76 protein-coding genes, 4 tRNA genes and 1 pseudogene (1 of these 81 running past the window's edge) are annotated in these 115,343 nt (G+C 61.1%); 27 read left to right on the top strand and 54 right to left on the bottom strand.

What is annotated here, in order from left to right; genetic code table 11:
* Positions 1-791: 791 nt before the first annotated feature.
* A complete protein-coding gene (locus tag BUB29_RS05260; protein WP_033522212.1) occupies positions 792-2,138 on the bottom strand; it encodes a glycoside hydrolase family 30 protein in 1,347 nt (448 codons plus the stop codon).
* 134 nt (positions 2,139-2,272) lie between these two features.
* Positions 2,273-3,598 carry an MFS transporter gene (locus BUB29_RS05265; protein WP_033522214.1) on the bottom strand — a complete coding sequence of 442 codons (1,326 nt, stop codon included), beginning with the start codon at positions 3,596-3,598 and terminating at the stop codon, positions 2,273-2,275.
* A 363-nt stretch (positions 3,599-3,961) separates the two neighbouring features.
* Here BUB29_RS05265 and BUB29_RS05270 point away from each other — a divergent pair, with 363 nt between their 5' ends.
* A complete protein-coding gene (locus tag BUB29_RS05270) occupies positions 3,962-4,588 on the top strand; it encodes a TetR/AcrR family transcriptional regulator (RefSeq protein WP_033522215.1) in 627 nt (208 codons plus the stop codon).
* A 16-nt stretch (positions 4,589-4,604) separates the two neighbouring features.
* Here BUB29_RS05270 and BUB29_RS05275 read toward each other — a convergent pair whose 3' ends face one another.
* The 5 genes from BUB29_RS05275 to BUB29_RS05295 form a co-directional block, all read right to left on the bottom strand.
* Positions 4,605-6,731 carry a beta-galactosidase gene (locus tag BUB29_RS05275; protein ID WP_033522217.1) on the bottom strand — a complete coding sequence of 709 codons (2,127 nt, stop codon included), beginning with the start codon at positions 6,729-6,731 and terminating at the stop codon, positions 4,605-4,607.
* A 162-nt stretch (positions 6,732-6,893) separates the two neighbouring features.
* The gene (locus BUB29_RS05280) at positions 6,894-7,523 is read right to left on the bottom strand and encodes a TetR/AcrR family transcriptional regulator (protein ID WP_033522219.1); all 630 of its coding nucleotides are present in this window, start codon (positions 7,521-7,523) and stop codon (positions 6,894-6,896) included.
* A gap of 36 nt (positions 7,524-7,559) precedes the next feature.
* Positions 7,560-8,837: a glutamate-cysteine ligase family protein gene (locus BUB29_RS05285; RefSeq protein ID WP_033522220.1), complete on the bottom strand. Its 1,278-nt coding sequence runs from the start codon at positions 8,835-8,837 to the stop codon at positions 7,560-7,562.
* 182 nt (positions 8,838-9,019) lie between these two features.
* Positions 9,020-13,915, bottom strand: coding sequence for an acyl-CoA dehydratase activase-related protein (locus BUB29_RS05290; RefSeq protein WP_033522221.1), 4,896 nt, complete (start codon positions 13,913-13,915; stop codon positions 9,020-9,022).
* 332 nt (positions 13,916-14,247) lie between these two features.
* Positions 14,248-14,616, bottom strand: a complete 369-nt coding sequence (locus BUB29_RS05295; RefSeq protein ID WP_033522222.1) for a metallopeptidase family protein — start codon at positions 14,614-14,616, stop codon at positions 14,248-14,250.
* A gap of 173 nt (positions 14,617-14,789) precedes the next feature.
* Between BUB29_RS05295 and BUB29_RS05300 the strand changes: the two genes are divergently transcribed.
* On the top strand, positions 14,790-15,989 hold the full coding sequence (locus BUB29_RS05300; protein WP_051914981.1) for a hypothetical protein: 1,200 nt from the start codon (positions 14,790-14,792) through the stop codon (positions 15,987-15,989).
* 136 nt (positions 15,990-16,125) lie between these two features.
* On the opposite strand, the gene nrdG is transcribed toward BUB29_RS05300, so the two are convergent.
* Both nrdG and nrdD read right to left on the bottom strand, forming a co-directional pair.
* The gene (gene nrdG, locus BUB29_RS05305) at positions 16,126-16,890 is read right to left on the bottom strand and encodes an anaerobic ribonucleoside-triphosphate reductase activating protein (RefSeq protein ID WP_234356083.1); all 765 of its coding nucleotides are present in this window, start codon (positions 16,888-16,890) and stop codon (positions 16,126-16,128) included.
* Between the two features lie 215 nt (positions 16,891-17,105).
* Positions 17,106-19,496 carry an anaerobic ribonucleoside-triphosphate reductase gene (nrdD, locus tag BUB29_RS05310; protein ID WP_033522224.1) on the bottom strand — a complete coding sequence of 797 codons (2,391 nt, stop codon included), beginning with the start codon at positions 19,494-19,496 and terminating at the stop codon, positions 17,106-17,108.
* A gap of 476 nt (positions 19,497-19,972) precedes the next feature.
* On the opposite strand from nrdD, the gene xseA reads away from it, so the two are divergent.
* Both xseA and BUB29_RS05320 read left to right on the top strand, forming a co-directional pair.
* The gene (gene xseA / locus BUB29_RS05315; RefSeq protein ID WP_051914979.1) at positions 19,973-21,268 is read left to right on the top strand and encodes an exodeoxyribonuclease VII large subunit; all 1,296 of its coding nucleotides are present in this window, start codon (positions 19,973-19,975) and stop codon (positions 21,266-21,268) included.
* 149 nt (positions 21,269-21,417) lie between these two features.
* Positions 21,418-21,702: an exodeoxyribonuclease VII small subunit gene (locus BUB29_RS05320; RefSeq protein WP_033522225.1), complete on the top strand. Its 285-nt coding sequence runs from the start codon at positions 21,418-21,420 to the stop codon at positions 21,700-21,702.
* A gap of 574 nt (positions 21,703-22,276) precedes the next feature.
* On the opposite strand, the gene BUB29_RS05325 is transcribed toward BUB29_RS05320, so the two are convergent.
* Entirely contained in the window at positions 22,277-23,431 is a 1,155-nt protein-coding gene (locus tag BUB29_RS05325; protein WP_033522227.1) for an endonuclease/exonuclease/phosphatase family protein, read from the bottom strand.
* Positions 23,432-23,682: 251 nt separating this feature from the next.
* Here BUB29_RS05325 and BUB29_RS05335 point away from each other — a divergent pair.
* Positions 23,683-23,755 (top strand) — tRNA-Arg (locus BUB29_RS05335).
* A gap of 249 nt (positions 23,756-24,004) precedes the next feature.
* Here BUB29_RS05335 and BUB29_RS05340 read toward each other — a convergent pair.
* Positions 24,005-25,048, bottom strand: coding sequence for a LacI family DNA-binding transcriptional regulator (locus BUB29_RS05340; protein WP_033522231.1), 1,044 nt, complete (start codon positions 25,046-25,048; stop codon positions 24,005-24,007).
* A gap of 239 nt (positions 25,049-25,287) precedes the next feature.
* Between BUB29_RS05340 and BUB29_RS05345 the strand changes: the two genes are divergently transcribed.
* Both BUB29_RS05345 and BUB29_RS05355 read left to right on the top strand, forming a co-directional pair.
* On the top strand, positions 25,288-27,078 hold the full coding sequence (locus BUB29_RS05345; protein WP_052109169.1) for a glycoside hydrolase family 13 protein: 1,791 nt from the start codon (positions 25,288-25,290) through the stop codon (positions 27,076-27,078).
* 456 nt (positions 27,079-27,534) lie between these two features.
* Positions 27,535-28,899 carry an ABC transporter substrate-binding protein gene (locus BUB29_RS05355; protein WP_033522235.1) on the top strand — a complete coding sequence of 455 codons (1,365 nt, stop codon included), beginning with the start codon at positions 27,535-27,537 and terminating at the stop codon, positions 28,897-28,899.
* A 234-nt stretch (positions 28,900-29,133) separates the two neighbouring features.
* Here BUB29_RS05355 and BUB29_RS05360 read toward each other — a convergent pair whose 3' ends face one another.
* Positions 29,134-29,550, bottom strand: a complete 417-nt coding sequence (locus BUB29_RS05360; RefSeq protein WP_143155161.1) for a hypothetical protein — start codon at positions 29,548-29,550, stop codon at positions 29,134-29,136.
* A gap of 219 nt (positions 29,551-29,769) precedes the next feature.
* A complete protein-coding gene (locus tag BUB29_RS05365; RefSeq protein WP_173552411.1) occupies positions 29,770-30,942 on the bottom strand; it encodes a pyridoxal phosphate-dependent aminotransferase in 1,173 nt (390 codons plus the stop codon).
* A 280-nt stretch (positions 30,943-31,222) separates the two neighbouring features.
* Between BUB29_RS05365 and BUB29_RS05370 the strand changes: the two genes are divergently transcribed.
* Positions 31,223-32,275, top strand: a complete 1,053-nt coding sequence (locus tag BUB29_RS05370) for a Gfo/Idh/MocA family protein (protein WP_033522238.1) — start codon at positions 31,223-31,225, stop codon at positions 32,273-32,275.
* 114 nt (positions 32,276-32,389) lie between these two features.
* Here the strand turns inward: BUB29_RS05370 and BUB29_RS05375 are convergent, their stop codons facing one another.
* Positions 32,390-36,256, bottom strand: coding sequence for an ATP-dependent DNA helicase (locus tag BUB29_RS05375; RefSeq protein WP_033522240.1), 3,867 nt, complete (start codon positions 36,254-36,256; stop codon positions 32,390-32,392).
* On the bottom strand, positions 36,253-40,419 hold the full coding sequence (locus BUB29_RS05380) for a PD-(D/E)XK nuclease family protein (protein ID WP_033522242.1): 4,167 nt from the start codon (positions 40,417-40,419) through the stop codon (positions 36,253-36,255). The genes BUB29_RS05375 and BUB29_RS05380 overlap by 4 nt, the downstream gene beginning before the upstream one ends.
* 169 nt (positions 40,420-40,588) lie before the next feature.
* On the opposite strand from BUB29_RS05380, the gene BUB29_RS05385 reads away from it, so the two are divergent.
* The 4 genes from BUB29_RS05385 to BUB29_RS05400 all read left to right on the top strand — a co-directional run bounded on the left by BUB29_RS05385 (position 40,589) and on the right by BUB29_RS05400 (position 50,667).
* Entirely contained in the window at positions 40,589-41,719 is a 1,131-nt protein-coding gene (locus BUB29_RS05385; RefSeq protein ID WP_051914977.1) for a protein kinase domain-containing protein, read from the top strand.
* Positions 41,720-42,111: 392 nt separating this feature from the next.
* Entirely contained in the window at positions 42,112-47,982 is a 5,871-nt protein-coding gene (locus tag BUB29_RS05390; RefSeq protein WP_052109170.1) for a fibronectin type III domain-containing protein, read from the top strand.
* A gap of 262 nt (positions 47,983-48,244) precedes the next feature.
* A complete protein-coding gene (locus BUB29_RS05395) occupies positions 48,245-49,354 on the top strand; it encodes an AAA family ATPase (RefSeq protein WP_234356082.1) in 1,110 nt (369 codons plus the stop codon).
* Positions 49,355-49,560: 206 nt separating this feature from the next.
* Entirely contained in the window at positions 49,561-50,667 is a 1,107-nt protein-coding gene (locus tag BUB29_RS05400; protein ID WP_073117597.1) for a DUF58 domain-containing protein, read from the top strand.
* Between the two features lie 12 nt (positions 50,668-50,679).
* Here BUB29_RS05400 and BUB29_RS09835 read toward each other — a convergent pair whose 3' ends face one another.
* On the bottom strand, positions 50,680-51,144 hold the full coding sequence (locus BUB29_RS09835; RefSeq protein ID WP_051914967.1) for a hypothetical protein: 465 nt from the start codon (positions 51,142-51,144) through the stop codon (positions 50,680-50,682).
* Between BUB29_RS09835 and BUB29_RS05410 the strand changes: the two genes are divergently transcribed.
* A complete protein-coding gene (locus tag BUB29_RS05410) occupies positions 51,125-53,476 on the top strand; it encodes a transglutaminase-like domain-containing protein (RefSeq protein WP_234945701.1) in 2,352 nt (783 codons plus the stop codon). The two genes, BUB29_RS09835 and BUB29_RS05410, sit on opposite strands and share 20 nt — an antisense overlap.
* A gap of 93 nt (positions 53,477-53,569) precedes the next feature.
* Here BUB29_RS05410 and BUB29_RS05415 read toward each other — a convergent pair whose 3' ends face one another.
* The 4 genes from BUB29_RS05415 to BUB29_RS05430 all read right to left on the bottom strand — a co-directional run bounded on the left by BUB29_RS05415 (position 53,570) and on the right by BUB29_RS05430 (position 62,951).
* The gene (locus tag BUB29_RS05415; protein ID WP_033522244.1) at positions 53,570-57,616 is read right to left on the bottom strand and encodes a DNA-directed RNA polymerase subunit beta'; all 4,047 of its coding nucleotides are present in this window, start codon (positions 57,614-57,616) and stop codon (positions 53,570-53,572) included.
* Positions 57,617-57,642: 26 nt separating this feature from the next.
* Positions 57,643-61,209 (bottom strand): DNA-directed RNA polymerase subunit beta, encoded by a 3,567-nt coding sequence (gene rpoB / locus BUB29_RS05420; protein WP_033522246.1) that lies wholly within the window; start codon positions 61,207-61,209, stop codon positions 57,643-57,645.
* A gap of 199 nt (positions 61,210-61,408) precedes the next feature.
* Positions 61,409-62,041 carry a hypothetical protein gene (locus BUB29_RS05425; protein ID WP_033522248.1) on the bottom strand — a complete coding sequence of 211 codons (633 nt, stop codon included), beginning with the start codon at positions 62,039-62,041 and terminating at the stop codon, positions 61,409-61,411.
* Positions 62,042-62,057: 16 nt separating this feature from the next.
* Complete coding sequence (locus tag BUB29_RS05430) at positions 62,058-62,951, bottom strand: HhH-GPD family protein (protein WP_407640914.1); 894 nt, start codon at positions 62,949-62,951, stop codon at positions 62,058-62,060.
* Positions 62,952-62,968: 17 nt separating this feature from the next.
* Between BUB29_RS05430 and BUB29_RS05435 the strand changes: the two genes are divergently transcribed.
* Positions 62,969-63,610, top strand: coding sequence for a tRNA (cytidine(34)-2'-O)-methyltransferase (locus BUB29_RS05435; RefSeq protein WP_073117598.1), 642 nt, complete (start codon positions 62,969-62,971; stop codon positions 63,608-63,610).
* Positions 63,611-64,021: 411 nt separating this feature from the next.
* Here BUB29_RS05435 and BUB29_RS05440 read toward each other — a convergent pair whose 3' ends face one another.
* The 9 genes from BUB29_RS05440 to BUB29_RS05480 all read right to left on the bottom strand — a co-directional run bounded on the left by BUB29_RS05440 (position 64,022) and on the right by BUB29_RS05480 (position 75,553).
* On the bottom strand, positions 64,022-65,386 hold the full coding sequence (locus tag BUB29_RS05440) for a PFL family protein (protein WP_033522251.1): 1,365 nt from the start codon (positions 65,384-65,386) through the stop codon (positions 64,022-64,024).
* A gap of 57 nt (positions 65,387-65,443) precedes the next feature.
* Positions 65,444-65,716, bottom strand: a complete 273-nt coding sequence (locus BUB29_RS05445; protein ID WP_003827114.1) for an ACT domain-containing protein — start codon at positions 65,714-65,716, stop codon at positions 65,444-65,446.
* Between the two features lie 373 nt (positions 65,717-66,089).
* Positions 66,090-68,003 (bottom strand): glycoside hydrolase family protein, encoded by a 1,914-nt coding sequence (locus tag BUB29_RS05450; protein ID WP_033522253.1) that lies wholly within the window; start codon positions 68,001-68,003, stop codon positions 66,090-66,092.
* A 68-nt stretch (positions 68,004-68,071) separates the two neighbouring features.
* A complete protein-coding gene (locus tag BUB29_RS05455) occupies positions 68,072-69,160 on the bottom strand; it encodes a LacI family DNA-binding transcriptional regulator (protein ID WP_033522255.1) in 1,089 nt (362 codons plus the stop codon).
* Between the two features lie 35 nt (positions 69,161-69,195).
* Complete coding sequence (locus tag BUB29_RS05460) at positions 69,196-69,864, bottom strand: YesL family protein (protein WP_033522257.1); 669 nt, start codon at positions 69,862-69,864, stop codon at positions 69,196-69,198.
* A 16-nt stretch (positions 69,865-69,880) separates the two neighbouring features.
* Positions 69,881-70,819: a carbohydrate ABC transporter permease gene (locus tag BUB29_RS05465; protein WP_033522259.1), complete on the bottom strand. Its 939-nt coding sequence runs from the start codon at positions 70,817-70,819 to the stop codon at positions 69,881-69,883.
* Between the two features lie 12 nt (positions 70,820-70,831).
* The gene (locus tag BUB29_RS05470; RefSeq protein ID WP_033522261.1) at positions 70,832-71,797 is read right to left on the bottom strand and encodes an ABC transporter permease; all 966 of its coding nucleotides are present in this window, start codon (positions 71,795-71,797) and stop codon (positions 70,832-70,834) included.
* Positions 71,798-71,911: 114 nt separating this feature from the next.
* The gene (locus BUB29_RS05475) at positions 71,912-73,519 is read right to left on the bottom strand and encodes a type 2 periplasmic-binding domain-containing protein (protein WP_033522263.1); all 1,608 of its coding nucleotides are present in this window, start codon (positions 73,517-73,519) and stop codon (positions 71,912-71,914) included.
* A gap of 618 nt (positions 73,520-74,137) precedes the next feature.
* Positions 74,138-75,553 carry an MFS transporter gene (locus BUB29_RS05480; RefSeq protein ID WP_033522266.1) on the bottom strand — a complete coding sequence of 472 codons (1,416 nt, stop codon included), beginning with the start codon at positions 75,551-75,553 and terminating at the stop codon, positions 74,138-74,140.
* Between the two features lie 336 nt (positions 75,554-75,889).
* Between BUB29_RS05480 and BUB29_RS05485 the strand changes: the two genes are divergently transcribed.
* Positions 75,890-76,846, top strand: a complete 957-nt coding sequence (locus tag BUB29_RS05485) for a YihY/virulence factor BrkB family protein (protein WP_159046702.1) — start codon at positions 75,890-75,892, stop codon at positions 76,844-76,846.
* 25 nt (positions 76,847-76,871) lie between these two features.
* On the opposite strand, the gene BUB29_RS05490 is transcribed toward BUB29_RS05485, so the two are convergent.
* The 15 genes from BUB29_RS05490 to BUB29_RS05560 all read right to left on the bottom strand — a co-directional run bounded on the left by BUB29_RS05490 (position 76,872) and on the right by BUB29_RS05560 (position 95,887).
* The gene (locus tag BUB29_RS05490) at positions 76,872-77,690 is read right to left on the bottom strand and encodes a DeoR/GlpR family DNA-binding transcription regulator (protein ID WP_033522268.1); all 819 of its coding nucleotides are present in this window, start codon (positions 77,688-77,690) and stop codon (positions 76,872-76,874) included.
* A gap of 90 nt (positions 77,691-77,780) precedes the next feature.
* Positions 77,781-78,929 carry a quinone-dependent dihydroorotate dehydrogenase gene (locus BUB29_RS05495; protein ID WP_033522270.1) on the bottom strand — a complete coding sequence of 383 codons (1,149 nt, stop codon included), beginning with the start codon at positions 78,927-78,929 and terminating at the stop codon, positions 77,781-77,783.
* Between the two features lie 48 nt (positions 78,930-78,977).
* Positions 78,978-80,054 (bottom strand): NADH:flavin oxidoreductase/NADH oxidase, encoded by a 1,077-nt coding sequence (locus BUB29_RS05500; protein WP_081888398.1) that lies wholly within the window; start codon positions 80,052-80,054, stop codon positions 78,978-78,980.
* Between the two features lie 381 nt (positions 80,055-80,435).
* Positions 80,436-82,757 (bottom strand): transglycosylase domain-containing protein, encoded by a 2,322-nt coding sequence (locus BUB29_RS05505; RefSeq protein ID WP_234356102.1) that lies wholly within the window; start codon positions 82,755-82,757, stop codon positions 80,436-80,438.
* Positions 82,758-83,009: 252 nt separating this feature from the next.
* Positions 83,010-83,705 carry a Crp/Fnr family transcriptional regulator gene (locus tag BUB29_RS05510; RefSeq protein WP_033522352.1) on the bottom strand — a complete coding sequence of 232 codons (696 nt, stop codon included), beginning with the start codon at positions 83,703-83,705 and terminating at the stop codon, positions 83,010-83,012.
* A gap of 151 nt (positions 83,706-83,856) precedes the next feature.
* Positions 83,857-85,080: a lipoate--protein ligase family protein gene (locus BUB29_RS05515; protein ID WP_073117610.1), complete on the bottom strand. Its 1,224-nt coding sequence runs from the start codon at positions 85,078-85,080 to the stop codon at positions 83,857-83,859.
* Between the two features lie 32 nt (positions 85,081-85,112).
* The gene (locus tag BUB29_RS05520) at positions 85,113-85,835 is read right to left on the bottom strand and encodes a TM2 domain-containing protein (RefSeq protein ID WP_033522274.1); all 723 of its coding nucleotides are present in this window, start codon (positions 85,833-85,835) and stop codon (positions 85,113-85,115) included.
* Positions 85,836-85,981: 146 nt separating this feature from the next.
* Positions 85,982-87,028 carry a 3-isopropylmalate dehydrogenase gene (locus BUB29_RS05525; protein ID WP_033522276.1) on the bottom strand — a complete coding sequence of 349 codons (1,047 nt, stop codon included), beginning with the start codon at positions 87,026-87,028 and terminating at the stop codon, positions 85,982-85,984.
* 76 nt (positions 87,029-87,104) lie between these two features.
* The gene (locus BUB29_RS05530) at positions 87,105-89,648 is read right to left on the bottom strand and encodes a S9 family peptidase (protein ID WP_033522278.1); all 2,544 of its coding nucleotides are present in this window, start codon (positions 89,646-89,648) and stop codon (positions 87,105-87,107) included.
* Positions 89,649-89,724: 76 nt separating this feature from the next.
* On the bottom strand, positions 89,725-90,942 hold the full coding sequence (locus BUB29_RS05535; protein WP_033522280.1) for an App1 family protein: 1,218 nt from the start codon (positions 90,940-90,942) through the stop codon (positions 89,725-89,727).
* Positions 90,939-91,340 (bottom strand): glycine cleavage system protein GcvH, encoded by a 402-nt coding sequence (gene gcvH, locus BUB29_RS05540; protein ID WP_033522282.1) that lies wholly within the window; start codon positions 91,338-91,340, stop codon positions 90,939-90,941. Before gcvH ends, BUB29_RS05535 begins: the two co-directional genes overlap by 4 nt.
* Positions 91,341-91,398: 58 nt before the next feature.
* On the bottom strand, positions 91,399-93,021 hold the full coding sequence (locus BUB29_RS05545; protein ID WP_234356101.1) for a L,D-transpeptidase: 1,623 nt from the start codon (positions 93,019-93,021) through the stop codon (positions 91,399-91,401).
* Positions 93,022-93,160: 139 nt separating this feature from the next.
* Complete coding sequence (gene nudC, locus BUB29_RS05550; protein ID WP_033522284.1) at positions 93,161-94,279, bottom strand: NAD(+) diphosphatase; 1,119 nt, start codon at positions 94,277-94,279, stop codon at positions 93,161-93,163.
* Positions 94,280-94,282: 3 nt separating this feature from the next.
* Positions 94,283-95,128, bottom strand: a complete 846-nt coding sequence (locus BUB29_RS05555) for an alpha/beta fold hydrolase (RefSeq protein WP_033522286.1) — start codon at positions 95,126-95,128, stop codon at positions 94,283-94,285.
* A 132-nt stretch (positions 95,129-95,260) separates the two neighbouring features.
* Entirely contained in the window at positions 95,261-95,887 is a 627-nt protein-coding gene (locus tag BUB29_RS05560) for a DUF4916 domain-containing protein (protein WP_107315247.1), read from the bottom strand.
* 118 nt (positions 95,888-96,005) lie between these two features.
* Between BUB29_RS05560 and trxA the strand changes: the two genes are divergently transcribed.
* Positions 96,006-96,353 (top strand): thioredoxin, encoded by a 348-nt coding sequence (gene trxA / locus BUB29_RS05565; protein ID WP_033522291.1) that lies wholly within the window; start codon positions 96,006-96,008, stop codon positions 96,351-96,353.
* 145 nt (positions 96,354-96,498) lie between these two features.
* The gene (locus tag BUB29_RS05570; protein WP_033522293.1) at positions 96,499-97,506 is read left to right on the top strand and encodes an aggregation-promoting factor C-terminal-like domain-containing protein; all 1,008 of its coding nucleotides are present in this window, start codon (positions 96,499-96,501) and stop codon (positions 97,504-97,506) included.
* A gap of 250 nt (positions 97,507-97,756) precedes the next feature.
* On the opposite strand, the gene fucO is transcribed toward BUB29_RS05570, so the two are convergent.
* On the bottom strand, positions 97,757-98,908 hold the full coding sequence (fucO, locus tag BUB29_RS05575) for a lactaldehyde reductase (protein ID WP_033522295.1): 1,152 nt from the start codon (positions 98,906-98,908) through the stop codon (positions 97,757-97,759).
* A 294-nt stretch (positions 98,909-99,202) separates the two neighbouring features.
* Here fucO and mscL point away from each other — a divergent pair, with 294 nt between their 5' ends.
* From mscL to BUB29_RS10330, 3 genes and pseudogenes are all read left to right on the top strand, one after another.
* Positions 99,203-99,739: a large conductance mechanosensitive channel protein MscL gene (gene mscL, locus BUB29_RS05580; protein ID WP_033522297.1), complete on the top strand. Its 537-nt coding sequence runs from the start codon at positions 99,203-99,205 to the stop codon at positions 99,737-99,739.
* A gap of 42 nt (positions 99,740-99,781) precedes the next feature.
* Positions 99,782-100,342, top strand: coding sequence for a 3'-5' exonuclease (locus BUB29_RS05585; RefSeq protein ID WP_051914958.1), 561 nt, complete (start codon positions 99,782-99,784; stop codon positions 100,340-100,342).
* 217 nt (positions 100,343-100,559) lie between these two features.
* Positions 100,560-101,024: pseudogene (locus BUB29_RS10330) on the top strand (hypothetical protein); the annotation flags it as partial.
* Positions 101,025-101,684: 660 nt separating this feature from the next.
* Here the strand turns inward: BUB29_RS10330 and BUB29_RS05595 are convergent.
* A tRNA-Glu gene (locus tag BUB29_RS05595) sits at positions 101,685-101,756 on the bottom strand.
* Between the two features lie 167 nt (positions 101,757-101,923).
* Entirely contained in the window at positions 101,924-102,784 is an 861-nt protein-coding gene (gene trmB, locus BUB29_RS05600; RefSeq protein WP_033522301.1) for a tRNA (guanosine(46)-N7)-methyltransferase TrmB, read from the bottom strand.
* A gap of 178 nt (positions 102,785-102,962) precedes the next feature.
* Here trmB and BUB29_RS05605 point away from each other — a divergent pair.
* Both BUB29_RS05605 and BUB29_RS05610 read left to right on the top strand, forming a co-directional pair.
* A tRNA-Asp gene (locus tag BUB29_RS05605) sits at positions 102,963-103,036 on the top strand.
* A gap of 43 nt (positions 103,037-103,079) precedes the next feature.
* Positions 103,080-103,155 (top strand) — tRNA-Phe (locus BUB29_RS05610).
* A gap of 254 nt (positions 103,156-103,409) precedes the next feature.
* Here the strand turns inward: BUB29_RS05610 and BUB29_RS05615 are convergent.
* The 3 genes from BUB29_RS05615 to BUB29_RS05625 all read right to left on the bottom strand — a co-directional run bounded on the left by BUB29_RS05615 (position 103,410) and on the right by BUB29_RS05625 (position 105,557).
* Positions 103,410-103,931 carry a low molecular weight protein-tyrosine-phosphatase gene (locus BUB29_RS05615; protein WP_033522304.1) on the bottom strand — a complete coding sequence of 174 codons (522 nt, stop codon included), beginning with the start codon at positions 103,929-103,931 and terminating at the stop codon, positions 103,410-103,412.
* A gap of 87 nt (positions 103,932-104,018) precedes the next feature.
* On the bottom strand, positions 104,019-104,681 hold the full coding sequence (locus tag BUB29_RS05620; RefSeq protein ID WP_033522307.1) for a dihydrofolate reductase: 663 nt from the start codon (positions 104,679-104,681) through the stop codon (positions 104,019-104,021).
* A gap of 75 nt (positions 104,682-104,756) precedes the next feature.
* A complete protein-coding gene (locus BUB29_RS05625) occupies positions 104,757-105,557 on the bottom strand; it encodes a thymidylate synthase (RefSeq protein ID WP_173552407.1) in 801 nt (266 codons plus the stop codon).
* Positions 105,558-105,830: 273 nt separating this feature from the next.
* Between BUB29_RS05625 and BUB29_RS05630 the strand changes: the two genes are divergently transcribed.
* Positions 105,831-106,244 (top strand): OsmC family protein, encoded by a 414-nt coding sequence (locus tag BUB29_RS05630; RefSeq protein ID WP_033522311.1) that lies wholly within the window; start codon positions 105,831-105,833, stop codon positions 106,242-106,244.
* Between the two features lie 130 nt (positions 106,245-106,374).
* Here BUB29_RS05630 and BUB29_RS05635 read toward each other — a convergent pair whose 3' ends face one another.
* The 3 genes from BUB29_RS05635 to BUB29_RS05645 all read right to left on the bottom strand — a co-directional run bounded on the left by BUB29_RS05635 (position 106,375) and on the right by BUB29_RS05645 (position 109,471).
* A complete protein-coding gene (locus BUB29_RS05635) occupies positions 106,375-107,409 on the bottom strand; it encodes a universal stress protein (protein ID WP_033522314.1) in 1,035 nt (344 codons plus the stop codon).
* Between the two features lie 231 nt (positions 107,410-107,640).
* Positions 107,641-108,405: a C40 family peptidase gene (locus BUB29_RS05640; RefSeq protein WP_033522316.1), complete on the bottom strand. Its 765-nt coding sequence runs from the start codon at positions 108,403-108,405 to the stop codon at positions 107,641-107,643.
* 154 nt (positions 108,406-108,559) lie between these two features.
* Positions 108,560-109,471, bottom strand: a complete 912-nt coding sequence (locus tag BUB29_RS05645) for a CHAP domain-containing protein (RefSeq protein WP_033522318.1) — start codon at positions 109,469-109,471, stop codon at positions 108,560-108,562.
* Between the two features lie 232 nt (positions 109,472-109,703).
* Between BUB29_RS05645 and serC the strand changes: the two genes are divergently transcribed.
* Together serC and BUB29_RS05655 are read left to right on the top strand one after the other, a co-directional pair.
* Complete coding sequence (gene serC / locus BUB29_RS05650) at positions 109,704-110,846, top strand: phosphoserine transaminase (protein WP_033522320.1); 1,143 nt, start codon at positions 109,704-109,706, stop codon at positions 110,844-110,846.
* 10 nt (positions 110,847-110,856) lie between these two features.
* Positions 110,857-111,111 carry a DUF2530 domain-containing protein gene (locus tag BUB29_RS05655; protein ID WP_033522322.1) on the top strand — a complete coding sequence of 85 codons (255 nt, stop codon included), beginning with the start codon at positions 110,857-110,859 and terminating at the stop codon, positions 111,109-111,111.
* A gap of 120 nt (positions 111,112-111,231) precedes the next feature.
* Here the strand turns inward: BUB29_RS05655 and BUB29_RS05660 are convergent, their stop codons facing one another.
* Entirely contained in the window at positions 111,232-112,509 is a 1,278-nt protein-coding gene (locus tag BUB29_RS05660; protein WP_033522324.1) for a sensor histidine kinase, read from the bottom strand.
* 224 nt (positions 112,510-112,733) lie between these two features.
* Between BUB29_RS05660 and phoU the strand changes: the two genes are divergently transcribed.
* Together phoU and BUB29_RS05670 are read left to right on the top strand one after the other, a co-directional pair.
* Positions 112,734-113,414 (top strand): phosphate signaling complex protein PhoU, encoded by a 681-nt coding sequence (gene phoU, locus BUB29_RS05665; protein WP_033522326.1) that lies wholly within the window; start codon positions 112,734-112,736, stop codon positions 113,412-113,414.
* Positions 113,415-113,680: 266 nt separating this feature from the next.
* Positions 113,681-115,343, top strand: the 5' portion of a protein-coding gene (locus tag BUB29_RS05670; RefSeq protein WP_033522328.1) for an oleate hydratase. The gene runs 215 nt beyond the window's last position; 1,663 of the gene's 1,878 nt are visible here — the first part of the coding sequence; its start codon is at positions 113,681-113,683; the stop codon falls past the right edge of the window.

A 115,343-nucleotide genomic window follows, 5' to 3' on the forward strand; every position in this document is an offset into this window, starting at 1 on the left:
AAAATGGGGATGTACAACAGCAGACCCCAACCCCGCCTTCCGCCTCCATCCCCAAAATCGGACGGAATCCGGGCAAAATTGTCTGAAAATGGGGATGTATAGCGGCAGAGTCCACTCCATTCTTGCCTCCGTCCCATTCCCTTCCCGCCCCGCCCGTCCCCACTCTCATCCCCAAAATCGGACAGAATCCGGGCAAAATTGTCTGAAAATGGGGAAACGCTGCGGGACTTGGAGCTCCAGGACAAGACAAGACTGAAGCAAAAGACAAGACTGAAGCAAAAGACAAGACTGAAGCAAAAGACAAGACTGAAGCAAAAGACAAGACGAGGACCGGAGCCGCCGCATACGCGGGACTCCGGTCCTCCACACAACCAGCAGGAAGAAAAAGGAAAGATCCTGCGGTTGATCCACATGGCCCGAACATGCGTTCAGGCCGACTGGCCGATCAGCCAGTTGATCGATCAATCGACTACCCGTCCAATTGGGTTGGCAAGCAGACAAAAGCCAACCCAACCGAACAGGCAAGCAGACAGTCGCCGATCAGTCGATCACGAATAATCTGCGCCCATGAATGGGGACATCCGATCCGACGGACATCCAACCGCCCACGGGCAGACAAGGGACACGCTCACGAGCAGCCCACGGGTACACTCGCAAACATCTTTACGGGCACACCTGCACCGTACCGTACCGTACCGTACCGCAAACGCAAACCGCAAACCGCAAACCGCAAACGACAAACGGCAAACCGCAAACCGCACCCGTGAGCGGCAAGCCCGGGCATAATCCGCTCAGTCCAGCACGAAGGTGTTGAACGATCGCGGAGCAAGCGTTACCTTGAAGCCGCGTTCGGTGGCATCGGGATCGGCGAATTCGAACGGGCGCTCCTCGTCGAGGGCGTTCTGCGCCACGACCACCACCGTGCCGTCCGGGTTGCGGAAGGCGATGGCCATCGAGTTGAAATGGCCAGTGGTGCCGAGCACCTTCGCGCCGGGCCTGACGAAATGCGAGAAGTGGCGCATCACGTAGTATTCCGGATTGCGGCGCACCTCATGCGTGTCGGCGGTGATGGTGAACAGGGAGTTCTGCCACCAGCCCCATGTGGAATCCTGGTCGTCAAGAATCATGTTCCAGTAGGTGTATGCGGTGGCGCCGTTGCGGAAGTAGTGGTTAATCAGATGGAAGATGTACTCCGCGTACTCCCAGCTGTTGTCGCCGGTGCCGCATTCGGACTCCGACTGGATCAGCTCGATCTCCGGCCATGATTCGTGCGTGCGGGCGATGCAGTTCTGGCCGGCCCACTGGTAGGCGATGCCCTTGATGTACTTGCGCGCGCCGTCGTCGAAGAGGATGTTGTCGACGAAGCGGTTGTAGTTGTTGAGCGTCATGCCATAGCCGCCGCCGGTCCAAGCCATGTCCTCCGGGCCGTTGAGGGTGCCCAGCCAGATGTCGGTGTCGAGTCCGGCCTCGTCGAACGCCGGTCCGAGGTAGTCGCGGATGAACACCTTGAGCGCTTCGGAATCCCACAGGGCGCTCGGGAACTTCTGGTCGGCGAACACCTCGTTCTGCACGTGCAGCTGGTTCACAGTGATGCCGTGCTCGGCGTAGGCCTGGATGTACTTGACGAAGTATTTGGCGTAGGCTCTGAGGTTCTCCGGGGTCTGCACGAGACGGCCGTAGTTGTAGGCCTTCGGGCGCTTCATCCACGTCGGCGGGCTCCACGGGCTGGAGAACAGTTGCATGTTCGGCTGCCATCCCTGCGCGCGGTGGATGTACGGGATCAGGGTCTGTTCGTCGTGTTCGACGGAGAAATGTTCCATCTCGTAGTCGCCGTCGACCTCGTCGTAGCTGTACCAGTGGTCGGCGAAATCGTTGGCTCCGACGGGGGCGCGGTTGAAGGTGAAGTTCATCTCGTCGGGGCTGAACAGTTCCTTGATGATCTGGTCGCGTTCGGCTTCGCTGACGTTCTGCAGCGGCAGCCAGCCGAGTTCGTTGAAGCAGCCGCCGAAGCCGCGCAGGGCTTGGTATTCGTTGCCGTCGAGCTGCAGGTCGGCCGCGGTGGTGGCGTTGGTGGATTCGATGTCGGAGGTTCGGTCGGCAAGCTTGTCGTCTTGCGTCGTTGCAATCCAGGTGGTCATGATGCTCCTTGGTATCGTCGTTGATAATTCGAATATGCGTTGATGTTTGGTATGGATGGGATGCGGGGCGATTTGGCCCCGCGGAGGGAGACAGTCTACGAAAACGACCATCTCCCCGGTTTGGAGCAGCTATCTTACTTGACCTTCTTGATGGCCATGATGAAGATACAGCCGATGATGGCCAATGCGATGGCGACCGGGAACGCGAAGTTGTAGCCCAGTGCCACGACGATGGTGGACATGATGACCGGACCGCACATCTGGCCGAGGGTGGTGGCCATGTTCAGGATGCCCAGATCCTTGCCGGCTTCTTCCTTGTTCGGCAGGACGTCCACGAGCAGGGCCTGGTCGACGGCGGAGTAGACGGCGTAGCCGAGACCTGCGATGCCGGCGAACAAGTACATGCCCAGCGAAGACGGAATCAGCCACGGCATGGCGATGCCGACGGCGAAGAGCACGGAGGCCACGACGACCGGAACCTTACGGCGACCGATGAAATCGGACACCGGGCCGGAGATGAAGGAACCAACCAGGGACATGACCATCATGATCATGGACACGACGGACACGGTGACGGCGGATTCCTTGACGGACTGGCCGATGTAGTTCTGGATGATGTACAGCTGGTAGACGTTGATCATCTGGTAGCTGATGAGCATGCAGAAGCGGCCGGCGAAAGCCTTGTAGAAGTCATGGGCGGTGGAGAACTTCGGCGGGCGGAAGGAGACGAGGATGTCCTTGAAGGAGCCTTCGTCCTTCGGCAGGAAGTCGGCGGACTGCTCCTTCGGCAGGATGATCACGGCGACGACACCGCCGAGGAACATGAGCACGCCGGCGACGGCGAAGCCCGGAACCAGGTTTTCGATGAACAGGGCGCCCAGCATGGTGCCGATTGGAGCGCCGATGGTGGAGCCGGCGCCGTAGAAGGCGGACATGGTTCCGCGGATGCCGGACGGCACGCGGTCGGACAGGATGGCCACCAGCGGAGCGATCATGCAGTTGAGACCGAACATGCAGCCGCAGTAGAAGATCGTCAACAGCACGGCGTTATGCGTGGTGCCGGTCAGGAACAGCATGACGCCACCGAGCACGGCTCCGAAGAGGATCCACGGGGTACGACGGCCGAACCTGGAACGGGAACGATCGGAGAAGTTGCCGAACATCAGGTTGGCGACCAGAGACGCGACGGCGGTGAAGGCGTTGACGACGCCCACCAAAGCGTCCGGATTGACGCCCGGGATGGTCTTGTAGTGCATCGGCAGCAGCACTGCGGAGACGATGCCGAGGCCGGACATCCACAGGAGGCCGAAGACGATGAAGCCGGCTCCGAAGCGGAACATGGTCACCTTGTCCAGCGGTTTGCCGGTCTCAGGCGATAGACGCGGATCCTTCTCCGCGGCGGCGACGTTGGCGTTGTACGCGGCCAGACGCTCTTCCGTGCTTGCAATTGCCTCACTCATGAAACTCTCCTTTGAATCATGCTTCAGTAGTGAATTTGCTTGTGGTTGTGTATCTCGATTTAGGTCAGGGGGCTGCCTCGCCCCTCCGTTAACTACCACTTGGTAATTAACATATCCATAGCGTAAATCATCCTTCCTGAAAACGCAAATCGGTCCGTCACCGACGCGCTCACCGGTTTTCATAAAGGCGATTCACACTGTTTGATTATCGGACAGCCGCCTTGTTTTTTATTACTTAGTAGCTGCTTAGTTAAATGATATTACATTTCTATTTTTCTGTCATTTTCGGCGTGTTCCAATGGTTTTGCACATACTTCCCCACTTCGTCCTGTACCTTAGTAAGCACAAGATAAAGGAGATTGCATGCGTCGCCGCACCGAGAACAGACCCAAGAAACGAATGAGCGCCGAGGACCGCAGAAAGGCGATTCTCGAAACCACCATCTCGTTCATCTCTCAATTCGGTTTCTGGGGCTTCACCATCCGTGATGTGGCGCAAGCCCAGAACATCACCGAAGCCGGCCTCCTTTACTACTTCAAATCCAAAGAACAACTGCTTGAGGAAACCCTCAAATACGCCGATCGGACCAATCAGATCGCCATCGCCGAACATCTCGGCGTGGAAGGCGTGACCGGCGAAGTCCTTGACGACGGCATCGCATACCATTGCGACCTGGGGCTCAAGGCCATCACCACGGGAACCGTGGAAACGAACGCCGGCCGTCCGGAAATGGTCCGCCTCTACACCCTGCTGGAAAGCGAGGCGTTGAGCAAGGACCATCCCGTGCACGAGTACTTCGAGCAGCGCGAGGACAATCTGCTCAAGGAATACGCGGTGGCCGCGGCCCGCGACGGGGTCGACGATCCGGAACGCACCGCACTGCAGGTGCTCTCCGCCATGGAAGGCCTACAGTTGCGCTGGCTCAACGGTGCCCGGAACGTCGACTTCGTCAACGAATGGAAAGCGCTCGTCGACCTGCTCATTCCCTGAGCCGACCGCCCATCGATCAGCCCGCAATCACGGCGAGATTCCACCGCCCGATCGTCAGCTCATCGCCGACCTTCACCACATCGCCCGCCTTGAGCGCGACGCCTGACGTGGCCTCGCCGTCAACGGTGCCATCGGTGGCGATTACCACCGGCGCGACCACCACGTCGCCAGCCACCGGGCTTGCGACGGTGACCTCGTCGGCGGAATAGTTCAGCAGATACGTCACCGTCTCGCCCTTGGCATTGACGCCCTGACGCACGGCGACCTTGCCCGCGAGCGCGGCACCGCAGCCGGCGACACCCGCATGGTCGACAGCTTCGCGCATCACCTCACGGATCGAATCCGCGTCGAGCAGCGTGGCGATCCATTCGGCGTCGCCCTTGCCGAAGGCGTGGCGGGTGACCGCCGCATAGTCCTTCCAAGCGTAGTGGCCGTATCCGGCGAGTACCTCGGTGTCTTCGCCGGCGTCCAGCAGCTCGATGAGCGCCTGCGCGTCGGTGGACGGCGTGCCCGCGAGGGGGCCGGAGAATTCCACGGACACGTGGCCGTTCGGCCTGGTGAACTGGTTGTAGGTCATGCCGAACACGTCGGTCAGATTGTGCGGCGCACGGTCGGCCCAGACGCTCACTTCGTCATCGCTCACGAAGGAGCGCATGGTGGACACCAGGTGGCCGCCGTCGGCGACGAAGGTGCGCAGGTTGTCGATGGTCTCCTGCGGAGCGCAGTAGAGGGCCGGCGTCACGATCATCTCGTATCCGGCGATCCGCTCGGCCGATGCGTCGGAAGGGATGAAGTCGCATTCGACGTTGAGTTCGAACAGCGCGTCGTACATGTTGCGCACCACGTCGTTGTACTTGAGCGTGCCGCCGAACGGGAAACCGGCTTCGATGAGGAACCAGTCGAGGGCCGTGAGCGATTCGTTGCTCACCATGATGGCGACCTTGTTGCGTTTGCTCAGGTGGACCAGACGCTCCCCCACTTCGGGCGAGGCGACCTCATGTCCGAACACGCCCGCCTCGCGGTAGGTCGGATTCGGTTCGAGGTCGTGGCTCAGCAGGCCCTTCCAGTAGGTTTCGAAGGAGTTGTGGATGGAGTGCCAATGCCAGTATTCCACCATGTCCGCGCCGGATGCGAGGTGCGAGTAGGCCTGCAAGCGCAGCTGGCCGGGGAACGGGACCCATCCGTGCTGGCCTTGCGCTTCGGTTTCGAGCACGAGGTAGTTGCGGCCGTTCTTGGTGGAACGGGTCATGTCGCCGCCGAAGGCGATCTCCTTGCCCGTCAGGTCGTCCTCGGTGGAATGGTAGATGTCCACGCCGGTGATGTCCACGGCGGTCGCGGCCTTGAAATGGTCGACCGCGGGCTGCACACCGAAGGAGTAGCCTCGCCATTCGAAGTCGAAGTTGTGGGTGATGAACTGGTCGTCGTGGGCGTATTCGCGCACGATGTCGGTCTGCCACTGTAGGAAGGCGCGCACCTGATCGCGGCGGAACTTGTCGAATTCGCCGCCCAGGGACTCGTTGATGGTGGCGGTCACGTCCGGGAAGTCCTCCCAGGAGTCGATGCGGTTGGACCAGTAGTCAAGGCCGAAGTGGTGGTTGAGCTCGTCCAGATCGCCGTGGAACTTCTCCCGCAGGTACTTGACGAACAGGCGCTGCATGTCATCGGAGACGGAATCGTAGTATTTCGTCTCGTTGTCCACCTGATAGCCGATGACGGCCGGATGGTCGGCGACATGGGAGATGAGCTTGCGGATCACACGTTCGCCGTAGAAACGGTAGGTGGCGTTGACGATGTCCATGATCTGGCGCGCGCCATACTTGCCCTGTCCGTTCGGCGTGACCGCGAGCACGCTCGGGTCGAGTTTGACGAGCCAGCTGGGCACCGCGTAGGTCGGCGTGCCGACGATGACATCGATGCCGGCACGCTGCGCGGCGTCGAGCGCGCGGTCCACGTAGGTGAAGTCGAATACGCCCGGTTGCGGTTCGCAGGTGCTCCACGTGGATTCGGCGATGCGGATGACGTTCAGCCCCGCGTCCTTCATCATTTTCATATCCTCATCGATGCGGTCGATGCCTTTCATCATGAGGTATTCGTCATAGTATGCTGCGCCAAAAAGGATGTGGTCCACTTCGTTGCGACTCATGGTTTTCTTGTTCCTTACATCTTCGCTGACTACGGTCGAGATTTTTATCTAACAAGTATTAGATATAAGAAATATATTATCTGCCCGCACATATGTCAAGAGGCTTGGAAATAAGGCGTGTCTTACCTAATAAACATTAGATATACGACCAGCCGCTACTTTTTACCGGTATCCGTCCCATACCGGAGAGGGAAAAATCAACCGTTCGAAGGCGAGCCATTCGTCATACAGGTCGATCGGCGGTTTGCGCATCCACCGCAGCTGGATACCGTCCATCGCCTCGATGCATTGCCGTACGATCGGCCGCATATTATCCCATCCGCCGACTTCCGGAGGCAGTTTCCATGCGAACTTTGAGTAATGCTCCCACGTCAGATCCGGTCGGTTTTCGAAATACTCGTGCAGTGGATGGTCCGCGTTGAACGATTCGGTTTCCAAAACCATGTACAGCTGCAGCAGACTGCGGCGTTGCGCATTGTAGCGGACCAGAAACCGCAGATATGCGGGAAACAGCATGCCGTCAGAATCGCTGCCGGGCAATCCCGACTTGGCGAAGTCGGCGGGTGTGCCCTGCTGGTCGTAGCTATCGGTGACCAGCAGCGACAACAACCGCTCCTTGTTGCCGATGTAGTGCAGCAGTCCGGGCTGGCTCATGCCGATGGCGTCGGCGATGTCCTTGAGCGACGTGCCGTAGTACCCCTTCTCGCCGATCAGCCTGCCCGCCGCCGCGATGATTTCGCGTTTGCGCTCTTCGGGCGATTTACGAACCCGCTTTTTCCCCTCGGTAACCATATGGAACAGCGTACCATCGGACGGGCCCTCGGCCGGTCACGCCTGGAAGACGTCCGGATGCTTCGGGTCGCCCGGTTCGTCGGCGAGCACACCCTCAAGGCCGAGAAACTCCTGCCAGAATTCCAGCGAGTTGCCGTATGGGATGGCCTGGCTTCCACGCGCCTGCAGGTTCGCCTTGGCCTCGAACACGTCCTCCTCGCGGATGCCGTCGAAGTAGCTTTCCAGTCGGTCGAGATTCGTCGGATCGTAGAACAGCGAGCCGATGATTTCAGTAAGCCGCTCGGCGCGGGCCACCGGCAGCGAATCCCAGTGGCGGAATTCGATGAAGTTCTTCAAACGCACGTCGTTGAAGTGCGTGGAGATCACATGGTTGATCTCGTACGCGTTGAGCTCGCGGTCCGGGTACACCTCGCCCGCGTTCTCGCGGAAGGCCGCGCGATGCAGTTCCTTGCCGGTGGCGCCGGTCGCCAGCGCTTCGGGCGTATGGGTCAGGTCGGCGAACATGAGCGGCGTGGAAAGCACGTCACGCGCGTAATCTTCCCAGCCGAACCGCCTGTCGAACAGGCCGGGAATGACGTTGGTGCGCTGGAAGTCGAGATAATCCCACATGCGCTGGCGCAGCAGCGGATACGTGTTGAGTTTGCCTTCGAAATACGGGCTGTTGCGGAAGAACCATGCGAGGATCGGACCGATCGCGGTGCCGATGCGCATTTTGGCGATGGAATCGGCCTCATCCACATAGTCGATGCTCACCTGCGTGGAGGCGGAGCAGCGCATCATGCACGGACCGAATTCGCCGACCCTGCCGAGATAATCGGTCATGGCATCGTAACGGTCCTTCGGATTGACGGGGATATCCGCGAAACTGGATTTCGGCTGGTAGCCGTAATGCACGAGTCTGAACCCAAGCTCCTCGACGATGGGATCGATCTGGCTGCGGAATTCGCCGTACAGTGCGTTGAGCTCACGCGGCTCATGCAGCACGCCGATGGAGGTTTCTACCTGGCCGCCGGGTTCGAGGGAAATGGACAGGCCTTCGCGCCCGAGACCGACCAGATGACCGTTCTCCCAATATTCCTTGCTTTCGTCGTAATACGGGGCGATGCGTCTGAGCAGCGTCTCGATGCCGTTCGGCTCGTAATAGCTGACCGCGGTGTCATCGGCGTTATGGACCGGCAGATGCTCGATCTCCACACCGAAACCGCCCGTGCCGCGCTTGGAACAGCCGTTCTCGAAGAACTTCAGCAGGCTGTCGACATGCTTGGGATTCGGCTCGGTGAGCAGGTGCGCATAGCTGATTTTCGGTGTAACCATGGCCTATATGGTATTCGACCATATCGCCCAAGCGTGCCGTCAGGCCGCGAATTGGATATACGAAAAACTAATGGCAGGTGCCACGACGGGCCGTCATGACGTTCATCACGGCGACCGGTCACGACACCTGCCATCAACGCACCGGCGGTCTGCAGGCAATTACTCGCAAACCCGCTTGGGTCTTACTTGCCCTGCTCCTCCTGCTGCTTGCGCATCTTCTTGGCGGCGGCGATCATGAGCTTGATACGGTTGAGCTGGTTCGCTTCGGACGCGCCCGGATCGTAATCGATGGACACGATGTTCGCCTCCGGATGCAGGCGGCGGATCTTGCCGAACATGCCACGCCCGGTCACATGGTTGGGCAGGCAGGCGAACGGCTGGGCGCATACGACGTTCGGGCAGCCGGATTCGATGAGCTCCAGGATCTCCGCGGTCAGCAGCCAGCCTTCACCGGCCTGCACACCCACCGAAGTCACCTCGCCGGCCTTCTTCACCAGTTCAGGCATCGGCAGATCCTGCGAGAACTTGCCGTGCGCCAGATCGATGGCCTTGTGCACCGGCGCGAAATACATATCCAAACCCTTACGCATCACGGCATAGCCGAGCTTGTTGCCGCCCATGCCAAGATAGTGCTCGTTCCAGTCGGTGGTGTACGGGCGGGTGGTCATGAACTCCATGATGCCCGGCACCACGGCCTCGCAATCCTGCGATTCGATGACATCGACCACATGATTGTTGGCGTCCGGCTGGTATTTCACCAGGATCTCGCCGACCACGCCCACACGCACCTTGCGTGGAATATCCTTGAGCGGCAACGCGTCGAAGGACTTCACGATCTCCCTGACCAGCTTCGGGTACGGCAGATATCCCTTGCCGATGGCCTTCTTCGCGGTCTTGGAATGACCATGATGTTCCAACGTCTCACGCACGATGGTGTCCCACTGGCGGTACAGGCGGTTGGCGCTGCCCGGCGTGGCCTCATACGGGCGCACGCGGTACAGGCATTTCATGAGCAGATCGCCGATGATCAACGCCTTGATCGCACGGTGCAGCAGCACCGGCGTGACCTTGAAACCGGGATTGTCCTCGATGCCCTGCGTGGAGATGGCGATGACCGGGATCTGCGGGTAGCCGGCATCCACCAAAGCCTTGCGGATCAGGCCGAAATAGTTGGTGGCACGGCACATGCCGCCGGTCTGCGTGATGGCGAGTGCGGTGTGATCGGGATCGTACTTGCCTTCCAGAATCGCGTCCACCAACTGGCCGATGACCATGATGGCCGGATAGCAGGCGTCGTTGTTCACGTACTTCAGGCCGGTTTCCACGTCCTCACGGCTCGCATGTTCGAGGATGTCGAACTTGTAGCCGCCGGAACGGATCACGGATTCGACCAGGGAGAAGTGGATCGGGCTCATCTGCGGGGCCACGATGGTGTAATCCTTCATATCCTTGCCGAACGGCACGCGGTTCGCGTACTTGGACATGGTGGCCGTGTTGTGCGCGGACGCCGAGCCCTTGCCATTGGCGGCGGCGCGACGGGACGCCTCCTTGGCGGCTTCGGTGAGCTTCGGATTGGCTTTCATCACCGTGTCGAGCATGACCTGCCGGCCCGGGGTCGGGGCCTGGGAGCCGGTCTTGCGGAATTCGCCATGCTTGACGCCGGATTCGGCGCCGGCCTTGGCACTAGCCTTGGCTTTGGCGGATTCAAGCTGGGCCTTGGCTTCGGCGAGCTGCGCCTGAGCCTCCTCCAGCTTGGCCTTCGCTTCGGCCACGGCATCCGATTGCACCGGACGGTCCTGCTTGCCCGGCACCGCATCGGACAGGGCGCGGCGGTGATTGCGCTCGCGCTCCTCCACCGCGGCCTTGAGCGAGCGCAGACGGATCTTCGCCGCGCCCAGGTTCGAAACCTCATCGATCTTCAGCATGGTGTACACGTCGGCCTTGTCCGCCAGGATCTCCGACACCTGATCGGTGGTGATGGCGTCGAGACCGCAGCCGAAGGAGTTGAGCTGCACGAGTTCGAGGCCGGGGTACGAGGCGACGAAATTGGCCGCCGCATACAGGCGGGAATGGTAGGCCCACTGGTTGGTGACACGCAACGGCATCTTCGTGACTTTGCGGTCGCCCACATGGCGGAAACCGTCGGCGTTGCGCTTGCGCGGATCATCCTCGCCTTCGGCGAGATATTCGCTCAGGTTGAGCTTCTCCCCCGGTTGCAGTTCGCAAATGGAATCCTCGGACAGCACCACCATGCCCAGCGAACAGATGGTTTCGGGGATGCCGTGGTTGATCTCCGGGTCGACGTGGTACGGGCGTCCGGCGAGCACGATGCCACGACAGTTGTGTTCCTTCATGTACGCCAACGCGCGCAGACCCTCCTGCTGCACGTCATGCTTGAACACCTTGTCTTCGGCATACGCGGCCTTGACCGCGGTTTCGGCCTCCTCACGGCTCACGCCCGCCCATGCGAACTCCTCGACGATGCGGTCGACCATGAGCTCATGGTTGGCGAGGTTGAAGTACGGGCGCATGTAGCGCACGCCTTCCTCGCGCAGTTCCGGCATGTTCGCGCCGATGACCACCGGATAGTTCGCCACGACCGGGCAGTTGTAGTGGTTGTCGGTGTTGGGCACGAGGTTCTCCTCGTAGCTCACGCACGGGTAGAAGATGGTTTTGATGCCCTTGTTCAGCAGCCATTTGATATGGCCGTGCACCAGTTTGGCCGGGTAGCAGATGTTCTCGGAGGCGATCGATTCGATGCCCGTCTCGAACAGTTCGTGGGAGCTGCGGCCCGAGATCACGACCTTGAATCCCAGCGAAGTGAGCAGCGTGAACCAGAACGGGTAGTTCTCGTACATGTTGAGCGCACGCGGAATGCCGATCTCACCGCGCGTGGCTTTCTTATCGGTCAGACGACGGTAGGCGAAGCAACGCTTGTACTTGTAGTCGTACAGGTTCGGCCTGTCGGAACGCTTGCGCTTCGCGTCGCCGCCGCGCTCGCAGCGATTGCCGGTGACGTAGCGTGCGCCGTCGGCGAACGTGGTGATGGTGAGCTTGCAGTGGTTCTGGCACAGCTTGCACACGTCGCGTTCGGTGGTCATGGTCATGGAGTCGAGCGCTTCGCCGGTCAGGATGGAGCTGGCGGTGTGCTTCACGCCGTCGACGACCACGGTGTTCGTGGTTTCGCCGTCCGCTTCCGCGTTCTCCGCGCTTTCCATGCTTTCCGCATCGTCGGCGATATCCGTGTAATGCATGCGGGCGGTGAGGGCCGCGCCGTACGCGCCCATCAGACCGGCGATGTTCGGACGGGTCACCTTGCGTTCGGTCAGCAGTTCGAACGCGCGCAGCACGGCGTCGTTGAGGAACGTACCGCCCTGCACGACGACGGTATCGCCCAATTCGCCGGAATCACGCAGTTTGATGACTTTGTACAACGCGTTGCGCACGACCGAATAGCACAGGCCCGCCGCGATGTCCTCGATGCTGGCGCCTTCCTTCTGCGCCTGCTTGACGGACGAGTTCATGAACACGGTGCAACGCGAACCCAAATCGACCGGATGCGTGGAGGCGAGCGCCTTCTGCGTGAACTCCTCGATGCTCAGCCCCATCGACATGGCGAAGGTCTGCAGGAAGGAGCCGCAGCCGGAGGAGCATGCCTCGTTCACGGCGATGGAGTCGATCACGCCGTCGGTGATGGCGAGGTATTTCATGTCCTGACCGCCGATGTCGATCACGGCGGTGACGCCGGGGCTGACCATTTCGGCGCCACGGTAGTGGGCCATGGTCTCGACCACACCCTCATCGAGGTGCAGGCCGGTGGCGATCAGGCCTTCGCCGTAGCCGGTGGCGCAGGAGCGTGCGATCCATGCGCCTTCGGGCAGTTCGGATTGGATGCGCTTGGCGATGTTGATGGCCGCGGTCAGCGGGCTGCCCTCATTGTTGGCGTAGCTGGACCATACGATTTCACGGTCGTCGTTCACCAGCGTGGCCTTGATGGTGGTCGAGCCGGCGTCGATGCCGAGGAAGTGCGGGCCTTTCGCGCCGTCGAGCGTGCCGATGTGCACGTGTTCGCGGTGGTGACGCTCGTTGAACGCCTTGCGGTCCTCCTCGGTGGGGAACAGCGGCGGCATGGTGGGCGTGTTGGAGGGCAGGTTCTCCAGTTCCTCCAAACGCTTGAGGATGGCGTTCACCGGCTTGGCTTCGAAATGGTTGCCTTCGTCGTCGGTGTCCTGTTCGGCCTGCAATGCCGCGCCGTACGCCACATACAGGTGGGCGTCGGTGGGGACGATGAACTCGTCGACCTTGCCGTCGAGCGCACGCTTGAACGCCGCACGCAGTTCGGACATGAAGAACAGCGGGCCACCGAGGAAGATGACGGTGCCGTGGATCGGACGACCGGAGGCGAGGCCTGCGATGGTCTGCGTGGCGACGGCGGTGAAGATGGATGCCGCCAGATCGGGCTTCGCCGCGCCGTCGTTGATGAGCGGCTGCAGATCGGTTTTGGCGAACACGCCGCATCGCGACGCGATCGGATACAGGTTCTCGTAATCCTTCGCCATCTCGTTCAAACCGGAAGGATCGGTGTCGAGCAGCGTGGACATCTGGTCGATGAACGCACCGGTGCCGCCCGCGCACGAACCGTTCATGCGCTGTTCCGGCGTGGGCTTCAAATAAGTGATCTTGGCGTCCTCGCCGCCGAGTTCGATGATCACATCGGCCTGCGGGTATTCCTTGTCGATGGCTTCGGTTTCGGCGATGACCTCCTGCACGAACGGCACGTGCAGGCTGTCGGCGAGCGCGAGACCGCCGGAACCGGTGATGGCGAGACGAATCGGCTCGTCGCCGCGCCCCTGCTCTTCGAGCATCGTATGGATGTCGGCGAGCAGTCCGGCCACGGTGGCACGAACGTTGGCGTGATGGCGGCGGTAGTCGGAGAACAGCGTCTCCGACAGGGTATCGGACTGGTCGAGGACCACGGCTTTGACGGTGGTCGAGCCGATATCCAATCCGACGCGCAACGGTTTCGCATCTGGTTTCGCGGACTGCGGTGTGCTCACGATGGGTGCGGTGTCAGCCATGTATTCCTCTACAACTCGGTTTTCGGCTTCATGCCGCCCTTCATGCCCTTCACGCATCCAGCCGAATATGCGGATGCCGGTGACGGCGGCGCCGACTTGCTGGAGAACCAGCTTAGTCCGACCACTCACCTAACACATTCGATGTCAAGTGATTTTGCTCACGGAATACGCGACCCGCAATGTCGGCACCATTTGGCCCATAGCGAATTCCGCGGCGGGCGTAAGGCTCGCCCCGGACGCGACACACGGCGCGATCGGCTGCGAATACGTACTACATCCTAGAAGGTGTTGCGGCGACTGCGTCCGCTTCTCCCCGTAATCCGTATTCCCGCTCAGTACCCGTGCGCGTGCAGATAATCGTCATCGAATCCGAAATAATGGCCGATCTCATGGATGACGGTTTTGCCGATCTGCTCGACCATCTCCTGATGCGTGGCGCAGACGCGCTCGTGCGGTCCTTTGAAAATGGTGATGATGTCGGGCATGACGCCGCTATACGACGTGGTGCGCTGCGTGATGGGTACGCCGGTGTACAGGCCGAGCAGTTCGCCGTCGGAGCAGCGCAATCCGCCAAGCTCGCCCGCGGTGGGCTCGTAATCCCAGGCGATGGCGATGTTGTGCAACGCTTCGGTGAACCGTGTGGGGATCGCGGCCAGGGCCTCCTCGATGACGCCCTCGAATTCCTGATCGCTCATATGCATGGTTCGAGAGTACCTGATTGCCGCGGCATCACGGTACAACGGCGCAGTGCGAACGTTTGCTGGAAGTGCGGACGTTTACGGAAGTGCGGATGTTTGCGGATACGGGCGCGTAGGTAGTATGGGACGATACGGAACGGGAAGCCGGGAACGCAATAGGTAAGGAGATCCAGCCCATGGACGAGCAGGACGATCAGAGGACACGGCCGATGACGGCATCCTTCCCCGCACCGGAAGCTTCGCGGGGAACCGCAAACGGCGGATGGGCCGATACGCAGACGCCAGGCGACGAACGGATACCGGACACCCAGGCGATACCGACCACGCAGGCGATGCCCGCCGCACAGCCCATCCAGCCTGCACAGCCCGTCCAGCCCGCGCAACCCGTCCAGCCCGCACCGGCACAGCGAATCGTATACGGCGACACCCGCAGACCCTCGGGATATACCAGCGCACAGCAGACCGTGCAATACCCCACCGAACAGTACTCGGCAGAACAGTTCGCGACCGCGCAATACCAAACCCCGCAGTACGGCGACACCCCGCAATATGCGCAATGCGACGGGGAATCCAACCAATACCCGCCTTATCAGGGCGATTCCGGCGATCCCCGGAAACACCACAAACGCTGGCCCATCGTGGTCGCGATCATCGCGGTGATCGCCATCGTCGCCGGCGCGGTCGGCATCTACGTCTACCACGACCGGCACGAGCAGGCGCTCGCCGCATGCCGTGACGCGGTCAGTTCCTTCTCCGAGGCCCGCAAGGAACTGCTGGACACCGGCGGCTCCTCGTCGCAGGTCCAAAAGCTGCTGCGTGAAGTGCTGGGCGTGGACGGTATTCTGGATGCGGCCGCCGATGCCTCTTCCAAGGCCGAACAGACGGTAGGAAGCGAAGGATGCGCGGCGAACGCGACGATCACACAGCTCAATCTGGTCAAGGACACGTTGAACAGCGCCACCGCGTCGTTGCGCGAATCCGTCGCCAACATCAAGAAGGATGCGGCGAAACTCGAACAGGACGGCTCCTCGTCGAACAACGACGGCTCGTCGGGCAACGATTCCACGAACGACGACACTTCGACCGACGGCAACGATTCGTCGAACAGCGACACGTTGGAACAGCGGAAGCAGGAACTGCAGAACACCATCGATTCCGCACGCGGACTGCTCGACCAGCTCAAGAACAGCGAAACGACCAACACGCTGAAACAGCTTGCCGGCAACGCGCTGGAACAGGCCATCGACGGCGCGCAGAAACTCGCGGACAACCCTGACATCAAGAATTCGCAAACCCTCGAAGCCGCCAAGAACGCGCTGGCGCAGGCCATCGACACGGCGCAGCAATGGTTCAGCAAACAGACCGACGGGCAGTAACGGGCCGCAGGCCGCAGCCTGCAATAACCATGCCGTCCGCCTCCAACCGGGCGCAAGCATAACGGGCGGGCGTCGACCCCCTGAACCCGGGAGTCGACGCCCGCCCGTCACATTCGCGTATCCCCGGCGTATCAGTTCAGGAGGCTTGCGCGCCTTCGCCCGCACCGCGATCCTTGAGATAGATTTCGGACACCTGACGTTCCTGATCGTGCAGCTTGCCCCAAATCACCGGCTCGCCCGCCTCAAGCGATTTCGGCACGTCGAGGATGCGCTGGTTGCGTGACCCGCGGAACTGCAGCAGTGAATCATGCTGGTCCTTGAGATACCGGCCGTCCACCAGAATGTCGATGAGCTCCAGCAGTTCGCGCTTGTCGGGCGTCTCCCCCGGCCGCATGAGCTCCTCCCACGTGTAGCCGGTCCAGCTCCAAATATCCTTGTCATGCCCGAACTCGCGCCTGATACGCCGCGCCAACGGGATCAGCACCGGCGTGGCGAGCATCGGTTCGCCGCCCAGGAACGTGATGCCCTGCACCCACGGCGCACGCAGATCCTCGATGATCTTGTCCTCCAGACGCTGCGTGTACTCATGGCCCGCTTGGAAATCCCAGATGGAAGAGTTGAAGCATTCGACGCAGTGGAACGGGCAGCCCGACACGTAGAGGGAATTGCGCACGCCCTCGCCATCGGTGACGATGAAGGTCTTGTAGTCGGCGATCATCCGCTTCGACATGCGCCTGCCGTCCCACTGGCCGGCACGCGGGTCGTTGGCGAGCCCCCGCGACGGGATCGACGGCCCGCGCCCCGTCTCCCCCGCGGCGAAATCATGACGTTTGGGCTCGTTCGCCGCCTTGGAACCGGCCTTGGCCCCCGCTTGAGACTCCGCCTTGCGAAACTCACTCATATTCTCTCCCCTATCCGCTGCCGAACATCCCGGGCCGAACGCCTACGCCCATCGGCATCCATCATCATCAACCATCACACGCGTGGGGGCGGTCGGCGATTCACAACCGACCGCCCTCATCCCGCGATCACAGGCATCCATGCACACTCACACGCATCGCATGACGCCCGGCTTGCCCTCGCCCGCCCGGACCTTCATCCAAGCGGCGAACCGTATTACCTGGTCTCCTCGAACCATTCGCGTTCGGAACCATCGCTCAGCGTCACATGGCCCGTTTCGCCACTCATATGCTTGACGCGATGCGCGATCTCCTCATGACGGCCATGCACCATCGGACGCTGCACCGGATTGCCCAGGTAGCCGCAGGTACGCTTGGTCACATTGCACTTGTCCGGGTCGGAATTGCCGCACTCCGGGCACTTGAAGCCCTCATCGGTCGGCTCGAAGTCGCCCTGGAAGCCGCACACGAAGCAGTGGTCGATCGGCGTGTTCGTGCCCAGATAGCCGATGCCGATGTTGTAGGCGTAATCCCACACGGCCTCCAGCGCCTTCGGATTATCCTGCAGGCACGGGTACTCGCAGTAGTTGATGAAACCGCCGGACGCATAGTACGGGAAGTCCTTCTCGAAGGCGAGCTTCTCCATTGGGGTGGGCTGCAGCCACACCGGGTAGTGGAAGGAGTTGGTGTAGAAGTCGTGGTCGGTCACGCCCTCGACCTTGCCGAACTTCTCACGATCCATGCGGTTGAAACGATCCGTCAAGGATTCGGCCGGCGTGGAGTACACCGAATAGTGGTAGCCCTCCGCCTTGCTCCACTGCTTGCACAGCTCGTTCATGCGCTTGACGATGGACAGGGCGAACTCCTTGCCTTCCGGATCCCAGCCGTGGTCGCGGATCCAGTTCTTGCCATAGAACACGGAGGTCGCCTCGGCCAAGCCGATATAGCCCAGCGACACAGTGGCACGCTCGTTCTTGAACAGCGCATCGACGTTGTCATTGGCGCCCAGACGGCCGAACGCGCCGTAACGGAACAGCGTGGGGGCGTTCACCGGCGTGGCCTGCTTGCAGCGCATGATGCGGAACTGCAACGCCTGATGGGCGACTTCCATGCGCTCGTCGAACAGCTTCCAGAAGCGCTCCTTATCGCCATGCGATTCCAGGGCGATACGCGGAACATTGACGGAGACAACGCCGAGGTTCATACGACCATCCTCCTCATCCTTGCCGGTCTCCGGGTTGACCCAGCCCTGCAGGAAGGAACGGCAGCCCATCGGCGCCTTGAAGGAGCCGGTGATCTTGACGATGTTCTCGTAGAACACCACATCCGGGTACATGCGCTTGGTGGCGCACTCCAACGCAAGCTGCTTGAGATCGTAGTTCGGATCCTCCGGATCGCAGTTCACGCCATGCTTGATGGTGAACACGAGCTTCGGGAAGATGGCCGTGTGATGGTCCTTGCCTAGGCCGCGGATGCGGTTGAGCAGGATAGCACGCTGCACCTCACGGGCGAACCAGTCGGTTCCCAGACCGAAACCGACCGTGACGAACGGCGTCTGGCCATTGGACACACGGTTCGAATTGATCTGGTATTCCATGGTCTGCATGGCATCGTAAATGGCCTTACGCGTACGGATCTTGGCCAGAATCTCGCGCTCCTGCTCCAGCTCGTCCACATCGTCATGGAACGGAGTATCCATGGGCAGCGGCTCGCGGGAACCGAAATGCAGCTTGCTCGGCTCGTTCTTCTTGGCGTTCTCCACCTGACGGCGGGCGAACTCCACCGGCATGCCGTCGGGGATGTTCTCACGCGCTTCCTCAAGGAACTTCTCGTAATCCTTACGCGCATAACGGGCGAGATGCTCGTCGGCGCGGTTCGCGGTCTGGCCGCCGTACTGGCTGGACGCCACATCCTTCATGATCTGGGTGATCTGTGTGGCCGCGATGGCAATGGATTTCGGGGATGCCATCGGCGCGTTGCCCAAGGTGAAGCCATTCGCCAGCATGTCCCAGAAGTTCGGCAGGGAACAGTTCGACTGCGCGGTGAAGGGCGAATAATCGGCGTCATGGAAGTGAATCTCGCCCTTCATATGGGCGTTGGCGACCGCCGGGGGCAGCATGTTCAGCGCCGCTGCCTTGCTGACGGCGCCCGCGAGCAGGTCGCGCTGGGTGGCGTAGACATTGGAATCCTTGTTGGCGTTTTCGTGGATGAGCGTCGGATCGTTGTTGATGAAACGGGACACCGCTTCGTTCACATCCGTGGCCTTGGCACGCTGGATGTCCTTGTCGAGACGGTAGTTCGTGTAGTTACGGGCCACGTCGTACAGATGATCCTCGATGAGCGCATGCTCGACGAGATTCTGGATGTCCTCGATCTTGGCCGGACCCGCGTAACGCTCCTTGATCTCGCCTTCCACCTGATTGGCGAGATCACGGATCAGCGCCTCCTCCTCCGGGCCGATCTTCTTGTCGAGATCGGCGAACGCGGACTTCACTGCAGCGATGATGTTGATCGGATCAAAATCCACGATACGACCGTCACGCTTCTCCACCTGCACCGTGCTGGTGGAGGTTTTGCGCGTTGTCGTGCCGACTGTTTCCATCGTCATCTTTCTGCCTCTTCCTGGGCGCTCAAGCGCCGGTTTCACGCCTTGCTCACAAGGGTTTCGTTTTTGTTGACTCATGTACTGTACCCCTACATATAGTTTCGCCACGCCGGCCAAACACTAGGGGTAGTGTTTTTTGGCGTAATACCGCCGAAAAGAGAATTGTGTGATACACGTAACAGCCCGTCGCCGAAACCCCTCCGACAGCCCCAACCGCAAGGCGTCGGAACGCGACACGCGGTACGCGCCCGGCACTCCGAGCCACCGGGGCGATTCGCTCCCGGCTGATTCCCCTTGACAACCATCGAAACACCCGCGCGAATCGATTCCGTCACATCGACGCACCGCGCCGCCCCGCCTCCCCCACCATGTCGCCGCGTCACCTCACCACCATGCCATCACCCATCACGTCAGCCATATTGCGATTCACCATCACCTCACCCCCCATCTGATTCGACCCCGCACCTATAGTGGAGCCCATGAGCGAAGACCAGAACACGACGGGCATGCAAATACCGCGCCCATTCGAACAACTGCCGCGGCTGGCACGCGAAACCACCGCGGACAACCCCTGGCCGGTAAGCGTACTCAGCCAGAAATTCCACACTGCCGTGGAAAAATGGCCGGCAGCATGGATCTGCGGGCAAATCACCGAGATCAACACACGCCGCGCCGGTTCCGCCTACCTCACCGTGCGTGACGACTTCGAAGACATCGCCATCTCCGTCTCCGGATGGCGCGCATTCGCAGCCGCAGCCTCCCAATTCCGCCAAGGCGACCGCGTGGTCATCCACGGGCATGCCGACATCTGGGTCAAGCAGACACGACTGAGCTTCATCGGTGACGACATCCGCAAAATCGGCGCCGGCGGTCTCAAGGAACAGATCGACGAACTGCGCAAAAAACTCAAAGGCGAAGGACTCTTCGACACGGACCGCAAAGTGCCGCTGCCCGAATTCCCCAAGTGCATCGGCCTGATCTGCGCCCCGCAGGCACGCGCGGAAGGCGATGTGATCACCAACGTGAACCTGCGTTGGCCCGCCGTGCGTTTCAAGGTACTGCACGCACACGTGCAAGGCACACAATGCCCGCCAGACATCATCGCGGCGATCCGGCAATTGGACAACGATCCCGAAGTGGACGTAATCATCGTGGCACGCGGCGGCGGCGCCTTCGAAGACCTCGTCGGATTCTCGGATGAAGGCGTGGTACGCGCGGCAGCCGCATGCCGCACGCCGCTGATTTCCGCCATCGGGCACGAGGACGATTGGACGCTTATCGATCTGGCGGCCGACCTTCGTGCTTCCACGCCAACCGACGCCGCGAAGAAAGTGGTTCCGGACGTGCGCGAACAATGGCAGCTCATCAGCAACGCCATCAGGCAGATGCGCATGCGCATCTCCGGGCGCGTGGACGCGGAACTCCGCCTCATCGAAGGCTATGCGAACCGCCCCAGCCTCACCCAGCCGCACACCATGCTCGACCCGCACCAGCGTCTGATCGACGAGGCACGCAGCCGCATGGATATCGGCATGCGCCGCATCATCGACGACGCGTCCCTCACCATCGAGAAGGCGCACGCCTCCCTCACCGCGCTCAGCCCGCAATCCACGCTGAACCGCGGCTACGCCGTCGTCCAGGATGCCGGCGGACATGTGGTGGACGACGTCACGCTTCTTTCCCCCGGCGACAAGCTCACGCTCACCCTGAAGAAGGGTGTGGTCACCGCGACCGCCGATGAGATTGCGTCGGACGGCGGGGATGACGGCCAGTAGGCGCTTTCTTCGGGCGATTGCGTGCGCGGGTGATTACGCGCGCGGGCGGAATGGCGCGGGCGAGCGGAACACACTCGGGTGAAACGGCACAGTTAAAACAGCATAATTAGACCAGCACATCAAACCAGCACACAGTAAAGGAACACACCATGGCAGATCAGAACACCGCAGCATCCACCCTTACCGATGACGAGCGCAAGGCCATCGCGCAGATGCCTTACGAGGAGGCGCGAGACAAGCTTATCGAAGCCGTGCAGGCGCTGGAGGCAGGCGGTCTCAACCTCGACCAATCCATGCGACAGTGGGAGATCGGCGAAGCACTGGCCCAGCGTGCGCAGACACTGCTGAATGAGGTGCGCGCCAAGCTCGACGCCGCCCAGGACGCGCAGGCGGCCACCGCGGATACCGCCGGCACGCAGTCCAACCTGAACTGAGATTCCCTCGGCGTAACCAAACGGCGACAGCACCCCGCATAGCGACGCTGAGCGCCCGCCAACGTAGACAGATGGAGACGGGTTCTCCGTTTGGCTACGCCCACGGCCGCTCAACGCAGCCAAACGGAGACGGCATCCCCGCATAGCTACGCCGAGCGCCCGCCAACGTAGACAGATGGAGACGGGTTCTCCGTTTGGCTACGCCCACGGCCGCTCAACGCAGCCAAACGGCGACGGCATCCCCAAATAACTACGCCGAGAGCTTGCCAGCGTAGACAAATGGAAATGGGTTCGCCAAATGGCTACGCCTACGGCCACTCAACGTAGATAGACGGAGACGCAGTCGCCAAATGGCCTCGCTGGGACTAGGGGGAATAGAGGTAAAGAAACAAGGATAAAGACGAAGGGGTAAAGAAACAGGAATAAGGGGGTTAAGAAAGAAACAAATAGGGAAATAAGAAACAGGAATAGGAGGAAATACGAAACAGATAGGGAAATACGAAACAGATAGGGAAACAAGAAACAGATAGGGAAATACGAAAGAAACAAAGAAGAACAGAAGGCGGGAGATCGACTAGCGGCCTACATCGATGGTGGCGAGCAGGGCCGCATGATCGGAACCGGTGATCCGCTTCACCTGAACCTGACCGGCGGTCATATCGGAATCGACCACCACATGATCGACCGCGGCCACGGCCGGTACCGCGAACAGGTTCGTCGGACTGGTGAACGCGAACCCATGACCCGAACCATACGCGGCATCACGGAATCGCGCACCAAGGAATTCACGCATCGACGCGTGATCCATCGTCGCGTTGAAATCGCCCATGAACACGTATCGGGTCCCCTCATCGCCCCGCTTCAATCCCAGCTCATCCAACGACCGCTTCCACTGCCGCCAATCGCCCTGCCTCGGCGACGTGGTGTGCACGGACACGAAGCGCACCGCCTTTTGCCCGCCGGAGAACTGCACCGTGCCGCCCGGCATGAACGACGCGCTCGAATTCACCGCATCATCCACGGGCTCGGCCAATGGGGTCGCCGACCACAGTCCGTTGCCGTACGCGCCATCCATCGTGGAAACCTGGGAATACGGCAGATATGTTTCGATATGCGCGTTCTTCAACTGCTCCACGAAATCGTTGGTTGTTTCCTGCAACGCCAGCACCTCGACGCGCTCCTCACGCACCAAGTCGACGATGGTCTGCGCGTCGGCCTCACCCTTGTACACGTTCAACGTCATCACACGCGCGTACTGATCGTCCGTGTCCGCGATGGAATGCGCCACTGCGGAGGTCGCCGCCACCGACAGCGGATGCGTGGGAGAGAAGAACGGGTACTGCCACCAGCAGTTCACGCCCAGACAGGCGAAAGCGAGCAGCGCCACCACGGGCCGCCGCGAGAACACCGCAAGTCCCGATGCCAGCGCACCGACGAGGATGAACCAGGGAACGAACAGCAGAATGATCGGTATGTATGGCAGCGCCTGCAGATCGGCGGACAGTAGACGCAATACGATTTCGGCGATCATGACGACTGTCAATAGCCCTGCCAAAGCACCGGTCAGCCTGCGTTTCTTCCGCAACGCCTTGGCGCTCATGCCTTTGGAGTTGCCATTCGACTTGCCTGTTTTGACGCTCGGCTTGGTCATCTTGTTCCCCGATTTGGTACCGGTCTTCCGCCCAGCGGACTTCCCACCGCTTTTTCCGTTGTTCCGAGAGGAGGCCATGCTTCCCTTTCACTCCGACCGCTGCTTCATCCGGCACACGTGTAACGCCTTGCACCGCGTAGATACTTTACCCGCGTCAACAATCAGGAACCGCGCCACGCCGACCATTCCCACCAACGATTCACGCGCAGCCACCTCGCCGTTACGCCCTAAGCGTAACGACTTTACGCTGATTTTCGCGAGCGCCGACAGACGGAAAACGCGGAACGTCATCGAATCAGCCGTGATGCGTGTACAATATAAACGCTGTTGCCCCAGTAGCTCAGTGGATAGAGCACTTCTCTCCTAAAGAAGGTGTCGTAGGTTCGATTCCTATCTGGGGCACTTTTTATGCCTTTTGCGCTTTATCCGACTTCTTGAGCTTTCTCGCGCCTTCTCGAGCCTTATCCTTCTTAAGCTTTTTCATGCCCGTCGGATTCGGCCAGTCCAAACCGAAGTCAGACAGAATATGCCGGATTCTGTCTGAAAATGAGGATGGGGGGATACGAAGGAAACGGAAGATAAGGAACGGAGAGCCAGCCAAGCCTCCCCCGAAATCAGACGAAACGGACGAAACGGCACGACACGGACAGGTCAGGCCTCGTCCCGCGTCGCCCGGCCAGTGGTGTCACGCAGCACGAGCACCGGTTCCTGCGCTTCGTGCGGATCATCCACCGGCTCGTCTTTGAGCAGCTGCAACGTCTTGCGTGCGGCGGCGCGTCCGAGTTCGAGCGGATTCTGGCGGATGGTGGTCAGATCGGCCGCCTCGGCGATATCCGCATCATCGAAGCCGATGACCGAAATATCCTCCGGCACGCGCAGATGCTGATGCTTCAGCTCCTTGACAAGCGCGATCGCCACCTGATCGGTTTCCACGCACACCGCGGTCGGCCGCTGCGGCAACGACAGCAGTTTGGCGACCAATTCGGCGGCAAGCTGCGGCCTGCTCATCGACTGCGGATGCTCATCGGCCGAAACGATGGCGGCACCATCCTCGCCGTACCCGTTCTGCTCGACGGCTTCGAGGAAGGCTTCCGTACGCTGGCTCGTGTTGTAGACCATGTCCTGCGGAATGTAGTCGATGGCGAACGCGATGCGTTCATGCCCCAGCGATTTCAGCAGCCGCACGGCTTTGGACATACCGTCGAAGTTGTCGATGCCGACGGATGCGTCACAGGAGGATTCCGAGGGGATGTTCACGCCGATGGTGGGCATGTCGATGGCCTTGAGCCGTTCACGCATGGCCGCATCGAGTTGGAAGGACGAGATGATGATCGCGTCGGCGTTGCGGTTCTTGGGAAGTTCGGCGAAATAGTGGTCCGCCTCATCCTTGCCGATGATGGAGGCCGGGGAAACGTCGTAGCCTTCTGGCGTCAGCACCTCGTACGCGCCTTGCAGCACGTTGGAGTTGAACCATTCGTTGAGTTTGCCCGAGCTGAGCAGGATGATGCGCATGGTTTTGCCGGACGCCAAGGCCGAAGCGCTTTTAAGCAGCGTGAAATTGAGACGGTCCGCCGCGTCCAGCACCTTCCGGCGAGTCGCTGGCGTGACCTTGTCGATGCCGCGCAATGCGCGGGACACCGTCGCCTGGGACACACCCGCCAGTTTGGCCACATCCGCGATCGTAGCTCGTGCCATACCGTCACCTCCCGTATTTTGTTTACCGCTTCCATAATACAGAAAACATTGATTTCATTGGAAAACACGCCGAACAAAAAGCTGATTGCATGCAAAAAATGTAAGCGCTATCATTCATATCAACACAGAACCCACAACGGTAGCCTGCATCACCATCAGCAAGCACCGATTCAACAAGTTCACAAAGCGAATGTAAGCGTTGTCATCAACATGCGCCGAAGCATGGAAAGGAGCCTTCGATGGCAAGCACCGATCAGAGAATCCCGAACGCGGCCGATCCGTCCCTGTGGTGGAAGCAGGCCGTGGTCTATCAGGTCTACCCGCGTTCCTTCAAGGACACTACCGGTTCCGGCCTCGGCGATATCGCCGGCGTGACCGAGAAGGTCCCCTACCTGAAGAAGCTGGGCGTGGATGCCATCTGGCTGAGCCCCTTCTACCCGTCCCAGCTCGCCGACGGCGGCTACGATGTGGACGACTACCGCAACGTCGACCCGAAGCTCGGCACCATGGACGACTTCGACAAGCTCGCCCGCACCGCGCATGAGGCCGGCATCAAGGTCGTCGTGGACATCGTCCCCAACCACTCCTCGAACCAGCACGAGTGGTTCAAGGCCGCGCTGGCAGCAGGCCCCGGCTCCCCCGAACGCGACCGCTACATCTTCCGCGACGGCAGGGGCCCGAACGGCGACCTCCCCCCGACCGACTGGATCGCATGCTTCGGCGGCTCGGCCTGGACCCGCGTGCCCGACGGCCAGTGGTACCTGCACATGTTTACCGTCGAACAGCCGGACTGGAACTGGAAGAACCCGGAGGTTCGCGCCGACTTCATCAAGACGCTGCACTTCTGGCTCGACCATGGCGCGGACGGCTTCCGCGTGGACGTGGCGCACGGTCTGGCCAAGGATCTCGACCGCGATGATCTCGACAAGTTCAAGATCATCGGCGACGAGATGTCCGCCACGGACGGCACCCACCCGCTGTACGACCGTAATGAAGTGCACGACATCTACCGCGAATGGCGCAAGGTGTTCAACGAGTACGATCCGCCGGCATTCGCCGTGGCCGAAGCCTGGGTGCATCCGGACCGCCAGTATCTGTACGCTTCGCCGGACGAGCTGGGCCAGGTGTTCAACTTCGAATTCGCGAAGAAGGATTGGATCCGCGACGATATGCACCTCGCCATCGAGGAGGGGCTTGCGGCCGCCGAGCGTTCCGGCTCCACCTCGACATGGGTGATGAGCAACCATGATGTTCCCCGCCATGTATCCCGTTACGGCCTGCCGCAGGTGCCCGCCTCGTCGCACCACCAGCTCGCCAAGGACTGGCTGCTGCGCGACGGCACGAGCTACACCGAGGACCGGGAGAAGGGTTCCCGTCGTGCACGTGCCGCAATCCTGATGGAGCTCGCGCTGCCCGGCTCGGCCTACGTGTATCAGGGCGAGGAACTCGGGCTTCCCGAAGTGGCCGACATTCCGTGGGATCAGCTGGAGGATCCGACCGCGTTCAACAGCGCCCGCAGCCACACGGAGAAGGGTCGCGACGGTTGCCGCGTGCCGTTGCCTTGGGTCGCCTCGGACAAGGCGGAGAACGGCGGATCCTTCGGATTCTCCCCCGCGGCCAAGCATGCCGGTGCCGGTGTGATGGACGCCGAGGCGGGAACGCCTTCGGAGAAGCCGCATCTGCCTCAGCCGGCGTGGTTCGCCGACTATGCCGCCGACGTGGAGGACGCTAACCCGGACTCCATGCTCATCTTGTACCGCAAGGCGTTGGAGCTGCGTCACAAGATGATGCCCGCCGATACGACGCTGACATGGCTTGACGAGGACCGCGCCTCCGATCTGCCGGATGGCGCCGACGGCCAGCATGGCGGTGTGATCGCCTATCGTCGTTCCAACGGCTGGGCGTCCATCACCAACTTCGGCGCGACGCCCGTCGATCTGCCGAACGGCGAGATCCTGCTGGCATCCGCGCCGCTCACCGATGACGGAAAGCTGCCTCAGGACGCCACCGTCTGGCTGTCGCTCGACTGACGTTCCGATGGTCGATTCCGACTGACATTCCGAACGTCACCGACGGTCACTGATTGCGACCGACCGTCATCGACCGTGACCGACCGCCGGCTCCGCGGGTGATGTCACCCAACCGATATCACCCGGCATACGTCCCATCCCCGCCCCGCGTTTCCTCCACACGGGGCGGCCACACAACAACCCCACAGGAGGAACCCGAGGTCGAGGCATCGCAATGATGCGTGCCCCGATCTCACCCACCATCATCCACCCACCCGGTCTCACGAGATTGCACAAGCTCGCTCGACATTCCACAACATCGTGCGAGATCTCGCAACATCCCACGGGACCGTCTGGAGTCATCGAAACCACCGGAACCGTCGAAACCGCGTCCGACCGCACCGCAACCCGCGATCAAGCCGGATACGGCATCGTCGCATCCATTCCAACGAAGGAAGAAAGAACAAGGAGATAACAATGAACCGCAATATCACCAGGATCGTCGCCGTGGCGGCATCCCTCGCCATGGGCTTCTCGCTCGCCGCCTGCGGGAGCAACAGTGCCGACTCCGACAAGGGCCACGTGTACTTCATGAACAACAAGGCCGAAGTCGTGGACCAGTACAAGGAACTCGCCTCGATGTACACCAAGAAGACCGGTATGAAGGTCGACGTGCAGACCGGCGCGGCCGGCACCTACGACGCGACCATGACCTCCGAACTGGCCAAGTCCAACGCGCCGACCATGTTCAATGTGTCCGGCTTCGACCAGTTCGCCAAGTATCAGAAGTACGTCGAGCCGCTGCAGGACACCGACGTGTTCAAGATGCTCAACGACGAAGGCAAGGCCTACTCCTACACCATCGACGGCAACTCCTACACGTTGCCGTACGCGGCCGAATGGTACGGCATCATCTACAACAAGAAGATCATCAAGGACTACGCCGCAAAGGATTACGCGGTGATCAAAAGCGCCGACGACATCAAGGATTACAAGACTTTGAAGGCCGTCGCCCAGTCCATCCAGCAGCATAAGGACGATCTCGGCCTCGACGGCGCCTTCGCCACCCCCGGCCTTGACTCGTCCGACACCTACCGTTTCACCGCGCACATGGGTCGCATCCCGCTGTACTACGAGTACAAGGATATGAACACCACGTTCTCCAAGACCATCAAGGGCAAGTATCTCGACCAGTACAAGGACCTGTTCGACCTTGAACTGAAGAACAGCCCGACCGACGCAGGCCTGATCAGCTCCAAGACCTACGACGATGTCACCTCCGAGTTCGCGCTCGGCAAGGTCGCCTTCTACCCGAACGGCGTGTGGGCCTACTCCCAGATCAAGGGCAATGATGTGGCCGATGATGACCTCGGCATGCTCCCCTACTACATGGGCATCAAGGGCGAGGAGAACAGCGGCCCCGCAGGCGTGTACGACGCCAGCTGGGCGGTGAACAAGAACGCCTCCGAAAAGGACAAGAAGGCCACGCTCGACTTCATCAAGTGGATGGTGACCGACGATTCCGCCAAGAAGATCCTCTCCCAGGACATGGGCTTCTCCGTGCCGTTCACCACTTTCACCGACAAGTTCCAGCCGAACAATCCGCTGACCGCCGCCGCCCGCGCCTACACGGAAGCCGGTAAGACCGAGGTCCGCAGCTTCACGATCCCGGACCAGCAGTGGCAGGATGATCTCGCTTCGGCACTCGTCGAATACGCGCAGGGCACCGGCAAGTGGGACAAGGTCAAGTCCGCATTCGTGGACGGCTGGGCCACCGAATGGGCGAACAACGAATCGTCGCTGGGGTCCGTGCCCGAAGCGCAGAAGTTCGACACGAAGTGAGCAGCTCCACCGGACTCGGCAAAGCCTAATAGATAGCAACACAGGCGTGCGATGGGCCGACCGTAACAACGGCCCATCGCACGCCTGTTCGCATGATCGCCTCTGGCTGCCGCCGACCGCTATCGGCGGGCGTCCGCATTCAGCTTGTCCATGGCAGGCAACCGCACGCGTGCGAACGGACAGCACAGGCGACTACGCAAACGGCTGCACGGCCAAATCACACGGCGAATCGATTCAGGCGTCGATCCTCTCCAACGCCTTATACGGAACAGCGCTCCTATCAACGCATTTCCAGATCAAACCACGACGGCACTGCACCACGGAAACATAACCACCCTGCCGCAAAGCCTTACCGACTTTGGCATGCAACGGCAGCGTGCACACCTTCCGCCGCCCCTCACCATCGTAGACAACCAGATCACGCACATGCGCAACACGCCCCGCCGCAGACTTCACAACAGGCTCCACCCATTTGCCGCCACGCCGTTGCACAACCACACGGTTCCGCCCCTCGCCAGCCCAAGACTCGTCCACCAAAGCATAATAGGTCTCGCCACCATACTGGTACTTCGTCCACTGATACCCGGCGAACACCACGCCCGCCATAATCGCCAACGCAATCGCCAACGCGGAAAAAGCCTTCTTCATCATTCCTCGGTTCGCTCACAGGAACGCCATCAGACGCCCCACCATCACCGTCGTTACCGACGTATTGATGTGAACAGTACCGAGAATCACCAGCGACCATCATCAGTCAACGGAACGATTCGCCCCGCAAGACTCATCCCCAAGAACGAGACAGGGTGCAGCGCACGGAACAAACCACGCGCCACACCCTCATAACCGAATCACAACCGGCTCGCAACCGGCTCACAGCGTAGGCAGCCAGCGACCCAAACGATCAAGCCCCTCCCTCAACGCCTCCTGGGAAGCGGCATAACTCAACCGCACATGCGTGTCAGCCGTCGCAGCACCGAAATCACGCCCCGGCGTCAACGCCACATGCGCCTCGGCCAACGCGCGCTCGCAGAACGTCCACGCATCCAAACCAGTGGACGTGATGTTGAAATACGCATAGAACGCACCATTCGGCTCCACCTCCACCGGCAGTCCGATGCGCTTGAGCCCGTCGACCACAATGCGCCGACGGGTCAGCAGCTCCTGGCGGCGGCGCTCGCATTCATCCAGACTGTCTTGGGTGAAGCAGGCGAGCGCAGCGTGCTGCGTGGGGGTGTGCGCGCATAGGTAGTAGTTGGTGGCCAGGTCGTCCACGGCTTCGAGCACGTCGTCGTCATCGGGCATGACGACCCAGCCGAGACGCCATCCGGTCATGCCGAAGAACTTGGAGAAGCTGTTGCACACAATCGCCTCATCATCACATTCGAGCACGGATTTGACTTCGCTGCCATCCGGTTCGCGATCGGCCAGGTCAAGGTAGGTTTCGTCCACGATGCGCCACATGCCATGCTCGCGCGCATACTCGCACACGCCCTTGAGCACATCGAAGTCGATGGTGGTGCCGGTGGGATTGGACGGCGAGGTGATCATAACCGCCTTGGTGCGGTCGGTATGGTATTGGGCGACGAGTTCCGGGGTGAGGTGAAAGCGGGTGGCGGCGCTGGTGGGCACGTCCACCACGGTTCCCTCGAAGCTTTTCACCAGCTCGCGATTGCAGGGGTATGAGGGGTCGGCGATAAGCACCTCATCGCCGGAATCGACGGTGAGGGCGGTGGCGAGCAGCAGTGCCGCCGAGCCGCCTGAGGTGATGACGATACGCTTGGGGTCGATGGTCAGATCGTGACGCTCACGGTAGAAATCCGCGATGGCCTGGCGTAGTTCCGGCAATCCCATGGCCGCGGTGTACGGCAGGGCGCGACCGTCATATTGTTCGCGCATGGCGTCTCGAACGGCTGGTGGCGCGCCGAAATCAGGTTCGCCCAGGCTGAGTTTGACGACATCGATGCCATTGGCGATCATTCGATCGGCTTGTTCGCCGAACACCATGGCGCGGAAGGGTTGCACCTCACGGGCGCGACGAGACATAACAGGCTGCATTGCTTCACTCATAGTCCCGTTGTATCCACACCATGCGACACCGAACCCCGCTTTCCCATGCCGCTTTCCCATGCCGCTTGCCGCTCCGGGCCGCCGGTATCCGCAGACTATCCGCATGACTATCCACATGACGAAGCGAACGCAACCGCACTACGTGTGAATACGTGATGATGGCACGGCGGATCGCAGCACACACAGGTAGCCATGCATCGGCGAATCCTCATACAATAATCAGAGCATCGGCATCCATTCGTACAGGAGGAACACCATGAGTATGCTCAACGGCAGACGCGACGAGGCGGAACGCACCGGCAGAAAAGTGAATGTCGCCATTCTGGGCGCAGGTTCGATTGCCAACACCATGGCCACAACGCTGGTGAAAATGGCGGAAGACAGCCGGTATTCCAGCTGGATCCACCCGTATGCCGTGGCGGCGCGCGACAAGGGGCGAGCCGAGGCATTCGCCGCGAAATACGGATTCGATACGGCGTATGGATCCTATGCGGATATGGCCGCGGACGACAATGTCGACCTGGTGTATATCGCCACGCCGCACAATTTCCATGCCGAACAGGCGATCATGTGTCTCAAGGCCGGCAGGAACGTGCTGGTGGAGAAGGCGTTCACTGCCAATGCCGCGCAGGCTCGGGCACTGCTCAATGTGGCGGAGGAGACCGGACTGCTTGCCACGGAGGCAATCTGGACACGCTACCAGCCGAGTCGTGATCTTATCAACGAACTGGTGCATAGCGGCGAATTGGGCACCATACGATCAGTACGCGCGGAACTCAGCTATGAGCTGCATGGGCGCGACCGTATCACGAATCCGGATCTCGCCGGAGGCGCACTGCTCGATGTGGGCGTGTACGCATTGAATTTCATCGACATGGCGGTGGGTGCCGACCATGGACGTTCCATTGCCGACATCGTTACCACGATGGTGCCGTACAGCACCGGCGTGGATGCCACGAATACCACGGTATTGACCTATGACGATGGCCTGTTGGCAACCGCGACCAGTTCCAGAGCCGTGGCGTCGGACCGTTCCGGCGTGATCTGCGGCGATAACGGGTATGCGGTGGTGACGAATATCAACAATCCGGAACGCATCGACGTGTACAACACGGATCATTCCCCTCGCCATAGCATCGCGGTGCCCGAACAGCTCACCGGGTACGAGTATGAGGTTGCGGCTGCGGCCAACGCGATTCTTGATGGCCGGACGGAATGCCCGGAAATGCCTCACGCCGATACGCTGCGCATTATGGAGCTTATGGATGAGATCCGTGGGCGTTGGGGGTTGAAGTACCCGTTCGAATAGAACGCCAATGGCTGTGGGCGGCAATCGCAACGGCGATCGCCGCCCACAGCCATGCTGTCATGTGTTGTCCCGACGGCAGGATCATCGGCATTCCGAACCGTTCGGCATCCCGGGCTAGTCATCGTCCGACACTTGCGGAATACCTGCCCCCAATTCGGCGATGATGGCGTTGCGAGGCTTCATTTCAGCATGCAACTCGCGTAACGACTCGTCGGCTTCGCTCACGTAATACAGCGTGGCATCGATGGCTTCCAACGGTATGTTCTCGATTTCGGCGAGCAGCAGACGGTACATGTCGAGTTGGAGGAGTTTGCGGGCGGTGTCTTCACTACTGGTCGGGCGATGCCCCGTCTTCCAATCGACGATGGTGAACCGTTTCGTCCGATCCTGCGGGTCGAGCCCGCCAAAGAACACGGCGTCCAGCTTGCCGTTGACCACCTGACCGTTCAGATCGCCTATGGATACGACGATCTGGCGTTCCGCCCAGACCGGCACGCGTTGTGCCCAAGCCGACGAGGCAAGGCGACGCTCCCATTCCAGCACGGACGAATCCGCGTCGCCGCCTTGACAGGCTTGTATGGCTTTATCCAGCTCCTGCAGCATGCCGCTTCTGGATTCTCCGCTTTCCTCTGGGTGCATGGCGTTCATGAAACGCTCCGCCCAGGCGTGGAATCGCGTGCCGGCCGAGGCCGCGGGGGACGCCACGGATGGTATCGGGCGGATAATGCCACGCCAGAACCGTGTCTCATCCCGACCGCTCAACCCGCCGGCGAGCGCCTGCAATCCGGTTACGCTCTGCCTGGAAGCGGCCATGACGCGTTGGGCTTTCCGTCTGACCGCCGCATCCAGGGCGTCACCGTCCAGCATGCCGGTCATCAGGTCCTCATCCGCTACCAGCATGCGGGCCTTGTCGTATAGGCTCTGCCCATTGTTTTCAGGATTATGGCAATCCGCACCCGATATGGCATTGGATGCGGCGTCGTCTGCATCGGCTCCGGTCATGGCCTGCCGCACCTGTTTTGCGCTTTGCAGCAGCGAGTCGCCCACTTCCCGGCTGAGACGCGCCGGCCAGGGAAGACTGGTTTGGGCATCGTGCGTTTCGGGTTCTTCCAGCCAGGCCGCGCCAACGACCATATCCTCGTATTCGCGGGCGTGATCGCCCACAAAGTACCCTTCCGGCAAGGCGATCTGCTCATCGGCCCCTTCCGGCAGGTTCGATGGGGCTGCCGCGATATCGTTATGGATGCGCAACGAGTCATGCACTTCCTGCCAGAACACCGACGGCTTGGATTTTCGCGTTTTGGCGCCCAATACGCGCGGGTCGCGCCCTTCCTCTCCGGTCTGGCAATAGGTGAGCAGCAGATCCCTGCGAGCTCGGGTGAGCGCCACGTAGGCGAGTCGTCGTTCATCGCAATGATAGCGGCGCCCGTATTCCTCGACCTGTGTAAGGTACAGGGAATCCGGATCCATGGCTCCGATCTCATCGTCGAAGGCACGCAGTGTGCCGAACACTTCGTCATCGATGGTTTCCGCCGCATCCAGCAGTTCCAAGGACTCGATGGGATCCGCTTCTCCGGGCGCATCATGCGGGAATCGTGGCAGAATGCCGGCATCGGCGCGCACCGGCACGGGGACCGTGTCGATTGTCGTCAGCCATGACGTGGCCGTCTCGCAGTATTCCGGAGCTTCCCACACGCCGTCGTGCCACCCGCCCGGATGGCGTTCGTCGACCTTGACGGCAAGCGAATCGCCTTGCTTGCTGGGGAACACGCCTTCGCCGAGTTCCACCACCGCGACCGCATCCCATTCAAGCCCTTTGGACTGGTGGATCGTCATGAGTTCGACATCGGCACCGCTATCGGCGTTCAGGGTGGACGTCTCGTCTTCGATGGTTCGCAGCGTATCCGTCCATGCCATGAATCCGCGTAATGTCGGCGCCTGACCGGCCGCGATCTCCGATAGGTACGTGTCCACCAGATCAATGATGGCTTCCACGGGGATTCGGGCGACAGTGGGGTTTACCGTGCCGTCGCCATGCAACGCCTGCGCGACCACGGCATCCACGTCCAGTTCCAGCTCCTGCGTCGCGGTACGCACCACATCCGACAAAGGCCTGCCGATCGCATCGCACACCGTGCGCAGCACGGCACCGGCGCGGATGATCGTCCGAGCATCGTGTTCGTCGATGCGGGAGCAGCGTTCCAACTGTTCCGGCAGATCGTCGCGCAGCAGCAGATCGGCTACGAACACGCTGTTGATCACGCTATCGCGATGTTCTCGGACCAGAGCGTCCCATTGCCCGCGCGGCGCATCCGCCGGGACCAGACCGGCCATGACCAGGGCTCGATATTGGGATTCAAGATTCAGCGTATTGGCAATACCGGCAAGAGCGGCCAGGGCCGTGGCTCCCAGTCCGAAGCGTGGGGTGGCGAGCAGCCGCATCAGCGAGGCGCTGTCGCTATGGTCGCAGGCTACGCGCAGCAGAGAGAGAATATCGCGCACTTCGGGGCGTTCGAGCATTGCGGAATATCCGACCGCCACAGCGCTCAGACCGGACTGCTCCAGCGCCTGCTGGAACAACGGCATTTTTGCCTTCGAACGGAACAGCACCGCAACGCTTCCCTTATGCTCGCCACTCTGGCCGGCATGGGTGTTGCGCGCGATGGCTTCATGACAGAATCGCACCACACCGTCGATCTCCTGTCCCAAGGTCTCGTAGCCGAGCACGCCAACCGTGCCGGATGGGGCATTGTCTAAGGGGGCGAGCTCGTTCACGTCCACTTCCCGCATCGGCGAACTGCTGGGACGGCTTGGCGTGCCACGCAACGGCATGGTGAGATTGTTCGCGGCTTCCAGTACCAGCCTCGCATTGCGCCGGGTAACGCTTAGGGAGTACGGCTTGCGTTCGGCTGGCAGATGAAAATCGCGTTGGAACATGCGGAAAGCGCCGGGGCTTGCTCCTCGCCAGGCATAGATCGATTGGAAGGGGTCGCCCACCGCGCTCACAGCGGTGCCTTCGCCTCGGAACAGGGTGGCGATAAGCGCCGCCTGCGTGGTGGATGTGTCCTGGTATTCGTCGAGCAGCACATGGCTGAACCGTTTGCGATAGCGGGCCCCGATGGAGGGGAAACGAGTGACGAGCTGGTATGCGGCGATGGTGAAATCGCTGAATTCCGCCATATTCATCCGTCGTTTCTCCGCGGCATAGGCCTCTACCAGATCGAGCATCACGTTGCGTTGTTCGGCGGTCTGCACAAGCGAGGCGCACGTGTAGACGCAGGCCGCATGCGCGTCACGCTGATATGAGGCGACCTTCTGCGCCCAGCTTTCGTCCGTGTCTTTCTTCAACCGCTTCTGACGCTTGAGTTTCACCGCTTGTTCGGGAATATCCTCGCCCTCGATGACGGATCGCACCTGCTTGACGAAAGCGTCATCCCAGGCGCGCACTTTCGCTATGGCCGAAGGCATGTCGGCGACATCGCCGCCGATCATGGAACTGGCGATGGCATCGCTTAGCGCGCGAACATGCGCCGTGACCTGACTGAATGAACCGAGTCCCTTGCCCTGCAGCATATCCATATGACGCTCGACCGTATTGGCTGCCAGCTGCAACGCCCCGGCCTCGCTCAACGGCTGTGTGTTCTGGTCGAAGCCCACGAGCAGACCGTACTGGCGCACAATGGATTGGAAGAACGCGTCATAGGTGAACACCGCAGGTTTGAGGAACATGCGATCCTGATCATGCTCGTCATCGGCAAGCACCGCCGCGGAGACCCTGGACAGCAGCTCGCCCGCTGCCTTGCGGGTGAAGGTGAGGCCGAGAATACGTTCGGGAGCCACGCCATGCTCGATGAGCGACACGATGCGACGCGTCATGGTGTAGGTTTTGCCTGATCCCGCACCGGCGACCACGAGCACGTCGCTGCCGACCGGAGCGTTGATGACTTTGGCTTGTTCCGGACTATCGGTGAATGTGCTCATGCCTGCCTCGTTTCGAATACGGTATCGATCTGTCCCGCGCATGCAGGGCATACATCCGTCATACGGCAATGCCCCTTATGCTGCTTTGTGGGATGCGCGACGATCACATGCGAGCGGCTCGCCGCAGCCGCGTAGAATACGCGTGCGATCATGGTCAGCGACCACATGGCCTGTGTGCCGTTCCATGAGAGGAACCCCTGCCATGCATTGTCGTCCACCGCATCCAGCGCACTCGGCTTGCCCGCGGGCAATGGGGGAATATCCGTGAACTTGTCCAACCGCGGGTAGTGGTCACGCGCCACGAATCCTTCGGCGTTCAACGCCCCGTTGAGGAACAACGGCGGCTGGAAGGCGCTTTCCGGTGAATAGCTGGAGGCCGGAGCGGCGTCATCCTGCACGTAGAACAGGCCGCTTTGCGCGATATGAGGCCGCTCCCCCGCCCTGCCATGCTCGGGGAACATAAGCCCCAACTGGTAGCAGACCAGCTGAAGATCGTTGAAGATCTCCGCAAGCTGGCGTTTCCGCCCTGTTTTGTAGTCGATAAGACGGATGGTCTGGCTGCCATCGCGTAGCCGCCGCGTCTCCTTGCGGTCGATTCGGCCGGACAATCGTACCGTCAGATCCTCACGCATGCCCTCCGGCCATCCGCCGACCAGTATTCCCATAAGCTGCATCAATGCGGTTCTGCCTATAGGGCTCATGCCCGGCAATGCATTGTAGGCCATGCAGATATCATCAAGCCCGAAGCGCGCGGAGAACTCCTCCTCGCATGAGGCGCTTTCCAACGTGCCGATGTCGAATTTCCCCTCGTTCTTGTTCAGGTAGCCGCTTGCATTGCTTTCCACGAAATACGATGCCAGATTATGCAGGGTCGTTTTGGCCTGTTCGTCCTTGAGCATGGCGGTATACCGTTCGGCGGCCTTGGCGATGCTGCTGAAATCCGGTTTGATCGCGTCGTAGATGTCGACAAGCCTGTGGGCGACGGCATCGACCGCGCCTTCGACGGACGAACCCGCCACGGCGCCCGGAAGGTCAAGACCCTCCGCGCTGCCCTTCTGCGCGACGGCATGGATGAGCGTGCCGAAGCTTGTGGCGGCGGACCCGATGCGCGGGCCTGCAAAACGATTCTCCAGCAGCCAGCACACCGGGCAGGCCCAGAGGTTGTCCACTGCGGACGGGGACAATGTGACGACAGGGCTGCCGTTGTCGTCCAGGGTTTCCTCGACGCTTCTCGATGTGATGCCGGCCTTCCGCGCAGCATCCGCCGTGTTCTGTGCGCCGTCCTGCCTTTCGGCGCTATCCGCGCCGTCGAGGAACGGCCAGTAATCGGGATCGGCGACATCGATGCCATGCTCGGCAAGCAGCGCGAGCGTCTTCCTGGCATCGCACGCCTGCGGCGAATGCTCCGGATAGCGGGCAAGCATGACGCGCGCCTGGGCGACCAGTCCGCGCGGATCGGCATCCAGACCGGCAAATTCACCGTTATCGCCGGACTCCCCCACCGTGGCGAATGTCACGGCATCGATGTCACGTGGGCAATGCTCCGGCAAATAGCCGTACATGAAATCCGATGGCGTCGTATCGTCGCTCAACACGGCGCTGACCATCACCGAGGCACCGCGGGTGATCGCCACCAGAAAGCTTTTCTTCTCGCTGGCGAGAACCGTTTCCAACCGCGCATCGTGCCCGCTGCTGCAAGGTTGCGCCGCGGCGTCGCCATGAAGAACGACATCGGCAAGATCCTCGCCGCCGAACAGTGTGGCGCGTTCGGCAAGATTCGGCCACACATCCTGTTGCAACGCGGGAATCCACACGCACGCCCAATGCCTGCCCGAGGCGCCGGCCGGCGTGGTCAATGTCACGGCCTGTTCTACCGGCCCGGTCTTCGCCAGGGAATCCGCTTCGATCTCCATGGAACGCACCTGGTCGATGAACCCGTCAATATCCGTTCCTATCATGCCGCCCTGCGCATATTGGAACAGTCTCATGGCCGCGTCCAACCTGTCGTTGGCGGCACGACCCTCCGGCGTGTTCTTCAATGCCATGCGCTGCCAGTGCTCGGCCACGCCGGTAACATCCCATGCCAAAGCCAGCACGAACTGAGGTTCCTTCGACGGCAGGGCCCGCATTCCCTCCGCCACGCGGTCGATCAGGCGGAACACCCTTTGGAACGCCTTAAGATGCGGGCCGCCCCCTACGACGCTGCCGATCACCCCCAGCATGTCGGCGCATGGAGCCGCCTTCTCGTCCAGGGCGAGCATGGCGTACTGCGACAGCACACTGAACGCCGCAGGCCGCTCTTCGCCTGTACCGTCGGCCACATCGGCAATCTGAATCGTCGTATCGGCACCATTGCGCCGCTCGGACTCCTTCAGAGCCTCCCATTCACGCACAATGCGCGCAAGTTCACTGCCATCGACCGCGCGCCCTGCGGTTTCGTCGGTGGGCTCGTCTGCAACCGCATGCCCGTTGGGATCGTCGGCCACCCCTTCGAGCCCCGCCAATGATTCCAATGAGCTCATGGCGGATTCGATCGGTTCGATACGCGCAGGCGCCCCCTCGCCGGGCTTTCCACCGGTGGTGATCAACGCACTGCCCATAAGCGCGGCGATACGCGAACGGGCGAACGCGCCGATGTTTTTCAGGCTCATATCGGTACCATCAAGTCCTTGCTCGCGCAGTTGGGCCAATTCGATCAACGCGAACAATCCCTGCACAAACGGTTCGGATTTCAACGGTCGGGTTGCCGACGAATACCGGACCGGCACCCCGTCGCGCCGAAGTCGTTCGCCGAATTGGCGCACGGTGGCATTGTCGTGGGCGATGACGGCCATGTCGTTCCATTCGGTTCCCCTGTCGAGGTGGGAGCGTTTGATGCGCCACACCACATCGTCAAGCTCCTCGCGTGCACTGCGGTAGATGGCGGTTTGCAGCGAGTCGTCGGTATGCTTCACTGCGGAAACCGGCCAAGCGCCTGGACATACCGGCATTTTGCCGGGACGCTGCGGCATGGGCGGTGCATTGCGTTCGGGGGATGTGATGGACAGCGATACGCGCGTGGCCACAAGCGTGCGATAATCCGGCGCGTCGCGGTCTCGCCGATCCTTTTCCAGCTCGATAAGCCGAGCCTGCAGATCCCCGTGTTGTGCACGATCGAACAGGTATTCAGGGTAGGACCCGCGGAAGGTCTGTACGGATTCGTCGGGATTGCCCGCAAGCACAATGGCCGTTCCCCGGTTGTGCAATGTTTCGATAAAACGCAGTCCGGCAAGTGTGGTGTCTTGGAAATCGTCGACAATCAGCATTCGGGGCACCATATCGGCAAGCCGACCGTCGTCGGACCCATCCGGACGTTCCAGCACCGCGGCTCCTTCGACCAGCAGTTTGGAGGCGTCAAGACGGTACTCGCCGGAATAGGTGTCGGCAAGAGCGTGAGCGTATTCGCCACGCAGCGCGAATGCGAGACGCCATTGCACCGTCAGGCGTTCCTCATCTCGCCAATCGCCTTGCGGGAAATGCCGCGGAGCTTCCAGCAGATCGCCTTCGCGCTCCGGTGTCACGCCAAGCTCATCCATGCGGGCAAGCATGTCTCGCAGTTGGCTGACGAATGAGGCGGAAATGCCGTTTTCGAATATCGCGGCGGTGGAACCTGCGCCGATGTTCCCGCCATTCGAAGCGGTCCCGGCGTTCAATGTCGGGGCCACGGCGTTCGCCCAATCATCCTGTGCGAAGTAATACCTGAGCAGATGACAGGTGTCGCATAGATCACCACTGACCGCATGCCGCAGGTGCACAGCCAGCACCTGACGCAGCAACGCGTCCTGTTCGGCACCATTGAGCAGTTTGGGCATCGGCAGTTTGCGGAACGACCGGTTGGCCGCGATGATGCGGAACGCGACCGCCGATAACGTGGTGACAGGCCTGGCCTGGGCGAGCGCTCCGAGTTCGCGAATGGCCATGTCGGAAAGGCTGCTGGCCAGATTACGGTTGGGAACGCACATGATGGCTCCGTTGTCACCGAATCTGCGCAGCGCGGACAGCAACGACCGATAGCACAGCGTGGTTTTCCCGCCCCCGGGCATACCGGCGATCAACAACGGTCTCGCCGTTTCCCCGTTGATCAGCGTTTCGATTGCATTCGTTGCATTCCCTAAATCACCCATGCTCCCAGACTAACCGCTTACGCACGCCGGCTGGTACCGGCCTTACGGATTTCCATGCCGTTTCATCGCGTGTTCCAACGGATGAGATACGACTCGCCGTGCTGTTCCGTTTCCCCCGTCCATGCCGTCACGCAGAATGCTTACACCCTCAATGTGGAAGGAACGAATCATGATCAAGAACACCTCGCCTCCGTTAGGCTCCGAGCCACCGACCATCGACGGATTCACGTTCGTCCGCCCGATTGGTTCAGGCTCCACCGCGAACGTATACCTCTACCGACAGCTGGACCGGAACCGCCCGGTGGCCGTCAAGGTGGGCAATGTCGCCCGCCACCCGCAGGCTTCGGCTCGCATCGCCCATGAAGCCCACATTCTGGGGCTGCTGCCGCAGCACCCTCACATTCTTCCCTTGCTTGCGATGGGGACCGCAGGCCCTGGCTTGAACTACCTTGTTTTCGAATATGCATCCGGCGGCAACTGCCATAGTCTGCTGCGCACCCGCGAAACCTCTTGCGCCGACATGCTTCGTCTCGGCGTCAAATTGGCGGATGCGCTCTGTGCGGTGCACCGCGCGGGTATAGTGCACCGCGACATCAAACCCGGCAACGTGCTGATCACCGCGGCAGGCGAGCCCATGCTGGCCGATTTCGGCACCGCCTGCAGCGTTTACGGGGCAGACGACGCCTGCTATTCGATCCCCTGGTCGGCACCGGAATCGCTTGCGCATCGCAAGCCATGCGAAGGCACCGACATGTATTCCCTAGCCGCATTGCTGTATGCCTTGCTTGCCGGGGCGTCACCGTTCGAATACGGGTATCGCCCACGGTCCAGTGCGCAGCTGCGGAGCATCATTCTCTCCCAGCCGGTACCCCCGCTCAACCGCCCTGACGTTCCTGAACCCGTCGAACTGCTGTTGCGGCGGGCAATGGCGAAGAATCCATCGGACCGATTCCCCTCCATGACGGATTTTGCATTGGAGCTGCGGCGCGCAGATCTACTGGTGTCCTCCAAGCGCACGATGCTCTCCCCGGTCGCGGAAGCACCCACCGGCATGGCAATCTCCTCACCGCGATCAGCCGTTCCACCGAGAGGACGATCCACCACGCGGCCTGGCCGTGCAGACCGGAATCGGCGCTCGCCTTGGCACAAAACGCCTATGGCGGCACTCTCCGCGATTCCGCTGCTGCTGTTCCTGATCGTGCTAGCCGGCACGCATACGGATTCGGTGCAGATGCCGGAACCGGTTCACATCCTTGATGCCGAGGAGTCGAACGTTCAGGCGCGGATGCGGATCTCCTGACTTCGGCCGACGCCATGACACGCCTGTAGCCGGACGGATGCCGGAAGACCTGGCTGCGCCCATGCCGATTCGGCGCAGATGGCGACGCAGATCCATTTCCGTTGCCTGCCGTTACATGCCGTTGCATGCTTTCGTCTGCCAAAATCCGCTGGAGTCTGCCTGAGCTTGCCGGATGGCGTTTCCATAGCGCTTCGCCTTACCGCCATCGCACCGTATTCGTCCTCACTGCGAGTCCCTGCCCTCATAATCCCCTCCGCCACTTCACCGAACGGATCATCATGCCTTTGCCTTCACCTCGTCTATGGCGCCGCATACGCAACGCCGATGCACCATCTTCTTTCCCCATGCCGCCGCACATACGCCGGCGCATTCCCCCAGCGCTCATCCTCGTTATGCTGCTGGCCTTCATAGCCGGCGTGCTGGTGGTGCAGTCCGTAGTCAGACATCAGGTGCACTGCGACGATGGCAGCGTATGGGTCATGTCGCAGAGCCACGGCAAGGCGGTACGGTTCAATGCGGACATCGAAGAGCCCACAGGAGCGGTGCGCGCCATGAAGGGTCGCTTCGACATCCTGCAATCCGGAGACGATGCGCTGCTTGCCGGAAGCACGCATATCGCTTCCATAGACGCACCGACGTTGAACATCACCGACTATGACGTTTCCACACGCGACAGCATCATGCTGCTGGGCGGCGGAACCGTGGCAATGGTTTCCCGTCGCAGCGGCGACCTGCACACCGGCTCCCTGGAACGCATCGGTGAACTTGCCAAGGCGAGCGGCACGCCGGTCATGCGATTGGGAGCCGGAGGCAAGGCGGTCGTCGATTACAAAGGCACCGTATGGGGGTACCGGCCGAGCGACGGCACGGTATTGTCGTTCACACGTTCAGACCGACGAGCGGCATCGGTCTGCTCCCTATCCGGCGGTGAGCGCCTGGCTGTTTCAGCATTCACCGTAGTCGACGGTGTTCCCGTCGTATTGTCAGGCAATCGGCTCGTGTTCCCGGGAGGCGAAACCACCATCGATGATTCCGGGCGCATGCTCTTGCAGTCGACGCCGACCGATGACAGGCAATCCGGATGGGTTGCGATTGCTCTGCCGGGCAAACTCGCCCTGATCAGCCTTCGGACGCAGTCGCCCAAACCCGTGCTGTTGGATTCCCTAGGCTCGGGAGCGCCGGCGCAACCGGTTTCGGCTGGCGGATGCGTGCATGCGGCGTTCGCGCAGCATACCGATAATGCCGTCCAAGCGTGCTCGCCGTCTGCCGAGCATGCGGATTTCATATCGCTCGCATCGGTGACGCCTTCCTCGGAGCTGGTGTTTCGGGCCAACCATCGTCATGTTGTGCTCAACGACGTTGCAAACGGCACCATCTGGAACCCGCAGCGTTCGCCTGAGACCATCGCGCTGCAGTGGAACGCCCTGCAACCGGATCGCGACCAGCAGCGCGAGGATTCCTCCACAGCCTTGGAAGCCAAGCATTCCGTAACGCCCGACTGTGATTCTTCGTCCTCGTCCACCGGCCATATACGGGCTGTGGATGATGAATTCGGCATTCGCCCGTCAAGCCGCATGACGCTTGACGTGCTACGTAACGACGAAAGCACCGGCTGTTCCGCGCTTCGTATCGACCGGATCGGCGCGCCGACAGGCGGCGCTGTGCGCATCACGCCGGTTCGTCATGGGCGATATCTGCAGGTCGATGCTTCCGAATTGCCAAGCGGCACCATACGGTTCACCTACAGCGTTTCGGACGGGCACGGCCAAAGCGCTTCCGCCTCCGTACGCCTGAACGTCGCCGAGGCCAATCGCAATCAGCCGCCGGTGCAGACCGACGTTCCTGCGGATATCCCCGTCGAACGGGGCGCATCCTACACGGCAAGCGTGCTGGATTCCTTCACCGACCCGGACGGCGATCCGCTGACGTTGGTATCGGCAAAGCCCCAGAACAGTGGCACACGCCTCTCCGCCCGCGCGGATGGGCGGCTGACCTTCGACGCCGGAACGGTGGAATCAGGCAGGATCGGTGTTGAGCTGACCGTTTCCGATGGAACCGCCGCCACGACGGGAATCGTGTTCTTCGCCATTCACGCCGCGGATAGTCTGGGCGCGCAGATCGACCCGATATCGCAGGATGCCATCTCGGCGGTTCCCGTCACCGTCGACCTGTCGCCCTACATTCATGCCACTGGCACGCATACCCCGTTATTAGCCGACGTCACGGCACCAGAGAACACGAGCGCGACGGCGAACGGATCGGATATGGCCGTCTCGTTCACCGCGGCCTCGCCAGGCACCTACCACGTGCCGTTCACGGTGCGACAGGGGCGACAGCAATCCACAGGAACCATACGATTCAACGTCAGTCCGCCTGCCACGGAACGTTCCACGCCCATCACGACAAACGATGTCGTCGTATTAGGAGCCAACGGCACCGCCATACTCGAGCCGTTATCCAACGACCTCGACCCGATGGGCGGCGTGCTTTCCCTCGCTTCCGCTTCGGCACCGCCCGATACCACGATCCGCACGACCGTAGTGGCACGAAACAGAGTGCATCTGGAAGCCCGGCACCCGTTGGACGCTCCGATCACCATCACCTATACCGCAGTGAATGCGGTCGGCACCTCGCAGGGAAGCATCATCGTGCATCCGGCAAGCACGGTTTCAGGCCCGGCACTGATACGCGCCGAGGACTTCACCGTCCCCGTGCGATGCGGCGGCACCCGCACCGTGGATGTGCTGAGCCATATACGCTATGACGAGGATGCCGGAATGATGCTGGAAGGCAGGCTGAACACCACGGCATCCTTTCAGGGCACGGTGCACGCATCGGAACATGCTATCCGCTACCAGGCGCCGGACCGCCCCGGAGAATATTCGGCCGTCTACACCGTCGGCAACGACTACGGCGAAACCGTGTCCGCAACCGTGACCTTTGCCGTGCACCAGCGTGATGCCGACGGCAAAAAACCACCCAAACCGCGCGATATCCAAACCCGAGTCGCCCCAGGCGGCACGGTACGCATTCCCATCGCACTTGGCGGCGTCGACGATGCCGACGACGTGATGCTGTTGGGATTGGGCAACGAGACTCCCGCGCGCGGGCGAATCGTGGAAACCGGCGCGGATTACATGATCTACGAGGCCTATACCGATGCCAACGGTACCGACAGCTTCTCCTATGCGGTGGAGGATTGGTCCGGACGCAAATCCCAAGCCACGATCCGGGTAGGCATATCCGCGGCATCCTCACCCAGCGGCGTAACGGCCCGCGACGATGATGTAACAGTACGCCCCGGAAGCACACTCGCCGTGCCCGTCACCGCCAATGACCTATCGCACGACGGCGCGAATCTTACGCTGCTGCGCAAACTGGAGGTCCACGGGCGAATCGACGCCCGCGTGACCGGCAGCGCAATCACCTTCACAGCGCCAGAGCACGAAGGCACCTACTACATCATCTATACCGTGCGCAATCAGGCAGGTCTTGAAGACACTGCCACACTGAGCGTACAGGTCAGCAGAACCGCCAGAATCAGACCCCCGCAAGCCTACGACCACAGGATTGCGGCGCATACGACGCTCGGCAAACGCAAGGTGACGGTGAATATCGCGGACCGGATCGCAAACCCTTCCGGCCCGTTCAGCGAATTATCCGTGCACGTGGACGATGCGGCCCGGCGACAAGCGCACGGCAGCGTGCAGGGTACCGTCATCACGTTGGAACTCGCGCAGGAGGCGTACACGATTCCATACACCGTTACGAATACCGTGCATGGACTCAGCTCCACCGCCTTCATCCATGTACCGGCATACGGGGCCTTTCCACCGACGCTGCGACCCGATGCACCGGAACTGACCGTACCATCGGGGAAAACCATCACCTTCGCCCTTGCCGATTATGTACGCGTCGGCGCAGGGAAAACGGCCTATGCCGACAGCCGCGAACCCATCGCAACCGCCAAAGGCGGGGACGGCATAGCGCTTGACGGCGGGAAAACCATACGATTCACCGCCCCGAACGATTATGCCGGCCCGGCTTCGATCGCGCTCACCGCCACGGACGCCGATCCCAGAAGCGGAAAGCCTGGCGCATCCGCAACGATCATGGTGCCCGTCACCGTTACGGGAGGGCGGCAATCACTGCCCACGTTCCCCACGACGACAATCGATATGGCACCCGGCGATACCGATCGCCTCATCGACCTGCATGCATTGACCGTATCCACCCGCCATCGCGAGTCTTCGGAGCGTTTCACCTATTCGGGGGGACTGACCTCTCAAGCCATACAAGCCACCGTGTCGAACACCGGGCAGTTGCGGATACGCGTCGCCGATGAGGCCAGTCCCGGCGCAACCGTCAGCATTCCGATTCGTATCCATGCCGGAACGGATACGGTGGAAGCGGGATTGAGCGTGCGCATCGTGGCCTCGTCGCGTCCGCTCGCCCGCATCGCGGAACGGACCATACGGTTGCACGCCGGCGCAACACAGCATGTCAACATACTGGCCGACGCCTATAACCCCTTCCCCGGCACTCCGCTTACGGTAACGCAATGCACAGGCACAGACACTGGCACAGCCACAGGAGAGTCCGTCACGATACGATGCGACGAATCAGGCGACATCGCAGTACGCGCCATCAATGGCAGCGGCTCGTATGATGTCGCCGTTACCGTCGCGGACGCGACCCGGGCGAAGGACCGCATGGTCACCGGCATACTGCATGTGACGACAACGGACGTTCCCGACGCCCCGTCACTGTCAATCATGCGCGCGCAATCGCAGGATGGAGCCGTTACCCTAGTCTGGAATCCCGGCAGGAACAATGGTGCTGAGATTCTTGAATACGAGGTGCATGCCACCGGCCATAACACGGTATCGTGCGGAACCGATACGGTGTGCACCATCGATGGATTGTCCAATGGCAGGCAATACACGTTCACGGTGCGAGCCAGAAACGATATCGGCTGGTCGGCGTATTCCAACACCGTCACCGCCACTCCGGACGCTCCTCCGGGAACGCCGTTGCGACTCCAGGCGACCGGCGGAAGGAACGCTTTGCACGTCACGTGGCAGCCTCCTTCCGGCAGCGGCACGGCGTTCAGCGCACCGACGTCCTACACCGTCACGCTCACCGGTTCCGACGGCAGCCGCCATGAACAGCAGATCGAAGCCGATGCTTTACAAGCCTCATTCCAGATCTCGGACGCCATGCTATCCGCTTCCCTGTCGTTCACCGTTGGCGTCCGCGCCGCGAATGCCGTCGGATCCGGAAATCAGGCCAGCCTGACCGTGAACGCCGGTGAAATCTACGGCATCCCCGACCGTCCTGTCATCACCATGCGCCAGGATGCCAGCGACCCGAATATCATCAGGGGATCGATCGCCCTAGGCGACATGCGCGGCAATTCCTGCACCAGCATTACGGTGAATGGCCACGCACTGAGCAGGGAGCCGACTTGCACAAGCACCTCGTTCGCATTCGACATCGCAGATGGCGAGTTCTTCTCACAACTGTCGATAAACGCCACCATGGAGACGAATCATGGTCTGCGGATGCGTTCCGAATCGGCATCGGTCACTCCCGTCACGCCCATAGGGCGCGCCGAATTCACGAACGCGGACGGTTCGGATGCCGTTTGTACCATGCGATGGCGTATTACCGGCAAAGCCGATTCCGTTATGGCCCAATTGCATGGCATGACCAGTTCCCGGAAAACCGGTGTATTGGAATACACGCCAGCCCCCTGGACCCCATGCGAAACGGGGACCGTCACCGCTCTGCTGAACGGCGAATCCGGAGCCACCATGATCGGGCCCGCCGATCTCAGTATGAACAAGCCTGCCGCGAATATCACGCCACCGACCTCCATCCGATGGGATGGACGCAACCACATCATCGTGCGTGGCGGCCGTATAGACACGTATGGGCAACCAGCCACCATTCGTCTGCTCATCAATGCGGTTCCCTTCGTATGGGAACCATCAGTCGCCCAACGCATCGACGTGTCCTCGCTGCCGGATGCCGCCTCATACCGTTGGACGGTTCACGTCACCGCCAACGGCGGCGACCACCGGCTTGACGCAGTGCATGAGTCCACGGGGAATCTTGTGGAGGGCGCACGCGCCGTCATTCCCTCTTCCATGCCGGCGATGCTGCGAAGCCGGCGCGACACGAATTCCGGACATGCAATAGCACCATCAAACAACCACTATTCAGGAGACGCCTATGAATTGCGTACGTATTCCCGGTAGCCCCGAACACCCGCCCATTGAGGGACGGATACCAGACGAGAATCGGATACCGGACGAAACCCGGATATCTGACGCCACGCGCATATCGGACGCCACATGCATATCGGACGCCACATGCATATCGGATGCCACACGCCAATCGGCCACCGCCCGAACCGCGAGCGCATACCCCGTCACCGTGCCGCTTCATATGCCTGATGCGGGGCGGAACCAGCCACGCCCCCATACCGATGCCCATGCCGATGCCGATGCCAATACTCTGTTGGGCGCAATCCCCGCCACCGACCGCAGCTCATATGCCAGTCCTGATGGCAACGGCGATATGCCGCCCGCTGCAGCACCGGAAAACGTCGAGGCGTTCCGACGGGTATTCGCCGAACTTTCGGAACGCATAGCGGCCGATATCATCGGCAAGCCGACTGCGATCAGGCAGCTGCTCACGGTATTGTTCGCCGGCGGGCATCTGCTGTTGGAAGACGAGCCCGGCACCGGAAAAACACGATTGGCCCGCACCACAGCGCACACAATCGGCTCGACGTTCGGACGCATCCAGTTCACACCGGATCTGCTGCCGTCCGATGTGCTGGGCGTCACGTTGTATGACCAGAGCACCGGCATGTTCTCGTGGAGGAAGGGGCCGGTATTCGCCTCGCTGGTGCTGGCCGACGAGATCAACAGGGCCTCACCGAAAACGCAGTCGGCCCTATTGGAAGTAATGGAGGAGGAACAGATCACCGTCGATGGAACGACATATGACGTGCCGCAGCCTTTTATGGTGATCGCCACGCAGAATCCTTCCGGCCATCTTGGCACCTATGCCTTGCCGGAAGCGCAGATGGATAGGTTCATGATGCGTATATCACTGGGGCATCCGGAACGTGAATCCGCACTGCTGATTCTGCGCAATGCCAGTCATCGCAAGTGCGTCGAGACGACCGGCTCGGATGGTTTTCGCCCATCGGATAACCAATCGAGCGGACCGGGATCGCCATCATCCGATGTCCCGGCGCATGCATCGTCATGGATGCTTGCCATGCGCGGCATTGCCGAGCGCGTACACGTGGATGATGCCATTGGCGAGTACATCGTCCGACTGGTTGAGCAGACGCGTTGTGACAGTCAGGTGGCGTCCGGCGCGTCCATGCGCGGCGCGCTGGCGTTGTTGCGCTGCGCACGTGTTGCCGCTGCAGCGAATGGCCGCGATTATGTGCTGCCTGACGATGTTATGGAGCATGTCGTCGCCGTACTTGCGCATCGTCTGGCACTCACCGATGAAGCGGCATGCGCCGAAATACGTCAGGAGGATGTTGTGCGACGCATCAGCGAACAGGTTCCGGTACCGTCAATGGGCGGGGAAAGGACCCTGCCATGACAGCGCGATCCCATTGGCTTCGTCGTCCTGCGTTGGCACCGGCATTGGCACGCTCACCGTTCGCCGCCGTCAAATCCTTTGCCGGCGTGCTGGCGGCGCGAGCACGCTCTTTGACTCCATCGGTTTCGCAACATCGTGCCAGAAGTATGTGCCTGCGACGTCTGCCCGGCATCACCCCATCAGGCAGACTTGCCGGATTGTTCGGCATGGTTCTGATTCCGGCTTTCGCCCTGTTGGGTTGGCACGAACTGCTGGTGTTCGCAGTCGTAGTACTGAGCGTGCTGGGTGCGGCACTCATACTCCCCACACCGTGCAGCAGTATCACCGCAGCACTGAGCGTCGACGCCCTGCATGTGGTTCAGGGGCATGATGTCGGCATTCAGATGATTCTGCATACCCCGGTTTCCGTAATGCTTCCCTCCGCTATGGTTCTGCATATCGACGGCACCCCGCACCATATTCCCGTTCCTCCACTCCACGCCGGGCAGGAGCATCGGATCGGCCTGAGTCTGAACGCTCCGCCACGCTCACGGATCACCATCGAATCATTGTCGATACAGCAGGCAGGACCGTTCGCCCTCACTTGCCATGAGCAACGGCTCTGTACAGGACCAACCGTCCACATTCATCCGAGAACCGTCTCCCTGCCATACTCGCTGACAGGGCGTTTCCAGGATCTTGACGGCGACGACCTGCCCGGTATCGCGGATGATGGGATTTCCTTTCAGGGGTTACGCCCCTATGTTCCAGGGGATGACATGCGCGGCGTGCATTGGCTGAGCACGGCAAAAACAGGTGTTCCGATGATTCGTCAATATGATCGCACCCGTTGTTCAACGACCCGGCTGTGCTTCGATTCGAATGCCTCGGACTATTCGGACAGGGAAGAATTCGAACTGGCCGTATCCGTGGTCGCGTCGATCGGAGTGCATTGTCTGAACCGGCATGATCGCCTATACGTCGATGCCGTTTCAGGTCGGATCGGCATTCAACGCGTGGCGGATCTGCTCGACCTGTGCAGCGGCTTCACCCCGCAGACCAACCGGACCGCCCAGCCATGCGACACCGCTTCCCCACCACAGCACGGCATCTCGATGTACTGCCATGTGATCGGCTCCCGTCATGACGCCCATACGCTGCGATCGCAGATCAAGAGGCGTTACCCACAAGCCACTCGCATCGTCATAGTGGCGAGCGCCGATGCCGAACCATCCATCGCTCCCCACGCGGACGAGACGATACTTACCGTTGGCTCGCTCGATCAGCTTGCCCAGCTGTGGAAGGCGGTGAGCCGCTATGGGCGCATGGCCTGACACGCCAACACGTCATTCGTCGACCGCATCATCCGCATCGACTGGCACGCCAACATCGCCCGTCACAGCGAAGGCATTGGTCATGGCGGCACACGCACTCCCATCCAGGGCAGTCCGGCGGGACGTCCCCGAATGGGCTCGCACACGCCCCGTCACCGTCTCCATCCAGTCGACGCGGCAGTCGACGCGGCAGTCCGCGACGGCAGCGTCATGCCCTGCTCCCCCACGCGCCTTGGCGTCCGAAACAGCGGATTCGCGCGGGTTTGCGTCCGTCACCGTCAATCTGGCGTGCGTGTTTGCACTCACCGTGTTGGCATGCGGCAATCTTGTCGGAGCATACGACCATCCAACCGCATGGGCAATCAGCGTGCTGACGGCAACGGCATGCGGATGCCTGCCGGCGATCTGTTCATCCGTATGCCGGCGTTCCAGCCGGTCGAAGCCCGTCATCCGGTGGATGGCGACGCTGGCGTTCATGATGCTCTGTCAGTTTCTTATCGGGCCGGCGCTCGTTTTCCCCGGCGTGACCGGTGATACGGCAGCGTTTGCCGTCGGCACGATCACCCAACGATGGAATCAATTGCTTGCCTCCTACAAGTATCTGATCTCCGCCACACCACCGGTCGGCACGGATGCCATGTCGTTGCCGGCGGTATGGACGATGGCGCTCTGGTGTGCGCTGGCCGCCTCCAGCGCCGCCCTGAGCCGCATCGCCGGATTCGGCGTTGCACCCGCAATCCCCATTCTCGTCACCTTCGCCCTGTCCGCCCTGTTGGGCACCAAAGACGGCTGGCATGCCGGCCTGTTGGGAGCCGCCGCCATCGCCATGCTTCTCCCCTGGACCGCCGCGCGATGCGGATGGCGCCGGCCACGACGCTGGCTGGCATCGCTGTTGGTGCTGACACTGGCGCTTGGCGCCGGCTTGGGCTCATGCAGGCTCATGCCACATCATCGATTCGTACTGCGCGACCATTACGAGCCGCCGCTCATCATGAGGGACACCACCAGTCCGCTTGCCGGCATGCGCACATTTGTCAAGGAGCATCGTAACGATACGATTCTCACCGCATACGATCTACCTGCCGCCACTCCGGTGCGTATGGCTGTCATGACCTGTTTCGACGGCAATGTGTGGAATGTCGCCGGGTGCGCCGACGAGCGCGGGACCGCCACCTACCGTGTTATGGGATCGGGCGCTTCCGACACCGCCAAGTACGACACCGCCAAGTCCAGTACCGCCAAGTCCGATACAACGGCATATAGCGCCGAAACCGGTACGGCCAGCGGCAACGGCACAACCGTCACCTTCGCCATAGGCAAAGGGCTTTCCGGCCATAGCTGGCTGCCCGTCGCCGGCACGCCAAGCGGCATAACCATGCAGGGCCATGCGGATCGGCGCAATCTGTTCTACAGTGCGGAAACCAACGCGGCCATATATCCGACCGGCATGGAGGAGGGTATGGTCTACACCGTCGGTACCATGCTTCGCCCCCTTCCGAAGAATACGGATATCGCAGCGGCAGCGGGCGCCGAAGCCACCGTATCGTCGGCTGACAGTGTTCCTCGTGAAATAGGCGCGTTGGCTTCGGGCATCGCCGGCGGGCAGACCACCGGAGGGGCGATGGCTCTGGCACTGTCTACATGGTTGCATTCCGAGGGATGGTTCTCGCATGGCTTGCAAGGCGAGCATCCCTCGATGGCCGGGCATGGCAGTCATCGTTTGCTCTCGATGCTGCAGGGAAGCGGCATGGTGGGCGATGGCGAGCAATATGCCTCCCTGATGGCGTTGATGGCTCGGGAACTCGGTTTGCCCAGTCGCGTAGTCCTCGGCGTTATTCCCAAGGATGGTAACGGCATGCTGTCGTCAACGCGCGCGAAGCAGATCGACGGCCATATGGTGACCGAATTCACGGGCAATGATATTGAAGCGTGGGTGGAGATCGAACTTGAACGGTTCGGGTGGGTGCCGTTCTTTCCCACTCCGAAGGAGACGAAAACCCCTGACAAGTTGCAGGATCTTACTCCTACGAGCGTTGAATCCCCTTTGGTGCGGTCATCGCCTTCGCTTGCCGACCCGCTCCGTGAGGAACGCGATCCTCCAGACCAGGCGCAGCAAAGGGAACGGAATGCCTCGGCATCGGAAAAGCCTCGGGCGTGGCATGCGTTTCTTCGTATTGCTGGCGTTGTGGCGCTGTGTCTCGGCCCTGTATGGCTGGTAGGGACCGCGGCAGGATCGGCGTTGCTCTATAATGCATTTCGAGTGCGACGTGCCCGGCGCATACCTGTTCCACGACTGTGCATGGCGGCGGGATGGCGGATGCTGGTCGAGCACCTTCGCCATACCGATCTGGTTGACGTTCCCCTCAACCGTACTCGGCGTATGCAGGCGTCAATCATCGAAGGGCAATGCCCCGCCATCGCCGGTATGGTCCGCCAGCTGGCCGATGCCGCCGATGCCGCGGCATTCGCGGATGCGCAGGCGACTGCGACCGATGCCGTGGCGTATTGGCGGCAGCTCGATCAGGTGCGTTCCGCGGCTTCGGCGTCACTGACCCCTGCACACCGTTGGCTGGCCCTGACCACGCCTCTGCCTTTGCGGCCGCAGCGGTTTGCACGGTCGGTTGCGCAACGGCTTCGTCGACCAGCTGCCCAATCACGCATCGTACAAGCTCAACGGCGGGGGTTCCGAACGCGCCGGCAAGCAAACGCAACGGAACACACCGACAAGCCCCCGACAAACACCGACAAACGAACGGCATCAGCGGACACGGCATGCATCCCTGATCGCGCATTCCCGATAATGCCCTGAACTATGCGAATGGCCCGGAACCGTTCTACCGGTCCCGGGCCATTCGTTCTAGGCGTTGCGGTTTGTCATGCAAACCGGCCGCTGTTCAGCGGATCAGACGGTTTCCCCGCCAAGATCACCGAGGTCGCCCTCGTCGTTCAGGAACTCATCCGGGTTGAAGTCCTCGCCCAGCTTGAGATCGCCGAAGTCGATGTTGGAGAAGTCCACATCGGACATGTCGGTATCGCCGAAGTCAACGCCTTCACCCATGTCGCCACCCAGACCGAAGTTCGGGTAGATGGTGTCGCGGATGGCCTTGTCAGGCTCCACCACCGCGTTGCGGTAGCGGGCCAGACCGGTGCCTGCCGGGATGAGCTTACCGATGATGACGTTCTCCTTGAGGCCCTTGAGGTCATCGACCTTCTCGTTCAAGGCGGCGTCGGTGAGCACGCGGGTGGTCTCCTGGAAGGAGGCCGCGGACAGCCAGGAATCGGTGGCCAGCGAAGCCTTGGTGATGCCCATGAGCTCCGGACGGCCGGAAGCCGGCTTCTTGCCCGCCTTCACGGCAGCCTTGTTGACCTCGCGGAAGCGCTGCTGGTCGATGAGTTCGCCGGGCAGCAGATCGGTTTCGCCGGAGTCGACCACGGTGATGCGGCGGCTCATCTGGTGCACGATGACCTCGATGTGCTTGTCGTGGATATCCACACCCTGGGAACGGTACACGTTGTGCACTTCCTCCACGATGTTCATCTGGGCGGCACGCTTGCCGATGATGCGCAGGATCTTCTTCGGGTCGACGGAGCCTTCGATCAGCTGGGTGCCGGTCTCGACATGCTCGCCGTCCTGCACCAGCGCCTTCACGCGGCGGGACACGGAGTAGACGATCGGCTTGATCGCGCCATCCTCGGTCGGAGCGCCGGAATCGGCGTCCGGGGTGAGGATGATCTGACGGCCACGGTCGGTGTCCGTGATCTTGATCGTGCCGGCGAATTCGGTGATCGGGGATTCGCCCTTCGGGGTACGAGCCTCGAACAACTCGGTGACACGCGGAAGACCCTGGGTGATATCGGAAGCCGAAGCAACGCCACCGGAGTGGAAGGAACGCAGCGTCAGCTGGGTACCAGGCTCACCGATGGACTGGGCGGCCACGATACCAACGGTTTCGCCGACGTCGACAAGCTTGTTGGTGGCCATGGACCAGCCGTAGCACTTGGCGCACACGCCGCGCTTGGACTCGCAGGACAGCACGGAACGGCACTTGACGTATTCCACGCCGTGCGCGACCAGGTCGTTGAGCACGTCCATGGACAGGGCGTCGTTACGCTTGTACAGCACGGTCTTGCCGTCGGCCGGGTCGATGACGTCGGCCGCGAGCAGACGGGAGTACGGGCCACCGTCGGCGTTCTTGACGAGCACGAGTTCGCCGTTCGCGTTGCGCTCGGCGACCTGCACGTCGATGCCGGCCTTGGTGCCGCAATCCTCTTCGCGCACGATGACATCCTGGGAGACGTCCACCAGACGACGGGTCAGGTAACCGGATTCCGCGGTACGCAGTGCGGTATCGGCCAGACCCTTACGCGCACCGTGCTGGGAGATGAAGTACTCCAGCACGGACAGGCCGTCGCGGTAGTTGGACTTCACAGGACGGGGGATGATCTCGCCCTTCGGGTTCGCCACAAGGCCTCGCATACCTGCGATCTGGTTGATCTGCATCATGTTTCCTCGTGCACCGGACTGCACGATGATGGCGAGGTTGTTCTTGGCGTCGAAGTGCTTCTCGACGGCCTTCGAGACTTCGGCGGTGCACTCGGTCCAGAGCTTGATGAGCTCGTTACGGCGCTCCTCCTCGGTCATCAGACCCATTTCGAAGTTCTCGTTGACCTGTGCGGCCTCGTCCTCGTACTTGGCGATGTACTCCTCGCGCTCCGGCGGCTCGATGACGTCGGAGAAGGCGAAGGAGACGCCGGACCACGGTGCGCGGGTGAAGCCCATGTCCTTCAAGGCGTCCAGGGATGCGGCGACCTGAGCGGTGGTGTAACGCGTCGCGATGTCGTCGACGATCTTGGACAGCTGCTTCTTGCCGACCGGCACGTTCACGAACGGGTAGTCGACAGGCAGGGTCTCGTTGAACAGCACGCGGCCGTAGGAGGTGGCGAACAGCGTGGTGCCGTCGTGGAAGCGCTCTTCCTTGACGGTTTCGAGATCGTCCTGGCCGTCCTTGTCGACGACCTTGATCTCACGCGGCTCCCAGCCTTCCGGCAGCACGAAGTCGGCGGGCATGCGGATCAGCACTTCGGCCTGCATGTTGATCTCGTGCAGGTCGAGTGCCATTTCGGCTTCGGCCAGCGAGGAGAACACGCGGCCCTGGCCCTTGGCGCCGTCCATCACGGTGGACAGGTAGTACAGACCGAGGATCATATCCTGGGACGGCATGGTCACGGTGTGGCCGTCGGCCGGCTTCAGGATGTTGTCGGATGCCATCATCAGCGAGCGGGCTTCGGCCTGGGCTTCGGCGCTCAGCGGCAGGTGGACTGCCATCTGGTCGCCATCGAAGTCGGCGTTGAAGGCGGCGCAGGCCAGCGGCGGCAGGTGGATGGCCTTGCCTTCGACCAGGATCGGCTCAAAGGCCTGAATGCCCAGACGGTGCAGCGTAGGCGCACGGTTCAGGAGCACGGGATGCTCGGAGATGACCTCCTCGAGCACGCCCCACACCGCGGAATCGCCGCGATCCACAAGACGCTTGGCGCTCTTCATGTTCTGGGCGAAGCCCTGATCCACGAGACGCTTGATCACGAACGGCTTGAACAGCTCCAGCGCCATCGGCTTCGGCAGACCGCACTGGTGCATGCGCAGTTCCGGACCGACGACGATCACGGAACGGCCGGAGTAATCCACACGCTTACCCAACAGGTTCTGACGGAAGCGGCCCTGCTTACCCTTGAGCATGTCGCTCAGGGACTTCAGCGGACGGTTGGAGGCGCCGGTGACCGGACGGCCACGACGGCCGTTGTCGAACAGGGAGTCGACGGCTTCCTGGAGCATGCGCTTCTCGTTGTTGAGCATGATCTCCGGGGCGCCGAGCTCGATGAGTCGCTTCAGACGGTTGTTACGGTTGATCACGCGGCGGTACAGGTCGTTCAGATCGGAGGTGGCGAAACGACCGCCGTCGAGCTGGACCATCGGGCGCAGATCCGGCGGGATGACCGGGATCACGTCGAGCACCATGGCCTCCGGCTTGTTGCCGGTGGTCAGGAAGGCATTGACGACCTTGAGACGCTTGAGCGCCTTGGTCTTCTTCTGCTCGGAGGCGTCCTTGATCTCCTCCTTGAGCTGCGCGGCGATCGCCTCGAGGTCGAGGGACTGCAGACGCTTCTTCACGGCCTCCGCACCCATGCAACCTTCGAAGTAATCCTCGTAACGGTCCTGCATTTCACGCCACAGGTCCACGTCATCGATGATGTCGCCGGGCTTGAGCTTCTTGAACTTGTCGAACACGGCGTTCAGACGGGCGATCTGCTCGTCGTAACGCTGGCGGATGGCCGCCATCTCACGTTCGGCGGAGTTGCGCAGCTTGGTCCTCGCCGGGCCCTTGGCCTCGCCGATGGCTTCGAGTTCGGCCAGATCGGATTCGACCTTCTTGGCACGCTCCTCGATCTCGTTGTTGCGGCGCTTCTCGAGGTTCGCGATCTCATGGTCAAACTCGTCCTGCAGGTCGGGCAGGTCCTGGTGACGCTGCTCCTCGTTGACGGCGGTGACCATGTAGGAGGCGAAGTAGATGACCTTCTCCAGGTCCTTCGGGGTCACGTTGAGCATGTAGCCCAAACGGGACGGCACACCCTTGAAGAACCAGATGTGGGTCACCGGGGCGGCGAGCTCGATGTGACCCATGCGCTCACGGCGCACACGGCTCTTGGTGACTTCGACGCCGCATCGTTCGCACACGATGCCCTTGAAGCGCACGCGCTTGTACTTGCCGCAGGCGCACTCCCAGTCGCGGGTCGGACCGAAGATCTGCTCACCGAACAGACCGTCCTTCTCGGGCTTGAGGGTACGGTAATTGATGGTTTCAGGCTTCTTGACCTCGCCGTGGCTCCAGCCGCGAATATCGTCCGCGGTGGCCAGGCCGATCTTCAGCTTGTCAAATGCGTTGACATCCAGCACTGTGTTTCCTTATCTTCCGTTCGCTATCACTGATATTCGGGCTCGGCGGCTGCCTGATCTTCCTTGGCTGCCGCGTCGGGGCGGGCGCCGATGTTGAAGCCAAGATCGTCGGATGCACCGGCCGGGTCGTCGTCCTCGTCCTTCATGTCGATGGCAACGCCGTCGGCGTTGAGCACTTCGACGTTCAGGGACAGGGACTGCATTTCCTTCAGGAGCACCTTGAAGGATTCGGGGATGCCCGCAGGCGGCAGGTTCTCACCCTTGACGATGGCGCCGTAGACGCGCACGCGGCCGTCGACGTCATCGGACTTGGTGGTCATCATCTCGTGCAGCGTGTAGGCGGCACCGTAGGCCTCGAGGGCCCACACTTCCATCTCGCCGAAGCGCTGGCCGCCGAACTGGGCCTTACCGCCCAGAGGCTGCTGCGTGATCATGGAGTACGGACCGGTGGAGCGTGCGTGAATCTTGTCGTCGACAAGGTGGTGCAGCTTCAGCATGTACATGTAGCCCACGGAGATCGGACGGGAGAACGGTTCGCCGGTGCGGCCGTCGTACAGGGTCGCCTTGCCGTCGGGACCGACGAGACGATCGCCGTCGCGGTTCGGCAGGGTGGTGGACAGCAGGCCCTTGAGCACGTCGGGCTTGACGCCGTCGAACACCGGGGTCGCGACCGGGGTGCCCGGCTCGGCCTTTTCGGCGCCCTTCGGGATGAGCTTCTTCCATTCGGCTTCCAGATCCGGATCCAGGGAGATGTCCCAACCGCAGTGGGCGATCCAGCCGAGGTGCAGTTCCAGCACCTGGCCGAGGTTCATTCGGGAAGGCACGCCCAGCGGGTTCAGCATGATGTCGACCGGGGTACCGTCCGCCAGGAACGGCATGTCCTCTTCCGGCAGGATGCGGGAGATGCAGCCCTTGTTACCGTGGCGGCCGGAGAGCTTATCGCCGACCGTGATCTTACGGTGCTGGGCGATGTAGACGCGGATCATCTGGTTCACGCCGTTGGGCAGCTCGTCGCCGTCCTCCTCGGCATCCTCACGGGTGATTTCCTTGATGCCGATGACGGTACCGGTCTCGCCGTGGGGCACGCGCAGCGAGGTGTCGCGCACTTCGCGGCTCTTCTCACCGAAGATGGCGCGCAGCAGGCGCTCTTCCGGGGTGAGCTCGGTCTCGCCCTTCGGGGTGACCTTGCCGACCAGGATGTCGCCGGCTTCGACCTCGGCGCCGATGCGGATGATGCCGCGCTCGTCAAGGTTGGCCACCGCGTCCTCGCCGACGTTCGGCAGGTCTCGGGTGATCTCTTCGGCGCCCAGCTTGGTTTCGCGGGCGTCGATCTCGTACTCCTCGATGTGGATGGAGCTCAGGGTGTCGTCCTGCACGAGGCGCTGGGAGATGATCACAGCATCCTCGTAGTTGTAGCCGTTCCACGGCATGAAGGCGATGAGCAGGTTCTTGCCCAGTGCCAGCTCGCCCTTCTGGATGGCGGGGCCGTCGGCCAGCACGGAACCGGCTTCGACGCGCTCACCGTCGTGGATCAGCGGACGCTGGTTGTAGCAGGTGGTCTGGTTGGAACGCTGGAACTTGGCCAGCTTGTAGGAGCTGGTGGTGCCATCGTCGTTCATCACGCGGATCATGTCGGCGGACACGTAGGTGACCACGCCGTCCTTGTCGGCCTTGATCACGTCGCCGGAATCGTTGGCGGCGCGCCATTCGGAGCCGGTGCCCACCAGCGGGCGATCGGATTCGATCAGCGGCACGGCCTGACGCTGCATGTTGGTACCCATCAGTGCTCGGTGGCCCTCATCATGCTCCAGGAACGGGATCAGGGAGGCGCCCAGCGAGGTCATCTGACGCGGGGAGACGTCCATGTAGTCGACCTGGCTGACGGGCACATCGACCGCTTCTTCCTCGCCGACTCGGGCAAGGGCGTCGCTGTGGACGAAGTTGTTGTTCTCGTCGAGCTCCTGGTTGGCCTGGGCGATCACGTGGTCGAGATCGCGGTCGGCGGTCATGTACTCGACCTCGTCGGTCACGTGGCCGTTGATGACCTTGCGGTACGGGGTCTCGATGAAGCCGAACGGGTTGACGCGGCCGAAGGTTGCCAGCGAGCCGATCAGACCGATGTTCGGGCCTTCAGGGGATTCGATCGGGCACATACGGCCGAAGTGGGACGGGTGCACGTCTCGCACTTCCATGGAGGCGCGGTCGCGGGACAGGCCGCCAGGGCCCAGTGCGGACAGACGACGCTTGTTGGTCACACCGGACAGCGGGTTGTTCTGGTCCATGAACTGGGACAGCTGGGAGGTGCCGAAGAACTCCTTGATGGTGGCGTTCACCGGGCGGATGTTGATCAGGGACTGCGGGGTGATGGCCTCGGCATCCTGGGTGGTCATGCGTTCGCGCACGACGCGCTCCATACGGGACAGACCAGTGCGCAGCTGGTTCTGGATCAGCTCGCCGACCTGACGGATACGACGGTTGCCGAAGTGATCGATATCATCCACGTCGACGCGCAGTTCGACGTCCTCGCCGTTGCGCTTGCCCGGGAAGGTCGCCTTGCCGTCATGCAGGGTGACGAGGTACTTGATCGTGGCGATGATGTCCTCGCGGGACAGGGAACGATCGTTCATGTCGGTTTCAAGACCAAGCTTGCGGTTGATCTTGTAACGGCCGACGCGGGCCAGATCGTAACGCTTGGTGTTGAAGTAGAAGGAGTCGAGCAGGTTCTTGCCGGCTTCCGGGGTCGCGGTGTCGGCCGGACGGATCTTGCTGTACATGTCCTTCAGGGCTTCGTCCTGGGACTGCAGCTTGGTGTTTTCCAAGGCGTCGAGCACCAGCGGGTAATCCTGGAAGGCCTCACGGATCTCCTGCTTGGTCATGCCGATGGCCATGAGGAAGACGATGGCGGACTGCTTGCGCTTGCGGTCCACGCGCACCTGCGGCTGATCCTTCTTGTCGATCTCGAACTCGAGCCATGCGCCACGGCTCGGGATGATCTTTGCGCCGAAGACCTCCTTATCGGAGTTGCGGTCCTGCTGACGGTCGAAATACACGCCGGGGGAACGCACCAGCTGGGACACGATCACGCGCTCGGTACCGCCGATGATGAAGGTGCCGTGCGGGGTCTGCAGCGGGAAATCGCCCATGAACACGGTCTGGGACTTGATTTCGCCGGTTTCGCCGTTCTCGAATTCCGCGTTGACGTACAGCGGCGCGGAGTAGGTGTAGTCCTTCTCCTTGCATTCCTGCACGGTGTGACGCGGCTCCTCGAAGTACGGGTCGGAGAAGGTCAGGCTCATGGTCTGGGCGAAATTCTCGATCGGGGAGATTTCACTGAAGACCTCGTCGAGGCCGGAGATGTGCGGCGTGGTGATGGTGCCGTTCTTCTCGTCCTCTTCCACGCGCTTCTTCCAGCGGTCGGAGCCGACGAGCCAATCGAAGCTGTCGGTCTGCACGCCCAGCAGGTAGGGCACATCGATCGGTTCCTTGATGGAACCGAAGTTCACGCGGTCCGACGCCTTGTGCAGGTCGATGTCATGCTGGTCGGCGCGCGCAATATTGGTATTGGTGTTCGTCTTAGCTGTATTCGTAGCCAATGGACGTTCCTTATCGCTCGCTCATTCGTATCGATACTAAAATTCCCGGGGGAACGCCGGCATGGCCACCATATGCCTATGCGGGCGTCTCATCGTTGTGGCGGTATGCCCGCAATATGACATACCTTACGCGAAATTGAAATACTAGTCCACGGTACGGACGTGACGCCACATGGCACGCTGCGATGTGATTGACTCGTCAGTTCACCACAACGGTGACCGGGTCGCTGGTGACATCCTTATCACCCTTCAGGGAAAGCTGGCCCACATACGTGCCCGCATCGATCTTGGGCAGCGCATCGTCCTGCACGCACTCCTGACCGCTGCGATTGGCGTTCCACGTCACCGTACGGATCTTCCTATCCCCCTTCGCCATCAGCAGCAGATCGCTGTCGGCTGGGCAGGAATCGGAACGCCAGATCGTGTCATCGCCCGACGTGATGGTGAGCACCACCGAGGAGTCGGAAACGTCGATCAGACAGGACTTGTCGCCGTCATGCGTGATCGTCTCCGTCCACTCGAGGGAACCCCCCACGGGAATCGAAGTCGTCTTCGGGGAAAGCTGCATGTGCACGCTCGATGAATCGCAATTCCTGATGCCCGTGGTGCGATGCGGCTGCGGCACGACTTTACGGCTCACATCCACACGGCTCGCCGCACGGCTTTCCATACCCTGCCCCACCGCGCCGATGCCACGACCGATGCTGTACACGCAGAACACGGTCAGGGCGACCGCCAATGCCAAGGCGACGCCGACGACGATGCGCCTGCGCCGGTACATCGCCTGCTGCCGTTTGCTGAGTTTGCGCTTACGCTTCTTCCCCTGTGCCATAACGTCACCAGTCTACCTATTCGGGAAGGCGCAACGAGCCGTCCGGCAGCATCTCGACAAGACCGTCATCATCCAACGACGCCACGCACGCATCGAGCTGCACCCGATCCTCCCACAGCCGCTCAACCCGCGCACGCTCCAACGTACCGCCGGAAGGCAACCCACGCAACGCTTCCAACACCAGCCCGCGCACCTGGCGATCAGTGCCTTGGAAACGCTGGCGGGGCCTGGTACGCCGCTGTCCCAATCCGGGCCTTCCGTTGCGCAGGAACGCGCATTGCCCCGCGATCGGGCAACTCTCGCACAACGGTGCTTTCGCCATGCACACCGTCGCGCCAAGCTCCATCACCGCCTGATTCCACACCACGGACACCTTGTCGGATTCCGGCAGCAATCGACGTGCCATCTCACGCTCCACCTGACTCGCCGAACCGCCTAACGACTCCTCACCACGGAACGCGCGCGCCAGCACGCGCCGAATATTCGTATCGATCACGGCGATACGCTCGCCGAAAGCGAAACTCATCACCGCGCTCGCGGTGTAATCGCCCACACCGGGAAGCGCCACCAGCTCGTCATAGGTGCGCGGCAGTTCGCCGTCATACCGTTCGGCCACGGTACGCGCGCACTCCTGCAATCGCAATGCGCGCCGCGGATAGCCGAGCCTGCCCCATGCGGTGATGACCTCCGCCTTCGGAGCGGCGGCGAGCGCACGCGCATCAGGCCACCGTTCCATCCAAGCCGTCCAATACGGCACGACGCGGCTCATCTGGGTCTGCTGGCTCATCACTTCGGAAACGAGCACGCCCCAGGCGGTGGCCCGTCCGAAGCGCCACGGCAGGTCACGGGCGTTGCTCTCCCACCATGCGGCGAGACGCAAGGCGATATCGGTATCGGTGTCGTTCATCATTCATATTCTTAGCATCTATGACTAACGATGCAGCAAATCCCGAAGACCAAGTCGAGAAGATGTTCGAATACGGTTACCGCAAGTCCAATTACGGACCCGACGAGCTGGTGACCGACGCGCACGGCAACCCCATTTCCGTAGTGGACGCCATGCTGAGCGCCGAAGACGCGGCGAAGGCGGAAACCGCCACACCGCACCTGTGCTACTACTCCCCGCGCATTCCGGGCAACACCGGTTCCGCAATCCGCCTGTGCGCGGTGACCGGCACAATCCTGCATTTGGTGGAGCCACTTGGATTCAATCTGCGCGATACGAAGCTGCGCCGCGCCGGATTGGATTATCACGATATGGCGCACGTGGTATTACACCCGAATTTTGAAAACCTAGTGGAATCCATGCCGAATTCACGCATCATCGCGTTCACTGCACACGCCACCAAACTGTATACCGATATCGAATACAAACCGACCGATATTCTATTGTTCGGCCCGGAGCCGGGCAATATTCCCGATCCGATGGATATTATGGCCGGTCCGCATGTGGCCGAACAGGTGCGATTGCCAATGCGCCCGAGCCTGCGTTCCCTGAACCTCACCAACTGCGCATCCATCGCCATCTACGAAGCATGGCGCCAACTAGGCTTCGCCGGCGGCCAGTAATCCATCCCCTGCCTGCCAACTTCTAGGTTTTTCAATAATTTATTTACTTTTGTATAGCAAGTTCCGCGGGAGAGGCGGCGGGGGTCTATTCCCGACACGCTCCAGGCCGCTCAGGCCAAGTCTTTACGGTCTGAAACAGACCCCGCCGCCTCTCCCGCTATGCTGAGTTCAACTTAAGTAAGTTTTCTTTTCTTTTATGCAAGACACAACGAAATGTACGAAAGCGAGCAGAAGAGCGGGATATTCTGTTCGAGACCGTAAGCTTGGCCGAACGGCCTTGAGTGTGTCGCGAATAGAATATCCCGCTCTTCTGCGACCTCCCTATTACAGCAGCTTATGCACCCAACGCAAGCACAGATCGCAAGAATGAATCGTACGCGACGCATGCATCAGGAAGAGGGAAAGGAGAGGCTAGTTCTTGAAGGAGTGGATCGGTGCCGGAATGCGGCCGCCACGGGTCACGAAGGCCTCACAGCTGGTCTGGTTCACCGGAATGATCGGCGCATAGCCCATCAGACCGCCGAAGTTGGCCATTTCGCCCACGCCCTTGCCTTCCACGGGGATAACGCGCACTGCGGTGGTCTTCTGGTTGACCATGCCGATGGCCGCTTCGTCGGCGATGATGCCGGAGATGGTGGCCGCGGTGGTGTTGCCAGGAATGGCGATCATGTCAAGGCCGACGGAGCACACGCAGGTCATGGCCTCAAGCTTCTCGATCTTCAGGCAGCCGTTGGTGGCCGCGTCGATCATGTTCTTGTCTTCGGAGACCGGGATGAACGCGCCGGACAGGCCGCCCACATAGGAGGACGCCATGATGCCGCCCTTCTTCACCTGGTCGTTGAGCATGGCGAGCGCCGCGGTGGTACCCGGGGCACCCACCTGTTCCAAGCCGATCTTCTCCAACACTTCGCCAACGGAATCGCCGACGGCCGGGGTCGGGGCAAGCGACAGGTCGATGATGCCGAACGGCACGCCGAGGCGACGAGACGCCTCCTGGGCCACCAGCTGGCCGACACGCGTGATCTTGAACGCGGTGCGTTTGATGGTTTCGCACAGGAATTCGAAATCCTTGCCCTTGGCCTCGTCCAGCGCACGGGAGACCACGCCCGGGCCGGAAACGCCGACGTTGATCACGGCGTCGCCTTCGGTCACGCCATGGAAGCCGCCCGCCATGAACGGGTTGTCGTCGGGGGCGTTGCAGAACGCCACAAACTTCACGCATCCGTAGGAATCGTTATCAGCGGTGGCGTGCGCGATGTCCTTGATGATATGGCCGAGCAGTTCAACGGAATTCATGTCGATGCCGGTCTTGGTGGAGCCCACGTTCACGGAGGAACACACGATGTCGGTTTCGGAAAGCGCCTGCGGCAGGGAACGGATAAGCATCTCCTCGGCCGGGGTCATGGACTTGGACACGAGTGCGGAATAGCCGCCGATCAGGTCGACGCCGACCTTCTTGGCAGCACGGTCGAGCGCGTGCGCGATCTTGACGAAGTCCTCGGAGCTCTTGCAGGAGCTTGCGCCGACCAGCGAGATCGGAGTGACGGTGATGCGCTTGTTGACGATCGGGATGCCGTAGTCGCGTTCGATGGCCTGGCCGGTGGATACGAGATCCTTGGCATACGTGGTGATCTTGTTGTAGATGTTCTCGCAGGCCTCGTCGACGCTGTCGGCGGCGCAGTCCAGCAGGCTGATGCCCATGGTGATGGTGCGCACGTCGAGCTTCTCCTGCTCGATCATCTTGTTGGTCTCGTGGACCTCCATGATATTCAGCATGGTTTTTCCTTACGGTTGCTCGGATTCGAAGGTTCGGTTACTTGCCTGGCCAGCAGCTCAGACGCGGTGCATCTTGGTGAAGATCTCTTCGCGCTGGCAGCGGATGCGCACGCCGATCTCCTCGCCGAGCTTGTCGAGATCGTCGACGACGGTGCCGAATTCTTCGTCGGCGTTGGAGTAGTCCACAATCATCATCATGTTGAAGAAACCGTCGATGATGGTCTGCGAAATGTCGAGTACGTTGACCTTGTGCGCGGAAAGATAGGTGCAGACGCGTGCGATGATGCCGACAGTATCCTGACCGACGACGGTGATGATTGCCTTGTTCATGGAACTCCCTAATCGTTAGGTGCGAATATCCAGTTACCGCCTCGGCGAATTGCCGGGCGTGCCCCCAAGTATAGGAAACGCACGCGCCAAAACACCCCTCTCCCCCGCTTTTCGCATTACATGGTGAGACGCCACATGCGCATGTCAGTAGTCAAGCGTTTGCCTAGGTCGTCACCGCCCGCGGATTCACCCGCGCTGTGTCGCAACACAGCATGACATGCAACATCCGCCGGCAAATTACAACGCAGCGCACATATTGTGCCCATATCTCGCACATATCGTGTACATACCCCTGCACATACGGCAGCGGCCCCGCACCCGCCGTGTCACAAGGAACACGCAGGAACGGGGCCGCCGGATACGGCTCTGCGTCTTAGCGCCAAATACCGTTCAATGCACGCGCATCAACCGCATCGATCTTGCCGGACGACGCGATGCGAAGCTCACCGTCGCCATCGGCGCCTTGGAACAGCATGCTTCCTGCCGCCTGACCGCCATTGAGGAACACTTCGACAACATTGCGGTCGAAGAACACCTCCACCTGGCGAACATCGGCAATGCCGCTGTCGAAGTCGACATCCTCCACCGCAGTGCCCTTGGCCACCAGGCGGGTCACGCCATCAACGCGCTGCAGCAGCAGTTCGGTCGGCCTGCCGTCCTGCGGGTTGATGCCCTTCGCCAGCACCATGATGGCATCGGCATCATCTGCCAGATGCACGTTCGCATAGTATGCGTTGCCGGGAGCCGTAACGACCATATCCCCGCCATCGCCGTGCACGGCGAGACGCTCGCCGAGCAGCTCGCGGTACACTTCATCAACCGGCCTGCTATACAGCCTGCCGTCACGCACATGCAATTCGCGCGGCAGCGACATCATGCCGTTGGCAAGGCACGGCTGTTCGACACGCATCGCCGGGAAGTCGGTATACCAGCCGAATACGATGCGACGGCCGTTATCGTCGACGAAGCTTTGCGTGGCGTAATATCCGGTGCCGAAATCGCACCAGTCGCTGGCCTTGACATCCAGTTTCGGACCATTATCGGTATTCACCAAGTCGCCGGCATACCAGCGCACCTGCTGGAAACGTCCCTGCTTGTCGCGGTAATGCATCAGCGCGCCCACGGCAACCGTCGTACCGTCGACCTGGAACAGGTCAGGGCATTCGTAGGTGCGTGCGATCTGATGGCCGAAATCGGCGAGTACCGGCCCTTCGTAGCGCCATGTCACATTGCGCTTGAGCGGCTTCTTCGCGGAGAACAACGTCATGGCGGGAACGGTGGCGTTATTCGGCTGGTCGACGCCCGGCTTGCCCTGCGGGGAGCAGGTGAACCAGCCACCGGTATTCTGGGTGCTGATGCCGGGAACCGCACTATCGGCGGCATCTGCGCCAAATTCCGATACCGGCAGATTGGTGGCGGTTACCATATAGGCACGATCCGGGTCGAGCGCCTCGCCGCCCATGCCGCATTCAACCTTCGGATCACGGAAGTCATAGCCAAAATCGTCATTCGCACGCAGCGCCACCGGCGATTCCACGCGAACATGCACGCCGTCCTCGCACAGGCAGGTGGTCTGGTATTCGGTGACGGAGGATTCGTCGCCGCGGATTTCCAGATGACGGGTCAGGTACAGGCGGATGGCGCTTGCCTCGTTGCCGGCGGCCGGATTGTCATGCTCGTCCACGGTCACGGCCGAACCGGAGAACGCGCCGCCGACGATACGCTCGTCGGTGTGCAGTTCGGGCTGCGGTTCAAGGAAGACCGGCAGATGAGTCCAATGCACCAGATCACGGCTTACCGCGTGCCCCCAATGCATATTGTCCCAGCCGAAACCATACGGGTTGAGCTGGAAGAACAGGTGGTAGCGCCCTTGGAACTGGCACAGGCCGTTCGGATCGTTCATCCAACGTGCGAACGGTTCGAAATGCGCGCCCGAACGCCCGAAACGGTTGTAGATCTGTTCCAGCGTGGGCTGTGCAGGCCAATCGGTGTCGCTTGGATTCATGTTCACGTAGCGAACGCCGTTGTCAAGCAGGTCATCGCATTCGGAAAGGTAGCCGAAGCGTACAACCAGGCCGCTTGCCGCCACGGTGACGGTGGATTTCTGCGGCACCGCAATGGAGAAATGATGCCTGCGTTCGGCGATGGGCATGGTGTGCGCCGCGATTGCGACGCCGTTGCCGTCCGCAACGGTGACGACGGCGTTCCCCTCGCCACAGCGTTCGGCGAACAGATCGAGCTGCCGGTAGCCGCCGGTTTCGATGGAGATGGAATAGGTATTCGACATAGTAGACCCCTCTACACGTGTGAAATGAATATGGAAAATGGATGGAAATACTAAAAGGCTCAGTGCCGTCAGGAAACGATCGAATCGCGTTCGATGATGCGGCAACGCAACGATGTCATCGGACCGTTCTCCGAACGCCTGATCGAATCCTCACTGCGTGCAAGGCTTTCCGTGGCGGCTTCATCGTCGATCATGGCAACCAGCTGCCGAATCGCTTCGAAGCCCATTTCATAATGGGGCAATTCCAGCGTGGTCAGAGATGGCTTGAGCACGTCCGTGATGAACGGTTGATTGTCGATGCTGATCACCGACACGTCGGTTCCGATGCGCACTCCGCGTTCACGCGCGGCTTCGTAGATGAAGGTGGCGCGCACATCATTGAAGCAGAAGATGCCGTCCGGCTTGATTTCGTCGAACACCCGCGCCGCCTCAGCGGCAGCGTTGGTCGACTCCAATACATTGACGACCAAAGCGTCATCGAATGGAATACCAGCTTCCGCAAGCGCACGCCGATAGCCAGCCAGACGCTCCCTCTGCGCGATATTGGTGATTGAGGAACCGTAGTAAACGATGCGCCCGCATCTGGCTTGAATCAGACGGTTGGTGGCGTCGTACCCTGCCATTTCGTCGTCGGGGTAGATCGAGGGAATCTTGCGATCCTCGTCTTCGCTGTCGACGACGACCATGGGGCTGCCTTCGAGTTCGGCGGGGATCTTCACAACACGGTGGTACATCATGGCATACAGGAAACCGTCCACGCGGTACTGCCGCAGGGCCGCGATCTCCTGGTTCTCCAGTTCCCGATTGTTTCCCGTGTTGACGGTGAGCAGAATATAGCCGAGTTTGCGCGCTGCCTCCTGCGCTCCCATCAGTACGCGCCCCGCATATGGCGTGGTGGCGATCTCATCGGTGATAAAGCCGAGGGCATACGACCTGCTGGTGCGCAATGTGCGCGCCGCGGAGTTCGGCTTGTACCCCATTGATTGGGCCGTTTCGCGCACTCGTTGCGCAACCGCCTTGCTGACGCGATTGCGGTCCTTGTTGTTCATGACCAACGACACGGTGCAAATGGAGACGCCGGCCTCTTTTGCGATGTCTTTGATCGATACCAATGGTTTTGCCTTGTCTGCTTGGCGGCTTTGTGAAGCAGATTCCATTGTATGCCCGCCTTTCTTTGACGACACTCTGCCGTTCAGCTTTTCGCGTATCGGATGCCCGGCTGCTCCCGGTCATGGATGTCCATTCCCGGAATCCGGCTGAACAAGTACACGATCCACGCAGCGCAGAACATCGGCAGCGACATGCCGAACACCATGAGCAGACCCGGCCATTGCGCCCAGGCAAGGATCGCCAGCAGTGCGAGTCCGATCTGCAGCAGGGTACACAGCGGACGGGCCACGATCATGGTCAGCGTTGTGCGGACGATCCACAGCGGACGTTCGTCATAGTTCGCGCGCACCACCCAGACCAGCATGGTGAAGGCCAGCAATACCAGTGCCAGCACGAACAGTACGCCGGAAACCGCCACGTCGAACGTTCCGCGTGCATGCCAGTTCATCATGTAGTAGTCGATGGCGAGCACCACCCAGCATACGGCCAACGGCCAGCCGAAGAGATTCGCCTGCTTGAGCTCGTTTTTCCATGCACCGTGGAAGATGCCCCATACTTCCTTGGCACGCATCGACCGATCCTCGGCACGCAGCCACGTGCGGAACGTGGTTTGCGCGGCGGCGCAGGATGGGAAGAATCCCAGCACCACGGCACCCAGCAGTGTGTGCACGAGCATGGCGATGTTCACCACGAAGATCGTGAGCAACAGACGGCAGAACCGTTCATAGGCCACGGAAAAACGAGCGAGCATGGCAAATCCCTTTCAATCAGCCCTTGACGGCACCGAGCATGACGCCCTTGTTGAAGTACTTCTGCAGGAACGGGTACAGCACCAGCAGAGGCAGGGTGGAGACGATGATGATGCCGAACTTGATCTGGTCGGCCGCCTGCTGTTGGGCCGCGGCGTTGACGTTCGTACCGGTACCTTGCGCCACCAGCAGCAACTGCTGCAAGACCACCTGCAACGGCTGCTTCGAATCGTCGGTGATGTAGATCAAGCCTGTCATGAAGTCGTTCCAGTGGCCGACGAAGTAGTACAGGCCGATGACGGCGAGGATGGCGGAGCTCAACGGCAGCACGATCTTGAAGAAGTAGCCGAAGTAGCTCAGGCCGTCGATCTGCGCCGCATCATGCAGCTCCTCCGGAATGGAGGTTTCGAAGAAGGAGCGTGCCACGATCACGTTGTACACGGAGACCGCGCCTGGCAGGATGAACACCCACATGGTGTTGTTGATGCCGAGGGCCTTGTACAGCAAGTAGTTCGGGATCAGGCCGCCGCTGATGAACATGGTGACGGTGAACAGGAACATGATGACGCGGCGCGGCTTGAATTCGCGGCGGGACAGTGCGAAGGCGCAGGGGATGGTCACGGCCATGTTGACCGCGGTGCCGACCACCGAGTAGATGATCGTGTTGAGATAGCCCTGCCAGATGCGATGGTTGGTGAACACCTTCGCATAGCCGGCGAAGGTCACGCCCTTGGGCAGCAGTGACACTTCACCGCCGGCCACGGCGTTCGGATTGGAGAACGACGCGATGACCACGAACCACAGCGGGTAGAGCACTGCGACCACGGTGAATACCAGGAGCAGCACGATGACGAAGTCGACCGCCCAGTCGGCTGGGGTCTTCTTCTGCCGTACATGCTTGTTCCAGGGAATATCGTTCGTATTGCGGGCAACGAACCCGGTTGTTGTTGCAGACATGATTGCTGCCTCCTAGAAAATACTCGTATCGGAAACGCGCTTGGCGATCGCGTTCGCGGTGATCAGGAAGACGAAGTTGATCAGGGTGTTGAACAGGCCGATAGCGGTCGAATACGAATACTGGCCGTTAAGAATACCGATCTTGTAGGTGTAGGTCGCGATGACCTCGGTGGCCGGCATGTTCAGCGAGTTCTGCATCAGGTAGATCTTGTCGAAGCCCACGTTCAGCACGGAACCCATGTTCATGATGAGCAGGATCGCGCAGGTCGGCATGATGGCCGGCAGGTCGACGTAGCGGATCAGCTGCAGACGACCGGCGCCATCGATCTTCGCGGCCTCGTACAGCGAGGTGTCCACGCCGGCGAGCGCGGCCAAGTAGATGATGGAGTTCCAGCCGACGTGCTGCCAGACTTCGGAGATCCAGTAGACGGCGGTGATGGCGCTGGTGGAGCCCATCAGCGATTCGTCGCCGAAGAAGCGGCCCAGGATGCCGGAGCCCGGGGACAGGAAGATGTTCACCATCGAGACGATGACCACCACGGAGATGAAGTGCGGCATGTAGGTGACGGTCTGCACGAAGCCCTTGATCTTCTTCGAGCCGATCTGGTTGATAAGCAGGGCCAGAATGATCGGGAAGATGAAGCCCATGACCAGCGTCCACAGGGAGATGCGGACGGTGTTGGTCATGATCTCGCCGAAGAGCGGGTTATGGAAGAATTCGTTGAAATATTTGAGCCCTACGAACTTGCCGCCGGTCAGGCCCTTGGTCGGATCGAACTCGCGGAAGGCAAGCTGGATGCCCCACATCGGCACGTAGGCGAACAGGCCTACGAAGAACAGGGCGGGAGCGGTGAGGACCCACAACTGCCAGTAGCGGCGGAAGTGGTCGGCGATGCGGTCGAACAGACCGGGCTTATTGCGTACCGCCGCTGCGTTGACGCTTCCGGTCTGTAGCGCGGCGCCTTTCGATGATTGCATTGCAGGCATATCGAAACTCCAATGATTGTTTGGCAAATAAAGGCAGGGTTTGCCGATTGATTCCAAAAAGGGATTAAAAAAATCGTTCCGCAAACCCTGCCTGATTAACTATGGCTACTTGGTGTACTTGTCGTACCACTTCTGCCAAATCTTGATGTTGGCGTCCAGGCCGAGCGTCGGCTCGCTGACCTTCTTCACGTAGGAATCCCATTCCTTGTCGATGCCGCCCTTCTGGACCCACTTGGAGATCTGGTTGTTCGCGTAGTTGGAGATGGCGGTGTTGTTGTTCTGCAGGGTGTTGGAATCCTCGGTGTCGGGGCGCACGTAGACCGGCACGACGTCCTTGATGCCGTCGACGCGGTTGTGTGCTTCACGTACGCCCAGATCGGATGCGGTGACCTGATCGGCGTTGGTGTCGTTGACCATCTTCACGTCGTCGCGGATCCAGCCGCCGAAGCGGTCCTGCAATGCGATGGCACGGGTGTCAGGATATTCGGCGTAGGCTTTAGCCTTGTCGATGGTGTACTGGTGGTCGCCGTCATCGGAGACGATATTCGGAATAGAGCCGAAGAATCCAGCCACGGAAAGCTTCTCGCCGTACATGGCGTCGATCACCTTGTAGATGGCGTCCTGGTTGGCTGCGTTCGGATTGACGGTCAGGCCGGAACCGGAGTAGGCCCAGCGGCAGGCATCTTGGGAGTAATCCCACTTGACCTGGGAGTCAGGGGTGGAGGCGTCCTTCTTCAGCGGCGGCAGGGTGACGTACTGATCGCCAAGCGCGTTGCCGTACTCGGCGTAATTGGACCAGCCGAAGGAGACACCAGTCAACGCGGTCTTGCCGTCGCTGACGGTCTGCGAACTGTACTGGGATGCATCACGGGTGAGCACGTCTTTCGGGATGAGGCCTTTGGCCATCAGCTCATGCAGGTAGGAGACGACGTCCTTGAGCGCTTCGGAGGTGTAGTAGCTCTTGACCTTGCCGTTGTCCACATAGTAGCCCTGCTCGGAGGCGCTACCGCCCATGAAGGAGGTGACCACACCTTCGGAGTTCATCAGGCTCAGCGGGCTCCACAGACCGAAGCCGAGACCGCGGATGTTCATCGGGACTTCATCGTCCTTGCCGTTGCCGTTCGGATCATTGGTCTTGAAGACTTCGAGCACGTTCTCGAGCTCGTCCCAGGTGGTCGGCGTCTGGAGGCCCAGTTTGTCCAGCCAGGTCTTGTTGATGAACATGTGGGTGCCGGAAACCTCATAGCCTTTGCCACGATCGGAGGGCAGCATGGCGATTTTGGTTCCGTCAGTCACATACTTCTCGGCACCCGGCTGGGCCTTGAGGAACTTCTTGACGTTCGGCATCTTATCCAGATGCGGCTTCAGATCCTCGAAGTAGGTGCTGTACTTGGCCGCGTCGACCATGCTGAACAGGCTCAGGCCGATGTCGGGGAATTCGCCGGCGGCCATCTTGGCGCTCTTCTGCTGGTCCCAAGCATTGTCGGCGACTTCCTGCCACTTGATGGTGCAGTCGCAGGCGGCTTCCAGATCCTTGGAGTACTGGGTGTCCTGCATGGGGTGGTCGGTTACGTTACGACGGACAAGAATATTGACAATCGGCTTGCCGTTCTCGTCGGTGGTAGCCTGCTTGTTGCCGCATGCGGTCAAAGCGCCGGCCAGAGTTGCGACGGCTGCGACAGCTGCGATCAGGCGTACACTCCTTCGTGCCATGATGTTCCTTCTTCCTTAATATTCCTCCCGCATCGGGTACGCCCCGACGCGAACCTCAAGATCACGTGCGTTGTGCTCTTGTTGTGGTTAACACCGTAAATCGTTAATCGTTTAATGTCAAACGTTAAACGATTATTCCAACTGTTAGCGCTCTCATAACGTCATTTCCGCCACATCATGCAAACGTAGGCATCGGCACCACCCCCGCCATTCCCGCCCTCAATTGCCGCAAAACCCAATCACGACACGCCGTTAATCGTTTGATGCTCATCACCGGCACATTCATATATCGTCATCCATGCATAACTATCGGCACACCATACGATTCCGTCATTCCAACCGATTGCTCCGCAGTTGCCCGATTCGGCGGAACCGGCCGACCCTCCCCTGTTCATGCCCGCACGAATGGCCGATTCCCTCGAAAAAAGGGCACCGCTGCACAGGCTCCGCCTCCGGCCTGTCGCACTCTGCGACGATCGGCATAGGTTCGGATACGCCCACAACGTATAACGGTGCCCAGCAGCATATAAAAAACGCCGGGCGCATATCCACATGCACCCGACGCCATAATCACGGTCACAGCCACGGCGGCCGCGACTGCAGACCTACGGGAAGCCCCTACCGCCGCTCGCGGCCCTCCTTCAGGAAGAAAGAGAACATGAATACGATCACGACCAGAACCAGGCCGAACACATAGCCGTACCGGGAACCGGCAACGAAGCTCTGCGCCTCGCTCGCCCCGGACCCCATGCCCAGCAGGCAGGTGGCCGCGGCGGTGCCGATGGCGCCGCACACCTGCTGCATGGTGTTGAGAATCGTGGAGCCGTCGGCGGCGAGCTCGCGCGGCAGACCCTTCAATGCCGCGGACTGCGCGGACTGCTGCATCAGCGGAATGCCGATCATGAACACCACGTGCGCCAGCACGAAGAATGCAGGAGCGGTGGTGACACCGATAACCAGGAACAGCACGGAGCCGATGATGGCCACCACGGCGCCGGCACGCACCAGCGGGCGTGCGCCGACCTTGTCGTACATGCGGCCGGTGGCGAACGAGCAGATGGCGTTGATTATGCCGCCTGCGAGCATCAGCATGCCTGCCATGGAGGTGCTGAGTCCGAGTCCGCGCTGCAGTTCCTGCGGTGCGAGGTACATGATCGCCAGCGTGCAGGCGAAGGAGCAGGTCACCATGAGTGCCGGAATGCGGAAGGTCGCGATGCCGAGTGCGCGCAGTTCGAGTACCGGATTGTCGATATGCAGCTGACGGTAGGCGTAGCATGCGATGACGAGCACGCCGACCACCAGCAGTGTGATGACGAGCGGCGAGAATCCCATGTCGGCCACGAGGCTTATGCCGGCCACGAGGCAGCCGAATCCGATGATGGAGGCGATGACGGACGGCATGTCGACTTTCGGTCGTGTCGTTTCGATCGGGGTGATGAAGAACGCCGCGGTGCAGATGATGGCCGCAATGGCGACGATGGCGAACAGTGCGAAGATTGCCCGCCAGGAGAATGCGCCGATCAGCAGGCCGGACAGGGTCGGGCCGATCACCGGTGCGAACATGATGACGAGGCCGGCGACGCCGTTGGCCGCGCCGATTTTCATCGGCGGGAATACACGCATGATGGCGGCGTACATGGTCGGCAGCACAATACCGGTGCCGACGCCTTGGATGATGCGTCCGGCCAGTACCAGCGGGAAGATCGGCGCCACGGCGGACAGTACCGAACCTGCGAGGAAGCAGGCGAGCGCCACCAGTACCAGGGTTTTCGCTTTGACCCACTTGAGCAGGAAGCCCACGCAGGGCAGTACCACGCCGATGGCCAGCATGTAGCCGACCACCATCCATTGCGCCGTGCCGGTGGTGATGCCGAACGCTTCGCACAGGTCGGGCAGCGCGATGTTCATGGATGTTTCGGACAGCATGCCCAGGAACGCGCCGATGTACAGGCCAAGCATCACCTTATGCGGATGCTTGAATTGGGGTTGATCATGATTCGATGGAGCGTGTTGCGTTGCTGCGCTTTGTGACACAGTTTCCCTTCGTCTTTCTTTTCGTCTTGTTCGTTCGTCTTATCTCAATGGTTCTTTCGCCCGAGCCGTCCAGTCACCGCATTGCGCATCTGCATGTGGTTGCATGCCGGCATGCAAAAGCCCGGATCGCCATATGCGGATCCGGGCCTCACTGCCTGTTCTCGGGGCAAAGAAAAACCGCACGGCACACACCTCGTATATCGGCTATGCCATGCGGTTTTTTGAACGGGTGTCACCGTAGCACGCATGGGATCGCTTCGTAAGTCGTGTGGGCGTGTCGCGCCGCGCCGCCCGGAAGTGCCGCGCGGGATGGCGAAACTCATTTACAGTGGAGTCATGGGTAGCAGGATCACGCGGGTATTGACGCTGATCGACCACGCATTCGTGTTTTGGAACAATTCGTTTCCGGGGCGGGTCATCAGCCGTTACGCCAGACGCAATGGCGGCACGTTGGCCAATGGCATGGCCTACAATCTGCTGTTCGCGTTTTTCTCCGGCATTTGGACGGTGTTCGCCGTCGTCGCTTTGTTCTTCACCAAGAACACTTCGCTGCTTGACTGGTTCGTTTCCTCGCTTGAACATTCGATTCCGGGGTTGAGCATCACCGATTCCATGGTGAGTGGCGTGTCGTTCACGATGACGTGGACCGGTGTGCTGACGCTTTGCATTTTCGTGTGGAAGGTGTTGTGCTGTCTTGATGCGTGGCGTAATGCCGCGTGGACGATGATGGATAGGCCGAAGCCGTTTTTCGACCCGTTTCAGATTCGGTTGTGGGATGCGGTCGCTTTTATCCTAGTGGCGTTGCTGTTTATTGTTTCCAGTATCGCCGGCGTGATTTCGGGTGGTATTGTGCGGCGGATCGTCGAGACGCTGCGCCGGTTCAATATGCTGTTGGGGGCCAATACCGCGATTACGAATTCGGCGTTGCTGGATCTTTCCGCGTTCATCATCGGGCTGGTGCTGAATATTCTGCTGATCGCGCTGATGTTTTGTTTTGTGGCTCGTATCGACTGCGATCGGCGTCTGATTGTTTTCGTGTGTTTGGTGGGCGGTCTGTCGATTTCCGTGCTTCAGCTGTTGGGAAGCCGTCTGTTGGGCGGTGCGACGTCGAATCCTCTGTTGGCTCCGTTCAGTGTGTTCATCGGCATGCTGATCTGGTTCAGTTTCATCGCGCAGATTCTCATGTATTGCGCCACGTTCATCGGTCAGGCGCAGGCCATGCTCGACGAGTGGGGCGAGGGTGAAAGGGCGTTGAAGTCCATCGAATCGAAGATGACGGGCGCGAGGCGGTAAAACGATAAGGCGACGCGGCCCGAGCCTAGTCCTTGCCGTCCGTGGCTTCTTCGGCCGCCGGTTCGATTTGCTTGGCCAATACGAGTTCGTTCACCAATTCGCGGGTTTTCGCCGCGGTTTCAGGGTCGAGTCCGTCATCGGTGATCACCGTGTCCACCTGTTCGAATCTGGCGAACAGCGAGAGCGACGTGCAGCTCCATTTGGTGTGGTCGGTGAGGATGATGGTGCGGTCGGCGATGTCCATCATCGCCATGTCGGTGGCGGCTTCGAGCGAGTTCGGCATCAGGAAGCCTCTGGGGATTGAGACGGAGTGCGTTCCTAGGAATACAGTGTTGACGCGCAGTGATGCGATCACTTTGTCGGCGATGGGGCCGACGAGCGAGTTGGATCGGGTGATCACGCCGCCGGTGACGATGACTTCGACGTCTTTCGATTCCAATGCCTGTACCAGTTCCGCTACGGGAATCGAGTTGGTGAGGATGGTGATGCCGCTCGCCTGCTGGCTTTCGAGCAGGTGTTGGGCGAATACGTAGGCGGTGGTGCCGCCGCCGATGGCGATTACGTCGCCGGGTGACACGTAGCTTACGGCTTTTTGTGCGATGGCGTCTTTCAGCCCGATGTCCATCTGCGATTTGACGGAGAACAAAGGTTCGCTCAGCAGCGTGCTGGTGGTGACTGCGCCGCCGTGCACCCGCTTGAGCAGGCCTTTGTCGGCGAGTTCCGCGATGTCGCGTCGAATGGTCATCGCGGAAACGCCAAGTTCCTTGCTCAGTGCCGTGATGCGGACGGCACCGCGGGTGCGCAGACGGCTGAGAATCAGGTGTTGACGCTGTGACGAAATCATGTGCACATTATCGCACGCAATACACCATTAATCAAAACAGCTTGTGCGTTTTCATGTCGGATTATGTGCTGTTTCGCCAAAGCGTATCGCTTACAGGTCGGCACCCACCGCATCAGCCACATGTTCGAAGCCGTCGCGCTTGAGCAGCTGCGCCAGACCACGCTTAAGCACGGTGATCTGCTGCGGGCCGCGGTACATCAGGGAAGAGATGAACATCACCAGATCGGCACCCGCGCGAATCTTCGCATACGCCTGCTCCGGGGTGAACACGCCGCCGATGCCGGCGATGGCGAAACGGTCGCCGTACGTGCGGCGCACCTGCGCCACCAGCGCCTCGGACGCCTTCGTGCACGGGCCGCCGGAAAGGCCGCCCTCCCAATCGCGCGGAATCTCCATACCGGTGCGATCCTTCTGCAGATTGGCCAGCGACACGCCCTGCACGTTATGCTCGGCGAGAACATCAAGCAGTTCGTGCAATTCGCCCCACGACTTGTTCAACGGCAGCTTCACCAGCGTGGGCTGCGGGCGGTCGATCCCATCCAACGCCGTGAAAAGCCTGTCGAGGTTCTCCGGCTTCTCGGTGAACGGTTCGCCGGCGGTGGTGTTCGGGCAGGAGACGTTCACTTCAACCATCGCGGTGCGGCCCGCCGCACGGCGCATCGAAATGCAGTAATCCTCGATGCCCTCGTCCAGATCGCCGACCTTGTCGTCGTTGGTGCGGGCGATCGACACGGAGACCTGCATGTCACGCGCGTTCGTCCACGCCTGCTCGGCGCGGTCGATCACCTTGTCCGAACCCATATTGGCCAAGCCGACGTGCACCATCATCGAATCGTATTCCGGAAGCCTGTGGAACCACGGCTTCGGATTGCCCTGGCACGGGCGGGACGTGGTGGAACCCACCGTCTCGAAACCGAAACCCACATTGTCCATCAGCACCGGCATCTCGCAGTTCTTGTCCAAACCGGCGGACAGGCCGAACGGGTTGGCGAACTTCACGCCCATGACTTCGGTCTCCAGCACCGGGTCGGTGTAGTTGAGCATCTCGCGGCACGCCCACATCAGCGGTGGCATGCGCTTGGCGACCTTGCAGAACGTGATCATATTGTCATGTGCCTGGTCCGGTGGCACGTTGAACACGAAATTCGGTTTGATGATGTTCTTGTAGCCGAAGGTGAACAGGTCCGTGGTGGCCTTGTTCACGGCATCATGCCAGAAGCTTTCGGAAACGTAGCTCATAGTCGTCCTTTCGCAATGCAATGGCACACGTCAGTGCACGTCGTTCGGTCAGCGCACGCCGGTTCCGTAGGCCCCGCGCACATACTGCGACGGGTACGGGGCTTCGGTCTTCGGCACACCGAGCTTATACGCGGCACGCAGCGGCCAATAGGGGTCGCGCAGCGCGGCGCGTCCGATCTCCACGGCGTCCGCCTCGCCTTTCTCAAGGATACGCTCCGCTTGCTTGGGCTTGGTGATGAGACCGACCGCGGTGACGGGAACATCGGCACGGGAGCGTACCTGCTGCGCGAACGGCACTTGGTATTTCGGCTTGACCGGCACGGAAACGCCGGAGACGATGCCGCCGGTGGAAACATCCACCAGATCGACGTTGTGCTCCTTCAACACCTTCGCCAGCGCCACGGTCTGGTCGAGATCCCAGCCGCCCGCGGCCCAATCGGTGGCGGAGACTCGTACCAGCAGCGGCATGTCATCCGGAATCATGCTGCGGACCGCGTCCACCGTCTCCACCAGGAAACGGATGCGGCCTTCGAAGTTGCCGCCGTACTCGTCCTCACGCACATTGCTCAGCGGATCGAGGAACTGCGAGATCAGATAGCCGTGCGCGGCGTGGATCTCGATGGCCTGGAATCCGGCTTCCACGGCACGGCGTGCGGCCGCCGCGAACGCCCAGGTGATGCCGTGGATCTCATCCACGCTCAACGCGCGAGGCGTGGCGTAACGCCCGTAGGCGACTTCGCTCGGAGCGACCGTGGGCCATCCGCCGGCCTCCTCGGGCACGGTGGTGGCGATATATCCAAGCCCGAAGCAACCCGTGGATCCCTTGCGACCGGCATGGTTGAGCTGGATGGCGGCCGTCGCTCCGGCTTCCTTGATGCCTTCGGCGATCCAACGCCAGGAGTCGATCTGACCGTCCTCCCACAGGCCGACGTCATGCGGAGAAATACGCCCTTCCGGGCACACCGCGGTGGCTTCGACAATGACCATGCCGAATCCGCCCAAGGCGCGGGAGACGTAGTGCTGGTAGTGGAACTGCGTGGGCTTGCCGTCACATTCGAACGCGGAATAGGTGTCCATCGGGGGCAGCCAGATGCGGTTGCGGACGGTCAGTCCGCGCAGCGTCATCGGCTCGAACAGCGCCGGCACGCCGGCATGATCGCCGCGCTTGCCGTTTTTGCCGCCGCCTTTGGCCTTGCGGTCCTTATCCTTGCCGTTCTTGTGATGTTTGTCCTTATCGCCCTTGCGCTTGCCGGGCTTATCGGTCTTGGTGTCCTTGTCGTTCTTGCCGGGCTTCACCGAAGCGTCTCCCTGCTCCGCGGAATCCTTGCGAACACCGGTGTTGCCGAATCCACGAAAATCGAAATCCAGTTCCTCTGCCATGCGCCCTCCTTGCTGCCGTGCGATGGTCCGCATTCATTGTATCGTAATGGCCTTTATACAGGTTTCGCCCGTCATGCGATGTGCATGGCGGGCGAAACCCTTGCCGGTGTGCCGGTTTTCCCGGAATCAGTTTCCGGTGTTGGCGTTGTTGTTCGCGGCGTTATTATCCGTGGTACCGCCATTGTTCGTGGTCGTACCGTCGGCGGCGCCATTATTGGTGGTGCCGTTGTTCGTGGTCGTACCGTTGTTCGTGGTGGTGCTTCGGTTGTAGATCACGCCACCGCTCGATACGCTGCTCGAACCGGTCTTCGACCCGGTACCCGTCAGATACTTCGGGTCCGCGTTGCCGTCATTGTTGTCGATGGGGATCTTCGCGGCGTCCAGATAGGTCTGCATGAACTTCTTCCACGCCGGCTCGGCGATGTACATGCCGTACCATGTGGGACGGGTCACGCCATTGATGGTCTTGTAGTTGAACGACTGCGGGCTTTCCGCGTTGCCTACGGCCACGAAGGCCGAAACCTGCGGAACGAAACCGGCCGTCAGCATGTACGTGTCCTCGTTGGTACCGGTCTTGGCGAAGGTCTTGCGATCGTTCGCCAACTGGGCGTCGGTCGCGTTGCCGCCCGGCGTCGTCACACCCTGGTTGATCGCGTATGCGGTCGTCTGGGCGATCTGCGGGTCGATGGCCTGATGGCAGTTCGCGGACGGCACCTTATAGGACTTGCCGCGCTGATCGGTCATCTTGGTGATGGCGATCGGGGTGCATTCTGTGCCGTTCGCGGCGATGGTGGCGTACACGTTCGCCATGGTCAGCGGCGAGGCCTGCACGGCGCCGATGGTCATAGGAGCCTGGAAGGAGTTCGAATCATACACGTCCTCCTTGCCCTGGATGGAGTTGTGGTAGCCCATGGACTTGGCCGCGTCCGCGATGGAGCACAGGCCGATCTGCTGCGCCATGGCGCCTTGGGTGGTGTTGTGGGACATGACCAGACCTTGCAGCGGGCTTTCGTTGGCCACGGTGCCGCCGCCGGAGTTCTGCACCGACCAGCTGCCGGCGAAGCCGTACCCGTTGCAGCTGAAGTTGGCGACGTTGTATACCGTGGACGTCCGCAGCACCTGGTTGATGGGCTTGCCCTTCTGCATCCATGCGACCAGATTGATCGGCTTCCATGTCGAACCCACCTGGAAGCCCCAGCCGCCGCCGTCGGCCTCGTCGACGGCGTAATTCACCGCGGTTCGCGTGGAATCCGTCTTGGCCAAATCGGTGGCGTCATAGGTTCGGTTCAGGCCGAAGGCGAGAATCTCGCCGGTGCCCGGCCTGACCGCGGCGATCGCGACTTCGAAACCGGAGGGATCGTCCGGCGGGATGGTCTCACGCGCGGCATTCATGGCGGCCGCGTTCGCATGCACGTCCATCGTGGTGACGATGGTCAGACCGCCTTCGCTCAGCAGCTTGCTGCGTTCCGCTTCGGTATCGCCGAACTCCTTGTTCTTCAGGATCTGACGGGTCACATAGTCGCAGAAGAACGCGGCGTCACCGGCCACCTGGCAGCCGGAGCTGACATCCTGAATGTCGAGCATGTCCTTGAGCGGAACGCTCTGGGCCTCATCATGCTGCTTCTGGGAGATATACCCCTCCTGCAGCATCAGGTCGAGCACGATGTCACGCTGGTTCTGCGCTTCCTTCAGATTGCCTTCCTCGGAGGGATCGTACCTCGCCGGGTTCTTCGTGATGGCGGCGATGGTGGCGGCCTGCCCGATGTTCAGCTTCGCGGCGGTGGTGTTGAAATAGCGTTTCGCGGCGCTTTCCACGCCGTACAGGTTATGGTTTCCGAACTGGGCGATGTTCAGATAGCCCTGCAGGATCTCGTACTTGGTGTACTTCTTTTCCATCTGCACGGCGATGAGCATCTCGCGCACCTTACGCGCGATGGTCTGTTCGGAGGCATGGTATTGGGCGATGGAGTCGCCGCTTTCCCTGGCCTGCATGGACAGCACGTTCTTCACATACTGCTGGGTCAGCGACGAACCGCCCTGCATGCTGCCCTTCTTCACGAAGGTCTGGACGAAGGCACGCATCACGCCTTGGACGTCGACGCCATGATGCTGGAAGAAACGACGGTCCTCACGGGCGACCACGGCCTGGCGCATCGGCTTGGAGATCTTCTTCAACGGGACGACGGTACGGTTGTCCGCATAGAATTCGGCTATTTTCGTCGTGCCATCCGAAGCGTACATCACGGACTTCTGGGGCAGCGACGTCACATCAAAATCAACGCCTTCGACTTTCAGGGAAGGTACCACGGCTTTGGCGGTCTCGTTCGTCAGGAATACGCCCGGCGCGAACAGCGCGGCCACGATCACACCGCCGCCCACGCATAGCATGACGTAGGTCAACAGCAATGAAAGCACGCGACGAAGTGTCAGGGAGTTCTTTTTCGGCATGGTGCCCATACTATAGGGGCGACTGTACCTCTCCCACCGCCGCAGGTTCAAATGCGGAACGCCTGCACGGAACGTGCACGCAACTTACATATTTGCCCCATAATGCCGGTATTCCAACGTTCAGCGTTCATTCAGACGACGCGCAACCGGTGTTCAGCTGCCTTGCGGAAGGCATGTTCCGCGCTTCCGTAACGACCGTTTCGCAACGGTCGTTTCGCAACGGTCGTTCCCGTGCAGCCCATGCCTATCTTCCTATCTTCGCGAGCGCCGGATCAGCATGCCCGGCTGGTAGATGATGATGGACCGGCCGTCGCGCGCGATCCAACCACGGTTCGCGAAATCCATGAGCGCCTTGTTCACGGTCTCACGGCTCGACCCGACCAGCTGCGCCATCTCCTCCTGGGTCAGGTCGTGCGGCACTTTCAGCCCAGCTTCGACCGGTTCGCCGAAACGGGATGCGAGATTGATCAGCGTTTTCGCCAGGCGTGCGGGAACGTCCATGAACACCAGATCGGAAATGCGCTCATTGTTGTCGCGCATTCTCCCCGCCAGCACCTGCAGCATGTCCACCGCCACCTTGGGATGTTCGTCGAGCCAATGGAACAGCACTTCCCGTTCCAGCCAGACCACCCGCGTGCCGTCGTGCATGGCCAACGCCGAAGCGGTTCTGGGCCCGCCTTTCGGATCGAATACCGGAATCTCGCCGAGCATCTCCCCCGGCGCGTGGATGGACAGCAGCTGCACGCGGTGGTCGGCGGATTCGCGGATCAGCTTGACCCTTCCCGATTCCAGGAAATACATGCGGTGATCGGTGGCGCCCTGTTGGAAGATAACGTCGCCCTTGTCGTACGTTCCCCGGTTGAGATGCTCGATCAGCCCCTCAGCCTGTTCCGGAGTCACCTGTTCGAATAGGGCGGTGTGGAACAGGATGTTCTCCTGCTCCGGCATCGCGTTCGGCTTGTCCGACACCTCGCACCCCTTCCTTGAACCGCCTTTGGTCGGTCGGTTCCGCAACCATCCGTCATATTCTAACGCGATTCCGGCATCGTCTTCTTCGGACGGGTGCCCCCGTGCGTGAGGGCACCATGCCCGGATGCCGTTACCGCGTGTATGCCCTCAGCGAGCGCATGAGATAGTCGACGAGTTCGTCACGCCCCATGCCGGTCTGCCGTTTCAGCGGGTCGACGCGTTTCACCGCCGATCGCACCGCCTTGTCACGCATTTTCTCCTTGGAGACGTTCAGCACGCGGCCCATCTTCTCGGCGTCGATGTCGTAGGCGAGGGTCACGTGGTGGAGGATCGCGCCACCGCCCCCGGTATCGGCGCTGCCGCGCGGTGCGGGGAACCTGCGTTGCGCCGCGCCGCCGATTTTGCCGTATTGCGAAGCGATGTCGTTGAGGCCGGAGAATCGCACGTCGAGTCCGAGTCCCCGCAGCGCGTGGATGAGCCATGCGTCGCACAGGCGGTAGGAGCGCGCGATGTCGATGCCCGTGTCGAAATCAGCCGGTGCATACAGCGAGTAGGTGATGGTGTTGCCGGGTTCGATGAACATGGCACCGCCGCCCGTGGAACGGCGCACGACCTGCAGTCCCTCCTCGCGGGCCACGTCCTCATGCACTTCGTCGCGCAACGACTGGAATCGTCCGATCACCACGCAGGGCGCCGACCATTGCCAGAATCGCATGGTCGGCTCGCGCAGTCCTTCGGCCACGTCACGGGCCCACCGCACGTCGGTGTCCATCTGTTCCTGCGGGTCGCGAGGCGTATCGAGCACCACATCGGGGGCAAGCCGGAGCCAGCGCTCATGCCATTGCGTGTCCCGCTCCCCCGCGTTGCCGTTTCCAGTTGCGCCATCGGCTTTGGCACGTGTGGCCAGCCGTCGTTCCGGACCATCGTTCCGGGAAGCCGTGGTTCGTGTCGATTCCGTGCCGGCATGCGTGAACGCCCGCATGAACGCGGCGGCTATGGCTTGGGCGTCGGATCCGAGCATCCGCACGTTCGGATGACCGTCCAGCACATCACGTATCGCATGTTCCACATGATGTTTCACGCATGCTTGCCTGTCGCCCGTTCCAACCGATTCCAGGGTATCGCCCATAACGCCGCCCTGGCCGGTCACCGGCGGAACTGCGGCGAGCGCGAAGGCGTCGGGAACGAACCGTTCCAAGACCCGTTCGGCCCTGTCCAGAACCGTCCGCACTTCCGTATCATCGCCGTCGATGAAGAAATCGCCGTCCAGATGGCACTGCCAAAAACCTTCGCCGCCGCGCACGACGGAAACCCCGACGAGTTTGCCGCCGGAGATTTTGCATTCACCTCGCATGATATTCAACGCATCGATTCCCCAACGGCATGTCAATCCCTGAGCTCGTTGCCGTTGCCGTCCTTATGCCAAGGGCTTCCGTAGCTGGAGCACAGGATCAGGATGCCTTCGATCAGACCCCAGATTCCCGCAATGGCGGGGCCGATGAACACCAAACAACCGAGCACGGTCAGCAACAGCTGGGCCACCGCCTTGCCGGTGTTGCCGAGGTAGAAGTTGTGCACGCCGAGGGAACCGAGGAAAATACCCAAGAGGCCGGCCGCGAGCTTGGACTTCTGTTCGGGCGCGTATACGACTTGGGGCGCGGGCTGGGGGTTCGGCATCTGACGGTACGCGTACTGGTCGTATGCCTGCTGGCCGGGCTGCTGGCCATATGCCTGACCGTATGCCGTCTGGTTCGGCTGCTGGTTCGGTTGCTGGTATGGCTGCTGATACTGCGGATACTGCGCGTATTGCGGCTGGCCGTTGGCGGTCTGCTGCCAGTCGTACGGCTGCTGTTGATTCTGCTGGGGTTGGGCCTGAGTCTGGGGCTGGGATTGGGCCTGGGGCTGGGCCTGTCTACAGCCCGTCTGCTGCCCGTACGGCTGACTGTACTGTTGACCGTCATACTGTTGACCGTCATGCTGATACGGCTGGTACGGATTCTGCTGGTACGGATTCTGCTGGAACTGTTGCCCGTTGGCTTGGAACGGCTCGCCATTGCCGCCGTTGAAGAATTGATTGTTGGGATTGCCTGGATCGTTGAAATCACTCATGCCACGACTATAGCATCAGCCCGTTCACCGCATCACGCCGCCCTCCGCATACGTGCGACGGCCGCAATACGCGAGAGCCCGCCCCGTTCCGCCGTATGCGGAATCGAAGCGGGCCTAGGCGTTACCGCGTTATGCCGCGTTATGCGTCACATGCGGGCGAGGATGTCACGGCCGACCTCATCGGTGGAACGCGTGGTCGAACCAAGCTCCTCGATATCGGCCTCCACCGCCGCATGGATCTTCGCGGCGGCCTCGTCGAAGCCGAGATGTTCAAGCAGCATGGCCGCGGACAGGATCGCCGCGGTCGGGTTGGCCTTATTTTGGCCGGCGATGTCCGGGGCGGAACCGTGGATCGGCTCGAACATGGACGGATACTCGTCGGAGGCGTTGATGCAGCCGGAAGCGGAGTAGCCGACGCCGCCGACCACGGCACCAGCCTCATCGGTGAGGATGTCGCCGAAGAGGTTGTCGGTCAGGATCACGTCGAAACGGGACGGGTTGGACACCAGGAAGATGGTGGTCGCGTCGATATGCAGGTAGTCGTGCGTGACCTCAGGGTATTCCTCGGCCACCTTGTCGACGATGCGCTGCCACATATCGCCAGCGTTGACCAGCACGTTCTTCTTATGCACCAGGGTGACATGCTTCCTGCGCTTCATGGCGAGCTGGAACGCGTAACGCACCACGCGTTCGACGCCATAGGCGGTATTGATGGAAACCTCGGTGGCCACCTCGTTCGGGGTGTTGCGACGGACCGCACCGCCGGCACCGCAGTACAGGCCTTCGGTGCCTTCGCGCACGACCACGAAGTCAATGTCACCGGGGTTGGCGAGCGGCGAGGTGACGCCCTTGTACAGCTTGGACGGACGCAGGTTGACGTACTGGTCCAGATCGAAACGCAGCTTGAGCAGCAGGCCGCGTTCCAGAATGCCGGCCTTGATGCGCGGATCGCCGACGGCACCCAGCAGGATGGCGTCGGTCTTCTTGATGCGCTCCTCCTCGTCTTCGGGCAGGATGGCGCCGTCACGCAGGTAGCGCTCGGCACCGAGATCGAACTTCTCGTACTCGAACTCGGCCACGCCTTCGGCGGCCTTCTCGAGCGCCTTCTGCGCCCACGGGGTGACTTCCTTGCCAATGCCGTCGCCGGGGATGACGGCGATTTTGTACTTCTTCGATGTGGTGTTTTCACTCATGCCTGAGACGTTACACACCCCGTTGCCGCCGCTCCCGAAGCCGTTCAATTCGTGGACATGCGAAGACGCTCCCGGATCAGTGCGCGATACCCATCACACCAAGGCACCAGGCGTTCTCGTAGGCGAGTTCCATCCACTGCTTGTACCGGCCGGAAATACCGCCATGCCCGGCCTCCACCTCGATCTTGGCGATGGCGTCGACGCCCGCGCCCTGCAGGCGGGCGAGCCATTTCAACGGTTCCACGTACAGCACGCGGGTGTCGTTCATCGACGTGGTGATGAAAATCCTCGGGAAAACCTCCACGCGGGGATCGTCCGCAAGCTCCGGCGCGTTCTCATACGGCGTATACGACTTCATGTACCGGTACACCTCGGCGTCATGCAACGGATCGCCCCACTCATCCCATTCGGTGACGGTCAGCGGCAACGACGGATCGAGGATCGACGTCAACGCGTCCACGAACGGCACATCGGCCTCAATGCCCGCGAACCGTTCCGGCGCAAGATTCGCCACCGCGCCCATCAACAGGCCACCAGCAGAACCGCCATCGGCCACCGTGCGCGAAGGATTCGCCAACCCCGCATCCTGCAAGGCCGCGGTCGCGTCGACGAAATCCTCGAACGTATGTCTCTTGTTCAATCTTCTGCCCTGCTCATACCATGCACGGCCCATTTCACCACCGCCACGGATATGCGGCACGGCGTACAGCACGCCACGGTCGAGCAGACTGATGCGCGCCACGGAGAAACCGGGATCGGAACTGATCTCGTAGGCGCCATACCCGGTGACGAACATCGCGGAATCGCAGGTCGGCACATCCCTGCGCCACACCAACGACACGGGGATGCGCTCGCCGTCGCGGGCCATGATCCACACGCGGCGTTCCATGTAATCACGCGGATTGAAGTCGCCGAGCACCGTGGCACGCTTGAGCAGGCGATCCTCGCCGGTGGCGGGGTCCACGTCATGCAGTTCGCCCGGTCTGGTGTAGCTGGAGAAGGAGTAGCGCATACGCGGCGTGTCATATGAGGGGTTGCCGCCCGCGCCGATGGAGTACAGCCTTCGCGTCTCGCCAGACATCGCGTCGGCGGTCGCGCCGTCCGACGAGGTCATCGCCTTGCGGGATGCGCCGTGCACCGCGCTGCCATTGCCTTGGGCGCGCACGAAATCGTCAATCGTCTCGGAGGCGTCGCGCACCGCATGGGGACCTGCGGTATCGTCCTCCATGCCGCCCACGGCATGCCAGACCGCGGCACGTTCCTCGTTCACCTCATCCACGGATTCGTCCACGTCCCAATCGTCCTCGAGCGCGGGAGGAACGAGTTCGGTGAACCGCCACGGGCGACGGGCGAGGAAGTCCTCCGCGGCATCCCGCTTGGTCATCACCGCAAGATGCGGCAGGCTTTCCGCGCGGTACGACATCGTCACGAAATTACGGTGGATGGCGATGCCTTCGATGCCCAGACCATGCGCCCCCTGCAGGATCGCCGGATTGCCGGGATTCGAATAGGCGGCTCCGATGGGTTTGGCCGAAGCGCCCGGCTCGACCTCATCACCCTGCTCGCACCCGTAGGGTGAGCCTGCGGCCACGCACACGCCCTCGCCCAAGCGGTACGGCGGTTCATGCCCGTGCATGTCGATGACGTCGATTTCGAAATTCGGGTTCAACGCGTTGTGGTACACCACCGCGACCGGAATATCGGAGCCGTTCTCGCCGGCGCCTTCGAAGCAGGCGAAGCTCACATCGTATTCCACGTCGTCTTCGCGCGGGATGAACGCCTGGAATTCGCCTTCCGGGTCGTCGACCGGAAGCATAAGCACCTCCGTGGAGGTTTTCGATCCGGTGCCGATGACGATGCTGCGCTCGTCGAAGGACATCCCGACGCCCGCCCAGAAGCGTTCGTCATGCTCGCGGAACACTTCGACGTCGGATTCGACCGGCGTGCCCACGCGATGGCGGAACACCGCGCATGGCCGCCAAGCGTCGTCGAGCACGGTGTAGAACACCCAATGCGCGTCGGGCGTGAAGCACGCCCCCGAAATACCTTCGAACACTTCCGGCAGTTCCTCGCCGGTGGCCAGGTCTCGGATGCGGAAATCATAGCGTTCGTCGCCTTCGACGTCCACGCCGTACAGCATCCAACGCCCGTCCTTGCTGATATCCATGCCGCCGATGCGGAAGAAATCATGGCCTTCGGATTCACGGTTCGCGTCGAATACGATCTGTTCGCCCGGCATGCCGCCCGGCTCGCCGCTTGCGTCCACCTGCGGCGGATCCCAGTCGTCCGGGCCGTCGATCGGCATGCGGCATTGCACCGCATACTGTTTGCCTTGCTGCGTGCGGGTGAAATACCAGTAGTCGTCCATGCGCGTCGGCACCGACATGTCGGTCTCCTGCACGTGGGATTTGAACTCCTCGAACAGGGTGTCGCGCAACGACGCCAATGGCTTGTTGCGTTCCTCGCACAAGCGGTTCTGCGCCGCCACGTAGTCGCGGACATCCTGCGACTGCTTGTCCCGCATCCACTCGTAGGGGTCGACGAACGTATCGCCGTGATGTTCCCGCCTGAACGGCACCTGCTTCGCCATCGGCACGTCTCTGTTCCCGCTTTTGGTCATAGCCGCCTATTGTACCGTTCCCCCACGGCCATGCCGTGGCGGCGCAATCCCCCGGCGCCGCCGGCGTGTCCGATTCCTACCGTTCGATATGCATGGCCAGATACGGGAGCATGGTTTTCATCAGGTTCACGCCCGTCGTGCCGACGAATACCGGCACGTCGGTGATCGGCATGGGCTGTGTGGCCGTCAGACCGGTGGTCATACCCAGCGGCGAGGTTTCGCGCGGCGTGAGCTGTCTGATTGCGATCGCGAGCACCCTGCCGGGGTACCGTCTGGCGATGGTGGCGTATGTGGTCGGGTCGCGCTGACCGTCATCGCCGACGAGGATGAACTTCATATCGGGGAAATCCGACATGAGCTGTTCGGCGAATTCGAGCTTGTGCTGCGGGCCGGATGGGACGAAGCTCTTCGGCCTGGGATCGAGGTCGCGCAGCAGCAGCGGACCTTCGGGGAATCCGTGGTTGGCGATGAAATGACGAATCGACCCTTCGACGTTCCACGGCGACGTCGACAGGTAGAAGAACGGCGCATCAGGGAACAGGTCCGCGATCTTGTTGAACAGCACGCTCATGCCCGGCACGGAGCTGCGTTTGAACGGATCAAGGAACAGCAGGTTCCATGCGGCTTTCCACAACACCGGCGCCTGGGTGATCATCACCGTATCGTCCACGTCGCTGATCACACCGATCTTCGCGGACGAAGGAATGGTGTACAGGCGTGATTTCACCGGTTTGCGGCCGTTCACCCGATACGAGACCTGATGGACGCCCGGGTTGAGATGATAGTCGGCCAGCAGATCCAGATATCCGGAACGGTCGGAGATCGCGTATTCACTATCGATGTCCGGACTGTTGCCGGGCTTGTCGTAGGTTTCCCTATCGCCGACCTGAACGGTTTCCAGCGGCGTCTCGTCGATGCGGATCTTCACCTGCGTATGCGGAGCGGGAACGGTCAACATCCCCCGGATGCCCCTCGTCGCACGCCCGTATTCGCTGCGTTCCGGCGCATACACGGTACGGCAGATCAGACGCGAGAACTCCTCCGTGCCATACCCGACATAAGGGTTGACGCGCGGGAACCAGTTGAGTTTCTTCGCGGCATGCGTGGCGAAATACGCCCAACATCCGAACGCCCCGGTCACCGCACGACGCGCCATGCGCACCAGAGGTGGCTTGACCTCGATACGCTCCCTGGCCGATGCGGCATCGAAGGTCGTGACCGCGTGCCGTGCCGGGATCGGCACAGTGGGCATATCGTCGGATCTGGAATCCGGGTTGCCTGCAGGCATGGTCATCGAATAACCTTCGCGTATTCCTCGGCTGTCAGCAGCTCAGGCTCGTCATCCTCCAGCTCGATTTTGAACAGCCATCCCTCGCCGTACGGGTCACCGTTGATGACGCTGGGGTCGTCGCCCACCGCCTGGTTCACGTAGCGGATCGTGCCGGATACGGGGGCGATCAGCGGCTCGACGGCCTTGGAGGATTCAAGCTCGAACACCTCGTCACCGGCCTCGACATGCATGCCGGGTTCGGGCAGCTCGACGTACACGAGTTCGCCGAGCTGTTCGGCCGCATATTCGGTGATGCCGACCATCGCGGGATCCGCAGAGAGGTCGATCCACACGTGATCCTGCGAATATTCCAGATGATCCGGAATATCAAGGTTCAACGGCGTTTCCTGTGCTTCGCTCATGTCTTGCACCTCTCACAACAGATGGCGGATATCTGATTCGTCGGACGGTCTTCCGGACTCAGCGGACGGCGCCGGAAGGCTGCGATCCGATCACCTGCACCAGCGTACCCTGGCCGCAGTGATCATAGATCCACTTGGAGTCTTCCTCGTACATGTTCACGCAGCCGTGCGAACCGTAGTTGACCGGATCGCCGATCTTGATGCCGGTGTAATTCCAGGATGCGGTGTGGAATGCCACGCCGTCCTTCGTGAAGTAGCTCACCCACTTCACGCCCGGCGACACGTACTGGCTGCCGTCGTCGTTGGTGCCGCGCATGGTCTGCACATCGTACCTGAGCCAGATGGTGAAGTTGCCATTAGGCGTCTCATGCTTGTTCGAACCGGTGCACACGGTGAAGGTCTTGACGGCCTGCTCGTTCTGGTACACGGTTGCGGTCTGGTTGGACTTGTCCACCACGATGCGCCATTCGTTCTTCTTCTGCTTGACCTCGAACTTCTTGACGTCCGATTCCACCTGCAGGGTCGCGCCGTCGCCGGTCTTCAACGCGGCGAGCACCTGCGATGCGATGTTGTCGGTGTTCTTCACGGTCAGGCCGTTCACGCCGGCCGTGGCGGCCGCGAGGATGACCTTGCCGTTGTTGTCGACGATGTCCTCCTGGTTGACGACTTCCTGGTTGAGCTGCTGGGGCAGCGTGGCGGCGAGATATGTCTTGATCGCGGTGGCGTCGTAGTCGAGGGTGATCTGCCCCTGTGCCGGATCGCCGTTGGGCTTGATCCACTTGGCGACCTCGTCCACGGGAATCTCGAACTGCTTGGCGTCGCCGTTCGAGATGACGATCTTATTGGTCAGGCGACGATTGGCCTCATCGGCGGTCTTCTGCGCCGTTTCCAAGGTGATGGGCATGTCGACCTGCTTGTTGGTGATCTCCACCGTGGCACTGTTGCCGGGGTTCTTGATGGCCTGTCCCACGGCTTCGCTGACCGGCTGGACGTCGGGGGCGTCGCCTTCACGCCCTTCAGTGGCGACGAACGACTGGGAGTTCGCGTCATAGGCGATGGAGGAGGCCACGGCGCGTTCGCCATCGCTGATCAGTTTGGCGGACAGGAAGTTGCTCATCTCATAAGTGTTCACCTTTGCCGCAAGCTTGACGTCCTCATGAGTGAACGGGTTCAGTCTTCCGATATCCTGCAGGATGTTCGAGGATTTCTTGGCGTCCAGCAGATCCTTCACCGTCTGGTCGACATCCACGCTCACGCCGAGATCCTTCAACGTTGCGGACACCTGGCGGTCATGATCGCCTTTGACAACGATGGAGGAGCTTTCCACGGCCTTCTTCACCGTGGAGGTCAGCGCCGCGCGATCCTGTCCGACGACCTTGACGGACCCGAAACGCACGCCCGGAGCTACGCGGTCGTTGTAATGCCAGCGGGCGGTGAAGAACATCGCGACGATCGCAACCAACAGTATGGCGATTGCAACCAGCAGGACGATCAGCCCCTTATGCGATTTCTTCTTCGCGCCGCCATCACCCCCCTCGGGGAATCCCGGGAAATCATCAGGCTCGGAGGGAGGGAAGCCACCCAATCCATCGACCCCCTGGACGGTGTTCGTACCCACCGGATTGATGACCGTGGTGTCGGCCATATCCTGCAGATACACTTGCTCCGTATTCTTCGCCATTATCGTAGTCCCTTGTTTTCCGTTTTCTTTTCTCTCTCGACGCAACTTTCAACGACTATACGACGACGTCACCCCATCAGGTGCCGTGAATGGTTGGAATCTCAGGCCTCCCGAATAATATAAAACCTGTTGCGCCGATTCACCCAAGTTCGTGGCCCAGCCACTGCTCGATCATGTATCTGGCTATGGTCGCCTTGCCCGGCGCACTGACGCGCCCCGTGATGATGGCAGCCGTGTAGTCGTCCCTCGTCATCCATTGCGCATCGACCGTTTCCGAACCATCCACACGGATATCCGTGCCGAGCGCATGTGCCTTGAACGCCATCATCAGCGAAGCCGGGTACGGCCACGGCTGCGATCCGAGGTATTTGACTTCGCCCAGCGTGATGCCGGTCTCCTCCTTCGCCTCGCGGCGCACCGCATGTTCCAGGTTCTCACCGGCTTCCACGAATCCGGCAGACACCGAATACAGCGTGGGGTTGTTCCATGCCGCATTGTGCTGGACCAACAGGCGGTCGGCGGAATCGACCACGAGCGTGATCACCGCTGGTTCGATGCGCGGGAACAACAGTCTACCGCAATGCTCCTCGTCGGTGCACCGCTGCGCCCAACCACCCATGGCTGCCATGACGGGCGCCCCGCAGGCCGGGCAGCACCGCTGTCTGTTATGCCACACGCTCAGCGCCACCGCACTGGTGGCCTGACCGGCCTCACGGGCGTTGGCGTGTGGGGCGAAACCCCGCAGGTCCACCCAGTCGAACCACTGTTCCGCCTGTTGCAGGACATCAGCGCCGGTCTCCCCCGTCACGTTGTCGCCCTGTTCCGCGACGGGTCTACCGTAGCCCGAAAGCTGCCCGTCGACGGTGCCCCGATCCCCATCGTTGCAATCGCCGTCGCCACTCGCGGCCACGACATGCGTGATATCCACCGCGACCACATGTCTGACGCCCTTGGCGCCGGAATATCCGCCGAGGAACATGGCCACCGCCTGCGAGTGCCGTTCCAGGGCCTTCGCCACGTATGCGCCGGGTAATGCGGCCAGTCGCATCGACGCGTTCTCGTAATCGGCCATCGCGCCCTGCCCATGCGGCACCGCCACACGCCCGTCGCAGGTCAGCATGACCGTGGTGGCTGGCTCGGCCAATACCGTCCGCAGCAGGTCGGGTTTGCCACGACGTTCGGTCTCATAGTCGATATCGCCCTGCGCGAGGGGCAGGAAGGGAAGCACCTGGGTGAGTGCCAGCGGGTTCAACGCCATGATTCAGTCCACTCTCCTCATCAGATCGACCAAGGCGGCGGCCACCGTGTTCGGATGTTCGACGGCGCTGAAGTGGCCGCAATCGGGGATGGCGGTGAACGTCGCGTTTCCGCCGATACGCTCGGCAAGCGGCCCCATGACGCTCGGATTGCTGGTCGGATCAAGTTCGCCCGACACCACCGCCACCGGCACATCCATGCTTTCCGGCACGCCTGCCAGCTCCGGGCGGCCATACGTCATGCGCTGACGCCATGCGAGTCCCGCCGGATTCTGCTCCTCGATCCACGCGGTCATGCGGTCGATGAATTCCTGCGAACGTTTCACCGTGGAATCGTTCGGGCCGGCTTGGGCGAAATGCATGACCGGCTGCACCGAATCCGTGGATTCGCATGCATCGGATGTCTCCAGTCGCGCCTCACCGCCGACACCGTCGCTGGATGCCATGGTGTCGCACAGCGCGACACCGGCCACGGCTTCGGGATGGAGCCGGTACAGGTCGGTGACCAGATAGCCGCCCATGGACAGTCCCACCCAGACGGCCTTGTCATACCCGGCTTCGCGCAGCATGGCCACGTACGATTCGACCATGCGGTCCAGCGCATCCGGATAGGAGCCGTTAGGTGCCCGGCGCCCGGATTGCGCGTCACTGGGAGCCGGCGAAAAGCCAGAACCCGGCATATCAGGCGCCCAGATGGCGAAATCGGGCAGTCCCGCCTCATCGGCGAGCGCGGCGATGCGTTCGGCACAGCGCTCCCACATGCGCCCGTCCACCGGGTAGGCGTTCGCGAGGATCAGCGGGGTGCTTGTGCCGTCGCCTTCGCGCAGCACGCGGTTGTGGATTTCGAACATTCGTCGTCTCTTTCTCTTCGACTCTCTTCGACGTTTCGATGTCGTACCGTTTCGTTGTTTCAGCGTTTCAACGCCGTGCCGCTTCGTTGTGTCGACGCCTCGGCGTTGCCGCAGCCAACCGGCTGAACGGTCTTAGATGCCGGCCCAGCGCAGCGCGGCACGGACGATGCCGCCATGGCAGTTGCCCATCTGCTGCAGGAACACGTCGATCTTCTCATCGTGGGGATCGAGCCATTCCACGTCCAACGTCTCGTCCTGCGGTCGGCAGTCGCCGGCGATGGGTACCACATAGCACAGGGCGATTGCGTGCTGCCTCGGATCGAAATATTCGCTTACGCCCGGCGTGGGGAAGAATTCGGCCACGGTGAAGGGTTGCGGACTGATCGGCAGCACCGGCAGGGCGATGTCGCCCAGATCCTTGGAAACGTTACGTGCGATGGCCTCGCGCAGTGTTTCGTGGAACAGCACTCTACCCGAGATGAGCGCGCGTTCCACGGAACCGTCGTCGGTGACGTGCAGCAGCGAGCCGATCCGCGTGATGCGCCCGAACTCGTCCGTGCGCACAGGCACCACGCAAACGTAGGCGATGGGCACCTCCCCGCGCACACGGTTGATCTCATCGGATCCGAGCCACCCCGGAGGATTGCCATGGCCGTTCCCGCGGATGAAATCCTCGGGAGTGACATGATCGAATTCCCCGCGGGCGCGGCCTGCGTCGAAATCGCCTTCCTCAGGCACTTCATCATTCATCACTGGCATACGTTTCATTATGGCGCGTTTTCCTGCGCGCCGCGTGTTCGCCCCTCGCTCAACGGTTGATTTCGCCGCGTATTGTGGGACACTGGAGAAGGTTTATCCATGCGCAAAGGAGTTTCCAATGGCCACCATTCAGGTTTCCTCCGCCGATTTCGAGCGGACCATCACCGATAACGATCTGGTATTCGTCGATTTCTGGGCGACGTGGTGCGGACCGTGCCGCGCGTTCGGACCGATTTACGAGGCGGCCAGCGATAAGGCCGAGAACGCCGATGTCGTGTTCGCGAAGATCGACATCGACGCCAATCAGGATCTCGCCCAGGCGGCCGGCATCCAGGCGGTTCCGACCCTCATGGTGGTGAAGAAGGGACAGATCGTCTTCAAGCAGGCCGGTGCGCTGCAGGCCGCCGATCTGGACGATCTGATCGAACAGGCCAAGAATCTCAAGGTCGAGGATCAGGAGGGCTGATCCCCGTTTTCCGCGGTACGGCCCGGGCCTTTTCCGGCCGGCCGTTCCGCGTCGTTCGCATGCGCCCCATGCCCATGTACCTCTCTGTGACTATCATGGAGGAAGGTTGTGCGCCATGGAGGCACATTCATCGTTAAGGAGTAAGATGGCGAAACATCGCAAAAACACCCCTACTCTTGCATCCCTGAGCAAGCGTCAGTGGACGCGCATCATCTCGGTGGTGGGTGCAGTGGGGTTGCTTGCAGGCGCAGGCGTCGTCTCCCATAACTTCTATCAGAATTCCGCATCCCCGCAGATGACGGCCACCTCGTTCTCCGCCACCGACGCGTCCAAGCAGGTCTCCCGTGGAGGCCAGCGCGGTGCGGTCGACGGCACCTCATACGTCACCGTCAAGATCAACGGCAAGTCCCGTACCGTGCTCGGCACCAAGTTCACCGACGTCAAGTCCGTGCTGGATGCCGGCGACATCGTGCTTGAGCCGGAAGACACCATTTCCCCCTCGCTGACCACCAAGGTCACCGAATCCACCGTAATCACCATCGAACGCGCCGGCGCGACGCTGGAGACCACCGATTCGGATATCGCGTTCAACGTCGTGAAGAAGGAGACCGACGCGCTGCCCAAGGGCACCGAGAAGGTACAGCAGGAAGGCAAGAAGGGCGTGATGGAGGCCACGAACCTCGTCACGCGCGCCGGCGGCAAGGTCGTTTCCTCCACCACCTTCGCCTCGTATGTCAAGACGGCCCCGACCGATCAAATCGTTCTCGTCGGCACCGGGTCGACGTCGTCTTCTTCATCCTCTTCGGCATCCGCTTCCAGCGCGGCCTCCAGCCTCGGCACCACGGTCCCCGCCTCAGAGATGCAGTCCTGGGCGCATGACTATCTGATTTCGAACGGCTACACCGAAGCCGACTTCACCGCCGCCGTCTACATCATCAACCATGAGTCCGGCTGGCGCGTGGACGCCACCAACGCATCCTCCGGCGCATACGGCCTGCCTCAGGCGCTGCCCGGCAGCAAGATGGCTTCCGCAGGTGCCGACTGGGCCACCAACTACCAGACCCAGTTCAAGTGGTTTGTGGGCTACTGCAACCAGCGCTACGGTTCGCTGCAGGGCGCATACAGCTACTGGCTAGCGAATCACTGCTACTGATTCACACCTCGCAACACGCGCATACGCCGAGGGGCGAGACCTTTACCGGGTCTCGCCCCTCGGCGTTTCTACGATTTTACGGCCCGTTCGGCACGCCATGCACACAGCTGGCAGCGGAACCATCGAAGCCGAACGGAACCGACCTCAACAAACGACGCGCCCACCGGTTTCGCACGAATCGCGGGACGAAACCGGTGGGCGCGTACGGGTTTTGCCGGCGACGGCCTGTCGCGCGTCGCCGGAAGCCAAATCACATCAGGCTGGTGTAGATCTTGAGGATGTCCTCCTGCGTGGCCTGACGCGGGTTGCCCGGCGTGCACACGTCGTGGAAGGCGTCGTGGGCCAGCGGTTCGAGATCGGCTTCGGTGGCGCCGACTTCGGAAATCGTGGTCGGATTGCCCAGATCCACGGTGAGCTTGTGCACGGCCTGCACGGCCTCCTCACGCACCTTCTCGATGTCACCGGTGTAGGCGTCTTCCACACCGAAGGCGTCGGCGATATCACGGTACTTCTCGCCGGTGTAATCCTTGTTGTATTCCATGACCGGAGCCAGCAGGATGCCGTTGGCGACGCCGTGCGCCACGCCGAGACGGCCGCCCAGCGGATGTGCCATGCCGTGCACCAGGCCGAGGCCGACGTTGGAGTAGGCCATGCCTGTGATGTAGGAAGCGTAGGCCATCTGCTCGCCCGCAGGCACGTCGCCGTCCGCGCTCTTGGCGAGGCTCTTGGCGATCATGCGGATGGTCTGCATCGACAGGCAATCGGACAGGCTCCACGCGCCCGGCGTGATATAGCCTTCGATGGCGTGGGTCAGCGCATCGAGACCGGTGGCAACCTTGAGGCCGCGCGGCATGGAATCGGTCAGATCGGGGTCGACGAAGGCGACGATCGGGATGTCATGCGGATCGACGGCGACGAACTTGCGCTTGTTGGCGGTGTCGGTGATCACATAGTTGATGGTGGTTTCGGATGCGGTGCCTGCGGTGGTGGGCACGCCGAAGATCGGGACGGACGGGTTCTTGGTGTCGGCCACGCCCTCCAGGCTCAGCACGTCGGCGAATTCCGGGTTCGCGGTGATGATGCCGATGCCCTTGCAGGTGTCTTGTGGGGAGCCACCGCCCAAACCGATCAGGAAATCGGCGCCGGACGCGGCGAACTTGGCGACGCCGTCCTGGATGCATTCGACTGGCGGATTCGGCTTGACGTTGTCGAACACTTCATACGGCATGCCGGCCTCGTCGAGCACGTCGATGACTTTCTTGACCGTTCCCGTCTCAAGCAGCACCGGATCGGTGACGATGAACGCCTTGGTGAATCCGTGGGACTTGGCGACGCCTGGAATCTCCTTGATCGCGCCGCGACCGAAATACGCCGCCTGGTTGAAAATCATGCGGTAGACCATGCTTAATCTCCTTTGAAAGCCGGTTTCTGTATCCAACTTGGCTTCGCGCTTCATCACGCGACCAACACCAGCCCAGTATACGCGCGCACGAATGTGAGCGGACACATCGACACACAGCTTTCCGTGTTTCCTCCGTGTCCAACCCCAACGCCGCGACACGCCGCAGCTGCCCAGTCATACCGCCCTTACGCGCATTTCCGACGCGCCTAAACAAGGTCTCTCCGGTTATGCATAATGGAGGTGAACCAATGCAATCACGATATCCGTAACCAACACGAAGGAGTTTTCCCGATCATGACCAGCGGCAACGGCACCGAAGGCACCACGAACGTCAACCCGCAGGAGGTGGCGGCCGATCTCGCCAAAAGCGTGGACAAGGCGACACGCAAGGTGGTTTCCCTCACCGACAAGGGACCGATCAAGGGATTCAAGAAGTTCATCTCGCGCGGCTCGATGATCGACATGGCAGTCGGCGTGGTCATGGGCTCCGCCGTCACCACCGTGGTCAATGCGATCGTGAACCACCTGATCAGCCCGCTGATCGGCATGGTCGGCGGCGTTCCGGACATGTCCGGCGTGCTGACGATCACGTTCAACGGCGCCACCATCTCCTTCGGCGCAATTCTCAATGCCATCATCAACTTCCTGCTCATCGGCGTGGCCGTGTATTTCTGCATCGTGCTGCCGATCAACAAGGTTCGCGACATGACCGCCAGCGAGGATGAGGCGAACAAGGAGCCCTCCACCGAGGAGCAGACGCTCGCCGTGCTGCAGGAGATCCGCGACGAGCTCAAGCGGGCCCCGCAGGCGGCTTCCGCAGGCAAGCAGTAACCTTCCCTCACTTATCCACTTTCAGACCGTATCGGAGCATTCATGGCCATTCAACGCACGTTCAAGGGCGACAGCCTGCTTATCGCGGTCGACAATTACGTGGTCGTCGACTTGGAAACCACCGGTGTAAGCCCGGCACGCGACCGCATCATCGAGATCGGCGCGGTCCGCGTCGAGGGAGGCAACGTCACCGCCGAATACAGCAGACTGGTGAACCCGGGGCGACCCGTGGGCAGCTTCATCACCAATCTGACGGGCATCAGTGACGAGATGGTACGCACCGCCTCGCCCATCGACGACGTGCTGCCGGATTTCTTGAACCATCTGCGCCCGAACGATACGATCATGGCGCATAACGCGAACTTCGACGTCAACTTCCTGTACGACAACTGCATGCACGTTCTGGACAGGCCGTTCTCCTACGATTTCATCGATACGCTGCGGTTGAGCCGTGCGCTGTTCCCACAGGAGCGTCAGCATCGGCTGGTGGACCTGATCCAACGCTTCGGCATCGCCGACGAGGAGGAACATCGCGGCCTGAGCGATGCCTTGCAGACGGTGGAATGCTATGAACGCATGAAACCGATGCTGGCGGGCCTCTGAGACGGCTACGCATGCCCGGCATGATTACAGGCCCAGCAAGGATGACTTCCTGCTGGGCCTTTGTGATATGCAACTATGCTTCGCCATACCTCCCATTCGCGAGCACAAATCCACGATAACAGCATTCGTTGCTTTACTTCCAAAGCCAAAACGTCAAGGCTTATTATGAAGCCGTATCATTCAAAAGATCAGAGAAAAAGCATAAAATTGCGCCAATTTTGCGTCTCAAATACTCTATACGGGCGGACTGCCCAAAGTCCAAGGAAATATAGGGCAAAGAAAGAACTTAGATATCTGGACATGGGAGCTCTCGGGAGCTTTTGGCGGTCACACACCTTCAAACACTTGGTCTCTAGCAGAAGATAACTACTTCCACATGAGAGATTATGCGAATTGGTCTAATAGGGTAAACAATATTTATGAGACACCGCAAATGGGACTGATATACACTGATTGGACGTCGGATCACACCATCGATCACGTCATGTTCGTTATCGACAATATTCCTGTTCCCAGTTCTTCTCATGCTGGCTACGAACCAATGCCCATTATTTGTCAAAAAAGCAACAACCGTAACGCAGTGCCTCTATCTACAGAAATGACATACGCTCACAAGAAACATCCCAAAGACACCATTTCATGGTTTGGGCTATCGGCCAACGCAAAAGTCAGGTTTATCTAATGCCATTCCCCACATATTGTTGGCAAATTTGGCTGCCGTACTGCATCATTTGCATATCGCCAATCATCGGCATTATGCAGATAATACCATCCTTGTTCCGAGGGAAAATGTGGAAGATCGCGATAGGGCTAGTTCAACTAGCCCTCAGCGCAGCAGGAGTTCTCTTGTTTTTCACTACCCCCACGGTCTCCGGGGGCATGTGCATCGATAGCGCCTTTACAACTTGGCAAGCAGGAATAAAGCCGCCTCTTGGAGGTGATGAATGACTGGCATGCACATTGGCAAGTCAACATCAAGTAAGCGCTGGAGTCATTCTTGCCTGTTGTGCACTGCTGCTTTCCGGAGCCCTTTGCATCATCCGACTTCGAACGACATCTTACAAGCCTGATTTCGGAAAAAATAAATAGTCCGCTCAAACACGCAGGTAGATGAGTCTCCTGATGATTTGGACACTTTCCATGCCACAATGAGCGCAATAACTGATATTGGCGGGGTTACGACGTAGCTATGTTGTGATTCCGCCAATATTACAACATATTTCACGCTTGCATTTTATCCATATTTCACTGATGGTTAACGATTGGTTGAGCATCACCGTGGATGCGGAATGGAAACCTTTGAAAATATAAGAAAAGCCGCTATCTCCAGCGGCTTCATCGGTACCCCCTGAGAGAGTCGAACTCTCGTTGTCAGATTGAAAGTCTGGTGTCCTAACCGTTAGACGAAGGGGGCTAACAACTCGATTAATAATACACGAGTTGCTTTCGCATGCAAATCGAGACTCCGCTTCAGCGTGTCGCGCCATACTCAACGGACCGCAAGGCCCTGCAAACACCAGCCGTGGCGCACCTTCAGCGCCCTCATGCCGATTCCAGCCAAGCCGGGCATGCCCCGGTCAATCAAGCCTTGCGATAGGTGAAATCGTGAATCACACGCCCGGCCACAAGCCCCTTCTTCTCGAAGTTCGTCAGCACACGCCCGTCGAATCGTGAGGATTCGGCAAAATCGGCGTGCGGCATGCCCTCGGCCAGATCGGCGTTGCCCTTGCCCACATGCTCGACCGGCAGGCTCACGGTGATGCCGCCGACGTTCTCCCAGCCGTCAAGACCATCCATCACCTCGTGCACGTGCAACGCATAGTCCTCGATATCGGTGGCGATGCGCCACACTCCCCCATCGGCGAGCGAGCGGCGCACCTGGCCCGCGAGTTCGGGCTGCACGATGCGGCGCTTGTGATGCTTCTTCTTGGGCCAGGGGTCGGGGAAGAACGTCCATACTTCGGCGGCCACGCCGTCGGCCATGACCTTGAACAGTTCGGGGGCGTTCACCTGCGCCACGCGCAGATTCCCGAGCCCCTTCTTGCCCGCAAGCAGGAGCGTATGGGCCACGCCGGGGTCATACACCTCCAACGCGAGGAAGTTCATACCGGGATTCGCCTCGGCCGCGGCCACGACGTTCTCGCCCTGGCCGGAACCGATCTCCACGATAAGCGGATTGGCGTTGCCCCACACCTTGCGCACATACTCCCCGTCGAACGAGAATCCCTCACGTACGTCCAGCGACCCTTCTCCGGCATTGATGTCGAGCAGGTACTCGCTTGAATAGGTATCCCACGCACGCTGCAGACGGGCGTCCAAACGTCCGGATCTGCGCACGAACGACAGCACCCGGTGGATGGGATGGCCGTTTTGCCTGTCTTCAGACCGGCCTGAACCCGGCGTGTCGAAAATTTCCTGCTTTTTTTCGTTGTTTTCTTGCATAGTTCTCTATTATCCATGCCCTCGGGCCAGTTTTTGCGAAAATCTCGATTTGCGCCTATAAACGTTGGAAAATAGCGGTTTTCAGCATATTACAGCAACCGCGACACGCCGAGAGTTGCGCTCGGCTGAGAAGTCTGTAATATAACTATTCGTTGCTTCGCACAAACGAAAACAACACGGCCCCGTAGCTCAGTTGGTTAGAGCGCCGCCCTGTCACGGCGGAGGTCACCGGTTCAAGTCCGGCCGGGGTCGCTAGAATTGTCAGAACCCGGTTCGCCGGGTTTTTCAACTCTATGGCTCTGTAGCTCAGTTGGTAGAGCGAACGACTGAAAATCGTTAGGTCAGCGGATCGATGCCGCTCGGAGCCACCACTTCAAAACCCCTCTCCTCCGGAGAGGGGTTTTGTGTTATCTACGGAAATACGTCGCATCGCGTCATCCACCCGTCGCTTTCCCTCACCTTCGCCCTTATTACCCCGATCACCCCGGTTTCGCCGCCTTACCGCACCGAAGCACCTCCCCCAACGCAAAAGGCCGTAGGAAGCTCCTCTGCGGCTTCCTACGGCCTTTGTACGATTCAGCGCCCCTGGCTTACAGGCAGCAGGGGCAGCGGCCCATCGGTCGGCTCATGCGCCGATCTGCTCGGCCACCCAATCCACAATGTACGGGGCGACGTGCTCGATCTGGTCGATGGCGACCTCGAACTCATGCTGACCGCCATACCACGGGTCGACCAGGTCGATCTGATCCTCATGCCCGGCCTTCGGCGTAGGCAGGTCCGGATCGAAGCTGCGGTACATATGCACCTCACCACGCTTCGACGGCGGCAGCTGACGCAGCAGCGCACGCATATGCGAGGCGGTCATCGGCAGGAACAGGTCGGTGCGCTCGATTTCGTCACGGCTGATGCGATGCGCGAAATGGTCGCGCGGAATCTCATCGCCGTATCCGCGCTGGCGCAGCACATGCACGGCACGCGGGTCGATCGGATGACTCCACTCCTCATCGGAAACGCCACTGGATTCCACGTTCACGCGGTCGCCAAGCCCACGCTCGTTGAAGAAGTGGCGCAGGATGATCTCCCCCATCGGGGAACGGCAGATATTGCCGGTACAGACGGTCATCACCGTGTAGATGTCGTTGGTCATGCTTGTTCCTTTTCCACAGAACGGTCCTATAGATATCAATAAAAAGGATGCCGCAGTCCTCCTGCGGCATCCGCCATGTCACTCGTGTCAGCGCACGCGTGCGTACGTGCGGAATCGATAGCCTTCGATACCGCTGTCCTCGTTCTTCGGGGTGAACCGTATCGAACGGTCGATGACCTCCCACTCGCCATTCTGCGCGAGCGCGACGATGTCGGGAGCGTAGGTGTCGGCCTCCACTTCGGCATCGATGTCGGTGACATACACCTTATTGGCCATCGGCATCGCTTCGCGGAACAGTTCCGCGCCGCCGATCACCCAGATTTCGGAACGGTCGAGCCCATCATCCGGGATGGCTTCCTGACGTGCCAGATCGAGCGCGTCCTCCAGACTGCCGACAACCGTGGCGCCGACCGCATGGTACTGCGCATCATGCGTGACGACGATATTGTCGCGGTTCGGCAATGGACGGTACTTCGGCGATAGGGATTCCCACGTGCGTCGCCCCATGATCACCGGATGCGACACCGTCAGCTCCTGGAAATGCTTGAGGTCCTCGGGGAGACGCCACGGCATACCGCCCTTGTATCCGATGGCTCCCGGCCGGCCCGACGTGTCGCGGGCCTGTGCCCAAATCAAATTCACCGAGAACGTCTTGGGGAAGTCATCACCCCAATCCTCGGCTTCCTCCAGCCCGGCATCTCCGGGCTCGGGTTCGTGATAGCCGCTGCGGCTACTACTGTCATGCTCCATTTCACTCACTCCTTGGGTTCGCGGAACTGGCTCACCACTCTATTAGACGGCGGAGACGCGCCGCCATGACCATTGTCAGACGGCGACGGGGGCCTTGATGGTGGGATGATGCTGGTAACCGACGACATGGAGGTCCTCGTACTTGTAGTCGAACAGCGAAGGGGCCTTGTCGATCTCCATATGCGGGTACGGGTACGGCTTGCGCCCAAGCTGTTCCAGGAACTGTTCGACATGGTTGTCGTAAACGTGGCAGTCGCCGCCCGTCCACACGAATTCACCGGGTTCGAGACCGGTCTGCTGCGCCATCATGAGCGTCAACAGCGAGTAGGAGGCGATGTTGAACGGCACGCCGAGGAACATATCGCAGGAACGCTGGTACAGCTGGCAGCTGAGCTTGCCGTCCGCCACGTAGAACTGGAACAGCGCGTGGCACGGAGGCAGGGCCATGTTCTCGACCTCGGCCGGATTCCAGGCGGAAACCACCATGCGACGAGAATCGGGGTGGTTCCTGATCAGATCCAGCACGTTCGAGATCTGGTCGATGGTGCGGTTCGGATCATCCGGCGTGGGCGCGGGCCAGGAACGCCACTGCACGCCGTACACGGGACCCAAATCGCCGTTCTCGTCGGCCCACTCATCCCAAATATGCACATTGTGTTCCAGCAGCCAGTTGATGTTGCTGGAACCTTTGAGGAACCACAGCAGCTCGTAGGCGAGCCCCTTGAAGAACACGGTTTTGGTGGTGAGCAGGGGGAAATACTCGCTCAGATCGAACCTCATCTGCTGGCCGAACAGCGAGATGGTGCCGGTTCCGGTGCGATCCGACTTCAGCGTGCCTTCGGTGAGGATCTTGCGCACCAGATCCTCGTAGGGCATGGGGATGTCGGTGTCCGGACGCTCCGGAATGCGGGAACGGATCTCTTCGAGTTGCTCGGGAGTCAAAGCCATGGTACCTACACACCTCATTTTTAGGTAAAAAAATCAGTCATCTATGATGGCATCGCATAAGGACTTCCACCCCTCAATCAACCGATCTCGTCCAAAGCAAAGCTTTACGCGGGAATGGAACCGCGACGCCACGCCCACCGACCGTGCGGCATAATGGACACAACACTTCAAACAGGCACACGCGAATCTAAGGAGAAGCACATGGCAAAGCGACTGTGGGTCGAGCGCAACAAGGATGGTTCCTGGGACGCCTTCAGCGAGGATGGGGCGCATATCAAGTTCGGTAAGGGCCGTGGCCAGTTCACTCCGGGCGACCTGATGAAGATCGCCCTGGCCGGCTGCGCCGCACTGTCCAGCCAGTTCGCCGTCGAGCATACCCTCGGCGAGGGCAAGGGCGCGAAGATCGTCGTGGACGGCACCTACGACGCCGACAACGACGCGTACACGTCCTTCGAGGAGCAGGTGGAGATCGACGCCACCGATGCCGGTCTGAGCGATGAGGATGCCGACAAGCTGGCTGAGCGCATCACCCGCCATGTGGACAAGGCATGCACGGTCAAGCACACCTACGTGCAGGAGACCCCGGTGCGCATGAACGTCACCGTCAAGCACTGAACCATACCGTCCGTTTCGCCGTCAGCAAGCGAAGCGCATACGACGAAAGCCGGTCGATCCCGCAAACCACGGGACCGACCGGCTTTTATATACGCTATGGGCGCAATCCGCAGATCAGCGGATCAACGGGTCAGCGCTTGGGGTCGATGGTCTTCTCGATTTCGGTGACGACCTCGCTCGGCGCGGTGTCCACCGGAGCCTCCTCGACACCGGAGATGTCGCCCAACGGCTTCGGGGTGACGTCGGCCGGGGAGCTCGGAACGGTATCGAGACGGCTTTCCGCGGCCTCCACGTACTTGCGGGGCACCACGTACACCGGACTCACCGCGTGCTGCAGCAGACCCTGGCTGATGGAGCCGAGCAGCAGACCGGTGAAACCGCCACGGCCACGGGAACCGACGACCACGACATCATGGTTGTAGCTGGCTTCGGTCAGCGTGTGCACCGCGGCACCCGGCACGACACGGCAGTTGACGGACAGGTCGGGATACTTCTCCTGCAGCGGGGCCACACGGGTCTGCAGATCATCCATGTAGGAGTCGTAGACGCTGTCGTCGGAAGCCGCGCCCTTGACTTCGGGGACAGCCGAGATGACGTCGAGCTCGGCGTTCCAGGAAGCTGCGAAGTCGGCCGCGATCTGCAGGGCCTTGATGCCCCACTTGGATTCGTCGGCGCCGACGGCGACCTTGGTGATGGTGTTGTTCAAGTGCATGAGGTTGCCATCATCGTCGGTGTAGGGCACCACGATGATCGGGCAGTACGCGTATGCGGGCAGGCTGGAGGACGTGGTGCCGAGCAGACGCTCCGCGAGGCCGCCCTTGCCACGGTTGCCGATGACGATGAGGTTGTAGTTGCGGGACAGTTCCACGAATACGGACGCGGGGTCACCGGTGACGATGAGCGTGGTGGCCTCGACGCCCTGCTCGTCGGCGATGGCCTTGGCCTTGGATAGGATCTCCTGCGCATCGGCGTGCGCGGCATTGTCATCACCCATCGCGGTGTAGGTGGCGTCGAAGCTCACCGCCGCATAGCTGGGAAGGGAATAAGCACAGACGATCTGCAGGGTAAGACCCGCATGCTTGGCATAATTTGCTGCCCACCACGTGGCCTTGTAGCTGGCGTTCGAACCATCCACACCAACAAGAACGGCCTTGTCGTTGATCATGGCGACCTCCTTGAGATTGCTGACGGCACCGCTGTGAGCCGTCACTACAGTCAAGAATAACGCAGATTTTCGTAAAACATTGGAAATGCAACGGAATCACGGCGGTTCGCGCGTATCGGCGGCATGTCGAAAACCCGACAACGGCGATTCGTTTGCGGAAAATACGCCAGGAAAACGAAAGGGACGCACCCCGAGGGGCACGTCCCTTTCAACCAAGTATCGATGAATCGATCACAGCAGTCGGCGGATCGAATAGCTACCGGTGTACGCCCATGCGACCGGGGTGATCTGCGTACCCTGGCTCGGGTTCAGCGCGTTCACCACCATGCCGTTGCCGACGTAGATGCCGGCGTGCATGCTGTTGGCGATGATATCGCCGGGCTGGGCTTCGGCGAGCGACGGCACCGCGGTGCCGTAACCGGCCTGGGCGCCGGAGCTGTGCGGCAGGGAGATACCGAACTGGGCGAACACGTACATGACGAAGCCGGAGCAATCCCAGCCGCTGGTGGTGGAGCCACCCCACACATACGGTACCTTGCCCACAAACTGTTCGGCGTAGGAGACCAGCGCCGCGGCGGTTTTGCTGTCCGGCGGGTTCACGGCGATCGCCGAACCGGACGTACCGGTGGAAGAGGAGTCAAGCGCGGCGCGGGATGCGGAACGGGATGCCGCGGCAGCCTGCTGCTGTTGCAGCTGGGCACGGGCCTCGGCTTCCTGACGCTCCTGCTCGGCACGGGCTTCGGCGTCCTTTTCTGCCTGCGACTTGGTCTTCGGCACATCGAGCGACTCGATGCCGCCCCAATTGCCACTGACGTCGGTGGACACGGATTCCTTGAGAACATTCTTGCGAGCAACCGAGGTCTTGGGGAAGGAACGCTCGGATGCGACCACGCCTGCCTGGTCGGCTGCGGTGGCTGCCGGGGCCGCGGCCACGAGCGTGGCGCAGACGGCGAGGGCGGCGACGAACATTGACACGGTTTGCTTTACTGTCTTCATCGCTTTCCTACAATACCAGCGAGGGTTTCCTGTTGATAATGAACAAAGCCATGCGCTTCGCTGTAAATAGCGCGACACGCCGTGGAAAAAAGCGGTCATGACGACCTGTGATGTCGACAATCGCAACGGGTTGACGGCGATTGCGCCGAACGAATCAGTAATGAATGTATTCGAAATCGGAAACGTTGTGATACGTCTTCGAATAGGTCTTGCCCTGCATGACGGAACCACACTCAGACGTGGTGATGGAACCATCCGCATTGATCTTCTCGACGATCGCAACATGGCCGTAGGTGCTGTCCGATCCCTCCTGACCGGCTCGGAACACCATGATGTCGCCGACATGGCGAGGCGTGGTATCCACCCAGTAGCCGAGCGAACGCGCCGAGGACGCCCACTGGGAACCATTGCCCATATAGGAGCCGACCGGCAGGCCAAGCTGGTGACGGCGGACATACACCCACCACGTGCACTGGCTGAATTCGTAGGCGTTGCCGGAATCACCGGTGTCGTGGTTCGGGTTGAACCCTGCCGGGAGCAGGTCGCCGTCCTGATCCATCAGTTTGGCCACGTTCTCGTTGTTCGCCAACGAGCGGGACATCTGCTTCACATCGAGGTCGGCATTGTCGCCCAAGGACCACGTGCCCTCATTGGTGGACTGCTGGGTCTCGTCGGACGCGATGGCATCACGCACGCCGGAACGGGAGGCGGCCGCCTTCACGCTATGAATCTGAGTGGTGGTGAATTCCGCCTCGCTGGCCACAGGCAACCCACGTTCGGGTCCGGTCAGGCTGATGGCGGTGGCCGCGGTGCCGACCAAAGCGGCGAGCGACGCGGAGCCGAGAAGAAGATTACGACGTTCGGCGGCACGGGCCGCCTCACGCATGGAACGCCTGGTTTGGGGCACGAGTTCGTTGAGCTTTTCGGCGACAGCGGGTTCAAGCCCAAGAACCGCACCGTTGCCTTCTATCCTCAGTGCTGCATGGCTCAGCCTGCTCGAACGGGCACCGCGCAGCAAGTCGAGCGGGGTGCCGGTCCTGGCCGATTTCGGCGCAGCATGCCTCATAAAAAATCACTCCTTAACCATGGTCGTGAAGCGCACCAGCACGATGGTCGCGCCTCATTTTCCACATTCAACTGTACAAGCCGGCATGACCATCGTGCAACGTCCCACCGGTAGGGGGCACCCCCGAAACAGGCCAGCCGATAGCCGCAAACCCCGTCATAGGGCGTCCGGGAGCATTGCGGAGCGCACGGGGGAATCCGCCCCATCCGCCCTGGTGGCTAGGGTTGTTGCCATGGCCAATACAGTGAAGATTCCTACCGATATGCTGCCCGAAGACGGTCGTTTCGGCTCCGGGCCCAGCAAAATACGTCCAGAACAGATCGCCGCGCTCGACGATGGCGCGACCAACCTGCTGGGCACATCCCACCGTCAGACACCGGTGCGTCAACTTGTGGGTTCCATCCGCGAAGGACTCGCATCCTTCTTCAACGTGCCCGACGGCTACGAAATCGCGCTCGGCAACGGCGGCGCAAGCTGCTTCTGGGAGATCGCTTGCGCGTCCCTGATCACCCGTCAGGCGGCCTTCGGCACCTACGGTTCGTTCAGCGCCAAATTCGCCAAATCCGCGGCCAAGGCGCCGTTCCTTGAGGATCCGGTGATCTACGAAGGCGAACCCGGCACCTATCGCCTGCCGGAATTGACCGAATACGTGGACACCTACTGCTGGGCGCACAACGAGACCTCCACCGGCGTGGCGGCCCCCGTGCGCAGGATCGAGGGAAGCGTGGAGCAGGGTGCGTTGACCCTCATCGACGCCACCTCCGCCGCGGGCGCGCTGCCGGTCGATATCAGCCAGACCGACGCTTACTATTTCTCCCCGCAGAAGGCGTTCGGCGCGGACGGCGGCCTGTGGGTCGCGGTCCTCTCCCCCGCCGCCGTGGAACGTGCGAGCCGTGTGGAAGCCAACGTGAACCTGCCCGGCGCAAGCCGCTGGGTTCCGCCGTTCCTGTCGTTGACGAGCGCATTGGAGAACTCCCGCAAGGATCAGACGCTCAACACGCCTTCCGTGGCGACCCTCATCATGATGGAGAACCAGGTGCGCTGGCTGAACGACAATGGCGGCATGGCATGGGCCACCGCACGTTGCGCCAAATCCGCCTCCACGCTGTATGCATGGGCCGAGGCCAGCGAATACGCCAAGCCGTTCGTCTCCGATGAGGATGCGCGTTCGCACGCCGTGGTCACCATCGATCTGGACGAGTCGATCAACGCGGGTCAGATGATCTCCATCCTGCGCGAGAACGGCATCGTCGACACGGCCGGATACCGCAAGCTCGGCCGCAACCAGCTGCGCATCGGCGTGTTCCCGTCGGTCGAGCCCTCCGATGTGCTGGCGCTCACCCGCTGCATCGATTATGTGGCGGAACGGATGTAAGCTACTCCCTATGAAGTTTGCTCCGATCGTTGATCCGGCCGCGCGTAAACCGGCTCCCAAGCCCGTGCGCGTGGACCTGCGCATCGTATTCTCGTTGGGCACCGGATTGTGGGCCGTCGCACTGATCGTCAGCATCGTGCTGGGCGTGATGGGATTCGAAGTGACGGAAGCCTGCATCGTGTGCGTTTCCGGCGTGATCATCGGGTTGCTGCTCCTTGTCTGGGAGCATTTCGACCGTTGGGATTATCGCCGACTCGGCCAATAGGATGCGCCCCAAGCATGAACGTCCCCCATGGAAAACCATGGGGGACGTTTTTCGTTGCGTTTCGCCGCGCCTCAGGCCGGCACTCGTTCCGCCGCTCCGCCTGCAGCGCGATCAGCGCGGTCAGCGAGCGCGCGGCAGCGTCAAGGTGAAGGTGCTGCCATGACCCGGCACGGACCATACGCTCGCCGCGCCATGATGGGTGAGCGCCACGTGTTTGACGATGGCCAGGCCGAGGCCCACACCATCAACGCTGCGCCCCGACTGGTCGGAGCCGCGGTAGAAGCGTTCGAAGATGCGCGACTGCTCCTCTTTCGGGATGCCTTTGCCCTGGTCGAGCACGCGGATCAGCACATCCTCCCCGCTGTCGCCCGGTTCGGCGGAAACGCCGACGTATCCGCCGCGCGGCGAATATTGAACCGCGTTCTCCAGCAGTTTGGTCAATGCGGTTCTGATCTGCGAGACATCACCGTTGATGGTCAGGGAACGGTCGCCTTCGACATGCACGCGGACACCGGATTCACGTATCGCGTCGCCCATGGATTCCACCACGTCGTCGATCTGTTCCATCACGTTGATACGGTTCGCCGCGCTGGGCACGATGGGCTCCTGGGCTTTGATGAGCAGCAGCAGGTCGGCGACCATATGGTTCAGGTGGACGCTGGCGGTGCGCACCTCATGGGCGGTGGCATGGACGCGTTGGATGTCGAGATCGTCGTGTTCGAGCTCGTCGGCGAGCTTGTTCAACGCCTCGGTGGGTTTGAGCAGCTGTTCGGACACGTTGACGATGAACGAGTCGCGTATCTGGTTGAAGCGCACGCCTTCGCTCACATCGTCCAGCAACACCACCACATAACGGGAGTCCACACGCCCGATGGTGACGTTCAACCAGTTCGGTCGCTGCACGCCGTACGCGCCCGCGCCGTGCTCATAGTCACGATCGCGTTCGGACGGCTCGGCACTCGATTCGAAACGTGTGGCCGTGACCGTCTGAATGTCGAACAATCGCCGCCCGCCGTGCTCCCTGACGTCATGGACCGTTTCGAGTACCTTCGCGTTCACGATGCGATCGTCCTGCATGATGCCCAGACGGTAGGCCTCGGGATTCGCGTTGATCACCTCGTCGTCATCCCCCACGACCAGAGACGCGCTTTGCAGGATGGACAGCAGACCGAACGTCGACTGGTCGAGATCGGCGTCATCCTCGGCTTCCGCACGGCGACGCCGGACCCTGTGCAGACGTTCACTCACCCATTCCATGAAGGAGACGCCGCCCAGCCATCGTTCGATCAACGGCTCGATCCAACCGAGCAACGTGGTGCCCAACAGCACGATAATGCAGAACCCCACAATCGCGAACACGGCGAATACGATCAGCGAGGGAACAGGAGAATCTGACATACGCCCATTGTTCCACACGGGCGCTGCGGGAGCCGCGCAACACACGAGACGCGAGACGAATCGACCCCGAACATGAACGCAAGGTGAACATCGAGTTGAATTCCGCGACAACTTCAGGTTGCGATTACGTGTCACCTCTCGTCTGCGGGCGGTACAGCGAATAGACTGGTGCAAGGTTGCACACAATATCGCACACAGCATGACATGAAAGGCTGAACAAACCAATGCGCGTTATTTTCAACGAAGAGATGAAGGCCGTCGCCGACGACCTTGACCACATGGCACAAAGCGTGCGCAAAGCCATCCGCGGCGCCGGCGAGGCGTTGCTCGAATCCAACGTCGAAGCCGCCCAGGCCGTCATCGACGGCGACGCCGAACTCGACGCGCTGCAGGAAAGCGTCGTCGACCAGTGCGTGAAACTGCTGGCCAAGCAGAACCCCGTGGCCACCGATCTGCGCGTCGTGGTCTCCACCATGCGTCTGGCCATCACCTTCGAACGCATGGGCGATCTGGCCAAGCATGTGGCCGAGGCGTCCCGCCGCGCATACCCTGCTTCCCCGCTGCCCGAGGAGGCGAAGGAATCCTTCACCAAGATGCAGGAGTTCCTTGACGAGACCAGCGACAACCTGGTCGCCATGCTGGCCGACCGCGACGCCAAAACCGCGGAACGCATCATCCTGGAAGACGACAAGCTCGACGCCCTGCACCAGCAGACCTTCGACCTGGCGCTGAACGAGGATGTGGAGATGACCCGCCAGCAGATCATCGATCTCGTGCTGCTTGGTCGTTTCCTCGAGCGTCTCGGCGATCACGCCGTTTCCGCAGCGCGCCAGGTGGTGTTCATCGTCTCCGGCTTCGACCCCTCCAAAACCCCCGGTCCCGACAAGGAAGGCATGACCGAGTAACGGTACGCGCCTTCGTCCGCTGATCGACGGCACCGACAGACGGCCCCGAGCAGGTAATCCCGCTCGGGGCCGTCGGCGTACATAAGCGCGTATCCTCCCGCCACGCCCACGCCCGGAAACACGATTCCGAAACACGCTGACGAAGCATGCTGACAATCCGGCCGAAATGCACGAAAACTGAACAGATCCGCTGTTCTGTTCATGGTGCGGCCCGCCGCCAACGCGAATAATGGGCTGCATTCGAAGCGTTTCCAAAGGAGGAGACCATGTACTATTCCAGCGGCAATTACGAGGCATTCGCCCGTCCGAAGAAGCCCGCAGGCATCGACCATAAGAATGCCTACATCATCGGCACCGGCTTGGCCGCCCTAAGCGCGGCCTGCTATCTGGTACGCGACGCCCAAATGCCCGGCAAGCACATTCACATCTTCGAAAAGGATCCGGTTCCCGGAGGCGCGTGCGACGGCGCGAACATTCCCGGCGTGGGCTATGTGATGCGCGGCGGGCGCGAGATGGACAACCATTTCGAAGTGATGTGGGACCTGTTCCGGTCCATCCCGTCCATCGAAACCGAAGGCGTGTCCGTGTTGGACGAATATTACTGGCTCAACAAGGAGGACCCGAACTACTCGCTGTGCCGCGCCACCGTCGACCAGGGCGAGGATGCCGGCACCGACGGCAAGTTCGCGCTCTCGGATAAGGCCTCCCAGGAGATCATGAAACTGTTCTTCACGCCCGACGAGGAACTGTACGGCAAGAAAATCTCCGACTTCTTCGACGACAAGGTGTTCGACTCCAACTTCTGGATGTACTGGCGCACCATGTTCGCCTTCGAGAACTGGCATAGCGCGTTGGAAATGAAACTGTACATCAAGCGGTACATCCACCACATCGGCGGCCTGCCCGATTTCAGCGCGTTGCGCTTCACCCGGTACAACCAATACGAGTCGATGATCCTGCCGATGATCACGTATCTGGAAGGCCACGGCGTACAGTTCCACTACAACACCAAGGTGGAGGATGTGGAATTCGAAATCGGCGGAGGCAACGGGCCGGAACGCGCGAACACCTCGGTCGGGCAGGACGAGATCCTGCTCGCACAGGCGAAATCCGGCGTGTTCGCACGTAACCCGTACAGCACACCAACCAAGAAGATGGCCAAGCGCATCACCCTCGTCGGTCCGGACGGGGCAAGCACCGCCATCGACCTGACTGAGAACGACCTCGTGTTCATCACCAATGGCGGCTGCGTGGAAAACTCCTCCATGGGCTCGCAAACCACGCCGGCCAAGTGGGATCCGGAACTGCGCCCCGGCGGCGGATGGGATATGTGGCGTCGCATCGCACGGCAGGACCCGAGCTTCGGCCGCCCGGACGTGTTCTGCGGCGACCCGGAGCATTCGAAGTGGATGAGCGCCACCGTCACCACGCTCGACATGGAGATTCCGCCGTATATTCGCAAGATCTGCAAGCGCAACCCCTTCACCGGCCATGTGGTCACCGGCGGCATCGTGACGGTCAAGGATTCCAACTGGCTGATGAGCTGGACGTTGAACCGTCAGCAGCAGTTCCGTGACCAGCCGAAGGACCAGTTGTGCGTCTGGGTGTATGGTCTGTTCCCCGACGAGCCCGGCAATTATGTGAAGAAGCCGATGCGCGACTGCACCGGCGAGGAGATCTGCGAGGAATGGCTGTACCACATGGGCGTGCCGGTCGACCAGATCGAGGGTCTGGCCAGGAACCATGCGAACACCGTACCCGTGATGATGCCGTATATCGACGCGTTCTTCATGCCTCGCTCCGCGGGCGACCGCCCCGACGTGGTGCCGGACGGGGCCGTGAACTTCGCGTTCCTCGGCCAGTTCGCGGAAACGCCGCGCGACACGATCTTCACCACCGAATATTCGATGCGCACCGGCATGGAGGCCG

The sequence above is a fragment of the Bifidobacterium merycicum DSM 6492 genome, from assembly GCF_900129045.1.
Lineage (GTDB): Bacteria > Actinomycetota > Actinomycetes > Actinomycetales > Bifidobacteriaceae > Bifidobacterium > Bifidobacterium merycicum.

Coding starts and splice junctions, on each gene's coding strand:
- BUB29_RS05260 (WP_033522212.1), bottom strand. CDS start 2,138: ATGACCACCTGGATTGCAACGACGCAAGACGACAAGCTTGCCGACCGA.
- BUB29_RS05265 (WP_033522214.1), bottom strand. CDS start 3,598: ATGAGTGAGGCAATTGCAAGCACGGAAGAGCGTCTGGCCGCGTACAAC.
- BUB29_RS05270 (WP_033522215.1), top strand. CDS start 3,962: ATGCGTCGCCGCACCGAGAACAGACCCAAGAAACGAATGAGCGCCGAG.
- BUB29_RS05275 (WP_033522217.1), bottom strand. CDS start 6,731: ATGAGTCGCAACGAAGTGGACCACATCCTTTTTGGCGCAGCATACTAT.
- BUB29_RS05280 (WP_033522219.1), bottom strand. CDS start 7,523: ATGGTTACCGAGGGGAAAAAGCGGGTTCGTAAATCGCCCGAAGAGCGC.
- BUB29_RS05285 (WP_033522220.1), bottom strand. CDS start 8,837: ATGGTTACACCGAAAATCAGCTATGCGCACCTGCTCACCGAGCCGAAT.
- BUB29_RS05290 (WP_033522221.1), bottom strand. CDS start 13,915: ATGGCTGACACCGCACCCATCGTGAGCACACCGCAGTCCGCGAAACCA.
- BUB29_RS05295 (WP_033522222.1), bottom strand. CDS start 14,616: ATGCATATGAGCGATCAGGAATTCGAGGGCGTCATCGAGGAGGCCCTG.
- BUB29_RS05300 (WP_051914981.1), top strand. CDS start 14,790: ATGGACGAGCAGGACGATCAGAGGACACGGCCGATGACGGCATCCTTC.
- nrdG (WP_234356083.1), bottom strand. CDS start 16,890: ATGAGTGAGTTTCGCAAGGCGGAGTCTCAAGCGGGGGCCAAGGCCGGT.
- nrdD (WP_033522224.1), bottom strand. CDS start 19,496: ATGACGATGGAAACAGTCGGCACGACAACGCGCAAAACCTCCACCAGC.
- xseA (WP_051914979.1), top strand. CDS start 19,973: ATGAGCGAAGACCAGAACACGACGGGCATGCAAATACCGCGCCCATTC.
- BUB29_RS05320 (WP_033522225.1), top strand. CDS start 21,418: ATGGCAGATCAGAACACCGCAGCATCCACCCTTACCGATGACGAGCGC.
- BUB29_RS05325 (WP_033522227.1), bottom strand. CDS start 23,431: ATGGCCTCCTCTCGGAACAACGGAAAAAGCGGTGGGAAGTCCGCTGGG.
- BUB29_RS05340 (WP_033522231.1), bottom strand. CDS start 25,048: ATGGCACGAGCTACGATCGCGGATGTGGCCAAACTGGCGGGTGTGTCC.
- BUB29_RS05345 (WP_052109169.1), top strand. CDS start 25,288: ATGGCAAGCACCGATCAGAGAATCCCGAACGCGGCCGATCCGTCCCTG.
- BUB29_RS05355 (WP_033522235.1), top strand. CDS start 27,535: ATGAACCGCAATATCACCAGGATCGTCGCCGTGGCGGCATCCCTCGCC.
- BUB29_RS05360 (WP_143155161.1), bottom strand. CDS start 29,550: ATGATGAAGAAGGCTTTTTCCGCGTTGGCGATTGCGTTGGCGATTATG.
- BUB29_RS05365 (WP_173552411.1), bottom strand. CDS start 30,942: ATGTCTCGTCGCGCCCGTGAGGTGCAACCCTTCCGCGCCATGGTGTTC.
- BUB29_RS05370 (WP_033522238.1), top strand. CDS start 31,223: ATGAGTATGCTCAACGGCAGACGCGACGAGGCGGAACGCACCGGCAGA.
- BUB29_RS05375 (WP_033522240.1), bottom strand. CDS start 36,256: ATGAGCACATTCACCGATAGTCCGGAACAAGCCAAAGTCATCAACGCT.
- BUB29_RS05380 (WP_033522242.1), bottom strand. CDS start 40,419: ATGGGTGATTTAGGGAATGCAACGAATGCAATCGAAACGCTGATCAAC.
- BUB29_RS05385 (WP_051914977.1), top strand. CDS start 40,589: ATGATCAAGAACACCTCGCCTCCGTTAGGCTCCGAGCCACCGACCATC.
- BUB29_RS05390 (WP_052109170.1), top strand. CDS start 42,112: ATGCTGCTGGCCTTCATAGCCGGCGTGCTGGTGGTGCAGTCCGTAGTC.
- BUB29_RS05400 (WP_073117597.1), top strand. CDS start 49,561: ATGGTTCTGATTCCGGCTTTCGCCCTGTTGGGTTGGCACGAACTGCTG.
- BUB29_RS05410 (WP_234945701.1), top strand. CDS start 51,125: ATGGCGACGCTGGCGTTCATGATGCTCTGTCAGTTTCTTATCGGGCCG.
- BUB29_RS09835 (WP_051914967.1), bottom strand. CDS start 51,144: ATGAACGCCAGCGTCGCCATCCACCGGATGACGGGCTTCGACCGGCTG.
- BUB29_RS05425 (WP_033522248.1), bottom strand. CDS start 62,041: ATGGCACAGGGGAAGAAGCGTAAGCGCAAACTCAGCAAACGGCAGCAG.
- BUB29_RS05430 (WP_407640914.1), bottom strand. CDS start 62,951: ATGATGAACGACACCGATACCGATATCGCCTTGCGTCTCGCCGCATGG.
- BUB29_RS05435 (WP_073117598.1), top strand. CDS start 62,969: ATGACTAACGATGCAGCAAATCCCGAAGACCAAGTCGAGAAGATGTTC.
- BUB29_RS05440 (WP_033522251.1), bottom strand. CDS start 65,386: ATGCTGAATATCATGGAGGTCCACGAGACCAACAAGATGATCGAGCAG.
- BUB29_RS05445 (WP_003827114.1), bottom strand. CDS start 65,716: ATGAACAAGGCAATCATCACCGTCGTCGGTCAGGATACTGTCGGCATC.
- BUB29_RS05450 (WP_033522253.1), bottom strand. CDS start 68,003: ATGTCGAATACCTATTCCATCTCCATCGAAACCGGCGGCTACCGGCAG.
- BUB29_RS05455 (WP_033522255.1), bottom strand. CDS start 69,160: ATGGAATCTGCTTCACAAAGCCGCCAAGCAGACAAGGCAAAACCATTG.
- BUB29_RS05460 (WP_033522257.1), bottom strand. CDS start 69,864: ATGCTCGCTCGTTTTTCCGTGGCCTATGAACGGTTCTGCCGTCTGTTG.
- BUB29_RS05465 (WP_033522259.1), bottom strand. CDS start 70,819: ATGTCTGCAACAACAACCGGGTTCGTTGCCCGCAATACGAACGATATT.
- BUB29_RS05470 (WP_033522261.1), bottom strand. CDS start 71,797: ATGCAATCATCGAAAGGCGCCGCGCTACAGACCGGAAGCGTCAACGCA.
- BUB29_RS05475 (WP_033522263.1), bottom strand. CDS start 73,519: ATGGCACGAAGGAGTGTACGCCTGATCGCAGCTGTCGCAGCCGTCGCA.
- BUB29_RS05485 (WP_159046702.1), top strand. CDS start 75,890: ATGGGTAGCAGGATCACGCGGGTATTGACGCTGATCGACCACGCATTC.
- BUB29_RS05490 (WP_033522268.1), bottom strand. CDS start 77,690: ATGATTTCGTCACAGCGTCAACACCTGATTCTCAGCCGTCTGCGCACC.
- BUB29_RS05495 (WP_033522270.1), bottom strand. CDS start 78,929: ATGAGCTACGTTTCCGAAAGCTTCTGGCATGATGCCGTGAACAAGGCC.
- BUB29_RS05500 (WP_081888398.1), bottom strand. CDS start 80,054: ATGACGCTGCGCGGACTGACCGTCCGCAACCGCATCTGGCTGCCCCCG.
- BUB29_RS05505 (WP_234356102.1), bottom strand. CDS start 82,757: ATGCCGAAAAAGAACTCCCTGACACTTCGTCGCGTGCTTTCATTGCTG.
- BUB29_RS05510 (WP_033522352.1), bottom strand. CDS start 83,705: ATGCCGGAGCAGGAGAACATCCTGTTCCACACCGCCCTATTCGAACAG.
- BUB29_RS05515 (WP_073117610.1), bottom strand. CDS start 85,080: ATGCGAGGTGAATGCAAAATCTCCGGCGGCAAACTCGTCGGGGTTTCC.
- BUB29_RS05520 (WP_033522274.1), bottom strand. CDS start 85,835: ATGAGTGATTTCAACGATCCAGGCAATCCCAACAATCAATTCTTCAAC.
- BUB29_RS05525 (WP_033522276.1), bottom strand. CDS start 87,028: ATGAGTGAAAACACCACATCGAAGAAGTACAAAATCGCCGTCATCCCC.
- BUB29_RS05530 (WP_033522278.1), bottom strand. CDS start 89,648: ATGACCAAAAGCGGGAACAGAGACGTGCCGATGGCGAAGCAGGTGCCG.
- BUB29_RS05535 (WP_033522280.1), bottom strand. CDS start 90,942: ATGACCATGCCTGCAGGCAACCCGGATTCCAGATCCGACGATATGCCC.
- gcvH (WP_033522282.1), bottom strand. CDS start 91,340: ATGAGCGAAGCACAGGAAACGCCGTTGAACCTTGATATTCCGGATCAT.
- BUB29_RS05545 (WP_234356101.1), bottom strand. CDS start 93,021: ATGGCGAAGAATACGGAGCAAGTGTATCTGCAGGATATGGCCGACACC.
- nudC (WP_033522284.1), bottom strand. CDS start 94,279: ATGGCGTTGAACCCGCTGGCACTCACCCAGGTGCTTCCCTTCCTGCCC.
- BUB29_RS05555 (WP_033522286.1), bottom strand. CDS start 95,128: ATGTTCGAAATCCACAACCGCGTGCTGCGCGAAGGCGACGGCACAAGC.
- BUB29_RS05560 (WP_107315247.1), bottom strand. CDS start 95,887: ATGCCAGTGATGAATGATGAAGTGCCTGAGGAAGGCGATTTCGACGCA.
- trxA (WP_033522291.1), top strand. CDS start 96,006: ATGGCCACCATTCAGGTTTCCTCCGCCGATTTCGAGCGGACCATCACC.
- BUB29_RS05570 (WP_033522293.1), top strand. CDS start 96,499: ATGGCGAAACATCGCAAAAACACCCCTACTCTTGCATCCCTGAGCAAG.
- fucO (WP_033522295.1), bottom strand. CDS start 98,908: ATGGTCTACCGCATGATTTTCAACCAGGCGGCGTATTTCGGTCGCGGC.
- mscL (WP_033522297.1), top strand. CDS start 99,203: ATGACCAGCGGCAACGGCACCGAAGGCACCACGAACGTCAACCCGCAG.
- BUB29_RS05585 (WP_051914958.1), top strand. CDS start 99,782: ATGGCCATTCAACGCACGTTCAAGGGCGACAGCCTGCTTATCGCGGTC.
- trmB (WP_033522301.1), bottom strand. CDS start 102,784: ATGCAAGAAAACAACGAAAAAAAGCAGGAAATTTTCGACACGCCGGGT.
- BUB29_RS05615 (WP_033522304.1), bottom strand. CDS start 103,931: ATGACCAACGACATCTACACGGTGATGACCGTCTGTACCGGCAATATC.
- BUB29_RS05620 (WP_033522307.1), bottom strand. CDS start 104,681: ATGGAGCATGACAGTAGTAGCCGCAGCGGCTATCACGAACCCGAGCCC.
- BUB29_RS05625 (WP_173552407.1), bottom strand. CDS start 105,557: ATGCCCTACGAGGATCTGGTGCGCAAGATCCTCACCGAAGGCACGCTG.
- BUB29_RS05630 (WP_033522311.1), top strand. CDS start 105,831: ATGGCAAAGCGACTGTGGGTCGAGCGCAACAAGGATGGTTCCTGGGAC.
- BUB29_RS05635 (WP_033522314.1), bottom strand. CDS start 107,409: ATGATCAACGACAAGGCCGTTCTTGTTGGTGTGGATGGTTCGAACGCC.
- BUB29_RS05640 (WP_033522316.1), bottom strand. CDS start 108,405: ATGAAGACAGTAAAGCAAACCGTGTCAATGTTCGTCGCCGCCCTCGCC.
- BUB29_RS05645 (WP_033522318.1), bottom strand. CDS start 109,471: ATGAGGCATGCTGCGCCGAAATCGGCCAGGACCGGCACCCCGCTCGAC.
- serC (WP_033522320.1), top strand. CDS start 109,704: ATGGCCAATACAGTGAAGATTCCTACCGATATGCTGCCCGAAGACGGT.
- BUB29_RS05655 (WP_033522322.1), top strand. CDS start 110,857: ATGAAGTTTGCTCCGATCGTTGATCCGGCCGCGCGTAAACCGGCTCCC.
- BUB29_RS05660 (WP_033522324.1), bottom strand. CDS start 112,509: ATGTCAGATTCTCCTGTTCCCTCGCTGATCGTATTCGCCGTGTTCGCG.
- phoU (WP_033522326.1), top strand. CDS start 112,734: ATGCGCGTTATTTTCAACGAAGAGATGAAGGCCGTCGCCGACGACCTT.